The 115,343-nt window shown below is 38.8% G+C and carries 102 protein-coding genes, 1 tRNA gene, 2 other RNA genes and 1 other annotated feature; of the genes, 104 read left to right on the top strand and 1 reads right to left on the bottom strand.

Annotated features, from left to right (window positions below; translation table 11 throughout):
• The first annotated feature begins 468 nt into the window (after positions 1-468).
• From RWP19_RS02800 to pyrR, 41 genes are all read left to right on the top strand, one after another.
• Positions 469-1,101 carry a transcriptional regulator gene (locus tag RWP19_RS02800; RefSeq protein WP_295258395.1) on the top strand — a complete coding sequence of 211 codons (633 nt, stop codon included), beginning with the start codon at positions 469-471 and terminating at the stop codon, positions 1,099-1,101.
• Positions 1,102-1,110: 9 nt separating this feature from the next.
• Entirely contained in the window at positions 1,111-2,322 is a 1,212-nt protein-coding gene (dpaL, locus tag RWP19_RS02795; RefSeq protein WP_314356382.1) for a diaminopropionate ammonia-lyase, read from the top strand.
• A 12-nt stretch (positions 2,323-2,334) separates the two neighbouring features.
• Complete coding sequence (locus tag RWP19_RS02790) at positions 2,335-3,645, top strand: YgeY family selenium metabolism-linked hydrolase (protein ID WP_195185928.1); 1,311 nt, start codon at positions 2,335-2,337, stop codon at positions 3,643-3,645.
• A gap of 155 nt (positions 3,646-3,800) precedes the next feature.
• On the top strand, positions 3,801-4,994 hold the full coding sequence (gene ygeW / locus RWP19_RS02785) for a knotted carbamoyltransferase YgeW (RefSeq protein ID WP_105089457.1): 1,194 nt from the start codon (positions 3,801-3,803) through the stop codon (positions 4,992-4,994).
• A 69-nt stretch (positions 4,995-5,063) separates the two neighbouring features.
• Positions 5,064-5,999: a carbamate kinase gene (arcC, locus tag RWP19_RS02780; protein WP_295208264.1), complete on the top strand. Its 936-nt coding sequence runs from the start codon at positions 5,064-5,066 to the stop codon at positions 5,997-5,999.
• Positions 6,000-6,051: 52 nt separating this feature from the next.
• Positions 6,052-7,380: a putative aminohydrolase SsnA gene (gene ssnA / locus RWP19_RS02775; RefSeq protein WP_314356381.1), complete on the top strand. Its 1,329-nt coding sequence runs from the start codon at positions 6,052-6,054 to the stop codon at positions 7,378-7,380.
• 28 nt (positions 7,381-7,408) lie between these two features.
• The gene (locus RWP19_RS02770) at positions 7,409-9,100 is read left to right on the top strand and encodes a selenate reductase (RefSeq protein WP_314356380.1); all 1,692 of its coding nucleotides are present in this window, start codon (positions 7,409-7,411) and stop codon (positions 9,098-9,100) included.
• Positions 9,097-10,446 carry a dihydropyrimidinase gene (hydA, locus tag RWP19_RS02765; protein WP_314356379.1) on the top strand — a complete coding sequence of 450 codons (1,350 nt, stop codon included), beginning with the start codon at positions 9,097-9,099 and terminating at the stop codon, positions 10,444-10,446. The genes RWP19_RS02770 and hydA overlap by 4 nt, the downstream gene beginning before the upstream one ends.
• Positions 10,447-10,463: 17 nt before the next feature.
• Entirely contained in the window at positions 10,464-13,013 is a 2,550-nt protein-coding gene (xdh, locus tag RWP19_RS02760) for a selenium-dependent xanthine dehydrogenase (RefSeq protein ID WP_314356378.1), read from the top strand.
• 145 nt (positions 13,014-13,158) lie between these two features.
• Positions 13,159-14,544 carry a nucleobase:cation symporter-2 family protein gene (locus RWP19_RS02755; protein ID WP_314356377.1) on the top strand — a complete coding sequence of 462 codons (1,386 nt, stop codon included), beginning with the start codon at positions 13,159-13,161 and terminating at the stop codon, positions 14,542-14,544.
• Between the two features lie 207 nt (positions 14,545-14,751).
• Complete coding sequence (locus RWP19_RS02750; RefSeq protein ID WP_314356376.1) at positions 14,752-15,942, top strand: RuBisCO large subunit C-terminal-like domain-containing protein; 1,191 nt, start codon at positions 14,752-14,754, stop codon at positions 15,940-15,942.
• A 106-nt stretch (positions 15,943-16,048) separates the two neighbouring features.
• On the top strand, positions 16,049-16,855 hold the full coding sequence (locus RWP19_RS02745) for an MBL fold metallo-hydrolase (RefSeq protein WP_314356375.1): 807 nt from the start codon (positions 16,049-16,051) through the stop codon (positions 16,853-16,855).
• Between the two features lie 3 nt (positions 16,856-16,858).
• Positions 16,859-17,338: a 23S rRNA (pseudouridine(1915)-N(3))-methyltransferase RlmH gene (rlmH, locus tag RWP19_RS02740; protein WP_314356374.1), complete on the top strand. Its 480-nt coding sequence runs from the start codon at positions 16,859-16,861 to the stop codon at positions 17,336-17,338.
• A 105-nt stretch (positions 17,339-17,443) separates the two neighbouring features.
• Positions 17,444-17,899, top strand: a complete 456-nt coding sequence (locus RWP19_RS02735) for a CBS domain-containing protein (protein ID WP_314356373.1) — start codon at positions 17,444-17,446, stop codon at positions 17,897-17,899.
• Positions 17,900-18,062: 163 nt separating this feature from the next.
• On the top strand, positions 18,063-19,367 hold the full coding sequence (gene tig, locus RWP19_RS02730) for a trigger factor (RefSeq protein WP_314356372.1): 1,305 nt from the start codon (positions 18,063-18,065) through the stop codon (positions 19,365-19,367).
• A 36-nt stretch (positions 19,368-19,403) separates the two neighbouring features.
• Positions 19,404-19,997 carry an ATP-dependent Clp endopeptidase proteolytic subunit ClpP gene (clpP, locus tag RWP19_RS02725; protein WP_009351033.1) on the top strand — a complete coding sequence of 198 codons (594 nt, stop codon included), beginning with the start codon at positions 19,404-19,406 and terminating at the stop codon, positions 19,995-19,997.
• Positions 19,998-20,009: 12 nt separating this feature from the next.
• Positions 20,010-21,263: an ATP-dependent protease ATP-binding subunit ClpX gene (gene clpX / locus RWP19_RS02720; RefSeq protein WP_314356371.1), complete on the top strand. Its 1,254-nt coding sequence runs from the start codon at positions 20,010-20,012 to the stop codon at positions 21,261-21,263.
• A 65-nt stretch (positions 21,264-21,328) separates the two neighbouring features.
• Complete coding sequence (gene lon, locus RWP19_RS02715) at positions 21,329-23,638, top strand: endopeptidase La (protein WP_314356370.1); 2,310 nt, start codon at positions 21,329-21,331, stop codon at positions 23,636-23,638.
• Entirely contained in the window at positions 23,638-24,336 is a 699-nt protein-coding gene (yihA, locus tag RWP19_RS02710) for a ribosome biogenesis GTP-binding protein YihA/YsxC (RefSeq protein WP_314356369.1), read from the top strand. Before lon ends, yihA begins: the two co-directional genes overlap by 1 nt.
• Positions 24,333-25,304, top strand: coding sequence for a polyprenyl synthetase family protein (locus RWP19_RS02705; RefSeq protein ID WP_314356368.1), 972 nt, complete (start codon positions 24,333-24,335; stop codon positions 25,302-25,304). The genes yihA and RWP19_RS02705 overlap by 4 nt, the downstream gene beginning before the upstream one ends.
• A 1-nt stretch (position 25,305) precedes the next feature.
• Positions 25,306-26,196 (top strand): twin-arginine translocase subunit TatC, encoded by an 891-nt coding sequence (gene tatC, locus RWP19_RS02700; protein WP_314356367.1) that lies wholly within the window; start codon positions 25,306-25,308, stop codon positions 26,194-26,196.
• A 21-nt stretch (positions 26,197-26,217) separates the two neighbouring features.
• Positions 26,218-28,875 (top strand): valine--tRNA ligase, encoded by a 2,658-nt coding sequence (locus RWP19_RS02695; RefSeq protein ID WP_314356366.1) that lies wholly within the window; start codon positions 26,218-26,220, stop codon positions 28,873-28,875.
• Between the two features lie 12 nt (positions 28,876-28,887).
• Positions 28,888-30,195 (top strand): folylpolyglutamate synthase/dihydrofolate synthase family protein, encoded by a 1,308-nt coding sequence (locus RWP19_RS02690; RefSeq protein WP_314356364.1) that lies wholly within the window; start codon positions 28,888-28,890, stop codon positions 30,193-30,195.
• A 9-nt stretch (positions 30,196-30,204) separates the two neighbouring features.
• Positions 30,205-31,437, top strand: a complete 1,233-nt coding sequence (locus RWP19_RS02685) for an O-antigen ligase family protein (protein ID WP_314356363.1) — start codon at positions 30,205-30,207, stop codon at positions 31,435-31,437.
• 523 nt (positions 31,438-31,960) lie between these two features.
• On the top strand, positions 31,961-33,466 hold the full coding sequence (locus RWP19_RS02680; protein WP_314356361.1) for an acetyl-CoA hydrolase/transferase family protein: 1,506 nt from the start codon (positions 31,961-31,963) through the stop codon (positions 33,464-33,466).
• 28 nt (positions 33,467-33,494) lie between these two features.
• Positions 33,495-35,141: a methylmalonyl-CoA mutase gene (locus RWP19_RS02675; RefSeq protein WP_005386006.1), complete on the top strand. Its 1,647-nt coding sequence runs from the start codon at positions 33,495-33,497 to the stop codon at positions 35,139-35,141.
• Positions 35,142-35,169: 28 nt separating this feature from the next.
• A complete protein-coding gene (locus tag RWP19_RS02670) occupies positions 35,170-35,565 on the top strand; it encodes a cobalamin B12-binding domain-containing protein (protein ID WP_060923999.1) in 396 nt (131 codons plus the stop codon).
• Between the two features lie 78 nt (positions 35,566-35,643).
• The gene (gene meaB, locus RWP19_RS02665) at positions 35,644-36,582 is read left to right on the top strand and encodes a methylmalonyl Co-A mutase-associated GTPase MeaB (protein ID WP_060923998.1); all 939 of its coding nucleotides are present in this window, start codon (positions 35,644-35,646) and stop codon (positions 36,580-36,582) included.
• A 51-nt stretch (positions 36,583-36,633) separates the two neighbouring features.
• Positions 36,634-37,056, top strand: a complete 423-nt coding sequence (gene mce, locus RWP19_RS02660) for a methylmalonyl-CoA epimerase (RefSeq protein WP_005386012.1) — start codon at positions 36,634-36,636, stop codon at positions 37,054-37,056.
• A gap of 151 nt (positions 37,057-37,207) precedes the next feature.
• A complete protein-coding gene (mmdA, locus tag RWP19_RS02655) occupies positions 37,208-38,737 on the top strand; it encodes a methylmalonyl-CoA decarboxylase subunit alpha (RefSeq protein ID WP_314356360.1) in 1,530 nt (509 codons plus the stop codon).
• Between the two features lie 73 nt (positions 38,738-38,810).
• Positions 38,811-39,152 (top strand): OadG family protein, encoded by a 342-nt coding sequence (locus RWP19_RS02650; protein WP_295210221.1) that lies wholly within the window; start codon positions 38,811-38,813, stop codon positions 39,150-39,152.
• A 23-nt stretch (positions 39,153-39,175) separates the two neighbouring features.
• Entirely contained in the window at positions 39,176-39,343 is a 168-nt protein-coding gene (locus RWP19_RS02645; protein WP_295210220.1) for a hypothetical protein, read from the top strand.
• A 100-nt stretch (positions 39,344-39,443) separates the two neighbouring features.
• Positions 39,444-39,827 carry a biotin/lipoyl-containing protein gene (locus RWP19_RS02640; RefSeq protein ID WP_295210218.1) on the top strand — a complete coding sequence of 128 codons (384 nt, stop codon included), beginning with the start codon at positions 39,444-39,446 and terminating at the stop codon, positions 39,825-39,827.
• Positions 39,828-39,897: 70 nt separating this feature from the next.
• Entirely contained in the window at positions 39,898-41,019 is a 1,122-nt protein-coding gene (locus tag RWP19_RS02635) for a sodium ion-translocating decarboxylase subunit beta (protein WP_295210215.1), read from the top strand.
• A gap of 192 nt (positions 41,020-41,211) precedes the next feature.
• Positions 41,212-41,469, top strand: coding sequence for a hypothetical protein (locus RWP19_RS02630; RefSeq protein ID WP_314356359.1), 258 nt, complete (start codon positions 41,212-41,214; stop codon positions 41,467-41,469).
• 38 nt (positions 41,470-41,507) lie between these two features.
• The gene (locus RWP19_RS02625; protein ID WP_314356358.1) at positions 41,508-42,806 is read left to right on the top strand and encodes an SLC13 family permease; all 1,299 of its coding nucleotides are present in this window, start codon (positions 41,508-41,510) and stop codon (positions 42,804-42,806) included.
• Between the two features lie 239 nt (positions 42,807-43,045).
• A complete protein-coding gene (locus tag RWP19_RS02620) occupies positions 43,046-43,309 on the top strand; it encodes a SemiSWEET family transporter (protein ID WP_314356357.1) in 264 nt (87 codons plus the stop codon).
• Positions 43,310-43,825: 516 nt separating this feature from the next.
• Positions 43,826-43,990: a DUF362 domain-containing protein gene (locus RWP19_RS02615; protein WP_005386021.1), complete on the top strand. Its 165-nt coding sequence runs from the start codon at positions 43,826-43,828 to the stop codon at positions 43,988-43,990.
• A 107-nt stretch (positions 43,991-44,097) separates the two neighbouring features.
• Positions 44,098-44,538: a signal peptidase II gene (gene lspA / locus RWP19_RS02610; protein WP_314356356.1), complete on the top strand. Its 441-nt coding sequence runs from the start codon at positions 44,098-44,100 to the stop codon at positions 44,536-44,538.
• Positions 44,539-44,591: 53 nt separating this feature from the next.
• Positions 44,592-45,515, top strand: coding sequence for an RluA family pseudouridine synthase (locus tag RWP19_RS02605; protein ID WP_314356355.1), 924 nt, complete (start codon positions 44,592-44,594; stop codon positions 45,513-45,515).
• Positions 45,516-45,653: 138 nt separating this feature from the next.
• On the top strand, positions 45,654-46,175 hold the full coding sequence (pyrR, locus tag RWP19_RS02600) for a bifunctional pyr operon transcriptional regulator/uracil phosphoribosyltransferase PyrR (protein ID WP_314356354.1): 522 nt from the start codon (positions 45,654-45,656) through the stop codon (positions 46,173-46,175).
• A 43-nt stretch (positions 46,176-46,218) separates the two neighbouring features.
• Here pyrR and RWP19_RS02595 read toward each other — a convergent pair whose 3' ends face one another.
• Entirely contained in the window at positions 46,219-47,412 is a 1,194-nt protein-coding gene (locus tag RWP19_RS02595; RefSeq protein ID WP_314356352.1) for a nucleotidyltransferase family protein, read from the bottom strand.
• A gap of 186 nt (positions 47,413-47,598) precedes the next feature.
• Here RWP19_RS02595 and RWP19_RS02590 point away from each other — a divergent pair, with 186 nt between their 5' ends.
• The 63 genes from RWP19_RS02590 to RWP19_RS02280 all read left to right on the top strand — a co-directional run.
• Entirely contained in the window at positions 47,599-48,162 is a 564-nt protein-coding gene (locus tag RWP19_RS02590; protein WP_295287125.1) for a hypothetical protein, read from the top strand.
• Between the two features lie 3 nt (positions 48,163-48,165).
• The gene (locus RWP19_RS02585) at positions 48,166-49,371 is read left to right on the top strand and encodes an acetate/propionate family kinase (RefSeq protein WP_295209748.1); all 1,206 of its coding nucleotides are present in this window, start codon (positions 48,166-48,168) and stop codon (positions 49,369-49,371) included.
• A 151-nt stretch (positions 49,372-49,522) separates the two neighbouring features.
• Positions 49,523-50,146: a hypothetical protein gene (locus RWP19_RS02580; protein WP_314356351.1), complete on the top strand. Its 624-nt coding sequence runs from the start codon at positions 49,523-49,525 to the stop codon at positions 50,144-50,146.
• A gap of 113 nt (positions 50,147-50,259) precedes the next feature.
• The gene (locus tag RWP19_RS02575; RefSeq protein WP_314356350.1) at positions 50,260-50,826 is read left to right on the top strand and encodes a Maf family protein; all 567 of its coding nucleotides are present in this window, start codon (positions 50,260-50,262) and stop codon (positions 50,824-50,826) included.
• Positions 50,827-50,902: 76 nt separating this feature from the next.
• Positions 50,903-51,601: a DNA repair protein RadC gene (radC, locus tag RWP19_RS02570; protein ID WP_295209757.1), complete on the top strand. Its 699-nt coding sequence runs from the start codon at positions 50,903-50,905 to the stop codon at positions 51,599-51,601.
• A 284-nt stretch (positions 51,602-51,885) separates the two neighbouring features.
• Positions 51,886-52,923, top strand: coding sequence for a rod shape-determining protein (locus tag RWP19_RS02565; protein WP_314356349.1), 1,038 nt, complete (start codon positions 51,886-51,888; stop codon positions 52,921-52,923).
• 1 nt (position 52,924) lies between these two features.
• Positions 52,925-53,842: a rod shape-determining protein MreC gene (gene mreC / locus RWP19_RS02560; protein WP_314356348.1), complete on the top strand. Its 918-nt coding sequence runs from the start codon at positions 52,925-52,927 to the stop codon at positions 53,840-53,842.
• The gene (mreD, locus tag RWP19_RS02555; RefSeq protein ID WP_314356347.1) at positions 53,839-54,330 is read left to right on the top strand and encodes a rod shape-determining protein MreD; all 492 of its coding nucleotides are present in this window, start codon (positions 53,839-53,841) and stop codon (positions 54,328-54,330) included. Before mreC ends, mreD begins: the two co-directional genes overlap by 4 nt.
• A gap of 23 nt (positions 54,331-54,353) precedes the next feature.
• Positions 54,354-56,276: a penicillin-binding protein 2 gene (gene mrdA, locus RWP19_RS02550; protein ID WP_314356346.1), complete on the top strand. Its 1,923-nt coding sequence runs from the start codon at positions 54,354-54,356 to the stop codon at positions 56,274-56,276.
• A 1-nt stretch (position 56,277) separates the two neighbouring features.
• Positions 56,278-57,201, top strand: a complete 924-nt coding sequence (locus RWP19_RS02545; RefSeq protein ID WP_314356345.1) for a P-loop NTPase — start codon at positions 56,278-56,280, stop codon at positions 57,199-57,201.
• An 8-nt stretch (positions 57,202-57,209) separates the two neighbouring features.
• Positions 57,210-58,313: a rod shape-determining protein RodA gene (gene rodA, locus RWP19_RS02540; protein WP_314356344.1), complete on the top strand. Its 1,104-nt coding sequence runs from the start codon at positions 57,210-57,212 to the stop codon at positions 58,311-58,313.
• Positions 58,314-58,373: 60 nt separating this feature from the next.
• Positions 58,374-60,260 carry a TIGR03960 family B12-binding radical SAM protein gene (locus RWP19_RS02535; RefSeq protein ID WP_314356343.1) on the top strand — a complete coding sequence of 629 codons (1,887 nt, stop codon included), beginning with the start codon at positions 58,374-58,376 and terminating at the stop codon, positions 60,258-60,260.
• Positions 60,232-60,927: a TIGR03936 family radical SAM-associated protein gene (locus RWP19_RS02530; protein ID WP_314356342.1), complete on the top strand. Its 696-nt coding sequence runs from the start codon at positions 60,232-60,234 to the stop codon at positions 60,925-60,927. The genes RWP19_RS02535 and RWP19_RS02530 overlap by 29 nt, the downstream gene beginning before the upstream one ends.
• 89 nt (positions 60,928-61,016) lie before the next feature.
• Positions 61,017-62,444, top strand: coding sequence for an Rne/Rng family ribonuclease (locus RWP19_RS02525; protein ID WP_314356341.1), 1,428 nt, complete (start codon positions 61,017-61,019; stop codon positions 62,442-62,444).
• 26 nt (positions 62,445-62,470) lie between these two features.
• Positions 62,471-63,046: a manganese efflux pump MntP family protein gene (locus RWP19_RS02520; RefSeq protein WP_314356340.1), complete on the top strand. Its 576-nt coding sequence runs from the start codon at positions 62,471-62,473 to the stop codon at positions 63,044-63,046.
• Positions 63,047-63,250: 204 nt separating this feature from the next.
• Complete coding sequence (gene rplU, locus RWP19_RS02515) at positions 63,251-63,562, top strand: 50S ribosomal protein L21 (protein ID WP_005377353.1); 312 nt, start codon at positions 63,251-63,253, stop codon at positions 63,560-63,562.
• Positions 63,563-63,564: 2 nt separating this feature from the next.
• Positions 63,565-63,879, top strand: a complete 315-nt coding sequence (locus tag RWP19_RS02510) for a ribosomal-processing cysteine protease Prp (protein WP_314356339.1) — start codon at positions 63,565-63,567, stop codon at positions 63,877-63,879.
• Between the two features lie 12 nt (positions 63,880-63,891).
• The gene (gene rpmA, locus RWP19_RS02505) at positions 63,892-64,176 is read left to right on the top strand and encodes a 50S ribosomal protein L27 (protein WP_004696430.1); all 285 of its coding nucleotides are present in this window, start codon (positions 63,892-63,894) and stop codon (positions 64,174-64,176) included.
• Positions 64,177-64,391: 215 nt separating this feature from the next.
• The gene (locus RWP19_RS02500) at positions 64,392-65,048 is read left to right on the top strand and encodes an ATP-binding cassette domain-containing protein (protein WP_314356338.1); all 657 of its coding nucleotides are present in this window, start codon (positions 64,392-64,394) and stop codon (positions 65,046-65,048) included.
• On the top strand, positions 65,045-65,809 hold the full coding sequence (locus tag RWP19_RS02495) for an ABC transporter permease (protein ID WP_314356337.1): 765 nt from the start codon (positions 65,045-65,047) through the stop codon (positions 65,807-65,809). Before RWP19_RS02500 ends, RWP19_RS02495 begins: the two co-directional genes overlap by 4 nt.
• Before the next feature lie 441 nt (positions 65,810-66,250).
• Positions 66,251-67,669: a [FeFe] hydrogenase H-cluster radical SAM maturase HydG gene (gene hydG, locus RWP19_RS02490; RefSeq protein WP_314356336.1), complete on the top strand. Its 1,419-nt coding sequence runs from the start codon at positions 66,251-66,253 to the stop codon at positions 67,667-67,669.
• A 194-nt stretch (positions 67,670-67,863) separates the two neighbouring features.
• Complete coding sequence (recJ, locus tag RWP19_RS02485; protein WP_314356439.1) at positions 67,864-69,846, top strand: single-stranded-DNA-specific exonuclease RecJ; 1,983 nt, start codon at positions 67,864-67,866, stop codon at positions 69,844-69,846.
• An 11-nt stretch (positions 69,847-69,857) separates the two neighbouring features.
• Positions 69,858-72,098 carry a bifunctional (p)ppGpp synthetase/guanosine-3',5'-bis(diphosphate) 3'-pyrophosphohydrolase gene (locus RWP19_RS02480; protein ID WP_314356335.1) on the top strand — a complete coding sequence of 747 codons (2,241 nt, stop codon included), beginning with the start codon at positions 69,858-69,860 and terminating at the stop codon, positions 72,096-72,098.
• Positions 72,098-72,733, top strand: a complete 636-nt coding sequence (locus RWP19_RS02475) for an MBL fold metallo-hydrolase (RefSeq protein ID WP_295208444.1) — start codon at positions 72,098-72,100, stop codon at positions 72,731-72,733. Before RWP19_RS02480 ends, RWP19_RS02475 begins: the two co-directional genes overlap by 1 nt.
• Positions 72,734-72,773: 40 nt before the next feature.
• Positions 72,774-73,265: a Fur family transcriptional regulator gene (locus RWP19_RS02470; protein ID WP_105089417.1), complete on the top strand. Its 492-nt coding sequence runs from the start codon at positions 72,774-72,776 to the stop codon at positions 73,263-73,265.
• Positions 73,258-74,685, top strand: coding sequence for a coproporphyrinogen dehydrogenase HemZ (hemZ, locus tag RWP19_RS02465; protein WP_314356334.1), 1,428 nt, complete (start codon positions 73,258-73,260; stop codon positions 74,683-74,685). The genes RWP19_RS02470 and hemZ overlap by 8 nt, the downstream gene beginning before the upstream one ends.
• A complete protein-coding gene (gene hisS, locus RWP19_RS02460) occupies positions 74,685-75,956 on the top strand; it encodes a histidine--tRNA ligase (protein WP_295208449.1) in 1,272 nt (423 codons plus the stop codon). Before hemZ ends, hisS begins: the two co-directional genes overlap by 1 nt.
• 8 nt (positions 75,957-75,964) lie before the next feature.
• Entirely contained in the window at positions 75,965-77,767 is a 1,803-nt protein-coding gene (aspS, locus tag RWP19_RS02455; RefSeq protein ID WP_314356333.1) for an aspartate--tRNA ligase, read from the top strand.
• Positions 77,768-77,847: 80 nt separating this feature from the next.
• Positions 77,848-78,020: non-coding RNA, 6S RNA (ssrS, locus tag RWP19_RS02450), on the top strand.
• Positions 78,021-78,222: 202 nt separating this feature from the next.
• On the top strand, positions 78,223-79,524 hold the full coding sequence (locus RWP19_RS02445; RefSeq protein ID WP_314356332.1) for a replication-associated recombination protein A: 1,302 nt from the start codon (positions 78,223-78,225) through the stop codon (positions 79,522-79,524).
• A gap of 81 nt (positions 79,525-79,605) precedes the next feature.
• Positions 79,606-82,350, top strand: a complete 2,745-nt coding sequence (locus tag RWP19_RS02440) for a DNA translocase FtsK 4TM domain-containing protein (RefSeq protein ID WP_314356331.1) — start codon at positions 79,606-79,608, stop codon at positions 82,348-82,350.
• 47 nt (positions 82,351-82,397) lie between these two features.
• Positions 82,398-82,850, top strand: coding sequence for a helix-turn-helix transcriptional regulator (locus RWP19_RS02435; RefSeq protein WP_295208456.1), 453 nt, complete (start codon positions 82,398-82,400; stop codon positions 82,848-82,850).
• 30 nt (positions 82,851-82,880) lie between these two features.
• Positions 82,881-84,842, top strand: coding sequence for a YgiQ family radical SAM protein (locus tag RWP19_RS02430; RefSeq protein WP_314356330.1), 1,962 nt, complete (start codon positions 82,881-82,883; stop codon positions 84,840-84,842).
• Positions 84,843-84,904: 62 nt separating this feature from the next.
• The gene (locus RWP19_RS02425) at positions 84,905-85,942 is read left to right on the top strand and encodes an ABC transporter substrate-binding protein (RefSeq protein ID WP_295258104.1); all 1,038 of its coding nucleotides are present in this window, start codon (positions 84,905-84,907) and stop codon (positions 85,940-85,942) included.
• A 66-nt stretch (positions 85,943-86,008) separates the two neighbouring features.
• A complete protein-coding gene (rimO, locus tag RWP19_RS02420; protein WP_314356329.1) occupies positions 86,009-87,355 on the top strand; it encodes a 30S ribosomal protein S12 methylthiotransferase RimO in 1,347 nt (448 codons plus the stop codon).
• 37 nt (positions 87,356-87,392) lie between these two features.
• Complete coding sequence (locus RWP19_RS02415) at positions 87,393-88,640, top strand: competence/damage-inducible protein A (protein ID WP_314356328.1); 1,248 nt, start codon at positions 87,393-87,395, stop codon at positions 88,638-88,640.
• Between the two features lie 4 nt (positions 88,641-88,644).
• The gene (recA, locus tag RWP19_RS02410; RefSeq protein ID WP_295258112.1) at positions 88,645-89,685 is read left to right on the top strand and encodes a recombinase RecA; all 1,041 of its coding nucleotides are present in this window, start codon (positions 88,645-88,647) and stop codon (positions 89,683-89,685) included.
• A gap of 2 nt (positions 89,686-89,687) precedes the next feature.
• Positions 89,688-90,131 (top strand): regulatory protein RecX, encoded by a 444-nt coding sequence (locus tag RWP19_RS02405; protein WP_314356327.1) that lies wholly within the window; start codon positions 89,688-89,690, stop codon positions 90,129-90,131.
• 196 nt (positions 90,132-90,327) lie between these two features.
• Positions 90,328-91,872, top strand: coding sequence for a ribonuclease Y (gene rny / locus RWP19_RS02400; RefSeq protein ID WP_314356438.1), 1,545 nt, complete (start codon positions 90,328-90,330; stop codon positions 91,870-91,872).
• A 264-nt stretch (positions 91,873-92,136) separates the two neighbouring features.
• Entirely contained in the window at positions 92,137-93,909 is a 1,773-nt protein-coding gene (gene dnaG, locus RWP19_RS02395) for a DNA primase (protein WP_314356326.1), read from the top strand.
• Positions 93,910-93,934: 25 nt separating this feature from the next.
• Positions 93,935-95,095 carry an RNA polymerase sigma factor RpoD gene (gene rpoD, locus RWP19_RS02390; RefSeq protein WP_295258119.1) on the top strand — a complete coding sequence of 387 codons (1,161 nt, stop codon included), beginning with the start codon at positions 93,935-93,937 and terminating at the stop codon, positions 95,093-95,095.
• A 173-nt stretch (positions 95,096-95,268) separates the two neighbouring features.
• Positions 95,269-95,343 (top strand) — tRNA-Ile (locus RWP19_RS02385).
• A 164-nt stretch (positions 95,344-95,507) separates the two neighbouring features.
• Positions 95,508-96,245 (top strand): class I SAM-dependent methyltransferase, encoded by a 738-nt coding sequence (locus RWP19_RS02380; protein ID WP_314356325.1) that lies wholly within the window; start codon positions 95,508-95,510, stop codon positions 96,243-96,245.
• Positions 96,246-96,250: 5 nt separating this feature from the next.
• Positions 96,251-97,354 carry a Nif3-like dinuclear metal center hexameric protein gene (locus RWP19_RS02375; RefSeq protein WP_314356324.1) on the top strand — a complete coding sequence of 368 codons (1,104 nt, stop codon included), beginning with the start codon at positions 96,251-96,253 and terminating at the stop codon, positions 97,352-97,354.
• 50 nt (positions 97,355-97,404) lie between these two features.
• Positions 97,405-97,755: RNase P RNA component class A (gene rnpB, locus RWP19_RS02370), an RNA gene on the top strand.
• Between the two features lie 57 nt (positions 97,756-97,812).
• The gene (locus RWP19_RS02365; protein WP_295258125.1) at positions 97,813-98,142 is read left to right on the top strand and encodes a co-chaperone YbbN; all 330 of its coding nucleotides are present in this window, start codon (positions 97,813-97,815) and stop codon (positions 98,140-98,142) included.
• Positions 98,143-98,362: 220 nt separating this feature from the next.
• Positions 98,363-99,502: a hydrogenase small subunit gene (locus RWP19_RS02360; RefSeq protein ID WP_314356323.1), complete on the top strand. Its 1,140-nt coding sequence runs from the start codon at positions 98,363-98,365 to the stop codon at positions 99,500-99,502.
• Positions 99,502-101,403 (top strand): nickel-dependent hydrogenase large subunit, encoded by a 1,902-nt coding sequence (locus RWP19_RS02355; RefSeq protein WP_314356322.1) that lies wholly within the window; start codon positions 99,502-99,504, stop codon positions 101,401-101,403. The genes RWP19_RS02360 and RWP19_RS02355 overlap by 1 nt, the downstream gene beginning before the upstream one ends.
• Before the next feature lie 14 nt (positions 101,404-101,417).
• The gene (cybH, locus tag RWP19_RS02350; protein ID WP_314356321.1) at positions 101,418-102,227 is read left to right on the top strand and encodes a Ni/Fe-hydrogenase, b-type cytochrome subunit; all 810 of its coding nucleotides are present in this window, start codon (positions 101,418-101,420) and stop codon (positions 102,225-102,227) included.
• On the top strand, positions 102,220-102,798 hold the full coding sequence (locus tag RWP19_RS02345) for a HyaD/HybD family hydrogenase maturation endopeptidase (protein WP_314356320.1): 579 nt from the start codon (positions 102,220-102,222) through the stop codon (positions 102,796-102,798). Before cybH ends, RWP19_RS02345 begins: the two co-directional genes overlap by 8 nt.
• A 47-nt stretch (positions 102,799-102,845) precedes the next feature.
• Positions 102,846-103,223: a hydrogenase expression/formation C-terminal domain-containing protein gene (locus tag RWP19_RS02340; RefSeq protein WP_314356319.1), complete on the top strand. Its 378-nt coding sequence runs from the start codon at positions 102,846-102,848 to the stop codon at positions 103,221-103,223.
• A gap of 523 nt (positions 103,224-103,746) precedes the next feature.
• On the top strand, positions 103,747-104,757 hold the full coding sequence (locus RWP19_RS02335; protein WP_314356318.1) for a glycosyltransferase family 2 protein: 1,011 nt from the start codon (positions 103,747-103,749) through the stop codon (positions 104,755-104,757).
• Positions 104,758-104,840: 83 nt separating this feature from the next.
• Positions 104,841-105,650: an NlpC/P60 family protein gene (locus RWP19_RS02330; RefSeq protein ID WP_314356317.1), complete on the top strand. Its 810-nt coding sequence runs from the start codon at positions 104,841-104,843 to the stop codon at positions 105,648-105,650.
• 216 nt (positions 105,651-105,866) lie between these two features.
• Positions 105,867-108,482, top strand: a complete 2,616-nt coding sequence (gene alaS / locus RWP19_RS02325) for an alanine--tRNA ligase (RefSeq protein WP_314356316.1) — start codon at positions 105,867-105,869, stop codon at positions 108,480-108,482.
• Between the two features lie 155 nt (positions 108,483-108,637).
• The gene (locus tag RWP19_RS02320) at positions 108,638-108,898 is read left to right on the top strand and encodes an IreB family regulatory phosphoprotein (protein ID WP_009351224.1); all 261 of its coding nucleotides are present in this window, start codon (positions 108,638-108,640) and stop codon (positions 108,896-108,898) included.
• On the top strand, positions 108,898-109,317 hold the full coding sequence (gene ruvX / locus RWP19_RS02315) for a Holliday junction resolvase RuvX (protein ID WP_295259792.1): 420 nt from the start codon (positions 108,898-108,900) through the stop codon (positions 109,315-109,317). The genes RWP19_RS02320 and ruvX overlap by 1 nt, the downstream gene beginning before the upstream one ends.
• Before the next feature lie 26 nt (positions 109,318-109,343).
• The gene (locus RWP19_RS02310) at positions 109,344-109,640 is read left to right on the top strand and encodes a DUF1292 domain-containing protein (protein WP_295205018.1); all 297 of its coding nucleotides are present in this window, start codon (positions 109,344-109,346) and stop codon (positions 109,638-109,640) included.
• 170 nt (positions 109,641-109,810) lie between these two features.
• Positions 109,811-111,223, top strand: coding sequence for an endolytic transglycosylase MltG (mltG, locus tag RWP19_RS02305; protein ID WP_314356315.1), 1,413 nt, complete (start codon positions 109,811-109,813; stop codon positions 111,221-111,223).
• A 23-nt stretch (positions 111,224-111,246) separates the two neighbouring features.
• Positions 111,247-111,855, top strand: coding sequence for an O-methyltransferase (locus RWP19_RS02300; RefSeq protein ID WP_314356314.1), 609 nt, complete (start codon positions 111,247-111,249; stop codon positions 111,853-111,855).
• Positions 111,855-113,096 carry a U32 family peptidase gene (locus RWP19_RS02295; RefSeq protein ID WP_314356312.1) on the top strand — a complete coding sequence of 414 codons (1,242 nt, stop codon included), beginning with the start codon at positions 111,855-111,857 and terminating at the stop codon, positions 113,094-113,096. The genes RWP19_RS02300 and RWP19_RS02295 overlap by 1 nt, the downstream gene beginning before the upstream one ends.
• 96 nt (positions 113,097-113,192) lie before the next feature.
• Entirely contained in the window at positions 113,193-113,468 is a 276-nt protein-coding gene (locus RWP19_RS02290) for a DUF4911 domain-containing protein (RefSeq protein WP_314356310.1), read from the top strand.
• Positions 113,469-113,510: 42 nt separating this feature from the next.
• On the top strand, positions 113,511-114,500 hold the full coding sequence (locus RWP19_RS02285) for a hypothetical protein (protein ID WP_314356309.1): 990 nt from the start codon (positions 113,511-113,513) through the stop codon (positions 114,498-114,500).
• Positions 114,501-114,672: 172 nt separating this feature from the next.
• Positions 114,673-114,905: a binding site (T-box leader), on the top strand.
• A gap of 74 nt (positions 114,906-114,979) precedes the next feature.
• The coding region (locus tag RWP19_RS02280; RefSeq protein ID WP_314356308.1) for a TGS domain-containing protein at positions 114,980-115,343 on the top strand (364 nt) is incomplete at its 3' end.

The following is a 115,343-nucleotide window of genomic DNA, read 5'->3' as shown; positions in this document are numbered from 1 at the left end:
TATATACACTTACTATGTATATAGACGTAACGCTTTGGTAGTCATGAATGGTAGGAATATTTATAAAATATATGTATGCATAATGACATAGCAGATTGAATTAATACATATAAAAATATAGATATACATTGATTTTTATAGAATTTGAATAGATTTAATTATATAGATGTGATAACACAAAGGTCATTAAAGATTTTTATAACAGCTAGTTTATGTGATAGAAATCACAGGGAGTGTATATGTTTGTAACAATGGATGTATGTATCTGTATATTTATAAATAACTTTAATGCATAATAGCGTTGCATTTTTGTATACATAGACCTATAATTTAAGTAAGAAACCTGACAAAAAATTAGGTTAATACAAAAATAGTTAGAATTATTCTCATAATACTAACTGTATAAGCGGACTGAAGTTATTTAGACCATGAAGACTAACCGATACCGATGAAAGGGAGGTTATCTCAATGAGTACATTGGAACGGCTAAAAGTTATAGCCCAGGGATTGGCCATACAATTCGGACCATCTTGTGAAGTACTGATACATGACTTACAAGGCGATCTCGATACATCACTTGTATATATAGAAAATGGTACGATAACGAATCGCCATGTTGGTGATGGTCCATCACATGTGGTTTTAGATGTACTCAACTATGATGATGGTAGTGAAGGTAGATTTGGGTATCTAACAAAAACTAAGGATGGACGCATATTAAAATCCTCTACCATGTATATCCGTGATGATAATGGCAATATTGCATACCTATTGGGAATTAATCAGGATATCACAGAGTTTGTTATGATGCATCGATCACTTGAAAGTCTTATAGGTATAGGCCAAGCTGAGACTGGTACTGTTGAAAAAATTACTACAAGTGTATCGGAACTATTAGATGATTTACTACTAGAAGCAGAACGGTTAGTTGGCAAACCTGGACCACTCATGAATAAAGTAGAGCGACTAAAAGCTATTAGCTACTTGAATGAAAAAGGGGCTTTTCTTATTTCTAAATCTTCAGAAAAGATTGCGGAGTATTTCAATATTTCTAAGTTTACTCTTTATAGTGATTTAAATACTGTAAAGGAAGAATCCTAGGAGGCAAATATGGACAGAATTCAGTGGAAATGTAATACGATGGCACCATCTAGTGACAAGTTCTTGTCCGTTATGGATATTAGAGAAATTAAGAAAGCTAAAGCGTTTCATGAAAGTTTTCCACAGTATAGTGTAACTCCACTAGTATCGCTAGAAAAATTAGCAGATTATATCGGTGTTAATTCGCTTTTTGTAAAAGATGAATCTTACCGCTTTGGCCTAAATGCATTTAAGGTATTAGGCGGCTCTTATGCAATGGCAAAATATGTAGCTCAACAAACTGGTAAAAATGTTGAAGATGTACCATATGATGTATTAACTTCTCCACAATTAAAAGAAGAATTCGGACAAGCTACATTCTTTACAGCTACTGATGGTAACCATGGACGTGGCGTAGCCTGGGCTGCTAATAAATTAGGTCAAAAAGCAGTAGTGTTCATGCCTAAAGGCTCTACAGAATATCGTAGAAAACAAATTGAAAATGAAGGTGCTACCGTAACAATCGAAGAATTCAACTACGATGAATGTGTACGGTTAGCAACTAAAAAATCTAAAGAAGTTCCAAATGGTGTTGTAGTTCAAGATACAGCATGGGAAGGCTATGAAGAAATTCCAAACTGGATCATGCAAGGCTATGGCACAATGGCTATGGAAACGGCAAATCAGTTAGAAGCTGAAAACTGTAAGGTACCAACTCATGTATTTGTACAAGCTGGTGTAGGTTCCCTAGCAGGTGCTGTAGTAGGTTATTTCACTAATTTATACAGCAATGCAACTAAGAAACCTAAATTAGTGGTTGTAGAAGCTGAAGCAGCAGCTTGCTTATACAAAGGGGCTGTAGCTGATGATGGTAATCCTCGTATCGTTGAGGGTGATTTAGAAACAATCATGGCTGGACTTGCATGTGGTGAACCAAATACAGTTTCTTGGGATATTTTGAGAAACCATGCGGATGTATTCGTATCTGCTCCTGATTGGGTAGCAAGACTTGGTATGCGCGTTGGTGGTGCACCGATTAAAGGTGATACATCAATCACTACAGGTGAATCTGGTGCGGTTCCACTAGGTCTTGTAACAGCAATTATGACAATGCCAGAATATGAAGACTTACGCAAGGAATTAGAATTAGATGAGTCTTCAAAGGTACTCTGCTTCTCCACTGAAGGTGATACAGACCCTGAAAGATATAAAAACATTATGTGGTATGGTGAAGATCGTTAGGAGGCATTAATTATGGATTTACAAGCAATTAAACAAGCAGCAGCAACTTATGGACCAGCGATGACCAAGTTCTTACGTGAAATCGTAGCATTCCCTGGTGAAAGTGCAGAAGAAAAAGAACACGTTCAACGCATTGAAAAAGAAATGAAAGATCTTGGCTTCGACGAAGTTGAAGTAGATCCAATGGGTAACATTCTTGGTTACATGGGTACTGGTAAAACTCTTATTGCCTTCGACGCTCATATCGATACAGTAGGTATTGGCAACCGCGATAACTGGAATTTTGATCCTTATGAAGGTTTTGAAGATGAAACTAAAATCGGTGGTCGTGGTGTATCCGATCAATTAGGTGGTATCGTATCCGCTGTATACGGCGCTAAAATCATGAAAGACTTAGGCCTTTTAAGTGATAAATATCGCGTACTTGTTGTAGGTACAGTACAAGAAGAAGACTGCGATGGTCTTTGCTGGGAATACATGATTAAAGAACGTAATATTCGTCCTGAATTCGTAGTATCCACTGAACCTACTGATGGTGGTATCTACCGTGGTCAACGTGGCCGTATGGAAATTCGCGTAGATGTACAAGGCGTATCTTGCCATGGCTCCGCTCCTGAACGCGGTGACAACGCAATTTACAAAATGGCAGACATTCTTCAAGACATCCGTGACTTAAATGCTAACTCTGCTGATGAAAGTACAAAAATTAAAGGTCTCGTTAAAATGCTTGACCCTAAATTCAACCCAGACCACTACGAAGAAGCTCGTTTCTTAGGTCGCGGTACTGTAACTACTTCCCAAATCTTCTACACTTCTCCAAGCCGTTGTGCAGTAGCTGACTCTTGCGCCGTTTCTTTGGACCGTCGTATGACAGCTGGTGAAACATGGCAATCCTGCTTGGCAGAAATTGAAGCTTTACCACATGTTAAAGAATATGGTGCAAAAGTATCCATGTACGAATATGCTCGTCCATCCTGGACTGGTTTGACATATCCAATCGAATGTTACTTCCCAACTTGGGTAATTCCTAAAGATCACAAAGTAACAGAAGCTTTGGAAGAAGCCTACACTAGCTTGTATGGTAACGAACGTATCGGCGCCGAAGATACAGTTGAAATGCGTAAAGCTCGCCCATTGACTGATAAATGGACATTCTCCACTAACGGCGTATCCATCATGGGCCGTAACGGCATCCCTTGCATCGGCTTCGGTCCTGGCGCAGAAGCACAAGCACATGCTCCTAACGAAATTACATGGAAACAAGACCTTGTAACATGTGCGGCTGTATATGCATTATTGCCATCCGTATACTGTAAAGACTAATATCACATATATTGGATTAGATCTCTTTAAAACGGAAATCACTAGAACATAGTTCATAACTACAAATTTAATACGGTATCTCACCATTTGATGAGGTACCGTATAAAGTTAGATCCTAAGTAGCCCTTTAGGGAATTGAAAGAGAGGACTTACAGATGACAGACTTCAATAAAAGTATTGAAACTTTAAAAGACTTAGATGTTAGCAAAATGTACGGTGAAGATTTCTTTCTTACATGGGAAAAATCTGAAGATGAATTAAAAGGTGTTTGGGCAGTAGCAGATGCATTACGAGCTCTTAGAGAACGCAATATTTCCACTAAAGTATTTGACAGTGGCCTTGGTATTTCTTTATTCCGCGATAATTCTACAAGAACTCGTTTCTCCTTTGCCTCCGCTTGTAACTTGTTAGGTCTTGAAGTTCAAGATTTGGATGAAGGTAAATCCCAAATTGCTCACGGTGAAACAGTTCGTGAAACAGCGAATATGATTTCCTTCATGGCTGACGTTATCGGTATCCGTGATGATATGTACATCGGTAAAGGTAATGCTTACATGCATCAAGTATCTGATGCAGTTAAAGAAGGTCATGAAGATGGCGTATTAGAACAACGTCCTACACTTGTAAACTTACAATGTGATATCGACCATCCAACACAAATTATGGCTGATGCGGCTCATATCATCAAAGAATTCGGTGGTGTAGAAAATCTTAAAGGCAAAAAACTTGCTATGACTTGGGCTTACTCTCCATCTTATGGTAAACCTTTATCCGTACCTCAAGGTGCTATTGGTTTATTCACTCGTTTAGGTATGGAAGTCGTATTAGCGCATCCTGAAGGCTATGAAGTAATGCCAGAAGTTGAAGAAATCGCTAAGAAACAAGCTGAAGAAAGTGGCGGTTCCTTCCGTAGAACTAACGACATGAAGGATGCTTTCAAAGATGCAGATATCGTATATCCTAAGAGCTGGGCTCCATTTGGTGCGATGGAAAAACGTACGAAATTGTATGGCGAAAACGACCATGAAGGCATTAAAGCATTAGAAAAAGTTCTTCTTGAAGAAAATGGTAAACATAAAGATTGGGCATGTACTGAAGAGATGATGAGTCTCACTAAAGATGGTAAAGCTCTTTATTTACATTGCTTACCAGCAGATATTACAGGTGTAAGTTGTGAAGAAGGCGAAGTAGACGCAACAGTATTCGATCGCTATCGCGTACCTCTTTATAAAGAAGCAAGCTACAAACCATATGTTATTGCAGCTATGATCTTCTTAAGCAAATTTAAGAATCCTGTAGAAACCTTAAAAGAATTAGAACGGAAGGGAACTGACCGAGTTCAACCGTAAAGTAAAGTTTAGGGGCCATCCGTGTTGATGGCTCCTTTTTATTCTTAATAGTTTGTTATGAGGCATAACATGAAAAAAAGAGTTGTAGTAGCGTTAGGTGGGAATGCATTAGGTAATTCCCTTCCGGAACAAAAAATTGCAGTAAAAAGTACAGCTAAAACAATTATTGATTTAGTAGAAGCCAATTGTGATGTGGTAGTAACTCATGGCAATGGCCCTCAAATTGGTATGATTAACAATGCGATGGCTGCATTGACACGAGAAGTAGAAGGGCAACCCAATACACCATTGTCCGTATGTGTGGCCATGAGCCAAGCATATATTGGGTATGACTTACAAAATGCCCTTCACGAAGAGTTATTAAATCGTGGTATTAAACATTTGCCAACCATGACAATGGTTACGCAAGTATTAGTTGACCAAAATGATCCGGGCTTCAAAAATCCAACAAAACCAATTGGTCACTTTATGACCAAGGAAGAAGCTGAATACGCAGAAAAAAATTACGATTACGTTGTAAAAGAAGATTCTGGTCGCGGCTATCGTCGTGTAGTAGCATCTCCAGCACCGAAAGAAATCATTGAAATTGAAGCAATTAAAGGCTTAGTTGGGAAACAATTAATTGTTGCCTGTGGTGGTGGCGGTATCCCTGTAACTAGAGAAGGTAATGAACTTCATGGTACAGCGGCCGTTATTGATAAAGACTGGACTAGTAGCTTGTTAGCACAAGAAATTGATGCAGATGTACTAGTTATTTTAACAGCTGTTGAAAAGGTTGCCATTAATTTTGGTAAAGAAAATGAGCAATGGCTTGATGAAATAACCGTAGCAGATGCGAAAAAATATGCAGCAGCAGGCGAGTTTGCAGAAGGTTCTATGAAACCAAAAGTAGAAGCTGCTATTGCATTTGCAGAATCTAAAAAAGGCCGTGTTTCCATTATCACATTATTAGAAAAATCTAAGGATGGTATAGCAGGAAAAACAGGTACGCGTATCGTATTATAATAATATATAGATTTATAAGTATGCATCCAACGTTTCGTTGGGGAGGTGCCCTATGATTGTATTAGGAAAAGGTACTGTAATTACTCGCGATACTGATAGACCTATCATTTATGATGGTGCTGTTGTTATTGACGGAACTCAGATTATAGATATTGGTGCATATGATGAATTATGCAAACAATATAAAGATGCAGAAATTATTGATGCTCATGGCGGTTTGATTATGCCAGGCTTTATAAATGCACATCATCATATTTATTCTGCTCTTGCACGCGGCTTATCTTTGCCGGGTCCAGCACCAACTAACTTTGGTGAAATTTTAGAAGGCCTATGGTTCTATTTAGATAATAAATTGACAGCTCCAGATGTGAAAGCTAGCGCATTACTTACATATTTAGGCTGTATTGAAAATGGTGTAACTACTATTTTTGACCACCATGCAAGTTATGGTGAAACTGCTAATAGCCTATCTGTTATTGCTGATGTAGCTAAACGGTTCGGTGTTCGTTCTTGTTTATGCTATGAAGTCTCTGATCGTAACGGTGTTGACCAAATGAAAGTTGCTGTTGCAGAAAATGTGCGTTTTGGTAAAGAGGCGAAAAAAGATCCATCTAGACTCGCGGCTATGATGGGCTTACATGCATCCTTTACGCTAAGTCCTGAGACTTTAGATTATGTGAAAGCTCATAATGAAGATAAATTAGGTTATCATGTTCATGTTGCTGAAGGCCCAGAAGATGTGGCAGATAGTAAAGAAAAATATGGCATGACACCGGTAGGACGACTTGTAGAATCTGGTATTTTAGGACCGAAGAGTATTGCAGGCCACTGTGTACACGTAACTGACCAAGATGTGGAATTATTAAAAGAATCGCAAGCTAAAGTTGTGCATAACCCAGAAAGTAACATGGGTAATGCAGTAGGCACAACAGATATCTTGAAGCTACTAGGTGCAGGTATCACAGTTGGTTTAGGTACAGATGGTTATACAAATGACATGCTCGAATCCTACAAAGTTGCAAATTGTCTTGTAAAACATGAGCAACATAAACCATATGTAGGTTGGGGCGAAGTTCCTCATATGCTATTTGAAAACAATCGTAAAATGGCTAATGAATTCTTTGATACTACAGTAGGCATCCTTAAAAAGGGTGCTGCTGCTGACGTAATCGTTCTGGATTACGCAGCACCAACACCACTTGATGAAAATAATATCAATGGTCACTTGTTATTCGGTGCTAATGGTATGTATGTGGTAACAACTATTAGTGATGGTGTACCACGTATGATCGATCGTAAATTACAAGGCATCGATAAAGCTGAAGTAATGAACGAAGTATTAGCAACATCTAAAGGTTTATGGAAACGACTAAACCCATAACGCAAACGCTTTAAAGGAGTGTGACATTATGAGTGACATTATGTATCCGGTAAGTTTCGGAAAATTGATGAACCACATTATGACAGAGTACAAGATGTACAATCGTATTTACAATGTAAATAAAATTCATCGTACCAATCATAATCAACGCTTAGAAATCTTTGGTAAATCCATTGAAAACCCTGTAGGCCCTGCAGCAGGTCCTAATACACAGTTGGCACAAAATATTGTGGCATCTTACGTAGCAGGTGCTCGCTGTATCGAATTGAAAACTGTACAAATCATGTATGGTGAAGAATTAGGTATTCCTAGACCATGTATCTACTCTGTAGACGAAGCGTACAACGTAGAATGGTCTTCTGAATATAGCTGTGATGAAGCTGCAGATGAATATATCAAAGCATGGTTCGCATTAAAATTAATCTCTAAAGAATTAGGTTTAGGCGATCCAGATGGCTTCTTGTTTATCATGAGTGTTGGTTACAACTTAGCTGGTATTAAGAGCCCAATGGTCGATAAATTCATCAATACAATGCGCAGCGCATCTCAATCTCCTATGTGGGATACATGCAAACAATGGTGTCTTGACCATGTAGATGAATTTGAACATATTGATGCTGATTTCATTAACTCTATTAGTGATGAACTTTGCCAAGCAATCACATTGTCTACAATGCACGGTTGTCCTGCAGAAGAAATCGAATCTATTTGTTCCTACCTAATTAGTGAAAAAGGCCTCCATTTATACTTGAAATGCAATCCTACATTGTTAGGTCCAAAACGCATTAGAGAGTTGTTAGATAATGCAGGTTTTGAATACATTGACTTTGAAGATCATCAATTCGAAGTTGACCTTCAATTTGACAAAGCTGTTCCAATGTTAGAACGTCTTATCGCTCTTGGTGAAAAACACAATAAGATCTTTGGTGTTAAATTGACAAATACATTTCCTGTACAAATTCATAACAATGAATTGCCAGGCGAGCAAATGTACATGTCTGGTAAATCCTTGTTACCTGTTACAATTGGCGTAGCTGAGCTTCTAAGTGCTCAATTCGGCGAACGTTTACCAATGTCTTACAGTGGTGGCGCTGTAAAACAAAACATTAAAGCCATCTTTGATTGTGGTATCTGGCCTGTAACAGTATGTACAATACTTCTCCAAGGCGAAGGTTACAATACGTTTAAAGGCTTAGCAGATGAAGTTGAATCTACCGATTACAACGCTGCTTTGAAAGTGCATAAAGATCTAATCGCTAAACTTGCTAAAGATATTAGTGAAAATAAAATCTTCAAGAAAAGCGATGCGATGAAGAAAAAACGTGCAGCAATGCCATCCTTCCCAGGTACGCGTAGTTCTGATTATCATTGCCGTGTAACATGTGGCTCTTGTGTTCGCGTATGTCCTAATAGATGTAATGAAGTCGTTACTGTAAATGATGCTAAATTGATTATTCATATTGATCAAAGCTGTAATGAATGTGGTAACTGTGCATGTCATTGCGTTGAACCTTGTCAACCATACAAGGATCGCATTACATTCTTCCACAATGCTGAAGCATTAGCAGATAGTACAAATGATGGTTTCTACATCACAGGCACTAGCTGTGGTTATCGCTTCAAAGGTGAAGAAACCGTATGTGACATTGATGCATTACCTGAAGAATTGAAAGGAGTCGTACATGCCTTCTGTAAAGAGCATGTATACTATGTATCATGATTATTATACAACAAGGGGAATTGGTCTTAACTGATCGAATCCTTACTGGAGATTTACTTATCGATGGCGACAAAATTGTCGCCATCAATGAATACATTTCTGTTCCAGAAGGGGCTGAAGTTATTAATGCAAAAGGTTGCTATGTGTTCCCTGGGTTTATAGATCCACACACACACTTTCAGATGACAAATGCCTTAGCGTCTACTGCGGATGATTTTGATAGTGGTACAAAAGCCGCTATTCATGGTGGAACAACATCAATCATTAATTTTGCTTCTCCTGAGGAAGGATCCCTTTGTAAAGGCTTAGAAGTTCATAAGGAGCGTGCCGCAGGGCATTGCTCCTGTGACTACAAATTCCATATGGAGCTTGTAGAAATGAATGAAAGTGTAGCTCGTGAGATACCAAAGGTTGTAGAGGCTGGTGTATCATCTTTTAAAGTGTATTTAGCATATGGCTTCCGTTTAACAGATCGAGAAATTTATGATGCTATAGAGGCAATCAAACCTACGGGCGCTCTCGTTGGAGCGCACTGTGAAAATGGTGATCTTATTGATGCGCTCGTAGCTAATAAACGTAAACGTGGTGAATTAGATGTAAGCAATCATCCACTCACAAGACCTGCCATGATTGAATCGGAAGCGATTAAGCGCTTTAGTACAATTGGTGCTGCATTAGACTATCCTGTACATATTGTTCATGTAAGTTCTAAGAAGGGCCTTGAAGAGGTTATTCGAGAACGGAATCTAGGGCATAAAGTGACTTGTGAAACATGTCCACAATATTTAGTGCTCGATGAATCACGATATAATTTGCCTAATTTTGAAGGTGGTAAATATGTGATGAGCCCGCCGCTGAGAACAATTCAGGATCAAATGGCAATAAAGGATGCCTTAGTAAATGGCATATTCCAAACGATTGGATCTGATCATTGTAGCTTTACTTTTGATGATCAAAAGCTAAAAAGTCGACATGATTTTACTCGTATACCTGGTGGTATTCCAGGTGCTGAGGAACGAGGAATCATAGCTTATGATGTGTTGGTAAATCAATGCAATATGAGCGTTGTAGATTTTATGAAATTAGTTAGTGAAAATCCTGCAAAGCTTTACGGTATGTATCCTAAGAAGGGCACGTTAGCCGTTGGTAGCGATGGGGATATTACAATTGTTGATAAGCGCATTGAGCATGTGCTTTCGAAAGAGTCCGCCCATACAAAAGCAGACTATATACCTTATGAGGGCATATCTGTAACAGGTAAAGTTCGAGATGTTATACTTAGAGGTCACCATGTGGTACAAGATGGATCCTTAACAGAATCATATCTTGGTGAATGTATTCCTTAATGAGAGGAGGGCTATATATGTACCGCTTTCAAGTGAATGGCACCCAACATGAGGTTCAAGAGGATCAACGTTTAATTGATTTCTTGAGAGCTGATTTGAAATTAACGGGCACTAAAGAAGGTTGTAGTGCTGGTGCCTGTGGTACGTGTACAGTAATTATAGACGGAAAAAAAGCAAAGGCTTGTGTAACTAAATTATCCCAATTAGATGGTAAATCGGTTATAACGATTGAAGGACTATCTGAACGGGAAAAAGCGGTATACACCTATGCTTTTGGTGAATGCGGAGCGGTGCAGTGTGGTTTCTGTATCCCAGGTATGATTATTAGTGCAAAAGTGTTGATTGATGAAAATAATGACCCTACACCTGATGATGTAAAAAAAGCTATTTTAGGCAACATTTGTCGTTGTACAGGATATGTAAAAATTGAAGAAGGCATTATGCTGGCAGCAAAAATGTTTCGTGAGAACTTACCAGTTCCTGACAAGGATACAACTGGTAATGTAGGTGCTCGTTTACACCGTGTAGATGTAGAAGAAAAAGCACTAGGTACTGGACAATACGCTGATGATATCCATATGGATGGCATGATTTATGCTAAAGCATTGCGCTCTAAATATCCTCGCGCTAGAGTTGATCGCGTTGATGTTTCTAAAGCACTTGCACATCCTAAATGTGTAGCGGCTTTAACTGCTAAAGATGTTCCATTCAATAAGACTGGTCACTTGGTACCAGACTGGGATGTGTTCATTGCAGAAGGCGATATCACTCGTTATGTTGGAGATGCTATTGCACTAGTAGCGACAACTGAGAAAAAATACTTAGACGAAGTTCTTGCTCTCGTTGAAGTTGATTATACTGAGTTAGAGCCTGTAATAGACCCATTAGAAGCATTGAAACCAGATGCACCTCAGTTACATCCAAACGGAAATGTATTGTCTCGTCAAACATTATCTCGCGGCGATGTAGATAAGGCTATTGCAGAGGCTGCATTTGTAGTAACAAATCACTATTCCACACCTCAAACAGACCATGCATTCATGGAACCTGAATGTGCTGTAGCATATCGTGAAGGCGATGTAATTCATTTACATTCCGGTAGCCAAAACGTTTACGATGATCGCCACGAAGTATCTCGTATGCTTGGTATTCCTGAAGAATCTGTAAAAGTTCATAGCATGCTCGTAGGTGGCGGCTTTGGTGGTAAAGAGGACATGACCGTACAGCATCATGCATCTCTTGTAGCTTGGCTTACAGGCAAACCAACTAAGGTTCTCTTCTCTCGTCAAGAAAGTCTTAATATTCATACTAAACGCCATGCGATGGAAATGGATATTACTACTGCTTGTGACGCAGAAGGTAACTTGGTAGCAAGTAAGGTAAACATCGTATCTAACTGTGGGGCCTATGCATCCTTAGGTGGGCCTGTACTTCAACGGGCAGGTACACACTCTTGTGGTCCTTATAAATTTGATAACTTTGCCTTTGATGGTGTTTGTGTTTACACAAATACTGTTCCTGGTGGTGCATTTCGCGGGTTCGGCGTAACACAAACTATCTTTGGTCAAGAACAAAACATTGATGAATTAGCTGCATTGGTAGGCATGGATCCATGGGAGTTCCGTTATAAAAACGTTGTTCGCCCTGGAGACTCCTTGCCAAATGGCCAAATTTGCTCCGAAGAAACTGCATTAGCAGAATGTTTGGAAGCAGTAAAAGATGCATACTACGCATCTGACCGTACAGGACTTGCAGTATGTTTGAAAAACAGTGGTATTGGCGTAGGTTTACCTGATACTGGACGCGTTATCTTAGAAGTACGGGATGGTAAAGTTCGTATCCGTACTGGTGCAGCTTGTATCGGTCAAGGTATGGCTACAATGGCTACTCAAGTACTTTGTGAAACAACTGGTTTAACAGCTGATAAAGTATTTGTAGAGCGCCCTGATACAGTGCGCACTCCAGACTCTGGTACAACTACTGCATCTCGTCAAACAGTATTCACTGGTGAAGCAACGCGCAAAGCAAGTCTTCGCTTGAAAGAAATGTTAGAAACTAAAACATTAGAAGAATTGAATGGCGTAGAAATTTACGAAGAGTTCCTTGGTGAAACTGATCCATTCAACTCTGATAAACCACATCCTAAAAATCATGTTGCCTATGGTTATGGTGCATGTGTAGCTAGAATTGGGGAAGATAATAAAATTGCTGAACTATATGTAGCATACGATGTAGGTCGTGTAGTTAATCCTCAATCTTGCTCTGGTCAAGCTGAAGGTGGTGCTATCATGGGTATGGGCTATGCGGTTACAGAAGACTTCCCTTATAAAGATGGTTATGTAACATCTAAATATGGTACATTAGGTCTTCTTAGAGCTACACAATGTCCACCAATTCAAGTAAGTCTTATTGAAAAAGGGACACCTGAACAATATGCATACGGCGCTAAAGGTATTGGTGAAATCTCCAGTATCCCAATTGCACCAGCCATTGCAAATGCGTATCGTCGTATCGACGGAGAACCACGTAGGTCCTTGCCGATTCAACATACAGGTTATAAAAAATAGAATATTTGCTTAGTGGTTAGGGGTATTAGCCCCTGACCATCAAGGTTCCCACGTGAAGTCTATGAGATTTTTAAACTCTATCAAGTACGATAGTATGACTATATTATTTACTAGTAACTAAAACGTAAGATATGAGGTGATTCTTATGAGTAAAGGTGTATCTGGTGTCAACCATGTAGATGGTATGCTGCCAATCCCGCAATTATTTGCTTATGGTTTACAGCACGTGTTGGCCATGTATGCTGGTGCCGTAGCGGTACCAATCATTATTGCGCAAGCCATGCATTTGCCGATTGAAGATTTAATTCGTTTGATCACAGCCGATTTGTTCACATGTGGTGTTGCTACATTGATTCAAACGTTAGGCTTTGGTCCTGTTGGTGGTCGTATTCCTCTTATTCAAGGTGTAACATTTGCTTCTGTAGGACCGATGATTATGATTGGCCAACAGCATGATATTAATACTATTTATGGTGCTATTATCGTGGCTGGTTTATTTACATTCTTGGTAGCACCATTCTTCAGCCGTTTGATTCGTCTATTCCCACCTGTAGTAACAGGTACCATCATTACTATTATTGGTATCAACTTGATGCCGGTAGCAGTTAACTGGATGGGTGGGGGCGTAGGTAATAAAAACTTTGGTGATCCACTATACATAGCTCTTGGTGTAGCTACATTTATTCTCGTTATTTTGACATATCGATTTGGTAAAGGGTTCCTAGGTAATCTGGCCATTCTGGTAGGACTTATCCTCGGTACTGCTCTTGCTATGATTTGTGGCATCACTGACTTCTCTGAAGTAGGTCGCTCTCAATGGGTTTCCGTTGTAACACCGTTCTACTTTGGCCTTCCTACTTTTGATTTTGCATCTATTATTTCTATGATTGTTGTAATGCTTGTAGTTATGGTAGAAACAACTGGTGATAGTATTGCTATTGGTGAAATCGTTGATAAACCTATCGGTCAAAAAGAGTTAGCTGCAGTACTTCGCGCTGATGGTTTATCCACTCTAATCGGTGGTATTCTTAACAGCTTCCCTTACACAGCATTCGCTCAAAACGTAGGCCTTATCGCTGTAACACGAGTAAAAAGTCGCTTCGTTGTAGCAGCATCTGGTGTAATTTTGATTTTATTAGGTCTTTTCCCTAAGTTAGCAGCTGTTGTAGCTTGTATCCCTAATGCAGTATTAGGCGGTGCAGGTATCGCAATGTTTGGTATGATTATTGCCAGTGGTATTCGTTCCCTTGGTAAAGTTAGCTTTGACGGTAATTACAATTTGATGCTTGTAGCAATTAGTATTGGTGTATCCATGATTCCATTGGCAGCACCTCAGTTCTATGCACACTTCCCAACTTGGGCGCAAATTCTTTTGAAATCTGGTATCACAGCTGGTAGTATCGTAGCCGTTCTTTTGAATGTAGTATTTAATGGCTTTGGTTACAAGACTGTTAACGAACCTAACCGTGCAGCACGTAAGTATCGTCACTTCACACGCTTCAAAGGTTATCCTAAACATTTCTATCAATAAGATATAGTTAAATTAATTAATTCTCATACGATTACATGTATTGTCTTTCACGGTAGAAACCTTTTTTATATGGGTAAAAAATCTATATACATGTTTTCGCTCTTTCAAAATGGTCTCACTCTAGTTTTAGAGTGAGGCCTTTTTTGTATGGAATGAAGTACTACTTTGGTATATAATTATATAATGTTATTGCAAAGGAGACGCATTATGAAAGACGAGCGATTTATAGTTACGTATCGAATAGAAGCAAGTTCATATGAAGAGGCGAAAGCCATTGCATGGGCTGTTCAAGTAGAACAAACCATAGAGTTTCCTTATGAGTTTGTTACAGATCCATATATTAAAGGAACCATTACTGGTCGATTAGAATCTCTTGAACCGATGGAACAAGATTCTGCATATGTTAATGTTGGTGTCATGCCAAATGCTGTAATCGATATATCTCGTTATTATGTGGCTCGTATTTCATATCTTGTAGATACAACTGCCTTAGAAGCAACGCAATTTTTAAATGTTGTTTTTGGAAATTCGTCTTTACAACCCCATATTTGGGTAGTTGATATTGAACTTTGTTCAACCCTTAATGATGTGTTTAAAGGACCGCGTTTTGGTTTGCCTGGGTTGCGTCGATTAGTGGATACGCCTACGCGTCCTATGATTCAAGCCGTTATTAAACCTATGGGGACACCTAATGAAGAGCTAGCTCGTATGTGTGGTGCTTATACACGTGGTGGGGCAGATGTCATTAAGGATGACCACGGTATCTCTAATCAGTCGTTCTCTCAATTTAAAGATCGTGTAAAGCGATGTGCTGCTATAGTGCGTGAAATGAATGATAAACACGGCACACATACCTTATATGCAGCTAATGTGTCTGGTGATGGTACAGACGTAATAGAACGTGCTTATTTTGCTAAGGAAGCTGGTGCAACGGCCCTTATGGTAGCCTCTGGACTTGTTGGTTTTGGGTGGCTTCATAAACTAGCTAGTGATGAAAAATTGCGATTGCCTATTATTCACCATCCCGCTTATTCAGGTGGATTTGTAAGTCCCGGCACATCTGGTATAGCTGATTATCTACAATTAGGCTTATTGCCTCGTATCTTTGGGGCTGATATGCCAATCTTTGTATCCTATGGTGGACGATTTACTTTCACAGAAAATCAATGTAAGCGGATATCCAACTATATTAAACAACCGATGGCCTTGATGAAGGCTGCGTGTCCGGCACCTGGTGGCGGTGTAACAGATGCACGATTAAATGAACTTGTTCAGTTATACGGCAATAATACAATGTTCCTTGTTGGAGGCGATATGTTCCGTAGAGGTCCGGATATTGAGTCTAATATGGCATACTTTGTAGAACGTTTGACTGACTTATCTGAAAGCAAGTTATGATAGTTTACGATTACATAACTTAATACAATAGTTAAATCGAATAACTAAGGTACTGACTTTCACAGAAATCCGTAAAAAATTTTGATTAAGTATATGGAGTGTTTTGATGAGTGAATCCTTGCCGTTGGAGGTCCATGTCATTGCCAGTGGTAGCAAGGGCAATTGTACAGTAATAAAAAAAGGGAACTCCGTCATATTGCACGATGTAGGCATTAGCTGCCGACGCATCGTCAATGGATTAAAAGAATTACATATTGATATGGCACAGGTAGAGGGCATATTTATCAGTCATGAGCACAGTGATCATATTGCAGGATTACAACAATTGTTGAAACGTTTCGATATCCCTGTATATACGAAACAAGGGACGTGGCGTGAAATTCAAGATAAGCTCATTGTACCTAAGAACCAATTGGTTGAATTAACAAAAGGCAGTTTAACCTTAGGTAATCTTATTATTGAGCCTTTCAGTGTTAGTCATGATGCGGCGGACCCAATCGGTATTAACGTCTTTGCTGGAGCAGATAAAGCCACGGTTGTAACCGATACAGGTGTGATTTCAGATGATATTTTAGGACGTATTGATGAGTCTACATTATTAGTATTAGAGGCGAATTATGATCCTCATATGCTACGATTTGGACCGTATCAACCGTTCCTAAAGCAACGCGTGGCAAGTGATGAAGGCCATTTAAGTAATGAAATGGCAGCTCAAGCCTTGCTTATGATGAAGCGGCCTGACTTTATACAAGTTATTTTAGCTCATCGCTCTGAAAATAATAATAATGCCGTCCTTGTTACTCAAACAATTGGAAAAATGCTCGTAGATGGTGGCGTACGTATTGGGCCGGAAATGAAATTACAACATGGTCAGCCTAATGAAATTGTGTCTATGCAATCAATAAAGAGGTAGAGTATGAGATTTTATGTAATTTGTATTGGCAAACTAAAAAATGCTTACTTACGTGATGGGGTAGCGGAATTTGTGAAGCGTATGCGACCATATGGCGGGATCACCATTACTGAACTAAATGAAAGTAAAATTGGAGATAAACCAAGTGATGCAGATCGTAAACAAGTCGTTATAGAAGAGGGGGAACGATTATTAAAAAATGTTCCTAAGAATGCTTATACAGTGTTACTAGATGTGTACGGTAAAATGATGTCCTCGGAAGACTTGGCAAAGACCGTGGCAAAATTAGAGGTGGATGGCGTTAGCGATATGACGTTCATCGTTGGTGGTGCTTTTGGCGTAAGTGATGAACTACGTAGGTCTGTAAATTATAAATTATCCTTTAGCCCTATGACCTTTACCCATCAAATGGTACGTTTGCTGTTAGTAGAGCAAATTTATAGAGCGTCTAAAATTAATCGTAATGAACCATATCATTGGTAATAGACTTATAAATTATTTATATGATAGTCCTATAAAAAAGGAGTTTTATTATATTATGTCGAATAGTATAATAAAGCAAGATGTATTTATAAGGAGGAATTCACTATGAAAATTCAAGAAGTAATGAATAAATACCCTGTTACTGTTGGCAAGGATGCACCGATTTCTGATGTGGCTGACCTATTGGTAAAATATAATTTAACAGCTGTTTCCGTAGTGGATGACAACAATAAATTATTAGGCATCATTTCTGAAGGCGATTTACTTTATAAAAAAGTTCGCCCTCATGTACCTCACTATGTAAATGTATTGGGTGCTAGTATTTATTATAATGGCATTGGCGAATATAATGCTCAATTTAAAAAATTGTTAGCATCTCATGTTCATGAGTTGATGACTGATGAAGTTATTACTACTACACCGGATAAAGATGTAGAAGAAATTGTTTCTGTTATGCTTGATCAACACTTAAAGAATATTCCTGTTGTAGATAAAGATTACCGTTTAATTGGTATCTTATCTCGTCGTGATATTATCAAATTGATTGCTAAAGATAACTAATTTGCATAATTATGTAAAACATAGAAAGGCCACCCGTTTTGGGGTGGTCTTTTAGTATAAATTGAGAAGAATTGCATTGACTTTGCATTTATGTTATTATTAGGAGTGCATAATATACTACAGAAATTTGGGCGTATTGCCCTTCGAGGAGGACATATTTTAAATGAAAGCAACTATAAATCCTGTTGATCAACACGTAGTAACGTTAACTATTGAAGTACCTGCAGCTGAAGTAGATAAAGGCATTAAACAAGCTGTAAAACGTATTGCAGGTCAAGTAAACATTCCTGGATTCCGTAAAGGTCATGCGCCTCGCCGTATCTTGGAAATGAACTTCGGCAAAGACGCTATCTTGGAAGAAGCATTTGAAGTATTGGCTAGCCAAAACTACAGTGCGGCTCTTCGTGAAAACGATATCGTTCCAGTATCTGAACCAGAAATCGAACGCGAACAATTCGAAGAAGGTAAAGACTTGATTTTTAAAGCTACTGTAACTAAACGCCCTGAAGTTAAACTTGGCGATTACAAAGGCTTAGAAGCAGAAAAACAAGATGCTACAGTAACTGATGAACAAATTGAAGAACAATTAAATAACATCCGTGAACAACAAGCAAAAATGGTTGTTGCAGAAGAAGGCGCTACAATTCAAAAAGACGACTTCGCAGTGATCGACTTTGCTGGTTCCGTTGATGGCAAACCATTCGATGGTGGTGAAGGTAAATCTTACCCATTACAAATCGGTTCTGGTAGCTTCATTCCTGGCTTCGAAGATCAATTGATCGGTGCTAAAGCTGGTGATGATGTAACTGTAAAAGTAACATTCCCTGAAGATTACTTCGTAGCAGAACTTGCTGGTAAAGAAGCAGAATTCAAAACTCACATCCATGACATTAAACGTAAAGAATTGCCTGAATTGAACGATGAGTTCGCAAAAGAAGCAAGCTCTTACGAAACTATTGAAGAATTGAAAAAAGATCTTCGCGCTAAAATGGAGGAAGAAGCTTCCCGTCGCGCAATCGATACTTACAATGCTGACTTGATTCAAACAGCTGTTAAAAATGCAACTGTAGAAATCCCAGAAGTAATGATCGAAGATCGTGTAGAACAAATGATTCAAGAATTGGCTATGAACATGGAAGGCCGTGGCTTGAAACTTGATGATTACTTGAAATTCTCCAACAAAACTATCGAAGATTTACGTTCTGAATACAAAGATTCCGCAGCTGAAAACGTTCGCGCTGATTTAGTATTGGACGCTATCGCAACTGCTGAAGGTATCGAAGTAACTCCAGATGATATGAACCGTGAAATCTTCATCATGGCCCAAAACTTTGGGGCAGATCCTAAAGAAGTTTGGGATATTATTTCAAAAGAAGGTCGTGTAGCTATGTTGGCAGGCTCTGTAGCTCGCAAAAAAGCAGCTCGATTCATTATTGATAATGCAAAAGGCGCTGAAGCGGCTAAATAATAGTTTGCTCAACTAGGTACATGAAAAGGTGAATATATGTATGTACCAATCGTAGTTGAACAAAGTGAACGCGGTGAGCGTTCCTATGATATTTACTCTCGCTTGTTAAAGGACCGCATTATCTTCCTAGGTGGACCTATTGATGATAATGTAGCAAATGCAGTTATTGCGCAAATGTTATTCCTAGAAGCAGAGGATCCTGATAAGGATATCCATTTGTACATTAATAGCCCCGGTGGTGTTGTAACTGCCGGCATGGCTATTTATGATACGATGCAATATATTAAACCAGATGTGTCTACCATTTGTGTAGGCTCTGCAGCGAGCATGGGTGCTGTGCTTTTAACAGCAGGCACTAAAGGAAAACGCTATGCGTTGCCTCATGCACGCGTTATGATTCACCAACCATTAGGTGGTGTTCAAGGGCAAGCATCTGAAATTGAAATCCATGCCCGTGAGATTCTTCGTATGCGTGAAGAATTAAATGGTATCTTAGCTTCTCGCAGTGGACAAGATATTGAGGTTGTAGCGCGCGATACAGATCGCGATAACTTCATGAGTGCTCAGGATGCCGTTGAATACGGCTTAATTGATGAGGTGCTCACAAGAGAACCTGTAGAAAGCAAGTAATGGAGGCGCCCATTGGCAAAAGATAAAGACACTATGCGCTGCAGTTTTTGTGGACGCACAAGCGAAGAAGTCCGCAAATTAGTAGCGGGTCCTAACGTATATATTTGTGATGAATGCGTTGAAGTATGTGAACGTATTATCGCTGATGAGTTAGGTGAAGTAGAGACGGACGACTTCAACTTAAAAGAATTGCCAACGCCGAGAGAAATTAAAGCTCATCTTGACGAATATGTTATTGGTCAAGATGATGCTAAAATCTCTTTAGCTGTGGCTGTATATAATCACTACAAACGTTTACAAACAGATAATGTAGTTGATGATGTAGAATTACAAAAGGCTAATGTTTTATTCATTGGTCCTACTGGTAGTGGTAAAACACTATTGGCTCAAACCTTAGCGAAAATGCTAGAAGTACCATTTGCTATTGCAGATGCTACAAGCTTAACTGAGGCTGGTTATGTAGGGGAAGATGTGGAAAATATCTTGCTCAAAATTATCCAAGCTGCAGATTATGATATAGCTCGGGCTGAACGTGGCATTATTTATATCGATGAAATTGATAAGATTGCTCGTAAGTCTGAGAACCCTTCCATTACACGTGATGTGTCTGGTGAAGGTGTACAACAAGCATTACTTAAAATCTTAGAAGGTACCGTAGCTTCTGTTCCGCCTCAAGGTGGTAGAAAGCATCCGAATCAAGAAATGCTTCAAATTGATACTACAAATATTCTCTTTATTTGTGGTGGTGCATTTGATGGTATGGACAAGGTTATTACTAAGCGTACCGCTAAGAAAACCCTTGGTTTTGGTGCAGATGTGCAACGTAAAGAAGAACGTAATGTATCGGCTATTTTGAAGGATGTTGTACCTGAAGATTTATTGAAGTTTGGCTTAATCCCTGAGTTCATTGGTCGTTTGCCAGTAATGGTAACATTAGATCAATTGGATAGAGATGCATTGATCCAAATTTTGACAAAGCCTAAAAATGCATTAACAAAACAATATGAAAAAATTCTATCCCTTGATGGTGTAGAATTAACTTTCACTGAAGATGCATTAGAAGAAATCGCTGATGAAGCATTACAGCGAAAAACAGGTGCTCGTGGTTTGCGTGCTATCATTGAAAAGGTGATGAAACGCGTTATGTTTGAAGTTCCTTCCATGCCGGAAGTAACTAAGTGCATAGTTAATCGTGAATCCGTGTTGAGCACAGGTGAACCTATACTCAAAAATGAGGCAGACCAAGACATCCAGTTGAAATCGTAATTCGAAGAAACTCATTTCTGTGTAGGAATGAGTTTCTTTTCATAATATAAATACCTGGAGGAAATATGAATTTACTCGAAATTGGGATTCCAACTGTACCCCTTAGAGGCATGGTTGTATACCCGAATATCGTGATTCACCTCGATATCGGTCGAGACAAATCCATTAAAGCGGTAGAAGCCGCAATGAACGAGGATCGCATTTTAGCAGTTGTCAGCCAAAAGGATGATGCTGTTGATTCGCCAACTGTTCATGACTTAGCCCAAATGGGTACATTAGTAAAAATTAAGCAAATGTTACGCTTACCAGGTGGTATTGTACGTGTTCTTGTAGAGGGTATTACACGTATTCGCGTAATGAATATAACAAGTATGGATCCGTACTATATAGGGGACTATGAACGTGTAGCCTCCGAATTTGAAGATGATGTTGAGTTAGAAGCCTATCGTCGTCTGGTGCAATCTAAGTTTGGCGAATGGGCTGAAGAGGCTAAATCTGTTACCGATGAAGGTGTAACACGGGTTATGGAATTACGTGACCCATGTGAATTGGCTGACCAAGTTGCGTTCTTGTTGCCTATTAATAACACTAAACGCCAAGAGTTACTTGAAGAGTTATCTGTAGCTCGTCGTTTAAATATGATTGTAGGTATCTTGAATATGGAATTACAAATTTCTGATTTGGAAAACTCCATTAATAATCAAGTGCGTCAATCCATGGAGAAAGCGCAAAAAGAATATTTCTTGCGTGAAAAAATCAGAGTTATCCACGATGAATTGGGTGACAAGGGTGATCCAGAGGAAGAAGCTGAAGAGTTACGTGTTAAATTAAAAGCTCTTAACCTTAGCGAAGACGTACATGAACGTATAGATAAAGAAATCTCTCGTTATAGTCGCATGCCTCAATTGATGCCAGAAGCAACTATTTTGCGCAATTACCTAGATTGGGTATTGGCATTACCTTGGAATGAGTTGACTGAAGACCGCTTGGACATCAAGGAGGCTCATGCTATGCTTGAAGCAGATCATTATGGCCTTGAAAAGGTTAAGAAACGGATTCTTGAATTCTTAGCTGTCCGCAAGTTAACTGGTAAGAATAGCGGTTCTATTCTTTGCTTAGTAGGCCCACCAGGTGTTGGTAAAACATCCTTGGCTACGTCTATCGCCAAAGCCATGAACCGTAAGTTTATTCGTGCATCTTTAGGTGGTGTTCGTGATGAAGCTGAAATTCGTGGTCATCGTCGAACTTATATTGGTGCATTGCCTGGCCGTATGATTCAAGGTCTTAAGAATGTAGGAACTAAGAACCCTGTATTCCTTTTAGATGAAATTGATAAGCTTGCTTCTGACTATAAAGGTGATCCATCTTCAGCATTGTTAGAGGTATTGGACCCTGAACAAAATAGCACATTTAGTGATCACTTTATCGAAGTGCCGTTCGACTTTTCTGAAGTATTCTGGATTACTACGGCTAACGTAGCTTCCAATATTCCAGGTCCGTTATTAGACCGCATGGAAATTATTGAATTATCTAGCTATATGGAACAAGAGAAGTTAGAGATTGCTAAGCGTTATTTAGTACCTAAACAAATCAAGAAAAACGGTCTTGAAGATTATAAGGTTAAATTATCTGATGCAGTATTGAAAAAGGTAGTTTCCGAATATACGCGAGAAGCGGGTGTTCGCACCTTAGAAAAAACTATTGCTAAGATTTGTCGTAAAATTGCTTTCAAAGTCGTAGAAGAAGGTGGCGATGCACCGAAAGTAACGACAAAAAATCTTCACGAATTCTTGGGCGCACCGATTTTTGTTGACCAAGAGCGTGAAAAGAAACCTCAAATTGGCTATGTAAATGGCTTAGCATGGACTTCTGTAGGTGGCGTAGTATTGCCATGTGAAGCAACAACGATGAATGGCACAGGTAAACTTGCATTAACGGGTAGTCTAGGCAAGGTTATGCAAGAGTCTGGCCAAGCTGCAATGAGCTATATTCGTCATAATGCAAAAGCATTAAAAATCGAAGATGATTTCTATAAGAAACTTGATATTCACGTTCACTTGCCAGAAGGTGCAACACCGAAAGATGGCCCTTCTGCAGGTATTACAATGACATTGGCTATGGTATCTATTTTAACAAACCGCAAGGTTCGTTCTGATATTGCTATGACTGGTGAAATTACATTGCGTGGCCGTGTATTACCAATAGGCGGTTTAAAAGAAAAGTTATTAGCAGCCTTGTCTAATGGCATTAAAGAAGTATTGATTCCTAAAGGTAATGAAAAGGATATTGCAGAATTACCTGACATTGTAAAAGAAGGTCTCATTATTACGCCAGTTAAGACAATGGATGAAGTATTAGCAAAGGCACTTGTGTAATGCAAAAAAAGAAAAAATCCACTAAACATATGGGCCCAAAACCTCAATATACACGTAAAGAATTGAAGGGGCCTCGTATTATAGCAGCAAAATATAATACTTCCTGTGTTAAGGCTGATCAATATCCTGAAGGGGATACTGTGGAAATCGCTTTCCTTGGACGCTCTAACGTAGGCAAATCTTCCTTGATTAACTCGTTGTGTAATTATCGTGGGTTAGCCCTCGTTAGTGGTCAGCCAGGTAAGACTAAGACGATAAACTACTTTGATATTGAATCAAAAGAGGATATTTCTGAGACAGAGGAACGTCGTTATAACTGGTTCCTCGTAGACCTTCCTGGTTATGGTTTTGCAAAGACAAATAAAGGAAACCGCAATTTGTGGTCTTCCTTTATTGCCGATTATATTTTACATTCTGAACGATTGATGTTGTTATGTTTATTAATTGATGGTCGTCATCCTGAGATGCCTATTGATAAGGTAGCTTATGATTGGCTTGTTGAAGCTGGTGTACCATTACAAATTGTAGTGACTAAGGTTGACAAATTAACAGCTAAAGAAAAGTCTGCTAATTTAGCGATTATTAAGGAATTGTATTCAACTGCAACGCAACCAATTCTGTATAGCTCTTTGAAGCATACAGGCCGTGAGCTTTTACAACAACGCATCAATAAAGTTCTAGTAGGAGATGAAGCATGAGTCAAACCAATGAATTAGAGATTATGGAACGCATTGCTCTAGATTTAGAGGGTGTGGAAGAGTCTCTTGCATCATCTTTTAATACAGGTGCAGAAGATTTTAATGCACTGATTCGACCATTATCTGCTGCAGGTGGTAAGCGCTTGCGTGCGCAATTATGTTTATTGATTGCTAATGCAGGTACATCTGTAGAACGTCAGCGTATTAGAATTGCTGAAGCTGTAGAAATGCTTCATTTAGCCACACTGATTCATGATGATGTATTAGATCAAGCAGAGATTCGCCGAGGCGAAGAAACGATACATATGCATAAAGGCAATAAGGTAGCTATTCTTAGTGGAGACTACCTATTTGCTAAAGCATTCCAAATCGTGTCTGAAATGCCTAATATGAGGTATTTAGAAATCTTCTCTCATATCATTACTTGTCTTGTAGAAGGCGAGTTTATGCAAATGGAAGATGTGTATTGCATCAATCAAGGTATTGAGCGGTATATGACTAAAACACAGAAGAAAACAGCGGACTTTATGGAAGGCTGTATGGAACTTGGTGGTCTATTAGGCGGTTGGAGTGACTCTGAAATTGTTGAGTTAAAAAAATATGGTCATGCTTTGGGCATGGCATTCCAAATTACCGATGATATCATGGACTATCGTGAAACAACAGAGACTACGGGTAAACCGGTAGGGAATGATCTTCGCGAAGGTTTATTGACGTATCCGTTGTTAAGTATTGTGAATGATGAGAATAAAGATAAATTGATTGCAGATATTAAAGCGTTAAACGATGGTGGTGATGAGCAAGCAATTATCGATTATGTTATCGATCAAGGCGGTATTGATAATACCTTAGCGGTAGCTGATCAATATTGCAAAGATGCTTTGGCAGCACTCGACGCTGTTCGTGATTTCCCAGGCAAGGAATTCCTTGTGATGGCTGTAGAAAGTTTAGCTGATAGAAAGGTATAATATGGAACCATTCGAATCAAAACCGGACTTCGAATATCCCATACAGAAACCTTCTTTTGATAGTGTAGTTCGTCAAAAACGTCGCGAAGCTAAATTAAAGGCTGAACAAGAACAGTATAAGGTGGTAAAACAACAGGTTCCGGAGGAATCGGAGGACGAGCCAATTTATACTGAGATGGAACAGAAAATGATGGATGAAGCACGAGAAATCTCTCTAGTGGGTCATTTATCTGAATTGCGAAAGCGTCTTATTATAATGGCTATTGCAGTTATCGTAGGGACTTGTATTTCTTATTATTATGTAGACTTTTTATTGGAAATACTCCTAAAGCCGGCTGGTAAGCTCTATTATATGAAACCGACTGAGGCCTTCTTTACATATATGAAGGTGTCCATAGTAGGTGGTCTTATCATAGCGGCGCCTATTATATTGCATCAGATTTGGCTATTTGTTAAGCCTGCCCTTACTGTGCGAGAAAAACAGCTATCTAACTGGATTTTACCAGTTGCAATAGGCCTATTTGGCATAGGTATTGTATTTTCTTATTTTCTCGTGCTACCAGCAGCTGTTAAGTTCTTTATGGGCTTTGCTACTGACGAATTACAACCGCTATTTTCCATAGGTCAGTACATGGATTTTGTATTATCCTTTGTACTCCCCTTTGGATTTATCTTTGAGTTGCCGTTGATTTTAATCATCTTGGGATATTTCAACTTAATTACATCACGTTTTTTGAAAACGAAACGTAAGATATTTATTCTTATATCCTTTATCATAGGTGCTGTCATTTCACCAACACCGGATATGTTCTCTCAAACGATGATTGCATTGCCTATGATATTGCTATATGAAACGAGCCTATTTGTATTGGCTAAGATTATGAAGCGCTAAGGAGTTTATTTAGGAGGAACGATGAAAACCTACGAAAATTTAACCACTTATAACCCCGGTGAAATAGAAGGGAAATGGTATTCATATTGGGAAAACCAAGGATACTTTCACGAAGAAGTAGACACTAATAAAGAACCATTTAGTATCGTGTTGCCGCCTCCTAATGTAACTGGTATGTTGCACATGGGCCATGCTTTAGATAATACATTGCAAGATATCCTTATTCGTTTCAAACGCATGCAAGGCTACAATGTATTGTGGATGCCAGGTACTGACCATGCTGGTATTGCTACACAAATTAAAGTAGAAGAAATGCTCGCTAAAGAAGAAGGCAAATCTCGCTATGATTTAGGTCGTGAAAAATTCGTAGAACGCGTATGGGAATGGAAAAAAGAATACGGCGATACTATTGTAAAACAAATTCGTAGCTTAGGCGCATCTTGTGACTGGTCTCGCGAACGCTTTACATTAGATGAAGGGTACTATCATGCAGTGCGTGAAGTATTCGTAAAACTTTATGAAAAAGGCTTAATCTATCGCGGTGAACGCATCATCAACTGGTGCCCTCGTTGTGCCACTGCTTTATCTGATGTTGAAGTTGAACATGAAGACGAACATGGTCATTTGTGGCATATTAAATATCCTGTAAAAGGTGAAGATAATCGTTTCGTTATTGTTGCTACAACTCGTCCAGAAACAATGTTTGGTGACGTGGCAGTAGCAGTAAATCCTGATGATGATCGTTATAAAGACCTCATCGGTAAAACATTGATTTTGCCATTTGTTAATCGAGAAATTCCTGTAATTGCTGATGACTATGTAGATGCTAGCTTCGGTACAGGCTGTGTAAAAATTACACCTGCTCATGATCCTAATGACTTTGAAATGGGCCAACGTCATAATTTGGAATCTATCGTTGTTATGAACAATGATGCTACTATGAATGAAGGTGCGGGCAAGTTTAATGGTATGACTCGTGAAGAAGCTCGTAAACAAGTGGTAGCAGAACTTAAAGAATTAGGCTTACTTGAAAAAATCGATGATCATGACCATGCAGTAGGTCATTGCTCCCGTTGTAATACAATTATTGAGCCAATGGTATCTAAACAATGGTTCGTAGATATGAAACCACTGGCAGAACCAGCACTTAAGGTTGTTAAAGAACACGAAGTAGAATTTGTTCCTGAACGTTTTACAAAAACATATGTAAATTGGCTTGAAAATATTCGTGACTGGACAATTTCCCGTCAATTGTGGTGGGGCCATCGTATTCCTGCGTGGTACTGCGATGATTGTGGTGAAACTATCGTTAGTCGAGAAGATATTACAGAATGCCCTCATTGCCACGGTCATGTTACACAAGATCCAGACGTTCTTGATACATGGTTCAGCTCTGGTTTATGGCCATTTGCTACCATGGGTTGGCCTAAACAAACACCAGAGCTTAAACAATGGTATCCAACAAGTGTTCTTGTAACTGGTTATGATATCATCTTCTTCTGGGTAGCTCGTATGATCTTTATGGCTCTTGAGTTCGAACATGAAATTCCATTTAAACATGTATTTATTCATGGTCTTGTTCGCGATAGCCAAGGCCGTAAAATGAGTAAATCCTTGGGCAATGGCATTAACCCTCTTGAAGTTATCGACCAATATGGTGCTGATGCATTGCGCTTTACTCTTGTAACTGGTAACACACCTGGTAACGATATGCGCTTCTATATGGAACGTGTTGAAGCTAATCGTAACTTTGCTAATAAGATTTGGAATGCATCCAAATTTGTATTGATGAATCTTACAAATTATGATGAAAGCTTTGTTCCAACTGCAGATGATTTGACATTGGCGGATCAATGGATTGTTCAAAAATACAATGAAACAGTACAAAGTGTAACGTCTAATCTCGATAAATTCGAACTTGGTGAAGCTGCGAGTTCCGTATATGATTTCATTTGGAATACATACTGTGACTGGTATATTGAATTAGCTAAACCTCGTTTATACAACGATGGTAATGAATGTGATCGTCGTACTGTTCAATATTTACTTGTAACAATCTTGCGTCACATGCTTGAATTGTTACATCCATTTATGCCGTTCGTAACAGAACATATTTGGCAACATTTACCTCATGAAGGGGATAGCATCGTTGTTGCAAAATGGCCTGAAGCATTAAAGTTTGATAATCTTGAAGGTGCAGCACGTCAAATGGAAGTTATGATGGATGCTATCAAAGGCATTCGTAACATGCGTGCTGAAATGAATGTACCTTTAGGCAAAAAAGCTGAGGTTATCGTAGCGCCAACAGATGAAGCATTGGCTAAAACTGTAGCAGATCATAGCGATTACTTTGTAACATTAGCTTGGGCTGAGAAGGTAACAATTCTCGGTGCTGATAATCCAAAACCAGAAAATGCGACTGTAACAGTTGTAAATGGTATGGAAGTATATCTCTTACTTAAAGACTTAATCGACGGCGAAAAAGAAAGAGAGCGTATAGCGAAGGAAAAAATCCAAATGGAAAAAGAAATTTCCCGTTTGGAAGGCAAATTGTCTAACCAAGGCTTCCTAGCAAAAGCTCCAGAAGCTGTAGTAGCAAAAGAAAAAGAAAAGTTAGAAGAATATAAACAAAAACAACAAGCGTTATTGGAACGTGAAGCGTTCCTTGAAACCTTATAATAGGAGGTTTATATGACATATCAAGAGGCCTTAGCCTATTTAGAACAGGCATCTTCATTCGGTATTAAGCCTGGCCTTGAACGAATTACAGCTCTTATGGATGTATTAGGAAATCCACAAGAGGACTTTAAAATTGTTCATGTAACAGGAACGAATGGTAAGGGCTCGGTTACCTCATATATTTCTTACGCACTGTTTACAAGTGGACTACGGGTGGGGCGATTTACATCGCCTCACCTTCAATCCTATACGGAGCGAATTCAAATTAATGATGGAAATATAACAGAGGAAGCCTTCGGTAATCTAATTAGCCGTGTAAAAGTGGCAGTTGATACTATTATTAGTAACGGCATAGAAGCGCCAACGCAATTTGAAATTTTGACGGCCGCTGCATTTTTGTTCTTCAAAGATCAAGGTGTGGACTATGCGGTGGTGGAAGTTGGCTTAGGTGGACTACTAGACTCTACTAATATAGTGACCCCAAAGGTGTCTGTTATTACCAATGTGACAATAGATCATCAAGCATATTGTGGCGATACTGTTGAGGACATTGCGTGTCACAAGGCAGGAATTATTAAATCTAAAGTTCCTGTCGTAACAGCTGCACAGGATGCACCTCTTCGTATTATTGAAGAGGTGGCTAAAGAGAAACATGCTAAAGTGTATGCTTTCAATAAAGACTTTGGTATCGATAGCCGTAGTGCTGTAACTGGTGGCCAAATGATTACGGTTAGTACTAATGATTCTGCTCCTGCAATGTTGTTTACGACAATGGCGGGTATCCACCAATCTGTCAATCTCGCATGTGCATTAATGACTGTACGTTTATTGATGAAAGAAGATACTAGCATCAGTGAAGAAACGATGCGTGAAGGATTTGCCCGTACTACGTGGGCTGGTCGTTTTGAAGTTAAACGAGGACTAGACCGTACCTTTATTTTTGATGGTGCCCATAATGCGGCTGGTGCTGAGTCTTTCAACATGACATATACTGAGTTATTTAAGGAAACGCCAAAAACTATTGTTATGGCCATTCTTAAGGATAAAAATCAAGATGCTATTATTCGTGAAGTAGTTAAAGCGGGTGATACAGTTCTCGTTGTAGCAGCACCAACAGATAGGACTGAAGTACCAGAAGTATTAGTCGAAAAAATACGTCATATTGTGCCGAAAGCTATTGCCCAAACTGCAGACTCTATAGAAGATGCGTTGTCTTTAGCATATAAACATACAAAGGCAGACGATATTATCGCTGTGTGTGGTTCCTTATATATTTTAGGAGATGCTCGTCAGTGGTTTAACCATGAGATGAGTCATTAAGGTGAGCTTATGGAACTCTCACTTATTCCTAATCACAAGAGAATCACATTTTATATTGAACGATTAATTTATGGTGTTGTGGTCGCTATGCCATTACAGCCTATGGTGGGGGATGTACTTCTTTGGTTGGCTATAGGACTTGCTTTATATGATTTGATATCGAGTAAGTCATTGAGCTTACCAACGGGGTATTTATCCTGGTCTGTTATGATCTTTGTGGTATGGACTGGAATATCTTCGCTAGTGTCAGAGAATTGGGATTGGTCAATTCAAAGTTGGTTTTATCAAATCGTGGCCAGTGGCGGTATGTATTATTTAGTTCGCACATACATTCAAACGCCTAAACAGTGGAATTATTTTCTTCGTACCTTGCTAGGTACTGCTGTTCTAGTGTGTATCATAGGTGCTTATCAATATGTATTTGTTCCTAATATACATATAAAAGAGTGGGTAGATGCGGCACAGTTTCCTAAATTGATGCGTCGTATGTCGTCTACATTACAAAATCCTAATTTATTGGGCGCCTATCTATTGATGGTACTCAGCGTATGTATCAGTTATATTTTGGTATATATGAAGGAAAATCGTACGCGCGAAGTCATTTCAATGCTCATTATAGGTATTATATTATTCTTAACGATGCTATTAACCTATTCTCGGGGGATTTGGATTAGCTTCGGAGCGATGATTTTGTATTGGGCAATCTTTGTGGAGCGAAGATTATTCTTATCCCTATTAGCAGTGCCAATAATTTTGTACTTTTATGATGGTGAAATCGCTTCAAGGCTGTGGTCTATATTTCAAGGTCATGATACATCAGCTGATCTTCGATGGGCTTTGTGGGATAGTACTATGTATATTGTACGTGAAAATCCTGTCTTTGGTATTGGGTGGAATACATTTTACTTAGTATATCCAGATTATAATTACTATATTCAAGGTCCGCATGTCTTGATGTATCATGCCCATAATTTGTATCTTAATATGCTTGCTGAAACAGGTATACCTGGATTACTATCATTCATAGCCGTTATTATTGGTCATGTTATCACATCTATAAGACTTAAAGGGGATATATTCCGTCAAGCTGCGCAAATTGGAGTAGGTGCTTTGGCTATAGGCGTTTTGTTTAGCGGTTTATCTGATTTCGAGCTATATAGTCATCAGGTAACTATAGTATTTTGGCAATTATTTGGATGGATAGGGGCTTTTGTAAAAGTTCAGTTATCTGCTGATAAATAAGCATAATGGTTAAATCTTGTATAATAGTATGTTTATAGTAGATATATAATTTCATAATGTGATATACTTAATATATACCTTGGATAGGCATGTATTAAGTAGGATAACCGGTTTTCTAATGTTAGACATAATTGAACATTATCGTTGGCATTTGAAAGCCGGTTTTTGTATATCATTGTATCTTTATAGGGAGGTGTAGGGTCTAGTTCTTGTGTATAAGATGTTATTTTATATTGAAAAAGGTCTATATGTTGTATAGAGAGAGTTCGATTTAATTGAAAAACATCAATATATGCCATGAATCGATAATTCCTGTGAGTTATAACGATGTGAATAAAACTTATGTGGAAATGTGAAAATCTATGCATTTTAATCATAATGCACCCGTAAAGTGTGATGAAAAATACATTTTAGTCATATAAGTTGACAATACATTGGATGTGGACTACGATGAAGTCGGTTTAAGGAACGACCAAGAGATCAAACTGTCGTTTATACAATGTTACTCTTAAAGGAGATGGTAATGGTGATAGACATCAAAGACCGCATTAAATGTGCGGCCCTCCAAGGTAAAATTGTCACTGCTTATGATGCAGCTCTTTTGATTAACCCTAACGATAAAGTTGGTATTTCCGGCTTTACTCCATCTGGTTATGCAAAAGCAGTTCCATTGGCATTGGCAGAAAGAATGGAAAAAGAACCATTCAAAATTGATTTGTGGACAGGTGCTTCCGTAGGTGATGAAGCTGATGGTGCGTTAACTCGTGCTAATGGTATCAATCGTCGTTTCCCATATCAAACAAATGGGGATACACGTAAAGCCTTAAATAGCGGTGCTGTTAAATACGTTGATATGCATTTAAGCACAATGGCACAAAATGTTCGTTATGGCTTCTTTGGTGATTTAGACGTAGCTATCATAGAAGTTTGTCAAATTAATGAAGATGGCTCTTTAGTACCTACTACATCTGTTGGTAACTCTCCAACATTTGTTAGCCAAGCTAAAAAAGTAATCGTAGAAGTAAACGTATCTCAACCACTTTCCTTGGTAGGTATGCATGATATCTATGAACCACTCGATCCACCACATCGTAAACCAATTCCATTGGAAACAGCTGGTGATCGTATCGGTACTGAAGCAATTCCTTGTGACCCAAGTAAAATTGTTGCAGTAGTACCTTGTGATGTTCCTGATACTACAAGACCTTTGGCACCTATCGATGATGATGCAAAAGCAATGAGTCAACACCTTATCAAATTCTTTGAACAAGAAATTGCAGAAGGTCGTTTACCGAAGAACTTGCTTCCATTACAATCTGGTGTAGGTTCTGTAGCAAATGCTGTAATTAGTGGTCTTGCTAAAGGCCCATTCACAGATTTGTCTATCTATACAGAAGTAATCCAAGATGGTATGTTTGACTTAATCGATGCAGGTAAAGTAACTGTATGTTCCGGTACTGCATTGAGTCCTTCTCCAGATGGGTTGAAACGTTTCTATAACAATATCGATGAATATCGCAAAAAGATTATTCTTCGTCCACAAGAAATTTCCAACAACCCTGGTATTGCTCGTCGTATAGGTGTCATTGCCATGAATACCGCTATCGAATTTGATATTTTTGGCAATGTAAACTCTACTCATATTATGGGTAGCAAAATGATGAATGGTATTGGTGGATCTGGTGATTTTGCACGTAGTGCATACCTCACTATTTTCTGTACTAATTCCGTTGCTAAAGGTGGCGACATTAGTTCTATCGTTCCATATGTATCTCATGTGGATCATCCAGAACATGACACTATGATTTTCTGTACTGAACAAGGTGTTGCTGACTGTCGTGGTTTGAGCCCAGTGGAAAGAGCTCGTTTGATTATTGAAAAATGTGCTCACCCAGACTATAAACCTATGTTAACTGAATACCTCGAAAAAGCACTCGCTGCAACTAAGAATGCCCATACACCTATGTTGCTTGACGAAGCTCTTTCTTGGCATAAACGCTTCACAGAAACTGGAAGCATGAAGAAATAACCTGTTTTTTTAGGAGGATGATGAAAACATGGCTTACGAAAACTTAAAAGCCCAAATTGCTGAGTATAACAAACTTTGTGACGAAAAAAGTGCAAAAACTCCAGAACGTCAAAATTTAAAATATAACCGTGTATACACACCAGTTGATATTGAAGGTTTTGACTATGAACGTGATTTGGGTATGCCTGGCGAATTCCCTTACACTCGTGGCGTACAACCTACTATGTACCGTGGCCGTTTCTGGACAATGCGTATGTATGCAGGCTTCGCTACAGCTGAAGAATCTAACAAACGTTACCGCTACCTAATCGAGTCTGGTGCAACTGGTCTTTCCTGCGCATTCGACTTACCTACACAAATCGGCTACGACTCCGACGATGCAGTTGCTGAAGGCGAAGTTGGTAAAGTAGGTGTAGCGATTGACTCCTTGGCAGATATGGAAATCTTGTTCGACGGCATCGACCTTGGCAAAGTATCCACTTCCATGACAATCAACGCTCCAGCATCCGTTTTGTTGGCAATGTACATTGCAGTAGCTGAAAAACAAGGTGTACCTTCCACAGAATTGAAAGGTACAATTCAAAATGATATTTTGAAAGAATACGCAGCTCGTGGTACTTACATTTTCCCACCAAAACCATCCATGCGTTTGATTACTAATATCTTCGAATATTGTTCTCAAAATGTTCCAAAATGGAACACAATTTCCATCTCCGGTTACCATATCCGTGAAGCGGGTTCCACAGCAGCACAAGAAATCGCATTCACAATTGCTGATGGTATCGCATACGTAGAAGCAGCTTTGAAAGCTGGTCTTGATGTTGATACATTTGCTGGCCGTCTTTCCTTCTTCTGGAATGCTCATAACAACGTACTTGAAGAAGTTGCTAAATTCCGTGCATCCCGCCGTTTATGGGCAACAATCATGAAAGAACGTTTTGGTGCTAAAAAACCAAAATCCATGATGCTTCGTGTACATACTCAAACAGCTGGTTCCATGTTGACTGCACAACAAGTTGATAACAACATCGTTCGTGTTGCTCTTCAAACTGCAGCTGCTGTAATGGGCGGTACTCAATCCTTACATACAAACTCCCGTGACGAAGCTTTGGCTCTTCCTACAGAAGCATCTGTACAAGTAGCTCTTCGTACTCAACAAATCGTGGCTTACGAATCTGGTTTGGCTGACGTAGTTGACCCATTGGGCGGTTCCTACTATGTAGAAGCTATGACTAATGCTATCTATGACGAAGCTATGGCTTACATCAAGAAAATTGATGAAATGGGCGGCGCTGTAGTAGCAATCGAAAAAGGCTACATCCAAAAAGAAATTCAAGAATCCGCTTACAAATGGCAAATGGAAGTTGAATCTGGCTTGCGCACAATCGTTGGCGTAAACAAATTCCAAGTTGAAGAAGAAGCTCCAAAAGACTTACTTCGCGTAGATGCTTCCGTTGGTGTTAACCAATCCAAGAAAACTCAAGCAGTTCGCGCTAACCGCGATCAAGCAGCAGTTGATAAAGCATTAGCAGCTCTTAAAGCTGGCGCAGCTGATGAAAACGTTAACTTGATGCCATTAATTCTTGATGCAGTTAAAACATATGCTACTTTGGGTGAAATTTGTAATGTATTGCGCGAAGTATTCGGTGAATACGAAGCTCATTCCACATTATAATATCGGCTAATTTCGGAGGTAATTAATCATGGCAGAAAAACGTATTAGAGTAATCGTAGCAAAACCAGGTCTTGATGGTCATGACCGTGGTGCAAAAGTAGTAGCACGCGCACTTCGCGATGCTGGTTTCGAAGTAATTTACACAGGTCTTCGTCAAACTCCAGAACAAATCGTTGAAGCAGCTCTTTCTGAAGACGTTAATGTAGTTGCATTATCCCTTCTTTCTGGTGCTCATAACACATTGTTCCCTAAAATTGTTGAACTTTTGAAAGAAAAAGGCATGGGCGATGTACTTGTAATCGGTGGTGGCGTTATTCCTGACGCTGATATCCCTGGTTTGAAAAAAGCTGGCGTAGCAGCAGTATTCACACCTGGCACACCAACTGGCGATATCGTTAAATTCATCAACGAAAACGTTAAATAATTAATTGGGCAAGAGAGGAGTTCAACTGAATAGTTGGCTCCCCTCTATTCCCATATTTTAAGATAGGTGGTGAGGCGAGTGGATTTAGTTAAAGAACTTTTTGAAGGTTCCCGACTAGCCTTAGCACGGTCCATTACAGCTGTAGAAAACGAGTATGAAAATGCCATTGATATTATGAAGGCTATTTACCCTAAAACAGGGAATGCACGTATTCTCGGTATTACAGGGGCCCCTGGTGCTGGTAAAAGTACATTGACTGATAAGGTTGTTAAACATTATCTAGATCAAGGTAAGAAAATCGGCATCGTTGCCATCGACCCAACTAGCCCATTCTCTGGTGGTGCTATCTTGGGGGACCGTATTCGAATGAATGATTTGACATTAAATGAAAATGTATTTATTCGAAGCATGGGCACGCGTGGTAGTCTTGGTGGTTTATCCAAAAAGACTGCAGACGTTGTAAAACTTATGGATGCCTTTGGCATGGATTTAGTAATCATCGAAACTGTAGGTGTAGGTCAATCCGAAGTAGATATCGTTAAAAATGCAGATACTACATTGGTAGTACTTGTTCCTGGTCTCGGTGATGATATCCAAGCTATCAAAGCGGGTATTCTTGAAATTGGCGATGTATTTGCTATCAATAAAGCTGACCGAGATGGTTGTGATCGTTTGAATGTAGAAATTGAAATGATGCTTGACCTAGACTCTCGTGAAGTAAAATGGCGCCCACCAATTAAGCGCACAATTGCTAGCAAAGACCAAGGCGTAGATGAACTCATCGACGCTTTAGATGAACATTTTGAGTATCTTGAAGATTCTGGTGAATTGGAATCTCGTCGGGCAGAACGTACTCGTGATGAAATCATCGCAATGATTAATGAACAAATTGGTCGTTATGTAGCTGATAAAATCGTTACAAGCGACGAATTTAATAGCCAAGTGGCAGCGGTTAATGAACGCGAAAGCGATCCATATACAGTTGTTAACGGCGTAATGACAAGCGTGCTAAAGTAGACGGCGACTACATAGCATTAGAGATTTAGCCTTGAAAAGGAGATAATCGAAATGGCTTTTAAAGTATTACAAGTGGATCACATCGGTATTGGTGTTAATGATTTAGCAGCAACTAAAGAATTCTATAAAAATGCATTAGGTATTGAACATCTTCCTGAAGATGAAGTGGTTGAAGAACAAAAAGTAAAAGTATCCTTCTTCCCATGTGGCGATGCTGAACTTGAATTCTTAGAAACTACAACTCCAGATGGCCCTATCGGTAAATTTATCGAAAAAAATGGTGGCCGTGATGGTATCCAACACGTTGCATTGCGCGTTGATAATATTGAAAATGCTATTGCTGATTTGATGGCTAAAGGCGTTCGTATGATTGACGAAAAACCTCGTTACGGTGCAGGCGGTTCCTCCATTGCTTTCTTACATCCAAAAGCAACAGGCGGTGTATTGCTTGAATTATGTCAACGTATGAAATAATACAGTATCCAATTCACATCATTATGCATGAGTAATAGATATATATAATCATATAAATACTAGTTATATGTTAAATGTGTATGTATGCTTGAACTTTAATTATTTATGAAATAAAATGATACTGTAACAAGTTTTATTTGGAGGTGCTATAATGGCAACAGTGCAAGAAAAAATCGAGTTATTGCACGAAAAACTAGCTAAAGTTAAAGCTGGTGGCGGTGAAAAACGCGTTGAGAAACAACACGCTCAAGGCAAAATGACTGCTCGTGAACGTTTGGCTAAATTATTCGATGATAACTCTTTCGTTGAACTTGATCAATTTGTTAAACATCGTTGTGTTAACTTCGGTCAAGAAAAGAAAGAATTACCAGGCGAAGGTGTAGTAACTGGTTATGGTACTATTGACGGCCGTTTAGTATATGCATTCGCACAAGACTTCACTGTAGAAGGTGGTTCTCTCGGTGAAATGCATGCGGCAAAAATCGTTAAAGTACAACGTTTAGCAATGAAAATGGGTGCTCCTATTGTTGGTATCAACGATTCCGGCGGTGCTCGTATTCAAGAAGCAGTAGATGCTCTTGCAGGTTACGGTAAAATTTTCTTTGAAAATACAAATGCATCTGGCGTTATCCCACAAATTTCCGTAATCATGGGACCATGTGCAGGTGGTGCTGTATATTCTCCAGCATTAACTGACTTCATTTACATGGTTAAAAACACATCTCAAATGTTCATTACTGGTCCTGCAGTTATCAAATCTGTAACTGGTGAAGAAGTAACAGCTGAAGATCTTGGTGGTGCAATGGCTCATAACTCCGTTTCTGGTGTTGCTCACTTTGCAGCTGAAGATGAAGATGATTGCATTGCTCAAATTCGCTACTTATTAGGCTTCTTGCCATCCAATAATATGGAAGATGCTCCTTTAGTAGATACTGGTGATGACCCTACTCGTGAAGACGAAGAGTTGAATAGCTTATTACCTGATAACAGCAACATGCCATACGATATGAAAGATGTTATCGCTGCTACTGTAGATAATGGCGAATACTATGAAGTACAACCATTCTATGCTACAAACATTATCACTTGTTTCGCACGTTTTGACGGTCAATCCGTTGGTATCATTGCTAACCAACCTAAAGTAATGGCCGGTTGCTTGGACATTAACGCATCCGACAAATCTTCCCGTTTCATCCGTTTCTGTGATGCTTTCAATATTCCAATCGTTAACTTCGTTGACGTTCCTGGTTTCTTGCCTGGCACAAATCAAGAATGGGGCGGTATCATTCGTCATGGTGCTAAAATGTTGTATGCTTATTCTGAAGCTACAGTACCTAAAATCACTGTTATCACTCGTAAAGCATACGGCGGTTCTTACCTCGCTATGTGTTCCCAAGATTTGGGCGCAGATCAAATATATGCTTGGCCTACATCTGAAATCGCTGTAATGGGTCCTGCTGGTGCAGCTAATATTATCTTCAAAAAAGATGAAGATAAAGATGCTAAGACAGCTAAATACGTAGAAGAATTTGCAACTCCTTACAAAGCTGCTGAACGTGGCTTCGTAGATGTTGTTATTGAACCAAAACAAACTCGTCCTGCAATTATCAACGCATTAGCAATGCTTGCTAGCAAACGCGAAAACCGTGCTCCAAAGAAACATGGTAATATTCCATTATAATTCGATTCGATAATCAAATCATCGAGTTTGGGAGATACCTTTCTTTATTACTTTTTTAGAAAGGGGAATGATTATGGAAGGACAAGCAGTTACTACTAATCCTTGGTTAATTATGGCCATTAATATGACAGTTGTATTTGTTGTGTTGATTCTTTTAGGCATATTGATGACAATTGTTCATTTGATCGATCCGACTAAGAAGAAAGACAAACAAGTAAGTGCACCTGTTGCAGCTTCAGTGGCTGCTCCAGTAGCTACACCAAGTGCATCTACTCAAAATGAGGATGAAGTAGTAGCAGCTATCGTAGGTGCCATTGTGGCGATGGGGTATTCATCTGAGCAAATTGCATCTATTCGACCTACAGCAACCAGTGCTAAATGGCGCTTGGAAGGTCGTTTAAGCGGTAGAGGTTAATAAGAGTTTAGGAGGCATTTGTAATGAGCAATGCTACAAAAACTAACGGTAAAGCTCCATCTAAAGATGTAGTAGCAGTAATCGTTGGTGCATTAGCGGCAATGGGTTATTCCGCTGATCAAATTGCGCATATTCGTCCAATCGTAAGCTATAATTGGAAAATGGAAGGACGTTTACGCGGTAATCGATAAGATTTTGGCAGTTAGATAATCAAATTGATTATCCAATTTATATGTGTATAAGAAATTTATAAGTATTGTGTAGAAATTACACATTTTGGAGGAATTTAAAATGAAAAAATTCAACGTTACAGTAAATGGCACAGCATATGATGTAGAAGTTAATGAAGTAAAAGCAGCAGCTCCTAAAGCGGCTCCTAAAGCAGCTCCTGCAGCAGCTCCTAAAGCAGCTCCTGCACCAGCTCCAGCAGCTCCTAAAGCAGCAGCTCCAGTTCCAGCAGGTGCTGAAACTGTAAAAGCTCCAATGCCTGGTAAAATCTTATCTGTAGCAGTATCTGCTGGCCAAGCAGTTAAAAAAGGCGAAACTTTGTTGATTCTTGAAGCTATGAAAATGCAAAATGAAATTGCAGCTCCTCATGATGCTGTAGTTGCAGACGTTCGCGTAGCTGCTAACCAAACTGTATCTACTGGCGATGACATGATCGTTCTTGGTTAATACCAAGTTTTATATGGCGCGGCTTAGCCGCGTCGTATAACAATTTTATATTTGTGAAAGGGGAACGCATATGGAGGCTTTTGCTGTTGCGATTCAATCCGTTATAACAGATAGTGGATTTCTCGCATTTACAACAGGCAATGCTATTATGATTCTTGTAGGTTTGATCCTATTGTATTTGGCATTTGCTAAAGAGTTTGAACCATTATTGTTGGGGCCGATTGCGTTTGGTTGTGTACTTGCTAATATTCCTCGAAATGGGTTTGAAGAAGGCGTAATGGCACTTATTAGTGCAGGTATCTCCCAAGAGATCTTCCCACCTTTAATTTTCCTCGGTGTAGGCGCTATGACTGACTTTGGTCCACTTATTGCTAATCCTAAAACATTGCTTTTAGGTGCTGCAGCGCAAATCGGTGTATTTGTTGCTTTAGGTGGTGCAATGATGCTTGGTTTTACAGCTCAAGAAGCTGCTGCTATCGGTATTATTGGTGGTGCTGACGGGCCTACATCCATTTACTTGGCTACTAAGCTAGCTCCTCATTTATTAGGTGCCATTGCGGTTGCTGCATATTCCTATATGTCTTTAGTACCGTTGATTCAACCACCTGTAATGAAATTATTCACTACGCAAAAAGAGCGCGAAATTGTTATGGAACAATTGCGTGAAGTTACACGTTTTGAAAAAATTGTATTCCCAATCGTTGCAACAATCTTCATTTCCTTATTGCTTCCTTCCATTACATCTCTTTTAGGTATGTTGATGTTAGGTAATTTGTTCCGTGAATCTGGAGTAACAGAACGTTTGTCTGATACTTCTCAAAATGCATTGATTAACACTGTTACAATTTTCTTGGCAACAGGTACTGGTTTAACAATGAGTGCGGAACATTTCTTAAGCGTACAAACAATTCTTATTATTTGCTTAGGTTTGGTTGCATTTATCGGTGGTACTGCTGGTGGCGTATTATTCGGTAAATTGATGAACTTAGTAGATGGTGGTAAAACAAATCCACTTATTGGTTCTGCAGGTGTATCTGCGGTTCCAATGGCAGCTCGTGTATCTCAAGTTGTTGGTGCTAAAGCTAATCCAGCTAATTTTTTACTCATGCATGCTATGGGGCCAAATGTAGCTGGTGTTATTGGTACAGCAGTAGCAGCAGGTACAATGCTTGCTATGTTGTCTAATCATTAATAATTAAATAATTATTCACCCAGGTGTACCTAAATAGGTACACCTATTGGTGAATAAAAAGCCCTTGATATTATGTTACTATTTATAAAAAGGGAATACTTGCAATAAATGCTTTTCGGATCGGTCATTAGGTGATGAGCAAGAGTTCACAAAATAACCTTCTAGTGCTTTAAATATAGTAGAGGTGGTCACTTGTTATCTATAGAATTAAAAATACTGATTTGTTTTATATGGGCATTTATTGTTTTTTTTATTACTGCACTGATTATCGGTAATGAGGGAAAAGCCAAATGGTTCCAACGTAGAACTAAATATTCTTGGTTTAACCGCCGAGGTTTTTTAGGTGAAACATTACTTTTTGGATATCCTAAAACGATAGAGGGCTATGGAATTGTAGTTTTGATGGCTTTTATCATTGGTATCGTAGGTTATATCTTATATTATTTATAACTATATCAGTGCATTTCTCTGAAGGGAGATGATGATGTATGGGTACTGCAGAACAAACCTTAATCGTCCTTGCAGTTATGGCTGTTTTATTTGTTACGGAAATTATTCCTTTAGCTATTACTTCTTTAGGCGGTGCTATTGCACTTGGACTTATGGGGATTATTACTCCTAAGGTTGTATTCTCTGGCTTGTCTGATAGTACAGTTGTGTTGTTTGCAGGCATGTTCGTTGTTGGTGCAGCATTATTTTATACTGGTTTAGCTCAAAAAATTGGGGAAACAGTAGTATCTCATGCTGGTACTAGCGAAAATGGTTTAATGCTTGCCATTATGCTTGTTACAGCAACTATGTCTGCATTTTTATCCAACACGGGTACAACAGCGGCACTACTTCCTGTAGTTGTAGGTATTTGTGCTGTTGCTAAGATTCCTGCATCCCGTCAATTGATGCCTTTAGCATTTGCTGCAGGTATCGGTGGTATTATTACAATGGTTGGTACACCACCTAATATCATTGTAAGTGGTACATTAACTAAATTTGGTGAACAACCATTTGGTTTCTTTGAGTTTGCTTGGATTGGTATTCCTTTGACTATCGCTACTATTGTATTTATGATGCTTGTTGGTAAACATTTATTACCTAAACATGAAATTGATGATGCTGGCGATGTTGAACAAGAAGTAGCAGCAGAAGATATTTCTAATGATCCTAAGAAACAAGTATATTCTGGTCTTATTCTATTAGGTGTAATCATTGCTATGATTTTGGGAGATTTTCTAAAAGATTATGGTATTAACTTACCATTGAGCATGGTTGCTGTCATTGGTGCAATGCTTTGTGTTTTGACTGGTTGCTTGAATGAAAAACAAGCTTACACATCTATTGACTGGGTAACAATTTTCTTATTTGCTGGTATGATGCCAGTGGCAACTGCGCTTGATCAATCTGGTGCAGGCAAAATGATTGCTAATGCAGTAATTAGTGTTATGGGTGATAACCCTAGTCCTTACTTTGCAACAGGCGTATTATTTGCATTGTCTTGTATTATGACTCAGTTTATGTCTAATACTGCATCTTGTGCATTATTGGCTCCTATCGGTATCTCCATTGCCCAAGGTATGGGGGCTGACCCTCATGCTGTATTGATGGCTATCGGCGTTGCTGCATCTTGTGCATTCGGTACACCTGTAGGTACACCTCCAAATACATTAGTACTTGGTCCTGGTCAATACAAATTTACAGACTATGTAAAAGCTGGCGTTCCGTTGATTTTGGTTTGCTTCGTAGTGAGCTTGCTTATTATCCCAATGGTATGGCCATTCTTCCCTGGTAAATAATAGGGAACAGGTTACTCTACTATAAAGCACATACGAGGTCGAATCGTAAGATTCGACCTCGTTTTTTATGATTTTAGCCTATATGATTTTAATATAGATTACATATAAGTGTAATCAAAAGCAATATGAATTAAACTAATTTGCATGATTAATTTTACACAATTGACTACATCGAAAAAAATATGATATAGTATATTGTGTGAGATATAATAATGTAATGTTTAATAAGGAGGTCATCTATGACAAAAGAAAGATTTAACATGTTAGTTGGTTCTATTGGTGCATTTATTGGTGTATTTGTATTTTTAGCCTATATCCCACAAATTATTGCTAATCTTCAAGGTAAACCTAGTCAACCATGGCAGCCATTATTTGCAGCAGTATCCTGTTTGATTTGGGTATTATATGGTTGGACAAAATCACCTAAACGTGACTATATTTTAATCGTACCAAATCTAGCAGGTGTTATTTTAGGTACACTAACATTCTTAACATCTCTCTAATTGTTATAAGAAGAAAATAAATAGTATTATTGTTATATTATGAATAATAGGTCTATAGTGAATAATATTAAAGATATTACTTTACTATATAAATATAAATGAGGTCGAATCGTATGATTCGGCCTTTTTTAAAAGAGTGAAGTTATATGTTAAATTTAAAATATTGATAAGCATTAAATCTGTTGTAATAAAAAAATAGTTTTTATGATAATAAATATTGATAATTAAATTCCTAGTATCACACTTAGGATTTCATAAAAATGATAATTACTATATTCTCATTTATTGAGTATCATATTCATTTAATTAAATGAAAAATAATATCAAAATACCTATAAATATAGGTATTGTATGATAAAAAGGAAAAAGTAGTATGCAAAAATATATATAGTTTTTTATCATTTTCATTTGACTTTCAAAAAGAACTGTGTGATAATGAGAACATAAGTTGAGGCAAGTGCCTTTCTAAATGATAATAAAAAAGTTCTGATCTATATTTTTATGGAGGTCCTAATTATGAGAGTTATTGCTGATGGTTGCATTAAATGTGGTTCTTGCGCATCTGTTTGCCCAGTTTCTGCTATTTCTGAAGGCGAAACTAAATACGAAATCAACGATACTTGCATCGATTGCGGTTCTTGCGAATCCGTTTGCCCAGTATCTGTAATTTCCGCTGAGTAATCACAAATTAAACTGCCCCTCATTGAGGGGCTTTTTATTTTGCCTAAATTTGGTTAACTTAGTATAATAGGACTATTAAGATATATATTATTATAGAGGAGTACATCTTGTTTTATTTTATACTTATATTTTGGATTCTATTAGATCAATTGACTAAATATTATGTTATGAATCATTTTATGTTAGGGGAATCACTTACTGTTATTCCTAATGTATTTCATTTAACATTTATCATCAATCGTGGAGCAGCTTTTGGTATGCTAGCTAATCAACGATGGTTCTTCTTGTTGGTAGCTGTCATATTATTAGGTATTTGTGCGTATTACTGGAAACGATTATTGAAAGGTCCTTGGACTTTACAAGTTGGTTCTGCATTATTAGTTGCAGGCGCTATTGGTAATGGTATAGATCGCTATTTGCTTCATGGCGTTGTAGATTTCTTTGATTTTCGTATATGGCCTATTTTCAATGTGGCTGATATTGGCATATGTGTAGGCGTAGCATTGGTTATCTATCATTTGTTTACATCTAAAGAAGAGAATGAATGATAGATACTCTAAAATAATATGAATATATTACTTAACTCATAGAGAGGTAGAGGATGAACGAATATATTGTTAGTGCTGAGCAAGAGGGCATGAGATTAGACGTTTTTTTAACAGAACAAATGGAAGGATCTCGTAGCTATATTCAAAGTTTAATTAAAGGCGGTCATGTTACTGTAAGTAATAAAGTAGGTAAAGCGAATCTTAGACTTACAGCAGGATCGATTATTCATGTAGAGGTACCAGAGCCAGAGTCTGTTGAGGTTAAACCAGAGAATATTCCTTTAGACATATTGTATGAAGATCATGATATTATCATTGTAAATAAAGCACGTGGAATGGTTGTTCATCCTGCAGTGGGTAATTATTCAGGTACACTTGTTAATGCATTGCTATATCATTGCAAAGATTTATCTGGTATTAATGGTGAAATAAGACCTGGTATTGTTCACCGTTTAGATAAGGATACATCAGGTGTTATGATGGCTGCTAAAAATGATGCGGCTCATATAGGGTTAGCGGAGCAGGTAAAAGAACATTCTGCTAAACGGACGTATTTAGCATTAGTACAAGGTAATATTGTAGAAGAAAAGGGTACTATTAAAGCTCCTATTGGAAGACATCCCAAGGATCGTATGAAAATGGCTGTCGTCTTTGAAAATAGTAAGGATGCAGTCACTCACTTTAATGTAGTTGAACGATTTGGACATCAAACCTTGGTTGAATGTAATTTAGAGACTGGGCGCACACATCAAATTCGTGTACATTTTGCTCATATTGGACATCCTGTTGTTAATGATCCGTTCTATGGTTACCGTCGTATGGATTTCCCTATTGAAGGACAGGCATTGCACTCTAAATCTTTAGAGGTAAAACATCCTATTACAGGTGAAAGTATGCATTTTGAGGCGCCTCTTCCAGATGACTTCGTAGCATGTATAGAGTTTGCTAAAATATATCGAGAAGATAAACGAAAATAAGCGAACAAACGAAAAGGAATGAAAACAAACGTAAATAGATGTAAATAAAATAGCTGACTTATATTGTGGTTTACTAAATAATCTTCTAACTATATTTGTAAAGGGGCATAGAGAACTCTGTGCTATAAGGGCGTATATATGGAAAAGAAACGCTTATTGATGGATCAAGATGCTATTATGCGCGCGATTCGTCGTATTAGTCATGAAATCCTAGAACGTAATAAAGGCTTATCTAATGCTCTTATTGTAGGCATTGAACGACGTGGTGTTATTCTGGCAAAACGGTTGCAGGTCGAAATCGAACGCATTGAAGGTATTCGTATAGAATGTGAATCGCTAAATGTTGCTATGTATCGTGATGATCGTGATGCTCGCCAAAAAGAGGGAGAACCATGTACGATTGATACAACGGAGAAAACAATTATTCTCGTGGACGATGTGCTTTACACCGGGCGTACTATTCGTGCAGCTTTAAATGCATTGATGACATCTGGTAGACCTAAATCTATTCAATTAGCGGTTCTAGTGGATCGTGGTCACCGTGAATTGCCAATCCGAGCAGACTATGTGGGTAAAAATATTCCTACATCACATCTTGAAAGTGTACGGGTTGCCGTAGCAGACTTAGATGGTGAAGAAGGGGTTACAATACAGGAATAACCTGTATTGTAACCCCTTTTTTACTTAAATTAAAATTATGCTTTTATTTAATATATTGTGGTGTATATATATAGTCTGTATGACCCATACGTTTATCTTGATTATGGAAACATAAGGCTTGTATATCTGTAGCTAGCGTATCAACGTGGTATATAGATTTTCCAAGATTGTTAAGTTGAGTAGGTGCTTTGGCCCATTTCTGAATGAGTGGAATGTCATGTTCAGTCCTAAGCCATTGACGACCTCTGTCATTGAAGGCTAGTAATCTAGCGTATTGAGGACCGTTTTGCATAGTGACATTTAGCAAGTCTTTCGTAATTCCTAATGTAAGGTATGCACTCATTCGCTGTAAACGGGCATAGGTGTAGCGCTTGGATTTAATTTGCTCAATGGCAGATTCCCATGAAGGCTGTTGTGCTGCTTTTAACCACAAGTGTTCAATACCTTCGGTGAAATCAACAAAACACACTAATTCATTAGTAGTCATGCGACGACTCAGCATATGTAACATATTGTAATATCTACTATAATCGACATAGTCACCATTAGTGATTCTATGTGTCATATCATTTAGAATCGCTGTTGGAATAGCACTTAAAAGCGCTGAAGATATATTTAATGGAATAGAAGTAGTGATAAGTTGGCGCAATGCCGTACCGGATGGTAACTCTTGATCGATATTTGGGTTGTGGTGATTAGATGTACGCAGAATAGGAATATATTCTAAGTTTGGGTGATGTTTTAATCCAGCTCGTATATATTCAAGCCCTAATAAGGCATTAGGTGTGCTAAGTGATTCGGAGCCTAGGGCTTTGCGGAAGGCTGTACTATAGGATAGCCCTTCATTTAAGTAATTACGTAACTTATTTTGTGTGCTTTCACAATCCATACATTTAGCAGTAAGGATGAGTTGCTCTAAATTAGTTGTTTCAGAACCAAAGGAAAGCATATCAATAGATAAAGATTTTATTAATTGAATGGCACCTGAAGCAAATAGTTGGGCACTGCCTAACGAATAGAGTGTAGGAAGTTCGATAACGATATCTGCACCGCCTAGAATGGCCCAACGAGCGCGATCAAACTTGGAGAAAATAGCTGGCTCGCCTCGTTGTACAAAGGAACCACTCATGATACAAATGCGCAAGGCATTTGGGTATTTTGTTGCTAGGGTATGTAGTTGGTGTGCGTGACCATTGTGAAATGGATTGTATTCACAAATAATGCCTATAGTTTTCATGGTGACTCCTTTCATTAGTGTTAGTGTAACAAAGCATAAAGGTACTGTAAATAAATTTTGAATTTAATAGACTGTATTGTGAAGGAACAGATGTAAAAATGTGTGTAAAACTAAAGTTTTTTGTAGATTTTATTTGTTCTATAGGCTATAATTAACTATAAATGCTGAATTGATGTGAGGTATATGATGAAACAAAATTGGAAACGTACATTACAAGGGGCTCTGCTCGGTGCTGCGCTACTAGCAATGGCGGGATGTGGCTCTACAAATGTAATGGATACATATAGTTTTGGCCATCAAGTTATCCGTGCTGGTCAATCTGAAATTACCATTGCTTTGCCTTATGAAATGGGTAAAAGTACCAAAAATATGTCGGATGATGGGTATCCAATTGATATTTATGGATCCGTTACAGAACATATGGTAATTGAGGTTGAAGCTTTGCGTGCCGGTGAAAACAAGCCTTTGCCAACCGTGGATGACTATGTAAACCGTAGCAAATCTGAGTTTACTAAAATTGGCGGCACCATCAAGGAAGAGTCTGTAGCTTTAGATGGCGCATCTGCTAAAAAGCTTGATGTGACGTATACGACTCAAGGGCAAACATTTAGATTTTCTCAATACGTATTCTTAGATCATGGCGTATTGTGGAATATAGTCTACCAATATCCTGAAAAGGATCAGGTAGGTGCTGATATCAGCAAAGAAATTCAAAACAAGATTCAAGTTACACAACAGAAAGAGGGTTAATCGATGAACGTATTAGTAGTTAACTGCGGTAGTTCTTCCTTGAAGTATCAATTACTTGATATGACAACTGAAACAGAATTGGCAAAAGGTCTTTTTGAGAAGATTGGTGATCAAGACGCTATCTTCACTCATAAACGTCCTAACGCAGATAAATTAGAACGCGTTGAACCAATTTTGAACCATAAAGAAGCTCTTCGCATTTTGCTTGATATTTTAGTTGATGCTGAATATGGTGTAATTAAGTCCATGGACGAAATCGACGCTGTTGGTCACCGTGTAGTACATGGCGGTGAAAAATTCGCTGACTCCGTATTGATCACTCCAGCTGTTATGGAAGCATTAGAAGAATGCTGCGCATTGGCTCCATTGCATAACCCACCAAATATTCAAGGTATCGAAGCTTGCCAAGCTATCATGCCAAATGTACCACAAGTTGCTGTATTCGATACTGCATTCCACCAAACAATGCCTAAAGAAGCTTACATGTATGCACTTCCTTACGAATACTATGAAAATTATGGTATTCGTCGTTACGGTTTCCACGGTACATCCCATAAATATGTTGCACAACGTTGTGCTGAATTGATGGGTAAACACATGTCTGATCTTCGCATCATCACATGTCACTTAGGTAATGGTTCTTCCGTATCCGCTATTAAAGGTGGTCGTTCCATCGATACTACAATGGGCTTCACTCCATTGTCCGGCTTGATCATGGGTACTCGTACTGGTGATATTGACCCAGCTATCGTTCCATTCTTGATGAACAAAACTGGTATGAACTACGAAGAAGTTGATACTGTAATGAACAAAAAATCCGGTGTACTTGGTATTTCCGGTGTGTCCAATGACTTCCGTGTTATCGAAGAAGCTGCTTCTAATGGTAACAAACGTGCTCAATTAGCATTGAATATGTTCCATTACAAAGTTCGTCGTGTAATTGGTGCATTTGCTGCAATTATGGGTGGTGTTGATGCTATCGTATTCACTGCTGGTATCGGTGAAAATGGTATCGGTAACCGTGATGCAATTTGCAATGGTTTAGAATACTTGGGTACTCGCATTGATTCTGAACGTAATAATATTCGCGGTAAAGAACAAGAAATTAGTGCTGAAGGCTCCAAAGTTAAAATCTTCGTAATCCCTACAAACGAAGAAATTATGATTGCTCGCGATACTCAACGTATTACAGGCGCTTTGAAAAAATAATATAGTTCGTATCTGAACTAGTTGACTAATAGAGTCATAAAACCCCGTCTATACATTAGGTGTAGACGGGGTTTTTGTAGTTTTTATGTTTATAATACCTTATAATAGAATGTATAGTTATGATGTAGTAGTTCTTTTAAAGGGGTAACATATGACGGTATTATATGAAGAAAACTCTCTCCGTGCTAAAAGTGCGGAGTGGCTAGTATTATGTTTTGTCATTCTATTATTATGTGGTGTCGGGTACACTACATATCGTAGTATTAACTTGCATACTATATTAATAGCAGAATATTTTATTGAAATTATGGCGATCATTGTGATTGTTAAACAAGCGGTAAGTCGATATACCTATATTTTGACAGATACAAAATTGGTAATTGAAGAATCTTCTATATTTAGAAAGCGCCATTTTGAGGTAGATTACGATATGATTGATGGTGTATTTAAGTTTGAACGTGAATTATTGACGAATATTAAATATCGATATAAATACAGAAAATGTTCAACTTCTGATCCCCGTCCTATTTGGTCTTTAGTATATGCTATTGTAAAGGGGGATAAGGTTCAAAACGGTCGCCTTTTATTGAAAGCGGATGATAAATTTTTTGAGATTTTAGATGAATATGTACCAGGTCGTATTCGTGTTTCGCAAGAGAATATTGTATTCTATGCTGCCGTGCGTGCTGATGCGGTAAAACATGGAGAGAATGTGCAAGAGTACTATAAGAAGTTAACCACACCTGAAAAGGATGGCCCGGATATTACTGTTTAATTTATAAATGTTCTAATTTATATTTTTGGGTCTATGTTTCTGGGCTATGCTAGTTAGTTTTATTGATAAAATAGTTAAATTAACCTAAATTCTTATACCGTAAAGGAGTGCAAATGGCTGGATTATATTTGGCGAGCCAATCACCACGAAGAACTGAATTATTAACACAAGTTGGCATTGATCATATTGTCGTATCGAGTACCTATGAAGAGGCTAATAAGGGATATGATAATCCCATTGAAATGGTAAAAGCACAGGCTTTAGGCAAAGCTCGTGCTGCTGTAGGCATACCTGAAGGGGGTCTTGTGCTTGGTGCTGATACCATTGTGGTGTTAGACAATCAAGTGTTAGGTAAACCTCATGATGAGGCTGAGGCTCGTTATATGCTAGAATGTTTATCAGGCCGAGTTCATTCTGTCGTTACGGGAGTGGCCTTACTCGTTAAAGGTCAAGAAATAGTTTTTCATAATGAAACAAAGGTATATTTTAAAAAATTAGCTCCTTTTGAAATAGAGTCTTATATTGCTAGTGGTGAGCCTATGGATAAGGCTGGTGCTTATGGTATACAAGGTAAAGGTGCTTTATGGGTAGAAAAAATAGAAGGATCTTATACTAATGTCGTAGGATTGCCAGTTGAACATGTATATGAGGAACTGTGTAAAGCATTAGGTGCTAAATAACATTATCTTATTATAGAGAGTAGATATATGTAGTTAGATTTACAAATGGTGTTATCTGTTTGAATGGAGAGATTCTATGGAAGTACCAACAGTAAGTGTAAAAGATATGTTGCCATTTCAACGGCCTCGGGAGAAGTTTCTTGCCCTCGGGCCTTCTCATATGGCAATGGAGGAACTTTTAGCTATTTTATTGCGAACGGGCGTAAAAGGTCAATCTGCTATTACGTTAGCTAGTGCTATCATACAGTCCTTTGATGATGGTGTGTATGGCTTAAACAGAATGACTGTTGAAGAGCTTGTAAAAATCAAGGGTATTGGGACTGATAAAGCGGTAACTTTGTGTGCAGCTCTTGAAGTGGGACGGCGATTAGGTGAGCTAAAAATCAAGGAAACTTACGAGGATTTTTCTCAGCCCTTTGTGGTTGCTCAATATGTAATGGAACGCTTACGGCATGAAGAGGTTGAACATGTATGGGCGGCCATGTTGACATCTCGCAATAAGTTAATTCAAATAGAACATATTTCTAGTGGAGGTCTAATATCTAGTCTGGTAGAGCAGAGAGCTGTTTTTAAGAAGGCAATAGCTTGTAATGCGGCAGCTATTATTTTAATACATAATCATCCGTCCGGCGATAGTCGTCCTAGCGATGAAGATATACGACTTACCAAGCTTTTTGTCAGTGCGGGTCAGTTTATGGGGATACCAGTATTAGATCATATTGTTATAGGTGATAATGAATTTACTAGTCTTAGCGAAATTGGTAAACTTAGTTAGAGCATACATACATTAATAGATAAAAGCACTCATAATAATGAGAGTATTCTTTCTGATTAGTTCAGTGTAAGAAATATATCATTATAGGAGTGCTTTTTCTTTTGGGTATAGTTTATGCGTATACACTATGTATGATTTATGTAATATGAATTGTGTATGACTTAAGGGTACTTGAATTATGCATTTTCTATGCTTTTAACAACGGGAAAAGCCTTGATATTAATAGAAAAAGTCGCATTATATGTGGTAAAATGGAATGATGATGTAATGAAGGAGATTTTATTATGAGTTCCATTTTACCTACTCTAGGAAAAGATGTAAGTATAGATATTGGTTCCATACAGACGCGCCTCATGGGGGGGACGCGAGGAACTGTTATAAGCGAGCCATCTATTATAGCAACTGATACAAAGCAAGAAAAGGTAGTAGCCGTTGGAGATGAAGCAGCTCGTCTTGTATTGCGTATGCCAGACATGTGGCGCCCTTTGACACCATTAAAAGATGGGTTTATCGTGGATTACCGCGTTATGCATACCATGCTTAACTATTTTCTTAACAAGGTGTCTAATACATTGCGTCGTGCTCGTGTTCTTGTAGGCGTTCCATGTGGTATGACTGATGTTGAGCAACGGGCGATGATGGATGCTGTTATTCAAGCTGGCGCTCGCGAAGTATTTCTTATTGAACGGCCTGTAGCTGCAGCTATTGGCTGCGGTGCACCTATCTTTGAGGCTCGTGGATCTATGGTCATTGATATTGGTGGTGGTACCGTAGATATGGGCATTGTTTCATTAGGTGGTATTGTAGATAGTAAAACGATTCGCTTTGGTGGCTCTGATATCAATAATGCATTGCTACGTTATGTACGCGAATGCTTTGGTGTAATCGTTTCTGATGAAATTATAGAGGATATTAAACATACTGTAGGCACTGCTATGGAACCGTTAGAAGATGCAGAATATGCCTTCCAAGGCCGCGATATGATGAATGGTCTTGGTAGACGTTGTGTCATTCATCAATCAGAAGTATACCAAGTTATTAATGATTGTATTACTGGCCTTTTAGATGAAGTGAAACAAATGATTCGTTCCGCTGAACCTGAAATTGTAGCAGATATTATGCAATATGGTATTTATCTTACTGGTGGTACAGCGCAATTGTCAGGGTTGGCAGAGCGCATCGGCGGCGAGTTGGGCGTGCCTGTACATGTTCCTGACGCACCAGAGACGAAAGTCGTTGTCGGCCTTAATGGGGCTTCATCGGACTTGGTGAGTTTATCGCGATTTATTGTAAATTCTAAGAATAGAAAGGGCCAAGACTAATATGATACAGTCAGATAAAAAGTTGATTATCGTTGTTGTCATTAGCTGTATCCTATTAGCTTTACTTGGATTTGCTTGGAAACAGCGAACTAGTATTCCTTTTGTTACTGTTACGCTTGAAGGCATTACAACACCGTTTGCGTATGGTTCTGCACGTTTACTTGATGGTGTTCAAACTGGTTTTACAGTACTTAATAATGCAATTTCTACAACTATTGAACGTGATGAGGAAGCATCTCGCAAAGCTACATTAGAACAAAAAGTTGTTAATTATGATGAGGTAGTGGCAGAAAATATTCGACTTCGCCAACTTCTTAATTATAAGAGTAATCATCCGGAATTCTCTATGACATTGGCCGGTATTATTACAAAGGATTATGGTACATGGACAAATACTTTCACTATTGATAAGGGCAGTGAAGATGGAATGTCCGTTAATATGGCGGTTGTTGTGCCAAGTGGGGTAGTTGGTTTTATTACCGATGTGTATCCTCATTCCTCTCGCGTACAAACGATTCTTGACCCCCGCAGTGCAGTCGGTGTTATCGTACAGCGCCCTGAATCTCGTCTATCTGGTGTTGTAAAGGGGGATGGAGACTCACCTCGTACGCCATCGATGGTAAATATTGCTCGTGATGGTGATGTATTAGTAGGGGATAAATTAATAACCTCTGGGTATGGTGGTATTTATCCAAAAGGATTGCCTGTTGGCAATGTACAGTCTATCGAAAATGATACAGAAGGTTTTGTAAAGAATGCCGTTATTACACCTAGTGTAGACTTCTACCGCTTAGAAGAGGTGTTTGTGTTGACATCATCTTCTCTTAGTGCACCACAAAAACCAGGCCTTGAGCCTAAGCTTGTACCTCAGACACAACGAGATCAAGTAGAAGGGGCAAAGGGGGCTGTTAAACCATGACGCGTTTAGCTTTAGTCCTCTGTGGATTTTTAATTTACTTTATACAGGCCCAATTATTGCCAGCCATATTTCATACGAATTGGTTACCAAATTTAATTTTAACTATCATTGTTATGGTCACACTTTTCAAAGGACGTCGTATGGGGCTGATGGCCGCTGTTATAGGCGGTATCGTGCATGATGTATTAATATCTAATTTCTTTGGGCTCCATTTATTCCCATATGTTCTTGTGGTTTATTTATTATCCGCTGTAAAACATAGACTCTATGAAGAGCGTTGGTATTGGTCTAGTGCTATCGTAGCTATTTGTACCTTACTTGATGGGTTTATCCGTAGTCTCATGATATTGGCTAGTGGTGGGGATTTACATATTGGATTATATATGTGGCATATGGTTATACCTGTTCTATTTTGGAACGGCGTATTGGCTGCTATCGTACATGGGCTGTTGTGGCGTAAGGACGAACGACAAGATTATATTTGGTAATAAATTAGTAAGGGGGTGAAAGAGTGCTTGAAGGCCTCTATAAACGAAAAAAAACGAGTCGCTTTGATGTACTCTTTTACATTGTAGCGGGCATATTCATCATATTGGCATTGCGCTTGTTTATGCTTCAAATCTTGGCTGGTGGTTATTATCAAGCTAAGGCGGAAGGTAACCGATTGCGCATGGTACCGATGACTGCAGCACGAGGCGTTATGTATGATCGTAATGGTCAAATTCTTGTAGGCTCTCGACCTGCCTATACTATATCTATCATGCCTACTGGAAAGGCTTTGGATGATGGTGAAGTTGCTAAATTGGCAGCTTTATTAAAAATGAAGCCTGAAGATATTACAAAGAAGGTTAATGATCACAAGTATGGTTATGAGCCAATACGTATTGCTAATGATATTTCTATGGACGTAGTGACAACCATTGAAGAGCATCGTCATGAATTACCAGGGGTAACCATTGATGTTGAGCCACTTCGATACTATCCATATGAAACGATGGCTTCTCAATTATTTGGTTATGTTGGTGAAGTGAGTGAAGAGGAATTAGAAGAGCTAAAACAGCAAGACCCTAATACACTGGTAAGTGGCGGTACTATTTTAGGTCGTTCTGGTCTCGAAAAATTATATGATTCTATCTTGCGTGGTACCGATGGTGGTAAACAAGTTGAGGTAGATGCTACAGGTCGTCCTGTGGCTGAAGTAGATAGAAAGCATACTGTACCAGGTGCCAATATTCATTTAACTATTGATGTAAATCTTCAAAAGGCTGCTGAAGAAGCAGTTAAAAATCAGCTCAATCAATTGCGTGCACAAGGTATTCCAGCACAAGGGGCAGCAGTGGTGGCCATGGACCCTAATACAGGGGCTATTTTAGCTATGGTCAGTGCGCCTGAATTTAATCCAAACTGGTTTTCTAAAGGAATTACAACTGCTCAATGGAATCAGCTGAATAATGATAAAAATCATCCATTTGATAATAAGGTAATTTCTGGTGGATATCCACCAGGGTCACCATTTAAGATTATTACTGGTACAGCAGCGTTAGATCTTAAAAAGGTTACTCCTGAAGAGATGATCTTTGATAGTGGTAAGCACTGGTTGATCGATAAGCGAAATGCAGAAGGTGAAGCCTTAGGATGGCTTAACTTTAATAGAGCGCTTGCTAAGTCAGATAACGTTTACTTCTATGAAATGGGTAATCGTGTTGGTATAGAAAATCTCGATAAATATGCTGCTTATTTTGGCATTGGCGAAAAGACTGGTATTAATTTACCAGGTGAGGCTTCTGGCATTATGGCAAGCCCTGAGTATAAACGAAAAGTATATGATGAAGATTGGTACTTAGGTGAAACCTTCGATGCTGCTATTGGTCAATCTTTTACCTTAGTTACGCCATTGCAAATGGCTGTTTTGCTCAGCGAAGTAGCTAATGGTGGTATTAAATATAAACCTTATGTGGTAAGCCGTATTGATAATAAAGATGGCACTCCGAAAGAGATTTTTGGTCCTGATAAATTAGGTATTCTACCAGTTCCAAAAAATATTATGGACCTTATTCGAGAAGGTTTGCGTGATGTTACAAATGAAGGTGGTACAGCAGGGGACTTATTTAAAGGCTTCCCAATTAATGTAGCTGGTAAGACTGGTACGGCAGAAAATGCTCATGGTCGAGATCATGGTTGGTTTGTAGCCTATGCACCATATGATAAGCCACAAATTGTTGTGGTTGCACTTGTTGAACAAGGTGGCTTTGGTGCGGGCTCTGCAGGCCCAATTGTACGAGATGTGTTAGCCGCATATTTCAATGTACCATTAAATAAAAAAACGAATGACACAAATACTAAAAGTAATAAAGATAGTGCAACTGTAGGGAATACGCCTAATGGGCAGAAACCTCAGAATGCAGTAACAAGTGGGCAACCAAGAAAGGATTAGTATGGGTGAAATCATTGGTGTTGTATCCGGCAAGGGTGGCGTAGGTAAAACGACCGTCACTGCATGCTTGGGTGCAACCTTAAGTCATGCAGGGCACCGCGTATTGCTCTGTGATGGGGACTTTGGATTGCGCGATTTGGATCTCGTATTAGGCGTGGCAGATGAAATTATCTATGATGCACTTGATGCGAGTGAAGATAAAGAATATACAGATGATGCTATTGTATCAATTGCAGAAAATCTAGATTTCTTACCGGCTAGTCAAAGTGCACGCTGGGAAGATATAGGTCGAAAGAAGTATAAGAAATTAGTTCGTAGGCTTTGTGATGTATATGACTATATTTTGATCGATGCACCAGCAGGGATTGGTAAGGGCATTGAGTCAATTTTAAATCTTGTGAGTCGTTGTATCGTTGTGACACATCCATTGTGGGTATCCTTGCGCAATGGGGCGCGTATGATTCAAGTGTGTCAAGAACATAATATTCGCGACTTTGCTATTGCCTTTAATGCAGTGCCAGTAGATAGTGAAGACATAGATTTATATGATATGTTGGAAGTCCTTCGCGCCGAGTATGTAGGGGCTATGATTCCTTATGATGAAGATATCCTAACATATACACAAGATGGTCATTTGTTAGACCTTGCTTCTCATGAGTTTCGTAATGTATTAGCACCTCTTGTAGACTATGTTGTGACAGGTGATTGTTGGGAAGATTATGATGTACAAAAACAATTTGATGCCTATGTAACTAAGAAAAAAGCGGCTAAAAAAGAAGCATGTACCCCGACTCTTGCTTCAGCTGGTGAGTCTATCTTTGGGGATTCAAATACTGTTTTGTATATTAATCGCGGTGGATGGACTACTCAGCGTTTATTAGTGCAAGGTAAGCAAAGTTTATGGCGTCGTCGTAAATTGAAATAGGTGATATGATGTGGCGGAAACTATGGAATGATAGCGACTGGGCTATCATCATATGTACTTTTCTACTTGTTTCTATTGGCTTAGCAGCCATTGGCAGTGCAACTCATGTTAATCAAGAACCTATTGGCTTTGGCAGTTTAGTAGTGAAGCAACTTATATTTTTCCTTGCTAATGTAGCCGTTGTAATAGGTATGCAATTTCTTAACTACCATCGGTTAAAGGATGGAGGTAATATCATATATGCTATTACCCTTTTGATGTTAATTGCCGTTATGGCTGTTGGCACCTCTGCATTGGGTGCTCAACGGTGGATTCAATTAGGTCCTATTACCATTCAGCCATCAGAATTTTCTAAACTATTGATGATTATCTGTATGGCGAAAATGCTAGAGCCCCGTATTGGCAAGTTAGATACATTTAAGTCTTTAATAATGCCTGTATTATATGTGGGGGTACCTATTGCGCTTGTATTCTTACAACCTGACTTAGGTACATCTCTTGTGTACATTGCCATTTTTGTGGGAATGCTATTTATCTCTGGCATTAAAACTAGACTCATAAAAATCATTGCAGGCACTGGTTTATTATTGATGCCTTTAGGCTGGTTTGTACTGAAAGAATACCAAAAACAACGTATTCTCGTATTTTTAAATCCAGATATTGATCCGTTTGGATCTGGCTATCATATTATTCAGTCTAAGATTGCCATTGGTTCTGGTTTGATTTTTGGCAAAGGTATCTTTAATGGCACACAAAGTCAGTTAAACTTCTTACCAGAAAACCATACAGACTTTATTTTTTCCGTTATTGGTGAAGAATTTGGTTTTGTAGGCTGTATCATTGTGTTGTTGTTGCTCTTTATGCTTATTTATCGCAGCATTAAAGTAGCATATATGTGCAATGATAATTTTGGTATGTTATTAGCTACAGGTATTGCCACTATGTTTACCTTTGAGGTACTCGTAAATGTAGGTATGACCATTGGTATTATGCCTGTTACTGGTATTCCATTGCCATTCCTTAGTTATGGTGTTAGTGCATTGACTACGAATATGTTGAGTATTGGTATTTTATTAAATATCGCTATGCAACGGACAAAATATATTTTTTAAATAATACTATGTATATAGTGTTGATTGTGAAAGAAGTCTTTCAGAAAAGACGGAGGATGTATGATTCAATTAGATACGTCATGGTTACAACATGTCCAAAAACCTGCTCGTTATACGGGTGGTGAATATAACAGTATCGTAAAAGATCACAGTACTGTTGATGTAACAATGGCATTAGCTTTTCCAGATGTATACGAAGTGGCTATGAGTCATTTGGGCATCAAAATTTTATATGGTCTTGTAAACCGTCGTGATGATGCGGCTGCGGAACGTGTGTTTGCACCGTGGCACGATATGGAAGAGGAAATGCGCAAGCGCAATATTGCTTTGTTCTCTTTGGAAACTCGTACGCCTATCAAAGATTTTGATGTGTTGGCCTTTACACTTCAATATGAGCTGAGTTTTACCAACATTTTGAATATGCTCGATTTGGCTGGCATTCCAATGTATGCTAAGGACCGCGATATGGATTATTTCCCATTACTTGTATGCGGTGGCCCATGTGCATTTAATGTAGAGCCTATTGCAGAGTTCTTTGATATCGTATCTCTCGGTGAATCCGAAGAATGGGGCGATGAATTTATCGATCTTTATAAAGCGGAAAAGGCAAAGGGATTCCCAGGTGGCAAGGAAGGATTCTTACGTAAAGTGGCTCAAATTCCTGGCACCTATTGTCCTGCATTATATGATGTGGAATATACAGAGAAAGGAGATTTTAAATCTATTACACCTCGTTTTGAAGATGTACCGGCTGCTGTAGAAAAACGCATCGTAGAAGATGTAGAAAATGTTTTCTACCCAACAAAACCTGTTGTGCCGTTCTTAGATATCGTGCATGACCGTGCAGTACTTGAATTGTTCCGTGGCTGTACACGGGGGTGTCGTTTTTGCCAAGCTGGTATGCTATATCGTCCTGTACGTGAAAAGACGCCTGAGCGCTTGTTACAAATTGCGAAGGATACGATTGCAAACACTGGGTATAATGAAATTTCCTTGATGAGTTTAAGCTCTGCTGACTATTCTAAATTGCCAGAGCTAGTAGATATGCTTATGGAAGAATTCAAAGATAAACAAGTAAGTGTAAGCTTACCATCCTTACGTATTGATAGCTTCTCCATTGACATTGCAAAAAAAGTACAACAAGTGCGTAAAAGTGGTCTTACCTTTGCCCCTGAAGCGGGTACACAACGTATGCGCGATGTTATCAATAAAGGTGTTAGCGAAGAGGACTTATTGGCAGCGTGTACAAATGCCTTTAAATCCGGCTGGAATACAGTTAAGTTGTACTTCATGATGGGTCTTCCAACTGAAACGGATGAAGATTTGGCAGGTATTGCTGATCTGGCGTATAAGGTGCTTGATTTACACCGTGATATTACAGGCAAACGAAATGGTTCTGTAACTGTGAGCGTATCCTTCTTCGTACCAAAAACACATTCTCCATACCAATGGTATGGTCAACAAGATGTAGAAGAAATCCATCGTAAGCAACGCTATTTAAAATCTCTCATCAATAATCGCAATATTTCTTATCACTATCATGATGGCTATACTGGCTACATGGAGGCCGCTTTTGCTCGTGGGGACCGTAGATTGTCTAAGGTTCTTGTAAAAGCATGGAATGCAGGTTGTAAATTTGATGGCTGGACTGAGTACTTTAACTATGAAACTTGGTTAAAAGCATTCGCTGACTGTGGTTTGGATCCTGCATATTTTGCACGTCGTACTCGTGATTTCGACGAGCCATTACCATGGGACCACTTAGACTGTACAGTAAGTAAAGCCTTCTTGAAACGGGAGTGGGAACAAGCGGTAGAGGCAAACTTAACAAATGATTGCCGTCGCGGTCCATGTAAGGGCTGTAACGTATGTCCAGAGCTAAATACTGCAATTATTGACTATAAGGAGGGTGGCAGAGTTGAAAAAGTTACGTTTGGCCTTAAATAAAGGCGAAAAATTGCGATTCTTGTCGCACCTTGATTATGCACAAGCAGTAGAACGTATGATTCGCCGTGCAGAAATAAAAATGGCTTATTCTGAAGGCTTTAATCCACATATGAAAATTAGTTTTTCCTCTGCACTTGCTCTAGGTGTAACAGCGGCGGCTGAATATATCGATATGGATGTATTAGAAGAGGACTCTTTAGAGTCTATTATGAAGCGTTTGAACCGCGTAGCACCGCCAGGTCTTGAGGTGCTAGGTGGCAAGGAAATGCCTGAAAAGGTTAAAAAGATGATGGCTATCTGTAACTTTGCTATTTACGAAGTAACAGGTCCTGTAACGGATGAACATGCGGATTGGGATGCTTTACTCAAATCTTTCAACGAAGCTACGGAGATTTCTTATGAAAAGGTAACACCAAAGAAAACTCGCACTATTGATGTGAAAGAATTTGTAAAAGAACCTATCGTAGCATCTGTTAAGGATGGTATGGTAACCCTTACTATGGGCATTGGCATCTATCCGCAAGGTACAATCAAACCTAGCGAAGTGTGGAATCTTGGTAAAGATCAATATAACTGGCCTATTACAAGTGGCTATGAAATTCACCGTAAAGCAATTATGGTGGAAAACGAAGAAGGACGTTATACTCCGTTGGACATTAACTACTAATACTCTTTACATAAATTTAAAGCTGTTTATATAAGTTTTAGTGCTTTAAAAGATTTATATATTTTAAATTGAGCGAAGGGAGGGATAGGATGCATAAAATTTTGGTCAATGTTATGCGCGAAGAAATTCGCATGGCTGTTATCGATGAAGAAGGACAGTTAGTGGACTTTGTGTTGGAGCGTACCGATGAGTCTCATATGGCAAACCATATGTACAAGGGCACTGTTAAGAATGTATTAAACGGCATGCAAGCTGCATTCGTAGATATTGGGGGCTCTCAAAATGCGTACTTGAACCTTCAACAAGGGAAAGAACAGAAAATCTTGCCACGCCTATCTGTGGGGCAACAAGTTCTCGTGCAAGTCGTAAAAGAGGAGATGCTCGGTAAAGGAGCTCGCGTTACTGCTGATGTGAGTTTAGCAGGACGTTTTATGGTGCTGTTACCATATTCTAAAGGCATGCATATCTCTAAAAAGATTACCGATGAAGCATTGCGCGCTAAATTACAAGAGTTGGCCGCACCATATGTGCAAGAAGGCTGTGGTTTTATTATTCGTACTGCGGCGGCTAAAGCGAGTGCTGAAGAAATCGGTCGTGATATGGATTACTTGTGGCGCACGTGGCAACATGTGTTAAAGCGTTTTAAAGTAGCTAAGAGCGGCACTGATCTTTATAGTGATGCGGATTTTTGGTTCCGTCTCGTGCGAGATTATGCGCACCGCAATGTAGCGGAAATTATCGTAGATTCCGATATGGGCGAATCTCGATTGATGGACTTATTAGGTCATGGACCTACATCTCAGCAAATTAAGGTTACACGACATCGTGACAGTACACCGATTTTCAAAGCTAACCATATTGAACCTCAATTAGAGGATCTTATCTCTCGTGATATTAGTCTACCTTCAGGGGGCTCTATCCGTATTGATCATACGGAGGCTCTCACCGTATTTGATGTAAACTCGGCTCATTACACCGGTAAGTCTAATAAGTTAGAAGATCTGGCTTTTACAGTCAATAAAGAGGCGGCAAAGGAAATCTGTCGACAATTGCGATTGCGCGATATTGGTGGTATTATCGTCGTCGATTTTATCGATATGAAGGATAAGTCCCATCAACAAGAGTTGTTAAAATTGTTGAGTGCACAGGCTAAGCTGGATAATATGAAGACCGTTGTATGTGGGATTAGTTCGCTTGGTCTTGTGGAAATGACTCGTAAGAGAGCGCGCCAAGGTTTACAAACTTTGATGTTTGATACATGTCCTCAATGTGGCGGCACTGGATATATGTTGTCTGGTAGAACTGTGTATATGCAGATTGTTCGTCGTATTCGTGAGTTATTTAAATCGGGACGTATTAAGTCTAATTTAGAGATTGAAGTTCACCCTGAGGTAGCTCAATATTTGACTAAGGCCGTATTAGAAGACTTAGGAGAATCCATAGGTCGTAATATTTCAATCGTAGTAAACCCACAAATTAGCCGGGAAGGATATTCCTTGATGGCCGTAGCAGAATAAGTAAGTAGTTTTTATAGGGGAGTATCGTGTCTGTATTTGAAATTATATTAATCAGTATTGGCTTAGCCATGGATGCCTTTGGTGTTTCTATTGGTAAAGGTTTATCCATGCCCGTAGGTGAAAATGGACGCAAGGTGACATTGGCATTTTTATTTGGGGTATTCCAGTTTCTCATGCCTATTATTGGTTGGCTCATTGGGCGCCAGTTTATCGACGTTATATCTGAATGGGATCATTGGATTATCTTTGGTCTCCTTGGCTATTTAGGTATTGCTATGATTCGAGAAGGACTCAGCGACGACGATGATGAAGAGAATGACAAACAATTCTTAGGGGCTTGGGAGATGATTATGCTTTCTGTAGCAACTAGCCTTGATGCTATGGCTGTAGGCTTAACCTTTGCATTCTTGCCAATCAATGTATGGGAAGCTTCCACTATGATAGGGGTCATTACCTTTGGTATTTCTCTTATTGGCGTTTACCTAGGCAAATTTATGGGCCAGTTCGTAGGAAAATATGCAGACATATTAGGTGGGAGTGTGTTGATCTTCATCGGTACAAAAATACTTTTACAACACCTCGGCATTATCGGAGAATTTTAGAGGTTTGTATATATATGAAAGTATCAGAAATTGAGCTATTTATGGTGAATTTTGTTTGACATGGATAGGTAAATAGGATATACTGTATCAGTATTAGTTCGGTTTACTGAACTTTGCAATCCGCGTGAAGCAGGTTTAAACGCCCGACCGATGTTCGGGTCGGGATACCGAATTCAGCGAGTTCGATAACAAGGAGGTGTTCTCATGTACGCAATTATTAAAACTGGTGGTAAACAATATCGCGTTGCTGAAGGCGATGTAATTACTATCGAAAAATTGGAAGCAGCTGCTAACGATTCCGTAACATTCGAAGAAGTTTTGACTGTAGTGAATGACGGCGACGTTAAAGTTGGCGCTCCTCTTGTAAACGGTGCAAAAGTTACAGGTACAGTTCTTGAACATGGTAAAGGTAAAAAAGTTTTAGTATTCAAATACAAAGCTAAATCCAACTACCGTCGTCGTCAAGGCCATCGTCAACCGTTCACAAAAGTTCGTATTGAATCTATCCAAGCTTAATTATGGTTTCCATTCGAATCCAGCGGAATAGTGATGGTCAAGTAATTGGTTGTCACATGTCCGGTCATGCAGGATATGATGAGCATGGCTTTGATATCGTATGTGCTGCAGTGTCAGCCTTATCGGCAACGGCAATGTTAGGACTTACTCAGATTGCTAAGCAAGATGGGAAATATACGAATAGCGAAGGTCAATGTGATATGGTTCTCTCTGGTACGATTAACCAGAGTGGACAGGATATTCTGGGGACTATGCTTCTCGGTTTAGAGGAAATTAGCCGTCAATATCCAGAGTTTGTCCAAATACACGAAATATAGGAGGTGAACTTAATGTTTACTTTTGATTTGCAATTGTTCGCACATAAAAAAGGTGTGTCCAGTACTCGTAACGGTCGTGACAGTGAATCTAAACGTCTCGGTGTTAAATGCCATGATGGTTCCATCGTAAAGAGCGGTAACATCATCGTTCGTCAACGTGGTACTCACTTCCACCCTGGTACTAACGTAGGTATCGGTAAAGATGACACTTTATTTGCACTTGTGCCTGGTAAAGTAGCATTTGAACGTGCTGGTCGTTATAACCGTAAAGTTAGCGTATACCCTGTAGAAGCTTAATTTTACAAAGACTATTAATCCCTAGTGGTTTTCCACTAGGGATTTTTGTTTTTTGTAGTAGATGTCTTATAAATATATTATAATTAAGATTAACATTATCATTATCATTTTGATGATATGATATTTAAAATCATTATACTTAAAATAACTAAATATTTAGCCACAGTGAGGCAATATTTTGCTTTTAATATACAAATGACGAGATAGGGGGCATTATGGCATTGCTAGAATTATCTAATATATCTTATGTTGCAAACGACAAATCTATTATCCGTGATGTATCTTTATCTGTAAATCAAGGCGATTATATTACTATTGTAGGACCTTCCGGAAGTGGTAAAAGTACACTTTTAAAATTATGTAGTGATCTGATTAGCCCTACATCAGGAACTATTACTTATGATGGTCGTCCCTTAACGGCTATAGATCCTGAATCTTATCGTAAAGAGGTGGGCTACTGCTTTCAAAGACCTTATTTGTTTGCGAAAACTGTACGCCGTAACATTTTGTTTCCTTATGATATCCGTGGTATGAAACCCGATATGGAGCGTATTAAATATTTATTTGGTTTATTACATATGCCTATGGAGTATCTAGAGAGACGTAATGATGAATTATCTGGTGGTGAAATGCAGCGGATTTGCCTTATTCGAAGTCTTATTTTTGAACCTAAAGTATTACTATTGGATGAGGTTACATCTGCATTAGATTTTGTTAATACATCTATTGTAGAACAAGTTATTGATGAGCTTCATAATAAAGGGATGACTATAGTATCTATTACTCATAGTGAGGAACAAAGTTTGCGGAAAGCTAATCGTCGTATCACTATTGTGGATGGTGTACTAGCTAAAGAGGAGGTATTACGATGAGTCAATTTCATGCTATTTCTACTGCATCGCTATGCTTAGCATCAATATTAGTTATTATTAGTATGGTGATGTCCTATCGGCAAGAATTGAACTTAGAAAAGGATATTTTTATTAGTGCTATAAGAGCTACAGTTCAACTATTGATTATTGGATTTATTTTATCCTATATTTTTGGTACTGAAAGCCCTATATTTATCATTGGCTTATTAGGGTTTATGGCTTTTAATGCAGCTTATAACTCCGCTAAACGTGGGCAGGGGATTCCACATGCCCTATGGATCTCTTGGTTTGCTATTACTATTGGTGCATGGATAACGTTATCTATTTTACTCGTAACAGGCGTTCTGGATTTTACTGCTTATCAATTGATTCCCGTAGGAGGGATGGTTATCAGTGGTGCTATGGTTGCCATAGGACTTTGTTATCGCCAACTGCTATCGAATTTTGACCTACGTCAACAAGAGGTAGAAATTAAACTAGCTTTGGGGAGTACACCTAAACAGGCCTCTAAAGCAATTGTTAGGGATATTATAAAAACTGGCTTACAACCTACAATAGATAGTGCAAAAACATTGGGGATAGTAGCTTTGCCTGGTATGATGACTGGTCTTATCCTAGCAGGCATGCCTCCATTAGAAGCTGTAAAATATCAAATGATTGTTACTTTTATGACGTTATCCACTATTTCAATTGTCTGCTTTATTACGTGTCAATTAGCTTATAGGACATTTTTTAATAATAGGAATCAGTTAAATAGGTAGCTCTGTAGTCGCTTTAGTAAGTCCTGTTGATACGGCTATATGTGCGTTAAAAAAAGTAAAGATTGTTAAAAATACTATAATAATTCAAATAAAACTTGTATTGCTTTAGGTAAAAACTTAAATGGCGAGACTGTAGATTTCTTACAATTATGGTAATGAATTGTAAGGATAAAAGATATTTATACATAAACTGTAGAAATATACATTTTACTCATATTCGATATAGATAATCGATATAAACTAGAAATACCCATTAAATAAAGGTTGCTTCTATTGAAGATGGAGCAATCTTTTATTGTGTGTCAAATTCCTATGTTTTTTAGTAGGAATAGTGGTATACTATGTACAGTATCAGTGAAATACCAGAAGACTGGTTGTCATATACTTTCATATACCTAAAGAGGGGTGGCGTTGCCACTAGAAAGATTTGAGGTAAGTACTATGTATGATGTAAAATCTCCAAAGGCGGAGGAATTTATTTCCCATCAGGAAATCCTTGACACCCTTGCCTATGCAGAGGAAAACAAGGAAAATCGGGAGTTGTTAGATGCTATTTTAGCAAAAGCTGCTACATTTAAGGGGTTAAACCATAGAGAGGCAGCTGTTCTATTAGAATGTCCGTTGCCTGAATATAAGGAAAAGCTTTATGCGTTAGCTAAAGAAATCAAGAAAGCTATTTATGGCGATCGTATCGTTCTATTTGCACCATTATATTTGTCTAACTATTGTATTAATGGTTGTGTATACTGTCCGTACCATTCTAAAAATCGCGATATTAAACGTAAAAAGTTGACTCAAGACCAAATTAGAGAAGAGGTTATTGCCTTAGAAGCAATGGGGCATAAGCGCATTGTTATTGAGTCTGGTGAAGATCCTCTTAATAATCCTCTTGAATATATTTTGGAATCTATCAAGACTATTTATGGTATTAAAAATAAAAATGGCGAAATTCGCCGTGTAAACGTAAATATTGCAGCTTGTTCCGTTGAGGATTATAAGAAATTACATGAAGCTGGCATTGGTACATATACATTATTCCAAGAAACGTACAATAAAGAAAACTATGAAGCACTTCATCCAACAGGCCCTAAGAGCGACTACGCCTACCATACAGAGGCGATGGACCGCGCTATGCAAGGTGGCATTGATGATGTAGGCATCGGTGTTCTTTATGGTTTGGAACATTATAAATACGATTTCGTTGGCCTACTAATGCATGCTGAACATTTAGAGGCTGTATTTGGTGTAGGTCCACATACAATTTCTGTACCTCGTATTTGTCCAGCTGATGATATCGATGTAGATGATTTCAGTAATGCTGTACCTGACGATATATTTGAGAAAATCGTTGCTCTTATTCGTGTATCCACACCGTATACAGGTATGATTATGTCTACCCGTGAAAGTCAATCCATGCGTGAACGTGGTTTGGCATTAGGTATCTCCCAAATTAGTGGTGGCTCTCGTACTAGCGTAGGTGGTTACAAAGAAGAAGAGAAACCAGAAGATAATTCGGCTCAATTTGATCGCAGTGACACACGTACATTAGATGAAATCGTAGATTGGTTACTAGATCTTGGATATGTGCCTAGCTTCTGTACTGCATGCTATCGTGCAGGTAGAACAGGGGACAGATTTATGGCCCTTGCTAAATCCGGACAAATCCATAACTGTTGCCAACCTAATGCATTGATGACATTAAACGAATACATCATGGATTATGGTGACGAAAAAACTAAAGCACATGGCGCTAAGGTTATTGAACAACAGTTAGAAAATATCAAAAATGATTTAGTTAAAGATAAAGCTAAAGCTTATATTGCACAGATGAAAGAGGGCGAACGAGACTTCCGGTTCTGAGTAATTCACTGATCGAGAACCTCCTATTGATAATGGGAGGTTCTTTTTTGTTGAGAAAAATAAAAAGTTTAAATGAGAATAAAATATATAAAACTGTTTATTTTATTCGCTTTTTGATGTATAATAAATAAAAATGATAATGATAATACGTTGAATTTCATAATAATATTGATTATAAATTACTGAGGGATATGATGATTAAGAAAAAACGTTGGCGTATATCTACAGGCAACAAAGAACAAGAAAATATCTTAATCCGTGAACTTGGTGTAAATCCTATTGTGGCAAAATTAATGGTAAATCGCCATATAGATGTTGACGAAGGTCGTCGATTTTTACAAAGCTCATTGTCTGATTTGCTAGATCCATTTACTTTGAAAGATATGGATGTGGCTGTTTCACTAGTTCAGGAGACAATTGAAAGGCATAAGCCAATCGTTATTTATGGCGATTATGATGTAGATGGTATTACCGCAACATCTGTTCTATATCGATTCTTAAAGAAACTTGGAGCCGATGTTACTTATTATATACCGGAGCGTCAAAGCGAAGGGTATGGCCTGAATTTAGAGGCTTTAGAACACCTTATAGAACGGGGAACAGCTCTAGTTATTACCGTAGACTGCGGTATTAGCTCTTACGATATTGTGGAGGCTGTACGAGACCGTATCGATATGATTATTACCGATCATCATACAGCACCAGATATGATTCCACGAGCAAAGGCTGTTATTAACCACAAGCAAAAAGATTGTCCATATAAGGATAAAAACTTATCTGGCGTTGGCGTTGCCTTTAAATTATGCCAAGCTTTGTGGCTTACAAAGTATGGTGAATGGTATTTAGATGATTTGGATATCGTTGCATTAGGTACTGTAGCAGACGTAGTGCCTTTAGTTGGTGAGAACCGCATCATCGTAAAAGCAGGCCTAGATAAGATGAATAGTTATCCTAATTTGGGGATTAATAAGCTTATAGATGTGGCAGGTCTCCATGAACGAACTATAACATCTGGCCATATTGGGTTTACGTTGGCTCCAAGGCTTAATGCAGCAGGGCGTGTAACTCATGCAACACGTGCCGTTGAGTTGTTGGTTACTGAAGCTGCTGATACGGCTGAAGCGATTGCTGAGGAATTAAATGAAACAAATCGTGAGCGTCAAGAACTAGAGCGGAATATTCACGAACTAGCTCGTATTGATGTGGCTAACCAAGGCCATAAAGCAGACTATGTAACCGTTGTGGCTGGCGAAGACTGGCACCCAGGTGTTATTGGTATTGTTGCATCTAGGTTGGTAGAAGAGTTTTATAAGCCCACATTAGTCATCAGCATTCATGACGGCATCGGTAAAGGTTCTTGTCGTAGTATCGATGGTTTTAATATCTACGATGCACTCAAGTCTTGTGAAGATATTTTGCTACAATTTGGTGGACATGCTGCAGCAGCAGGATTCAGTATTGATGTTAATCGTATAGATGAATTACGGAATCGTTTGACTGCATATTGTAAAGAACATGTGACAGAAGAAGAATACATCCCTGTTGTTGCTATTGATGCGGAGTTACCCGTTGATGATATCGATGTAGATATCATTGACCGTATCTCAGCTCTTGAGCCGTATGGTATGGGAAACAGCACACCAGTTTTTGCTGTTATGGAAGCAACAATACAAGATATTATGCTAATGGGGCAATTAAAAAATCATTGTAAGGTGATTTTAGAAACCTCTAGTGGTACGTTGGATGCTATTGCTTGGAATCGTCCTGATTTGTTTAAGACTATATTTGTTGGAACTGTGGTGAGAGTAGCATTTTCGTTGCAAAAGAATGAATGGCAAGGAACGGTTTCTCCTCAACTTATGATTCAAGCTATTGAGCCTTTGTGTGAAGAACCTATTATGCTTTCAACAGAAGGTCTTAGACAAACGTATGTAATAGTAAAACAGGCTATGCGTGGACGTAATCAATCGGTTTACCATGTAGAACAAGAAATTCTGCGACGTAAACCGCCGGATCAAAATAATCGAAGTGCTCTTACATCCTTAGATGTGTTTAAGGAGTTGGGTATTATAGAAGAATATACAAGTGATGATGGTCAATTAATGCTAAGATGGAATGCCATTGAAGGAAAGTTAGATCTTGTCACGTCTGTAACATTTCTTACCTATAGTGTATAGGAGGTGCCATCATGACAACTGTAAATGAAGAAGGCAAAGCTTTGGTGGAACAAGGAACATTTAATAAAGAAAAAGCTTTAGCTGAATTTATGGAATATATTCATACCTATTTAACAGATGATGAGTGCAACCAAGTATTGAAGGCTTTTAAACTTGCTGATAAGGCTCATGAAGGTCAATTGAGAGCTTCTGGTGAACCGTATATCATGCATCCTTTAGCAGTAGCTGGAATTTTGGCGCACTTACAAATCGACCATATCACACTTATGGCCGCACTTATGCATGATGTGGTTGAAGATACATCTTACTCGAAGGAAGACCTCGAGAAAATGTTTGGCTCTGAAGTTGCTTTCCTTGTTGATGGTGTAACGAAATTAAATCAGTTCCAATATGAAACAAAAGAAGATCGCCAAATGGAAAATTATCGGAAGATGATTTTGGCTATGGCGAAGGATGTACGCGTTGTTGTTATTAAACTAGGTGACCGTTTACATAATATGCGCACCTTAAAGCATATGCGTAGTGATAAACAAAAACGCATTGCGAAGGAAACCTTAGAAATTTTTGCACCTTTAGCACATCGACTAGGTATTTTCAATGTGAAATGGGAGCTCGAGGATTTATCGTTCCGTTATTTAGAACCAGAGAAATACTATGATCTTGTAGATCAAATGAAACAAAAACGCCAAGCTCGTGAGGATATTGTTAATGATACGATGAGTCAACTCACCAAGGCTTTAGGTGAAGCTAATATCAAGGCGGATATTAAAGGGCGTCCAAAACACTTCTACAGTATTTACAAGAAGATGAAAAAGGATAATCGTGATTTATCCCAAATTTATGACTTGCTTGCTGTTCGTGTTATCGTTGATACGATTCCAGATTGCTATGCGGTACTAGGTATTGCTCATAGTTTATGGAAACCATTGCCATATCGTTTCAAGGATTATATTTCCATGCCGAAATCTAATATGTATCAATCCTTGCATACTACGGTTATCGGTACAATGGGGCAACCTGTAGAAATTCAAATTCGTACTTGGGAAATGCACCGTGTATCTGAATATGGTGTTGCAGCGCATTGGCGTTATAAAGAAGGCAATAAAAATGGCGATAAAGACTTTGACCAAAAGGTTGCATGGTTACGTCAGGTTCTTGAATGGCAAGATACAAGTAACCCTACAGAACTGGTTAATGCTTTAAAACTAGATGTTTTCTCTGGCGAAGTATTCGTATTTACACCTAAAGGCGATGTTGTTAAATTGCCAATAGGGTCTGTTCCACTTGACTTTGCGTACCGTGTTCATACCGATGTAGGTCATCGTTGTGTAGGGGCTAAGGTAAATGGTAAAATCGTACCTCTTGATTACACTTTACAAAATGGTGATATTGTAGATATTATTACATCTAAAACGGGACATCCAAGTCTTGATTGGCTTAATATCGTAGGCTCCTCTGAAAGTAAGAGCAAAATACGCAACTGGTTTAAGCGTGAAAATAAAGCTGAAAATATTGAAAAAGGATTGGAAGCGCTTGAAAAAGAAGCAAAACGATTAAATTATAGTTGGAAAGAATTGATTACTGATAATCGTCTCCAACAGGTTACAAAACAGCTAAAAGCGGGTACAGAAGAGGAAATGTTTGCTGCCTGTGGTTATGGTGGCATTCCCGTTAGCACTGTGCTCTTACGCTTAATTGAACTGTATAAGAAGTCTAAAGAGGCAGAAGAATCTAAACGTAGTACAGAACAAATTATTGAGAAGTTAAAATCTCAAAGTCCAAAAACTACTAAGAATGGTACGGGCGTTCTTGTAAAAGGCGAAGCTGGTGTTATGGTTCGTATGGCTAAATGCTGTAACCCTGTACCTGGTGATGATATCATTGGTTACATTACGCGTGGTCGAGGGGTATCTGTCCATCGTTCCGATTGTACGAGCTTAGGCCATACACCTGAAGATTTAGAGCGTATGATAGAGGTCTCTTGGGATGGTTCTTCTGGAGAATCCTTCCATGTAGGCATCGATATTCAAGCGTACGATCGCAACGGGCTATTGATGGAGGTTATGGCTGTCCTTTCAGAATTGAAAATTACTATAACGAACATTAATGCAAAGGTTCAAGAAGATACTAAAACTGTAAGTATTAATGTGGTTGTTGATATTCGTGATATTTCACAACTTGATTTTGTTATGACTAAGTTGCGCCGTATTCGTGAAGTGTATACTGTACAGCGTAGTAAAGGAGGAGCTTAATGAGCGAGCAACAACTAGTGCTTATGCGTATGCCTTTGGGGCCGTTAGGAACTAATTGCTATGTAATAGGCGATAAAGCAGTAGGAGAAGCTTTTATTATTGATCCTGCTACAGCGGAAGTATTAGAGTCACTTAAGAAGAATGACTTAAAACCAAAGGCTGTTTTGCTAACTCATGGTCACGGAGATCATATTGGTGGTGTTCAAGAGATTATAGATACATATCATGTGCCCGTATACATTCAAAAGGGCGATATCCCGTATTTATCTGATCCTGAGCTTAATCTTAGCGCGTATAGCAATCCTACACCGATTAAGGTAAATGCTGATATTATTGAGGTTAAGCAAGGTGACCATATTATATGTGGCGCTATTGATCTTGAAGTACTTGAAACGCCAGGTCATACGCCAGGTGGGGTATGTTATTATATGGAAGGTCTTGTGTTTGTTGGTGATACTCTCTTTAGAGATTCCGTAGGACGCACAGATTTTCCGAATGGATCCTATGAGACATTAATGGAATCCATTAAATCTCAGCTTTATAAATTGCCTAATAATACAATGGTTTACCCTGGTCATGGACCGGAAACAAATATAGGTTATGAAAAACAATACAATCCATTTGTTGGAGCGTAGGTTTTATAAAATTTTGTAAGAAGTAAAGGGGATAGTTATCATGAATACAACATTAGAGAAATTAAAAGAACGCATTAAAGACAAAAAATACAAATTGACTACACAACGTCAAACAATTTTGCAAGCCTTCATCGATGCTGATGAAAATCATTTAAGTGCGGAAGACGTATATGTACTTGTAAAAGAAGTGGCTCCTGATATCGGCTTGGCTACTATTTACAGAACACTTGATCTCTTCACTGAACTTGATTTGTTGAAACGTCTTGATTTCGGCGATGGTCGTAATCGTTACGAATTAAATGATGAAGAGTTTGCTCATTTCCATCATCATTTGATTTGCGTAAAATGTGGCAAAGTATCCGAGTTCGAAGATGATATGCTTGAAACATTAGAATCCATCATTGCTAAAAAATTGAACTTCCGCACTATCGACCACCAATTGAAAGTATATGGTTATTGCAGTGATTGCCAAAATCATATGACTGAAGCAGAGCTTGAAAAATTAGAACGTATGGCTCATCACCATGCTTAATGGATATCTATATACGGGGCCATTACCACTTGGCTCTGTAGTAGCCCATAACTGTGGAGCTGCAGGTTTATTCTCTGATAAGGTTAATCCAGATGTTGTTCTAGAGGCTATAGAAGTAGAGCGATTATATCGTTTGACTGTAACCGTTGGTGAGACCGTAAAAACCTTTGAAGGTGATATTTCCTCTAGGGGCAGACGTCAAATTGGACAAGCCTTATTGCGCTATTTACGTGAATATCAAGGTTTACCTACTGATGCGCCGTGGGGAACGATGGTAGGTGTGCGTCCTACAAAGCTACTACATAAATATATAGATACATATGGCTCTGTCCACGCAGCAACTCGTCACATTAGGGACGAGTTTTCTGTGTCTATGGAAAAACTTGCTACTTTAGGCTCCATAGGTGAATACCAACGTCCATTTTTAGCTGACACAGACGATAAAAAGGTGAGTCTTTATTGTGGTATTCCATTCTGTGATACGCGCTGTATCTATTGCTCATTCCCGTACGGACTGTATCAGGATTATGCTAGTAAAAGTCAGTTTTTAATTGCTTTAGAGCGTGATATAGATGATATGAAAGCTATCGTTGAGTCCTATGGTTTAAAGGTGGATACCCTATACATGGGCGGCGGTACGCCAACGGTGTTAGGGGATGAAGACTTTCACCAAGTTTTAAAACAATTATCAGTTCTTGTACCTGAAGGCCATGAGTTTACTGTAGAAGCGGGGCGACCAGATTCTGTTAACCCTGCGAAGATACAATCTATGATCGAGTTAGGTGTCAATCGTATCAGTATTAACCCACAAACGATGCAAGATGATATTTTACGTCGCATAGGGCGTGGACATAGTGCACGTGATATTGATGAGTTGTTACAATATGTCAAACATAATACGTCTTTAGCGGTAAATATGGATTTTATTGCCGGTTTACCAAATCAAACAATGCAAAACATGATTGAGAATATGGATTATGTATGTCAAAATTTGCCGGAAAATGTTACAATTCATACGTTAGCATTAAAACGTGGTAGCCCATTGTATGATTTACATATGGAAGATGATATTCCTGAGGAACATCTGGTGGCTGAAATGGTACAATATGGTAAAGAGCGTCTTGAAGCGGCCGGCTATGTGCCATATTATCTATATCGTCAACAATATATGAGAGGGCAGTTAGAGAATATAGGCTATACCTTGCCTGGCAAAGCGTGCGAATATAATATTCAGATTATGGAAGAGAGACAAAGTATTCTATCCATGGGACCAGGCAGTTCATCTAAGTGGATGCGAGCCCCTGAATATCGTCAATTAAAACAGCATATGCCAAAGGATGTAGATGTTTACCACGTAACGATAGATGCGCTATTAGAGAAACGACATAGAATTTGTGAAAAATTTTGGGAGGTTGTGTAATGGCTATTAGAAAACCAAGAGGTACACAAGACTTTTTGCCAGAGCAAATGATAAATTGGCACTATATTGAACAACGTATGCGGGAAATTTGTAAGGTATACGGGTTCAACGAAATTCGCACACCTGCCTTTGAAGATACTAAATTATTCTTGCGCGGTATCGGTGAAACTACAGATGTAGTACAAAAGGAAATGTACACATTTACTACAGGGGATGATGGTGGATCTAGCTTCACATTGCGCCCTGAAAATACAGCGTCCGCTGTGCGTGCATATTTAGAAAATAAAGTATATGGTAAAGAAGGTCTTACAAAGTGGTATTATATGGGACCGATGTTCCGTCATGATAAACCACAAGCAGGCCGCTACCGTCAATTCCACCAATTTGGTGCAGAGGTCTTAGGCTCTCAATCCCCTGTAGTGGATAGTGAAGTTATCTGCATGGTTGTACAATTATTGAAAGACTTTGGTCTTAAAGACCTCAACGTAGAGGTGAACTCTGTAGGTTGTCCAACATGCCGTCCTGTATACCGTGAAAAATTAATTGAATTCTTTGAACCTAAAAAAGAACAATTATGTAGCGATTGCCAAGAGCGTTTATATAAAAATCCGTTGCGTATTTTGGACTGCAAAAATGAAACATGTAAATCTTTGTCAATAGGTGCTCCTGAAATTCACGAACATTTATGTGAAGAGTGTCATGATCACTTTGAAGAATTAAAAACATATCTAACTGCTGCTAATGTGCAATATACATTAAATCCTCGTCTTGTACGAGGTCTTGATTATTACACAAAAACAGCATTTGAAGTACAATATACCCCATTAGGCGCCCAAAGCGCTGTAGCCGGTGGTGGCCGTTATGATGGTCTCGTAGAGGAACTTGATGGTCCTCATACGCCAGCAATTGGCTTTGCCATGGGGATGGAGCGCTTATTATTAGCTCTTGAAAAACAAAATTTATTGCCTGAAGCAACTGTTGAACCATCTGCATTTGTAGTGGCTCTTGGTGATGCGGCTAAGGTAGAGGCTTTCAAAATTTGCCAAGCATTACATAATGCATATATATCCGTTGAAATGGACGGACAGGGCAAGAGTATGAAGGCACAATTAAAATATGCTAACAAAATTAATGCAAAATATGTTATCATATTGGGTGATGATGAATTGGCCCGTGGGGAAGCCATAATCCGATTCATGGAAACTAGTGAACAAGAAACTGTACCACTTAATACAGTTTCTGAACGTATAACTTCTTTGGTGAAAGGATGACAATTAGAATGGAAACAATGCAAGGCTTACACCGTACACACGGTTGTGGCACCATCTCTGAACAAGAGGTAGGTAAAGAGGTCGTATTATGTGGTTGGGTTGAACGCCGTCGTGACCATGGTGGTTTGATTTTCTTGGATTTACGCGATCGTTCTGGCGTAGTTCAAGTAGTAGCATCTCCAAATCATAACGTAGAGTCTTTCCACAAAGCAGAGGATGTTCGTAATGAATATGTACTTTGCGTACGTGGCAAAATTACTAAACGTGATGAAGCTGCTATCAATCCTAATCTTCCAACAGGTGCATATGAAATGTACTGTGAAGAGTTGCGCGTATTGAACTCCGCTAAAACTCCTCCATTCTATATCCAAGATGATATCGATGTAGATGAAAACATCCGCTTAAAATATCGTTACCTTGACTTACGTCGTCCAGAAATGCAACGTAACTTGATTTTGCGTCACAAAGTAACGAAAGCAATGCGCGACTTCTTCGATAGCCGCGATTTCTTGGAAATTGAAACTCCAATGCTTACTAAATCTACACCAGAAGGCGCTCGTGACTATCTAGTACCTTCTCGTGTAAATGCAGGTACATTCTATGCATTGCCACAATCTCCACAAATTTTCAAACAAATCTTGATGGTAGCTGGTTATGAAAAATATTTCCAAATCGTTCGTTGCTTCCGCGATGAAGATTTGCGTGCGGACCGTCAACCAGAGTTTACTCAGCTCGACTTGGAAATGTCCTTCGTAGATGAAGAAGACATTTATTCCATGCTTGAAGAAATGGTTGCTCATGTATTTAAAACTGCGTTGGGCAAAGAAATTACATTGCCTATGCCTCGCATTACATGGGATGAAGCAATGGATAAATATGGTTCTGATAAACCAGATCTTCGTTTCGACATGGCATTTACTGATGTAACTGAGCTTGTAAAAGATACAGAATTTAAAGTATTCCGTTCTGTTATCGACAATGGTGGCGTAGTTAAAGGTATCGTAGTACCTGGTGATGCTGGTATTCCTCGTCGTGAACTTGATGACCTCGTTGAATATGTAAACCGTTATGGTGCAAAAGGTCTTGCATGGGCTTGCTTCAACGAAGATGGTTCTATCAAGTCTCAAATCATGAAGTTCTTAGGTGAAGATACAATCCGCAACATCGGTGAAAAAATGGGCGCTAAAGGTGGAGACCTTGTATTGATGATTGCTGATAAACCTGCAACTGTAGCACGTGCATTGGGTGAATTGCGCCTTGAAATGGCACGTCGTATGAACATGATTGATCCAGATAAATTGGCATTCACATGGGTAACTGATTTCCCTATGTTCGAATATAACGAAGATGAAAAACGTTATGTTGCAATGCACCATCCGTTTACAATGCCTCGTCATGAAGACCTTGATAAATTGGAATCCGATCCAGGCAGCGTAAAAGCAATCGCTTATGATATGGTATTGAACGGTGTCGAAATTGGTGGCGGTTCCTTACGTATTTATCAATCGGACGTACAAGAAAAAGTATTCAAAGCTATTGGTTTATCTGAAGAAGAAGCAAAATCTAAATTCGGCTTCATGCTTGATGCATTCCAATATGGTGCACCTCCTCATGCAGGCTGTGCATTTGGCCTTGATCGTCTTGTTATGTTGATGGCAAAACGTCAATCTATCCGCGACGTAATCGCATTCCCTAAAACTCAATCTGCTTCTGATGTTATGAGTCAAGCGCCATCTGAAGTAGAACCTAAACAATTGAAAGAGTTGCATATTAAACCAGATATCGAGGAAGAAGAACAATCTTTGGTGTAAAAACATAGGCAAGAATTAATTAAAATTCAAATGTCAAGACTTGTTTATTACCAATCTTTCTGATACTATTTATGTATAAGATATCCCTGCCATGTGCGTGTGATATCGCAGTTTTGAGCCAACACATTTACTTCGGGAGTCCGAACTCTCGTCTGAACGTTACGCCCTTATGGGACAACCGCAGGATGAGGAGGACACCCACCTGCCCTAAGCAGGATCAAAACGCGGTACATTACGGCATGGTGGGGCTTTTTTGCGTGTAAAAATAGCATATAATGTCATATACTATAGAGAAATATGATAGTGTATATCGATGTATGATACTGGTTATAAGTATTCATACTTGAGAGCAATACAGTTTGATGGTCTAACATATTTGATTTATAAAATGAGAACATCAATGGTTTAGAAATGTTGATATTAATAGTTTAGATACTGTGAATTGAGGTGATAGAATGGATAGTTTGTTTGATTTAGAGCCTACAAATACATATGAGCCACTTCCTGTGCGTATGCGTCCTACCAAATTGGATCATTTATATGGTCAAGAGAAGGCCGTAGGGAAGGGGACCTTCTTACGTGCTATGGTAGAGAAGGATACCATACCATCTATGCTTTTTTATGGGCCTTGCGGAACGGGAAAAACTACACTAGCAGGTATTATTGCTAAGGTAAGTAATAGTCATTTTGTAAATTTAAATGCTACCAATGCTGGCATAGGTGAGTTGCGTAATATCATAGAGGATGCTCGTAAGCGCGTACGGTCATTACAACAAAGAACTATATTATTCCTCGATGAAATCCACCGTTTCAATAAAAGCCAACAAGATGTGTTATTGCCTTGTGTAGAAGATGGTACGATTATTCTCATTGGTGCCACCACAGAAAATCCGTTTTTTGAGGTTAATAGACCGCTTTTATCCCGTTTGCGACTCATAACATTGGAGGCTTTGACACCAAAGGCAATTGGTCAAATTTTGCGTCGTGCTATTACAGATGAAGAGGTAGGTCTTGGTAAACGTCGTTTACAAGTAACCGATGAAGTGCTAGAGGATATAGGGATTTTCGTTAATGGCGACGGTCGTATGGCTTTGAATATTTTAGAACAGGCTGCAGCTATGGTACCGGATGAAGGGACTATAACCATAGAGGTTCTTGAGAAAGTTGTGGGACGTCGAATTTACACATATGATAAAAAAGGTGATAGCCACTACGATACAATCTCTGCTTTTATTAAAAGTATGCGTGGTTCTGATGTACAAGCGACGGTGCATTATTTGGCACGTATGATTGAAGCGGGAGAGGATCCTAATTTTATTGCTCGTCGTATCGTAATATGTGCAGCTGAGGATGTAGGCCTTGCAGATCCGCAAGCTTTAATTCTTGCCAATGCAGCAGCTCAAGCAGCTCATATGGTAGGGTTTCCGGAGGCTCGCATCATATTGTCTGAGGCGGCTTGTTATATAGCATTAGCACCGAAAAGTAATTCTGCTTATTTGGCCATCGATGCAGCTATTGCCGATGTGCGTCACAAGGATTGCGGTCAGGTGCCAGATCATTTAAAAGATAGTCATTATAGTGGGGCTAGTAAGTTAGGTCATGGGGACACCTATAAGTATGCCCACAACTATCCAAATGGCTATGTAAAACAACAGTATTTACCAACACCTCTTATGGATGCTACATATTACAATGGTGTTAAAAGAGGTAAAGAAGAGCTGTTACTTAACGATTGGGAGGAACGGCTTAAAAGTTAAGTAAATACTTCGATATATGCTATAATATAATGATAAGTTAATTTTTAATGGTGTTATATAGTAAGGGGTTTGTATAGATTTATGGCAGAAGAAAAAACTTCCACCAAAAAAAGTAATACACGACGAAAGCGAACAAGTACAAAGCAGCAAACTAAGTCTCAAGGGTTTTCCTTACGTAGCGAAGTTAAAGGTTTAATTGTAATTGCCTTTGCAGTTATTTCTTTGCTCGGATTCTTTGGGTTTGAACTCGGTCTTGTAGGTCAGATTTTAACGGGTATATTTCGTTATGGCTTTGGCCTAGGTGGTATTATTCCTTGCCTTGGTGTTTTTTGGATCGGTTGGCGATTATTGTATAAAGGAACATTTATTTCCATTACTAAACGGGGCATTGTAATGACCTTGTTTTTCTTGTTTTTACTAGCTCTCGTTCCATTATGGCGTGTTCCTGAGGGGCAGGAACTGATTACAACACAATTGGCTAATCAAGGTGGTGTTGTAGGTGGTGCCATCGCTACATTCCTTCGTACATTGTTAGGTGAGCTAGGGGCTATTATTTTAGATGTGTTCTTATTATTAGCCTTTGGTATTGTAATTACTCGTTTATCTTTGCGCAGTGGCTTACAGAAGGCAGCGGATAAAACTCAAGTGGGATTAGATGTAGCTAAAGAAGTGGCTGCTGAGAAGGTGGCTGTAGCTAAAGAGGTCTTCGAAGATTGGAACGAACAACGCAAAGAGGCAGCAGAACAACGTAAAGCCTATAACAGGGAAAAGGATACGCGATTTGCTGATGCTGCAGATCAAGCGTTAGATACATTAGAAAAACGTGGTATAACTACCAATAGAGATAATTTTGAAACTAGTACAATTGTAGAGAATGAACCTATGGTAGATACAGTAGCAACTGTGGAATCTCCAAAGGCTCCTACATCTTGGAAAGAATTAGCAGAAATAGAAGCACGCAACCGTGCAGCAGAACAATTGGCGAATATCTCTGAAGATACAGGTGATGTAAAGTCTTATGATGTAGATGATTTCGATCAATTCTCTGATACTAGTAGATCTACCGGTGATGATTATGTATATACTCCAGATGAGGATTACACATATACTCCAGACGAAGGATATACAGATGAGTCTGAAGCAGTAGACAATAAGCATGAGGAACAACCCGAGTTTACATATCAAAATACAACGATTGGTCCATTGGAAACTAATCACGCTGCCATAGCTTCTGCTGTACCTGGAACAGGTGCTGCTGCAAGTTCTGTAAGTGCTGGTGCCGGTATGTCTGGTATGAGTTTACAAGTACCATCTACTATTAGTACTACAGAAGATACAGCACAAGTAGCAGTATCTAAAGATGGTCAAATTCATCGTACCTATGATAGACCTTATCATTTCCCAAGCCTTGATATTTTGGCGAAAGGGAAGGGGAGTCAAAGCAATGGTGAAGAAGTAGCGCACAATGCAATGATGCTTGAAAATGTATTGAGTAACTTTGGTATTACTGCTAAAGTTGTTAATGCTACACAAGGTCCAACTGTTACACGTTATGAAATTGAACCTGCACCTGGTGTAAAGGTTAGTCGTATTGTCAACTTAACTGATGATATTGCCTTAAACTTAGCGGCTCAACATATTCGTATGGAGGCTCCAATCCCTGGTAAATCCGCCATCGGTATTGAGGTTCCTAATAAGACGACAGAGGCCGTTCATTTACGCGATGTTCTTGATTGTAGTGACTTCAAGGACGCTCGTGGAGGTATTCCGGTAGGTCTTGGCAAGGATATTGCAGGCAAGCCTGTTATTACAGACCTTGCGAAGATGCCTCACTTACTCGTAGCAGGTACTACTGGTTCTGGTAAATCTGTATGTGTAAATACGTTGATTTCCAGTATTCTATTTAGTCGTAAACCAGAAGAGGTTAAGCTTTTATTAATTGACCCTAAAATGGTTGAATTATCTATTTACAACGGTATTCCTCATTTGATGGCGCCAGTTGTAACAGATATGAAAAAAGCAGCTGCTGTATTACGTTGGGCTGTTCGTGAGATGGAGGCTCGTTATAAGGCCTTTGCTTCATCTGGTAAACGTGATATTAAGAGCTATAATGAGGCGCACCCTAAGGCGGCTATGCCATTGATCGTATTAATTATCGATGAGTTAGCTGACCTCATGATGACCGCTCCTGATGATATTGAAGAATCTATCAGTCGATTAGCACAAATGGCGCGTGCTGCAGGTATTCACATGGTACTTGCTACTCAACGTCCATCTGTTAACGTTATTACAGGTTCTATTAAGGCCAATGTGCCGAGCCGTATTTCCTTTGCCGTAGGTTCTCAAATTGACTCCCGTACTATCCTCGATATGGCGGGGGCAGAGAAATTGCTTGGTAAAGGGGACATGTTATTTGCCCCAATTGGTGCTAATAAACCGATTCGTGTACAAGGTGCATTCATCTCTGATGATGAAGTAGAACATCTTGTAGAATTTGTAAAAGCTCAACGAGAACCAGAATATGATGATACTGTTACACAAGAGGCTGAAAAGGAAACAGAAAAAGAATCATCTGAAGAAAATGATATTTACCGTGATGAATTATTAGAGCGTGCGGTAAATCTCGTTATGGAATCTGGACAAGCTTCTGTATCTATGTTACAGCGCCGATTCCGAATAGGTTATACTCGTGCGGCTCGCCTTGTAGATACAATGGAAGATCTTAAAATTGTTGGCCCTAGTATGGGTAGTAAGGCTCGAGAAATTTTGATGAGTCCTGAACAGGCTAAGGCACGATATTTCGCAGACTCTACTGATGAGCAATAATTAAATGATTGCGATATAAGTAGTATCTGAGTTAGAAAGGAACGAAAATGGCTGAATTAGGCGAAGAATTACGACGTGAACGAGTAAGACGTAATCTAACCTTTAAAGATGTGGAGCAAGTACTACACATTAAAACAACCTATTTGGAAGCTATCGAAGATGGTAAATATGACATCATTCCTGGGCAGGTCTACGTAAAAGGCTTTATTCGTAATTACGGTAATTATTTAGACCTTGATGGTGATCGCTTGGTGAAAGCCTACCAAAGTCAAGTAGGAGATATAGACACGTTTTCTTTGCGTTCTGTTACGCGGCAGAAGGCACAAGCTACGCCAAATTTGGTGCAAAGTGAATTCGTCGAATATCAAACTTCTAAGAAACGTATGTCCTTAGAAACACGTCAACGAAAACGCCAACGTTCTATCGTACAAGAACGCATTGTTTTAGGTATTATTTTATTCTGTATGGCATTATTTTTACTATGGTTATTCCTTTTCTAATAAAAGGGAAGAAAGGCATTTACTCAATTAATGGATAGATTTTTAGTAACAGAACCTTCGGATATGAAGGAACGTGGTTGGGCCGAATTAGATTTTGTCCTCATTAGTGGGGATGCCTATGTAGACCATCCGTCCTTTGCACCTGCAGTTATTGGCAGATATTTAGAGTCCAAAGGGTATCGTGTAGGCATTATAGATCAACCAGATTGGAATGATGTAGAGGCTTTTAAAAAACTAGGTAAACCGCGTTTGGCATCTCTTGTTACAGCAGGAAATCTAGACTCAATGCTCAATAAATTTACGGCTGCAAAGAAAATCCGTCGTCAAGATGATTATTCTCCAGGAGGGGAAGCTGGACATCGTCCAGATCGGGCCACACTGGTATATGCGAACCGTATGAAGGAGGCTTATAGTGATGTGCCTCTTATTATCGGTGGCATAGAGGCGTCCTTACGCCGGTTTGGTCATTATGATTATTGGTCAGATACTGTGCGTCGTTCTATTTTAGTTGATTCAAAGGCGGATGTACTCATTTATGGTATGGGTGAACTTCAAATTGTAGAATTAGCTGATGCGTTAGATCAAGGTAGATTTAAAGAGTCTTTGCCATCTATTCGTGGTATTTGTTATATGGCCAAGGAAATCCCTACTATAGACTATGTTGAATGTCCGTCTTTTGAGGATATTAAGGCAGATAAGATGGACTTTGCTGATGCATTCCGTATTCAATATGATGAACAAGATCCGTTCTATGGTCGTATTGTTGTACAAAAGCATGGTGATCGATATCTTATCCAAAATACGCCGGCTTTGCCATTGACACAAGACGAAATGGATGGGGTATACAATTTACCATATACTCGTAAATGGCATCCAAAATATGATGACAAGGGTGGTGTACCAGCCCTGAGCGAAGTGCAGTTTAGTCTTGTAAGCCAGCGTGGTTGTTTTGGTAGTTGCTCGTTTTGTGCTATTACAAATCATCAGGGGCGTATCATCCAAAATCGTAGCCATGAGTCCTTAATCGATGAAGCACAAACAATGATTAATATGGATAATTTTAAGGGCTATATTCATGATGTTGGTGGACCTACCGCAAATTTCCGTCATTTAGCTTGTGATAAACAAGCTGTATATGGCGCTTGTAAAGGCCGTACATGTGCAGCACCTGAACCTTGTGAAAATCTTAATACAAACCACGATGACTATATTGCATTACTCCGTAAATTGCGTAAGCTGAAAGGGGTAAAAAAAGTATTTGTTCGTTCTGGTTTGCGTTATGACTATGTTCTAGCAGATAATAATAAAGATTTTGTTCGTGAGCTTTGTGAATTCCATGTAAGTGGGCAACTAAAAGTGGCTCCAGAACATGTTTCTAAACGTGTTACTAATATGATGGGCAAAGCTGGTAAGGAAGAGTTCCTCACTTTTAAATCCTGGTTTGAAGAGGCCAATAAAAAACTTGGTAAGAAGCAATATTTAGTACCATACTTTATGAGCTCTCATCCTGGGTGTGCCTTGGAGGATGCTATTGAATTAGCTGAGTTTCTACGGGATCAACATATGTATCCAGAACAAGTCCAGGACTTTATTCCTACACCAGGGAGCTTATCGACCTGTATGTATTATACGGGGATTAATCCACTAGATGGAAAGCCTGTATATGTAGCAAAAAAAGGTAGAGATAAAGCTAAGCAGCGTGCTTTAATGCAATATAAAAATATTGAAAATTATGACCTTGTAAAAGAGGCGCTCATTGAAGCGAATCGACGTGACTTGATAGGGTTTGGACCTGAATGTTTGATTCCACCACGCCCAATTGGTCGGAATAATCGTATTAGTCAATCTAGTGGTTCTCGTAATGGTGGGAAGACTAATGATCGTCGAAACGGACGTCAGTCTAGTGAGAAGAGTAGTAAAGGGAGACCATCTCGTAATGGTATGACGAAATGTCGTCCATCTAATAGTAATCGAGGACGTGGTAGTCGATAATAATGGAGAATAGCGTTGTCTATTCTGGTTTGGGAATACTTTATGTCTTATAGGAGGCATATATGAAACGATGGATTGCTCCGGGCATTTTAGCCCTTTTTGTAGTAGGGATGTTAACCTATGGCGTCAACTTTTATCATCAAGAACAATTAGAACATGCTAAAGAGCCTGTTCGTGGTGAAATTATAGTTTATACAGACTTGCCGAACAATATAACTACATTGCTTGCTGATCGGTATGAAAATGAAAATAATGTAAAGGTTACAGTTTTACCTCTTACAGAAGAACAAATGGCTCAACGGTCGGCTTCAAATGTAGCTGATACATCTGGTGATTTAGTACTTACTTCAGAAGATAATCTCGTTGTGGGTGCTAATACTGGGAAATATGCACCTATCGTTAATGAGAGAATTGACGAAGTACGAGATAATTTAAAGGATATAAATGGATACTGGGTAGGTCTTTGGTATGATCCTATCGTATTTGTTCAGAATGATACATTCTACAATGGGGTTGGTAAATATATTACTACATGGGATACATTAGGAAAACAAGGTGACTGGTCTATTGTTATGACCGATTTTGTGGCATCCCAAAATGCAGCTAACTTGTTATATAACATGGTGGAATATAGAGGGGAACCGGAGGCGTTGAATTATTTATATAGTTTAAAACCGCATGTAATACAACATGCCAAGTTCTTGTCTACTCCAGTTCGCTTGACAGCTCTTGGTGAGTCTAATATTGGTATAGGTAATCTGTCTGATGCAGCTCAATATACTCGTCATGGATATCCGATTAAGGTTATTTATCCAATGGATGGAACATCTTATTATGTAACTGGAGCCGCAGTATTAAAGAATTCAAAACATAAAGCAGATAGCGTTGAATTTATTAATTGGTTATTATCAATAAAGACTGCAAAATATATGGTTGAAAATAATTTTACTTATATATTCACGAATCCAGAAATGGAAGAGCCAAAAGATTCATTGGGACATGAGCTAATTTTATGGCCTGTGAATGGTGGTTACACGATAGATGGTAAAAAATTACTATTAAATCATTGGGTTAGCCAAGTGCGTTTTCGTAAGGAGTAACTTAGTGATATAGCTCTTGTTATAGAGCATAAATCGAGAAATAATCTAGTTAAGAAAGGATATAGAATGGGTAAGAAATTAGGATATGTTAGCCTAGGTTGTGCTAAAAACTTAGTTGATACTGAAGTAATGTTAGGCTTGTTGAAAGATAATGGCTATACGATTACAGAGGACCTAAGCGAAGCAGATCTTATCGTTGTAAATACCTGTACTTTTATTGAGAAAGCAAAAGCAGAGTCTATCAATACCATACTAGAGGTAGCTCAATATAAAGAAGATGGTACTTGTAAAGGTCTTATTGTCGCAGGTTGTCTAAGTCAACAATATCAGGATGAGCTGTTTAAAGAAATTCCTGAAATTGATGCTTTGATTGGTACAGGTGCATGGGATCAAATTATGGTAGCAGTCGATGCTATTGAGCATGGAAACCGTAGTTGTATTATGGAAAATATTACAAATATCTATGATGAGCGTATGCCACGTATTCAAACAACACCTCGTTATAGTGCGTATGTAAAAATTGCTGAAGGCTGTAATAATGGTTGTACTTTCTGTATTATTCCAAAGGTACGTGGTGCATTCCGCAGTCGTACTATCGAGTCTATTAAGGCCGAAGTGGAAAGATTAGCTACGGCAGGTGTTAAGGAAGTGGTCCTTATTGCTCAGGATACAACTAGTTATGGTATTGACCTCAACGATGGTAAGCCATTGTTGACTACATTACTTAAGGAATTAACTACGGTGGAAGGTATCGAATGGATTCGCATGTTATACCTATATCCAACTTTCTTCTCCGATGAATTGTTAGATCTTATCGTAAATGAGCCTAAACTCTGTAAATATGTGGATATCCCATTACAGCATGTTAATAACGATATCTTAAAGCAAATGAATCGTCGTGATGATCGCAATGATATTGAACGTTTGCTTAAGAAGATTAGAAATGCATCGACCCATATTACATTGCGCACATCTATCATCGTTGGCTTCCCAGGGGAAACAGATGAGCAATTTGAGGAGCTTTGTGAATTTGTAAAAGAAATTAAATTTGATAATATGGGCGTATTTACCTACTCTCAAGAGGAAGGTACACCAGCTGGTGCCCGTGAAGACCAAGTACCAGAAGAGGTTAAAGAAGACCGTTATCATATTCTCATGTCTATTCAAGCCGCTATTTCTGAAGAGAATAACCGCGATTTAGAAGGTACTATTGACTATGCAATGGTAGAAGAAATCGAGGAAGGTGAGAATGGTACATTACTTGCTAAAGGACGCTTGAAGTCTCAAGCACCTGATGTAGACGGTAATATGTACATTGAGGATTGTGGTGAAGCGATTCAACCTGGAGATATTCTTAAAGTACAAGTAGAGCAGGGTTTTGCTTACGACGTAGTAGCTACAGTTGTAGAATAAAACATTGCTCGATACATTCCATTTTGGAGGTGATCTGATGATTGTAGAACTCATTTCTACAGGTTCAGAGTTATTGCTAGGTGATACAGTTAATACTAATGTATCTTGGCTAGCACAAGAATTAAATAAATTAGGATATACCATTGCTCATCAATCTGTGGTAGGCGATAATCCAAAGCGTATGGCGGAGGTATTTCGATTAGCTAGCTCTAGAGCAGAAATCGTTATTAGTACCGGCGGATTAGGACCTACGCAAGGCGATATTACACGAAATGTATTAGCCGACTCTATAGGTAGATCTATTGTATTTAATCAAGAGGCCATGGATGAGGTTAAGCGTTTCTTCGAAAGTGTAAAGCGTACTGTGCCTGACGCAAGTCGTCGAGAAGCACAATTGCCAGAAGGGGCTAAGGTGCTACATAATCCAGTAGGCGTAGCACCAGGTGTAGTCGTTGAGGATGGGGTTACTACATATATTCTTTTGCCAGGACCTCCAGGTGAAATGAAAGGAATGTTTCAAGATAGTGTAGTTCCTTATTTGCAAGAGCGTTATGGGTCGCAAGGTGTTGTTACCTCCTATCGATATGGTGTGTATGATATTCGCGAAATCGATTTGGAAAATACCTTAATGGATCTCGTTAAAAATCAATCAAATCCGACTATAGCGTTATTGATAAAAAAAGGATATATTGAGGTGCGCATCACCGCTAAGGCCGATACCTTAGATGCCGCACATGATATTCTCAATCCTTGGGATGCAATCATCCGAGAACGTTTAGGGTCTCGTGTAGGTCGAGATTTGACGATTTCTATGGAGGAAACGCTCGGTCGTACTTTACTAGAGGAACATAGTACAATTAGTACTGCTGAATCCTGTACAGCTGGTTTAGTTGGTAAATTGCTAACTAATGTGAGTGGTAGTAGCGAGTACTACATGGGTGGTGTTATCTCTTATAGCAATGACGTAAAACATCGTGTATTAGGTGTACCTCAAGATATGCTAGATACATATGGGGCTGTTAGTGAGCAAGTTGCTAAGGCTATGGCAGAAGGGGCTCGAACTGTTGGTCAAACAACATATGCCGTTTCTACAACTGGCATAGCAGGCCCTGGAGGCGGAAGCCTTGAAAAGCCAGTTGGTCTTGTGTGGTTTGGTGTTACCGGACCTTATGGAACAGTGGCACATAAAGCTAATTTAATTGGTAATCGTGAAGATATTAGACAAAGTGCGGCAGAATTAGCACTTTATTATGTGTATACTTATATAACAGAAAAGGGGAAATAAAAGAATGGCTGTAGATGGCAGACAAGCTGCGTTGGATAACGCGTTAAAACAAATTGAAAAAGACTTTGGTAAAGGTGCTATTATGCGTCTTGGTGAAGCAGCAGATCGTATGAACGTAGAGGTTATTTCCTCTGGTTCTCTTGCTATCGATATCGCTGTTGGTGTAGGTGGTTTTCCTCGTGGCCGTGTAATTGAAATCTACGGTCCGGAATCTTCAGGTAAAACAACAGTAGCTCTTCATGCAGTAGCAGAAGCGCAAAAACAAGGTGGTATTGCAGCATTTATTGATGCGGAACATGCGATGGATCCTGTGTATGCTCGTAACTTGGGTGTAGATATTAATAATTTGCTGATTTCACAACCAGATAATGGTGAACAAGCTCTTGAAATTACAGAAGCTCTTGTTCGTAGCGGCGCTGTAGATATCGTCGTAGTCGATTCCGTTGCAGCGTTGGTTCCTAAAGCTGAAATCGATGGCGAAATGGGTGATGCTCATGTAGGTTTACAAGCGCGTTTGATGAGTAAAGCTTTGCGTAAATTGACAGGTATTATCAGCAAATCTAAAACTGTTGTTATTTTTATTAACCAATTGCGTGAAAAAGTTGGTGTCATGTTCGGTAATCCTGAAACTACAACTGGTGGTCGTGCGTTGAAATTCTATTCCTCTGTACGCCTTGATGTTCGCAAAGGTGAACTTATTAAAGTAAACAACGAAAACGTTGGTGCTCGTACAAAAGTTAAAGTTGTTAAAAATAAAGTGGCACCTCCATTTAAAACAGCTGAGTTTGATTTGATGTATGGTGAGGGTATTTCAAAAGCAGGTACCCTTATTGATATCGGTACCAATATGGAAATCATTAACAAATCGGGTGCATGGTATTCCTATAATGGGGAACGTATGGGCCAAGGTAAAGAGGCAGCTAAGCAATATTTGCTAGATAATCCACAAATAGCGGAAGAAATTGATCGTATTATTCGCGATACATTAGCTGTCGGTACTGAAGAAATCGATGTAATCGGTGAAGAAGTAACTGAAGAAGTATAATCATGAGTGATGAAACGATGCAGACTGCTATGGATCAAGCGTATCGCTTCCTAGCTCAACGATTTCTTAGTTCTTATGAACTGACACAAAAAATGAGACGTAAACAAATTGAGGACCCAATCATTGAGCGGGTCCTCGAACGCCTTAGAGATTATGATTACATCAATGATGAACGCTTATCTGAGCAAGTATTAACATACTTGATGAAAGAACAAAAGTATGGCGCCTATTTGATTAAACAGAAGATGAAACTTCGGGGACTTGCAGTACCTCAAGAAATCTCTGCTTACGATGAAGTGAAGGTTGCATACCGCGTAGTAGAGAAAAAATTTGGACCTATTCTCAATGAAGAACGCACTCCTCGTGTAAAAGTATTTAATTTTCTCAAATATAGAGGCTTCTCAACGAGCACTATTCAAGTGGTGTGCAATGATTTTTATGAATAGATAGTGCCTTTTCTGAGGCCTCACTAGGCTTGTAAAATCTTGACAGAACAGGGTTTCAAGTCTAAAATTAATAGGAGCCTTATTTATTTATATGATGATATGGCTAAATGATAATTTAATGCATAAAGGGCATAAAAAGGAGCATGAAAGCTCAATTTTGAGAATTTAAGAGGAGGTGAGACAGATTTTAGAAGATGTGGGACATATTTTAGAGTATTGTATAATTGCAGTGGTAATGGTACTGATTGGACTAGGGGCAGGCTATTTTTTAAGAAAAAATATTGCTGAAGGAAAACTGAATCAAGCTGAACAAGAGGCTGAACGCATCATCGCTAACGGTGAGCGCACAGCTGAGTCTAAAAAGAAAGAGGCTTTATTAGAAGCTAAAGAAGAAATTCATAAGCTCCGTTCCGATGTGGAACGAGAAAATAAAGATCGCCGTTCTGAACTTCAACGTATGGAACGTCGTATTCTTCAAAAAGAAGAATCTTTGGATAAAAAATTAGACAATATTGAGCACAAAGAGGAAGCTTTACATCGCAAAGAAGCTGACTTAGCCCAAAGCCGTGAAAAGATTGAAGTTTTATATGAAAAACAAATGTCAGAATTAGAACGCATTTCTGGCATGACATTTGAAGAAGCTAAGAATATCTTGTTAACGAATGTAGAACAAGAAATTCGTCATGAAACGGCGATTATGGTTAAGGAAATGGAGCAGCAAGCTAAGGATGAAGCGGAGAAAAAAGCGAAAGAAATTATCTCCTCTGCAATCCAACGTTGCGCAGCTGACCATGTAGCGGAAACTACCGTATCCGTAGTGGCATTGCCTAATGATGAAATGAAAGGTCGCATTATTGGTCGTGAAGGCCGCAATATTCGCGCACTTGAAACATTAACAGGTATTGATTTGATTATCGATGATACACCAGAAGCAGTTATTCTTTCCGGTTTCGATCCAATTCGTCGTGAAGTGGCTCGTATTGCTTTGGAAAAATTGATTGTAGATGGCCGTATTCATCCAGCTCGTATTGAAGAAATGGTTGGTAAAGCCCGTAAAGAGGTTGACCAAACTATTAAGGAAGCTGGTGAACAGGCAACATTTGAGGCTGATGTTCATGGCTTGCATCCTGAAATTGTAAAGATTTTAGGTCGTTTGAAGTATCGTACTAGTTACGGTCAGAATGTTTTGAAACATTCTATTGAAGTATCTCATTTAGCAGGATTGATGGCAGCTGAACTAGGCTGTGATGTAACATTGGCTAAACGAGGTGGTTTGATTCATGATATTGGTAAAGCATTGGACCGTGAAATTGAGGGCTCTCATGTTCAAATCGGTGTTGATGTAGCTCGTAAATATCGTGAAGGCGCAGCAGTAATTAACTGCATTGGGGCTCATCATGGTGATGAAGAGTTTCAATCTGTAGAAGCTGTATTAGTAGCAGCTGCTGATGCTATCTCTGCGGCTCGTCCAGGAGCACGTCGAGAAACATTAGAAAACTACTTAAAACGTTTATCTAAATTGGAAGAAATCGCTGAATCCTTCGAGGGTGTTGAAAAATGCTTTGCTATTCAAGCAGGTCGTGAGATTCGCGTTGTAGTAAAACCGGATAAGATTGATGAAGCTGAGTCTACATTACTCGTTCGGAATATCGTAAAACGTATCGAGTCTGAACTCGAATATCCTGGCCAAATTAAGGTCGTAATTATTCGTGAAACTCGTGTTGTAGATTACGCAAAATAATATGCTATAAGCGATAGGTATAGGCTGCAATGAAATCATTGCAGCCTATTATTATCAAAATTTATGTGTATAATACCAGAAGATACGGTGTATAGTAATCATCATGTATTGAATATTAATAATCGTTAATAGATGATGATTCCTATGATTCGTATCAGTTAATATAATCGTTTATCTTGATAGCTGATTAAATTAATATACAAATAGAGGATTTTCTATTTGTATATCGAATTAATATATATATAAGGGAAGGAGGCGCTGGCTATGAGTCGATATTTTGAAAATGAATTGATTGAACAAATCAAAGATGCAAATGATATTGTATCTGTAATATCTGAGCATGTAGCCTTAAAGAAACGGGGCAAGAACTATTGGGGTTGTTGTCCATTTCATAATGAAAAGACGCCGTCCTTTAGTGTTGCCCCTGAAAAGGGCTTTTATTATTGTTTTGGTTGTCATGCGTCGGGGAATGTTATTAAATTTCTTATGGAGCTAGAGCATTTAAGCTTTGTTGAAGTTCTTGAACGACTTGCCAATCGTGCAAATATTCCATTGCCTGAGGCTAAACTTTCACCAGAACAACGAGCTCGAGATGAGCGACGAAAAAAACTATATGAAGCATCAGAATTAGCGGCTACATTTTTCCATAATTGTCTTACTCAAACTTCGATTGGTAAAGTAGGCTTTGATTATTTAAAAAAAAGAGGTCTTACAAAGGAAACCATTGAAAAATTTAAGCTAGGATTTGCTCCAGATGGTTGGGATAAGTTGTATCGGGCCTTTCACAAACGTGGGATTGATGATTCCATTCTCTTGGAATTGAATCTTGTTCGTAAAAATCAAAAAGGCCAGTTTTATGATTTTTTTAGAAACCGTATTATGTTTCCCATTATGGATGGTAAAGGCCGTGTAGTTGCCTTTGGTGGGCGTGTCATGGATGACAGTACACCAAAATATTTAAATTCACCAGAATCGGCTATCTTTGAAAAAGGAAAATTATTATTTGCTTTTGATAAGGCTTATAAATCCATTCGCCAGGAGAGACAAGCTATCCTTGTTGAAGGGTATATGGACGTTATATCTGCCCATAATCATGGTGTTACTAATGTGGTAGCATCCTTGGGGACGGCTTATACACGAGATCATGGGCATATCTTAATGCGGCAGGCTGATGAAATTGTGTTGGCCTATGATATGGATGGAGCTGGACGTCAAGCAGCTGCTAGGGCTATTGAATTATTGCAAAATACAGACTTCAAGGTGCGAGTTCTTGCCATGCCAGATGGTAAAGATCCAGATGATTATGTACGTAATCATGGAGGTCAAGCATTTAAAGACTTAGTGGCTAAAGCGGTTAAGCCTCTTGATTATTTATTAAGTGAGTCCTTAATTAAACATGACACAAATGATACAGAAGGTAAGCAAGCTGTTTTGGCAGATGTATTCCCATATATTGCTAATATAGATAGTCAAACACAAAGGGATGATGCTTTAAAGACATTAGCTTTACCGTTGTGGCTTGATAATAGTAGTATCTTTAGATATTTTAGAGACTATGTAAAAAAAGGTCAAATTGAATTAGTTGATACTGCATCTGCACCGTTACCAACACAGGATTTACCTAAAGGGGATGCAGAAAAATTACTGTCCTTAGCTTTTACAGATGGTGAAGTGTTACAACATATAATGAACTATTTACCATTAGAAGACTTTGAAAAAATTGAATATCGGGGTATAATAGAAAAGATATTCACCTTGTTTAAACAAAAAGGTCGTCTAGATGATACTGATATCCAGTCTATTTTGGAGCCATCTGAGTATGATATTTACTCCAGATTGGTTGTGATGAGTGACGAGGAATATAAGGTGCAAGTGCCTGGATTAATCCGCAAGATAAGAATCCATTCATTGCGTGAACAGTATAAAGCGCATTCAATTATGGCGGATCAACTAAAACGGGCAGGAGATTCGACATTTATTAGCGAATTACATAAGTGTCAGGAAATACAAAACTTGATTAGAGAATGGTCTAAGTAATATATAATGTAAAAAGGAGAGCGCTGTGGCTAAGAAAGTACAAAAAAGTCAAATAGAGGAGATTGTTGAACAACTTCTTGAAAAAGGCCGAAAAAACGGTGTGTTGACACAATCAGAGATTTCAGATGCTCTTCATGAGCAGACTGATCTTACTGCAGAACAATTAGATGATATTTATACTACGTTTGGCAAATTAAATATTGAGGTAGTAGCTGATATAGATAGTGAAGATAGTGATGATCATTCATTAGAGCCAGAAGAGGATGAAGAAGATACTTCCAATGAGAAGAATATCTCTATTGATTTAAGTGTAGATTCTGGCGTTAATATTGATGATCCTGTTCGTATGTACCTCAAGGAAATTGGCCGTGTTCCGTTGCTTTCCGCTGATGAGGAAATTGTTTTAGCTAAGCAAATTGAAGCTGGCGCAGCAGAAGATGCTACTTATAAAGAAATACAACTTGCTAAAAAGGCTAAGAAGAAATTGGTAGATGCTAACTTGCGCTTAGTTGTAAGTATTGCAAAACGCTATGTAGGACGTGGAATGTTATTCTTGGATTTGATTCAAGAAGGTAACTTGGGCCTTATTAAAGCTGTAGATAAGTTTGACTATACCAAGGGTTATAAATTCTCCACATATGCTACATGGTGGATTCGTCAAGCAATTACCCGTGCTATTGCGGACCAAGCTCGTACGATTCGTATTCCAGTACATATGGTAGAAACAATTAATAAATTAATTCGTATTTCCCGACAATTGTTGCAAGATAAAGGTCGTGAACCATTACCAGAGGAAATCGCAGAAGGTATGGGGATTACGGTAGAACGCGTGCGTGAAATTCAAAAAATTGCACAAGAACCAGTATCCTTGGAAACTCCAATTGGTGAAGAGGAAGACTCTCACTTGGGGGACTTCATTGAAGACCAAGATGCTATTGCTCCAGATGATGCAGCTAGCTACATCTTATTACAAGAACAAATTGAAGATGTATTTACATGCCTAACTGATCGTGAGCAACAAGTATTGATTTTGCGATTTGGTTTAAAAGATGGCAAACCTCGTACATTGGAAGAAGTTGGTCAACATTTTAATGTAACGCGTGAACGTATTCGTCAAATTGAAGGTAAAGCTCTTACTAAATTGCGCAATCGTGGAAAACGCGATAAAATTAAAGATTTCTTATAGGATAATGAACCTATTAAGGGTTGTAATACAGTGTTAGAGTACTGTATTGCAGCCCTTTTATGATATAATTATATATAGCAGTAAGATTGAGTATTAATTAAAGAGACCTAGCCTATTTATCTTGACTAATAGTTAGGCTATTCGGTATAATTAATGAGCTAGAAACTAACTGTGGGCCTATAGCTCAGGGGTAGAGCAACCGGCTCATAACCGGTCGGTCCCTGGTTCGATCCCAGGTGGGCCCACCAATTATGTTGATATCTACCGTCCTTGAGAATTCAAGGGCGGTTATTTTTATATGTAATATATTTATTTATAGATGTAACGGTCGTTATTAAGATAGAGACGTATTTAAATACTTGTGTCTGTATCATTTAACTTATGGGTGTATTTAGAGATAAATAGAGGAATTATGGAACCTAGACCTATGATGGATCGCTTAGAAGCGGTGTTTTCAATAGTGCCTAAGGCACGTGCAATAGCTGATATAGGTACTGATCATGGATATTTAGCAGTAGAACTTATTAACCGTAATCGTGCTGAATTTGTTGTCGCTGGCGACGTACACAAAGGGCCTTTAGAATCTGCAAAAGAATATGTTCAATCTTGTGGATTAACTTCTAAAGTAGAGTGTCGATTAGGGGATGGTCTAAAAGTAACAGAAAAGGGCGAATTAAATGGTGCTATTTGTTGTGGTATGGGTGGATACCTCATGCGCGATATTGTAGACGCTGGTCCAGAGCCTTTAGAGTTCTACGTATTACAACCACAGAATGGACAAAAAGAGTTACGTCAATATATGGTGCAAAAGGGATATATTATTATTTTGGAAATCATCGTAGAAGATGCAGGAAAGCTATATACAGCATTTCTATGTGTCCGTAATGATTGTGTAGAAGTGTATACGGGGATGACTGCATACGTAGACGTTTATCAGTCTTTACCAGAGGATTCCTTATTATGGTCTGTAGGCGCACTTTTGGAACTGGAACGACCATCGCTTTGGTCAAAATATATTGAGTACTTAATATATCAACGACAATGTGCGCTAGATGGTATGACTGAGCAATTGAGCCATACAGATAAATATAAGGATTTAGAGCATGAAGTAGAATTTCTGCGCATACTTTTAGAAGATAAAAAGGAGTGAGTTTTATGACAACTGTTCAACAAGTTATTTACTTAATGGAACAATTGGCCCCTCGATCTTATGCTGAATCTTGGGATAATGTAGGACTTATGGTGGGGGATAGAAATGCTATTGTTACAGGTGTGTTAACTACATTAGATGTAACAGAGGAAGCCATTTCATATGCTATTAAACATGACTGTAATTTAATTATTAGTCATCACCCGTTGATCTTTAAAGGTTTAAAACAATTATCTTGTGATACGGTACAAGGTAGAATGATTAATTATTTAATTCAACATAATATTGCCGTATATAGTGCACATACAAATCTTGATATTGCATCTGGTGGCTTAAATGATATGTTGGCAGAACGATTAGGTCTTACAGATGTTAAGGGCTTTATCAAAACTGGGGAAGATGCACTGTTTAAGATAACTACCTTTGTACCTGAAAATGCTGCTGATGCAGTTCGACTTGCAATGGGGAAGTCTGGAGCAGGACGAATTGGTAACTATGAATATTGTAGTTTTAGTGCTCATGGCGAAGGGCGCTTCATAGGAAATACGGACTCTCATCCTGTAATTGGTGAAGCGGGATCTATGATAGTAGCACCAGAAGTACAAATCAATGCATTAGTAGATGGCACACATTTACAAGGCGTGATTGAAGCGATGAAAGATGCACATCCTTATGAAGAAGTCGCTTATGAGGTATTATCTTTGCTAGAACCTAAAGGAGCTACTCAATATTTAGGTCGTATTGGTCGATTGCCAAATGCGTTAAATTTAGATACATTCCGCGAATGGGTACAGGAAGCATTACCAGAGGCTAATATTCGTTTTGCTGGGGTAGCGCCTCAAGAAATACAATCTATAGCACTATGTTCTGGTGCCGGTGCTGAATTTATTAAGGATGCAGCTCGCTTGCGTGTAGACGCATATGTTACAGGCGATGTGAAATATCATGATGCACAATTAGCTAAAGAGCTTGGATTGCTTGTAGTTGATGCAGGACATTTTGGCACAGAATCTATTGTTGCTAGCGGTTTACGTGACTATTTACTTAGTAAAGATATATCTGTTCCTGTGAAAGCTTTTATAGAACAAAATGATTTCTTTTTCTTATAATGTTGTATTTTCTTGCAACAAGTAGGTTAGCTATGATAAACTGAATTGAAGCAAGTATGAAAGACGATTGCGAGTCTATAGGACTCGAGGAAAGTCCGAGCTCCATAGGGCAGGATGCCAGATAACGTCTGGCGAGGGTAACCTTAGGGAAAGTGCCATAGAAAAGGAAACCGCCACGTCAGTGGTAAGGGTGGAAAGGTGAGGTAAGAGCTCACCAGCAGTTTGGTAACAGGCTGGCTCGGTAAACCCCATCTGGAGCAAGACCGAATAGGGAAGGGTTAAGGGTGGTCCCGCCTACCTTCCGGGTTGTGTCGCTCGAGCGTGCAGGTGACTGTACGCCTAGAAAGATAATCGTCACCGTGCAAGCGGAACAGAACTCGGCTTATTGATTGCTTGCTTCCATATGCAGGAAATAATTTATAGTATATAAGATTGTAGATCTTTGTTAGGAGAACTTCATGGCAATTACAGCGATTACTAGTGTACAAGAATTTGATGAAAAAGTACTTGGCTCTAAAGGTTTAGCTATTGTTGATTTCTGGGCTGCCTGGTGCGAACCTTGCACTGTTATGCGTCCGGAAGTAGAAGCAGTAGCAGAACGTTTGAAGGGACAAGTAGAGTTCTTTAGTGTTGATGCAGAAGATAAAAATCTTCGTGGTATTTTGTTGAAAGAAGATATAGATGGTATTCCATCCATGGTATTTTTCCGTAATGGCAAAATGCTAGATTCCCTTGTAGGGTATAAGAAAGCTGATGTGCTTGAGTCCCTTATCAAGGAAGTTATTTAATTTAGTTATAACTGGAAAATATTACAATATCATATAATACAAGACTGTATACAAGTTGAATAAATTTTCTTGTATACAGTTTTTTTATTTAAATTCTATAGTTTTAACATTTATTAAGTGATATAATAAAGTTGTAAAAATAAGATTGTTATTATAATAGTTGTAGTTCATTAAGTAATATGATATATTGCGCAAAGTTGTTGTAAGGAGGCTATATTCCGTGAAGAATCGTATAAACAGTTTATGGACACTCTTCCAAGAGCGCCGTTTGAGTCGACGCACATTTATGAAATCCTGTGTAGCACTCACCGCTATTCTCGGTTTGCCACCAACGATGTTAGATACCGTTGTTAAGGCAGCTGAGACAACTGAATTGCCTACAGTAATTTGGTTACATGGTCATGAATGTACTGGTTGTAGTGAATCATTCATTCGTTCATCTTCTCCGTTTACATCCGATGTAATTTTGAACATGATTTCCCTTGAATATGATGATACTTTGGCGGCTGCATCTGGTGCACCGTTAGAAGAACATTTAGAGAAAATCATTAAAGAAAAAGCAGGCAAATATATTTTGGCTGTTGAAGGTGGCGTACCACTTGATGAAGATGGTGTTTACTGTACAGTAGGTGGACGTACATTTAAAGAGTCCTTAATAGAAGCGGCTAAAGGTGCTGCAGCAATCATTGAATATGGTTCTTGCGCATCTTGGGGTGGTATTCAAGCGGCTAAACCAAATCCAACAAATACAGTATCTGTATCCTCTGTTGTATCTGGTAAGCCTATTATCAAAGTTCCTGGATGTCCTCCAATTCCAGAGGTTATGACTGGTGTAATTATGCATTATGCATTATTCGGCCAAATCCCACCTCTTGATTCTCAAGGTCGTCCTAAACAATTTTATGGCAATCGTATTCACGATACATGCTATCGTCGTGCCTTCTTTGACTCTGGTCTCTTCGTTGAAAAATTTGACGATGATGCATCCAAATCTGGTTGGTGCTTGTACAAAGTAGGTTGTCGTGGACCTCAAACATATAATTCTTGTGGTAACTTGCGTTGGTGGAATGGGTTATCCTACCCAATTCAATCCGGTCACGGCTGTATTGGCTGCTCTGAAAAGGGCTTCTGGGATAATGACGTATTCTATAAACGTTTACCAGATATTCCATTGGCTAAAACCATCACAACTGCTGATACAATCGGTACCGTAGCTGCTGTTGGTGCCACTGCAGCTGTTATTGTTCATGGTGCTGCAACTCTTACGCGCAATAAAATTCTTGATATGAAAGAAGAAAAACGCTTAAAAGAACAAGGCTTATGGGATGAAAAGAAACATAATAATGGAGGAGGTCACTAATGAAACGCGTAGTAGTAGATCCGATTTCCCGTATTGAAGGTCATTTACGGGTAGAAATAAAAGTTGATGAAGCCAGTGGTAAAGTAGAGGACGCATTGTCTTCTGGTACAGCTTGGCGAGGTATCGAACTTGTTGCTAAAGATCGCGATCCTCGTGACCTTTGGGCATTTGTACAACGTATTTGTGGCGTATGTACTACAACACATGCGTTGGCAGCGTTGCGTGCTGTAGAGGATGCACTTGGTATTACTATTCCTAAAAATGCAAACTATATTCGTAATATCATGCATAGCTCGTTAGATGTACATGACCATATCGTACATTTCTATCACTTACATGCGCTTGACTGGGTTAGCCCAGTAGCAGCTCTTAGTGCAGATCCAGCTAAAACTGCACAATTACAAAATGATGTATTAGCTACTTATAATGTAAGTGGTTTGGCGCCAGCTGAAACTGCATCTAAAGACTCTGCATATCCTAAAGAGTTTCCTAAAGCGACTGCTGCATATTTCACAGCTGTACAACAAAAGGTTAAGAAAATTGTAGAGTCCGGCCAATTAGGTATTTTCTCCGCTCAATGGTGGGATCATCCTGATTACAATTTGTTGCCACCAGAGGTTCATTTAATGGCCGTATCCCATTACTTGAATATTCTTGATCGTCAACGTGATATCGTAATTCCTCACGTTGTATTTGGTGGTAAAAACCCTCATCCACATTATATTGTAGGTGGTATGCCATGCTCCATTTCTATGAATGATATGAATGCACCTATCAATACACAACGTCTTGCTGCGGTAGAACAATCTATTGCATTGGCTAAGGATTTGGTAAGTAACTTCTACTTGCCTGATTTACTTGCAATTGGAAAAATCTATGTTGAAAAAGGCATGATTGATGGCGGTGGCCTTGCGAAAAAACGTGTAATGTCTTATGGTGATTATCCAGACGATACGTATACTGGTATTTCTAATGGTGATTACCATAAAAAATGTATCGTTCGATCCAATGGCGTTGTAGAAAACTTTGCTTTAGGTGTTGATAAGGCTACATTCATTCCTCTAGAAGGTAAAGATTTCATGGATCCACAATACCTCAGTGAAGAAGTTGACCATTCTTGGTTTACATATCCAAATGGTACTAACACTCTTCATCCACTTGAAGGTGTAACAGATCCTAAGTTTACAGGTCCTAAATCTGGGACAAAAGAAAAATGGGAATTCCTTGATGAAGATAAAAAATATTCTTGGATTAAATCCCCAACATTCAAAGGTAAAACTGCTGAAGTGGGTCCATTAGCTAAATATATCGTTGTATATACAAAAGTTAAACAAGGTATTATTAAAGATCCAACTTGGGCAGAGTCTATGATTGTTCGCCAAATCGATACAGTATCTCAAGTACTTGGGGTGCCTGCTCACGTATGGATGACAACTATGGTTGGTCGTACAGCTTGTCGTGGTCTTGATGCACAAGTTGCGTCTAACATCAGCCAATATTACTTCAATAAACTTGTAGAAAACATTAAAAATGGTGATACTACAGTAGCGGATATGACCAAATTCGAGCCAAATACATGGGATAAAGACGCAAAAGGTGTTGGCCTTGTAGATGCGCCTCGAGGTGGTTTGGGCCACTGGATTCATATTAAAGATGGTCGTTCTGCAAACTACCAATGTATCGTCCCATCTACATGGAACGCATGTCCTAAAACTGCAGCAAATGAACATGGTGCCTATGAAGACTCCATGATTGATACACATGTAAAAATTGCGGATAAACCACTTGAAATCTTGAAGGTAATTCATTCCTTTGACCCATGTCTCGCATGTGCAACCCATTTATACAATAAAAAAGGCGAAAAAATTGTTTCCGTCAATACAGATGCATTGTGTAAATAAAGGGTGGTGGACTTATGTTAATACATACTGACAAAAAGGCGTATGTTGTATTTAGCTTATGGCTACGCATATTCCACTGGACTATGGTGCTTAGTGTAACAGCTTTATTCTGGACTGGTTTATATATTGGTGACCCAGGATTTGCGGCTATCACAGGTAATCCAGAGCCAACCTTTGCTATTGATGGCTGGTTCTCTATGGAAACTATGCGTCGTATCCATTTCATTGCAGGGGTTATCTTAACATGCTCCTTTATTTTCCGATTTGCAGGAGCTCTTTGGAATCGAGGAGATCGATTATTACCTAAATTCCGCCAAAAACGGTATTGGTATGGTCTTAAAGAAACGACATTGCACTATTTGATGATTCCACAAAAACACGAACATCACTGGCTTCGTAATTCTTTAGCAAGAACGGCGTACATGATGGTGTACGTAATGTTCTTCTTTGAAATCTTAACAGGTTTTGCAATGTATTCTATGGTGGATCCTAATGGTATTCTGGGAACCCTATTCGCACCAGTTGTTACATTATTTGGTGGTGAATATAAGGTTCACATTATTCATCACTATATTGCGTGGGGATTCTTGTTCTTTACTATCATTCACGTGTATATGGCATTCCGAGAAGACGTTATGGAGGAATCCGGCGAAGTATCTGCTATGGTTTCCGGCATGAAGTATTATGCGCATGATCCAATCGATATTGAAGATCTAAACGGTAAACGCCGTCGTGGTGAACGTATCGATAAACCGTCTGGTACGACATATCGTCCAAGTGATCCTAACGATCCTAGAGAAAGAGAATTACAAGATAATGACTAATACAAGTACTGATATCATCAGTGGCTTGGAACAATACGCGGGCTCTGAGGGTCCGCGTATTGATTTAAATAGCCTTTATGATGATGGTAATAATGAAATCGTTCTACTTGGTGTAGGTAATATATTACTTACTGATGAGGGTTTAGGGGTTCATGTAGTAAAAGATTTGAAAGAATCTTTCACATTTACACCTACAATTTCTATTATTGATGGTGGCACTATGGGAATGGAACTGCTTACATATATGCGTGGTATGAAGAAGATTCTTCTTGTAGATGCTATTAATGGTGGGGAAGCTCCAGGGACTATATATGAGTTTCCTCATAAGGAGTTAGAACAATATTTCACTGAACATATTTCTGTACATGAAGTAGGAATGCAAGATATTTTGCGTATCCGTGCCATTCAAGAGGATCCGTTAGAGGACGCGGTAGTTATTGGTGTGGAACCAGAATCCTTAGAAATTGGTTTTGAACCTAGTGCAGCTGTACAACGAGCACTACCAGAGGTAAAAGCGCGTGTACTCAATGTTCTACGCGAATGGGGCGTAATTGCAGAACCTAATACTTAAATTGATGAGTTTATAACATGTAAAAATTATCTCTAATAGGAGTATTTATGATTGAAAATTATGGTAATGTTCGGGCTGTTTTAAATGAGCTGCGTTTAGCCTTAAAAAATTTGCGTGAAACGGGTGAGACGTATTCTATTTATATAGAAAAAACAGGTCTTGCAGAAGAAGAACAAGTGGAAGTATTAGAAACACTTGGTCGTGGTCATATTACAATTAACTTCGATGAAACAGATCAACCTGTAGAGTGGTATGAATCTCAATTTTCTGGAATTTGGATTGGCACCTTTAAAAATGGTCGAGATGATTCAATTTTGCATACTGTAGAGGTTGCTAAGTATCCAGTCGTAGCTGGTGCGTATGAAGAGGATATGGTTCTGGCAGAGGAAGACTTACAATCTTGGATTGATGCTGCAGGCTTATGATAGAAAGAGACCCTTGAGAGGGTCTCTTTCTTCTCTTCGGGTAATAATGGATAAGTGATGCTAATTTATTAATAGTATATTAATATTATTTTGTATATTAGTAATGCTTTATGCATAAAAATGGTATATATAGTTACTATGCGTCTTGCAAAAGGTATTAAATAACTACATTTTTTATGAATATAAAATGAAGTCGATTGACTTTCTTAGATTTTATATAGAAAATTTATTTAATATTTTTGTTAATTAGATAAAAGATAAGTATTTAATACCATTTATATGATGTTTTATATATCAATTTAAATTATATAATAGTGTATTAAGTAGTGTTTAAGATATATAAATGTGTTATTCATTTGTTATTCTTATATATAAGCTATATGAAGAGAAAACTCTATAGAGTTCTAAAAAGTCTGATATTTACTGGATTTATAGATATAATTTTGTTTATTGTTAACCTTGACGATTTGCCTTAATTTACTAATTAACATAAAATATGTGAGTAAAATACTTTGGAGGATTTATGTTACTTTCTATTGTAGTGCCTGTATATAACGAAGAAGAAAACATAGCGATTTTTTATAAAGCTGTAACTGATGTTATGTCAGGACTCACGTACGATTATGAATTAATCTTTGTGGATGACGGTTCTAGCGATTCGTCATCTATGATATTGCGTGAAATTGCTTACAATGATAAACATGTCAAAGTGTTATTGCTTGCTCGTAATTTTGGGCATCAGATTGCACTTACGTGTGGACTTGATTATGCTCATGGAGATGCAGTTATTACAATGGACGGTGACATGCAGCATCCACCGGCTTTGATTCCTGAGCTCGTTAGGTTATGGGAATCGGGCTATGATGTGGTGCGCACCATACGCGATTCAACTGAAGATGCTAGTTGGGCTAAATCCTTCACATCTAAGTATTATTACAAACTAATGAACAAAATGGCTGATGTTCCTATTGTTGAAGGTGGATCTGATTTCCGCCTCATGAATAGTAAAGCATTAGGTACATTGAAACGGTTCAGAGAACATGGTCGTTTCTTGCGCGGTATTGTCGGTGCCTTAGGATATAGACAAGCTGAGTTGCACTTTGTAGCGCCACCTCGTTTTGCAGGGGTTTCAAAGTTTAGTGTTCGTAAAATGATTCGATTTGCTCTCGATGGGGTAACTGCCTTTTCTAGAGTTCCTTTACGGGCTGCTTTGTACGTTGGTGTACTATGTGGTGGGTTAAGCTTCTTGCTTATATTGCACCTCTTGTATGTATATCTTACGGGACAAGCATTAAATGGATGGACTACCTTGGGCGTATCAATTTTGTTTATTGGTGGGATTCAACTCGTCGGACTGGGAATTATTGGCGAGTATGTAGGTCGTATTTTTGAAGAGGTGAAGCAACGGCCTTTGTATTGGGTTAAGTCAGCTATAAACTTTGATGAGCATGAAGAGGCTCCATTACTTGGACCTAGTAGTGCAGATGTGTTTATGGCATCTGAGACTTATACTAACAAAAGCAAAGAAGACTAGCTGTATTTGTGAATGCAAATAAATAGACGGTTAGTATATTTTGAATAAATAACTTACTTTAAAGTTTTTTGGAAAGGAAGCATATGAAGTCAAAATATAGTAAGGTTAAAATAACGGCATTAACATTAACTTTTGTGTGTGCCACAACAGCCATAGCAGGTGCAACAACATTACAATATGGTGATAAGGGCAAAAGTGTTACAGCGGTTCAACAACAACTAATTAAACACGGTTATAATGCTACAGATAAAAATGGTGTATATGGTAAAGAAACGAAATGGGCAGTTCGTCTGTTCCAACAAGATCGTGGTTTACCAGTGGACGGTATCGTAGGTCCTGCTACGTACAATGCATTGATGAGTGCTCCTCGTTCTACGAAGGCGGTATTGACTCAAAATGCGGCTACTAAAGCAGTGGCGACGAAATCTGCTTTCACAAATAATAATGCGACGTCTCGTCGTATTGCAGGTCAATCCATTACTGGCAAAAACATTAAACTAAATAATATTACGAAAAATGAAACTCCAAGCAGTATCCACGCTATCTTGGCTGAAGCGGATAAATACCGCGGCGTACCATATGTATTTGGTGGTACTACTCCAAGTGGTTTCGATTGCTCAGGTTATGTTAAATATGTATTTGCGAAACAAGGTATATCTCTACCACGTTTAGCAGATGAACAATATAACGTAGGTGTTGAAGTTTCTCGTGCAAATTTAAAAGCAGGGGATTTGGTGTTCTTTGAAACATATGAACCAGGTCCATCTCACTCTGGTATTTATATTGGTGATGGCAAGTTCATCAGCGCCACTTCCAGTCGTGGTGTTGCAGTAGCAGATCTTGATACTGGCTATTGGGGTGAACGCTACATCGGCGCAAAACGCGTTGTATAAGCTAATATATACTAGCTTTAAAAGAGGCTATACGAATCAATTATGTTCTGTTGATTTGTATAACCTCTTTTTCTCATTTATAGAAATATCGAATTTTATCCTTTTGTTTACTATTGTGAAAGTCGGTAAATTCCGCATAATCTCAATGTATTTGATAGATTTTATGTCGTTTTTACGATATAATGAAGAGTAAATAATTTTAGGAGGAATATACACATGAAGGGTAATGAACTGCGTCAAGCATACTTGCAGTTTTTTGAAAGCAAAGGACATTTAAAATTAGATAGTTTTTCTCTTATACCAGAAAACGATCCATCTTTATTATTGATTGGGGCAGGTATGGCGCCGTTGAAGCCTTTCTTTACAGGTAAATTGGTACCTCCTTGTCATCGTATTACAACAAGCCAAAAATGTATGCGTACTGGTGACCTTGAAAACGTAGGTCGTACAGCTCGTCACCATACATTCTTTGAAATGCTTGGTAACTTCTCCTTCGGTGATTACTTCAAAAAAGATGCGATTCACTGGGCGTGGGAATTCTTAACTGAAGTTATTAAACTCGACAAAAATAGATTATATGTCACTGTATATCCAGATGACCAAGAAGCTTATGATACATGGCATAATGACTGTGGCGTAGAAGAAAGTCATATTACACGCCTCGAAGATAACTTCTGGGAAATTGGTGAAGGCCCATGCGGTCCTGACAGTGAAATCTTCTTCGACCAAGGTCCTGAACATGGTTGTGATGATCCTAACTGTGCACCAGGTTGTGACTGCGATCGCTATCTTGAAATCTGGAACTTGGTATTTACTCAATTCAATAAAATGCCTGATGGCTCTTACGAACCATTACAACATAAAAACATCGATACAGGCGCTGGTCTTGAACGATTGGCCTCTGTATTGCAAGGTTGCAAAACAAACTTTGAAACAGATTTGATTTTCCCTATTATTGAAGCTACTGCAAAACGCGCAGGTGTTACATATAACGAAGATCCAAATACAGATGTTTCTTTAAAGGTTATTGCTGACCACGCTCGTGCTGTTACTGCATTGATCTCTGATGGCGTATTGCCATCCAACGAAGGTCGCGGTTATGTATTACGTCGTATTTTACGTCGTGCTGTACGTCATGGTCGTTTGCTTGGTATTGAAGGTGTCTTCTTAACACCACTTATTGATGTAGTAGTAGACATTCTTGGCCCTGGTATTAAATCTATTGCTGAGAAACAAGACTTCGTTAAACGTGTTGTTCAAAATGAAGAAGAACGCTTTAACCAAACATTGGAACAAGGTCTTGAATTATTGAACTCCTTGATCGATACACTTGCTGCTGAAAAGGCAACGGTAGTTCCTGGTACCGAAGTATTTAAACTATATGATACATATGGATTCCCTTGGGAATTAACAGAAGAAATTGCTTCTGAACGTGGCTTTACAATCGACCACGAAGGCTTTGAAGCTGCTATGAAGGAACAACGTGAACGCGCTCGTGAAGCTCGCGTAAAAGAAGATGCAAAGGTAGCGACACCAGACATTACATTCTTGAAAGACGAAGAGCTTCTTGAAGATGAAGCTGTAACTACTTCTTCCGTATTGATGCTTGGTAAAGGTTCCGAACGCTTACAAACAGCTGCTGATGGTGATGAAATTACTGTTATCGTACGCACAACTCCATTCCATGCTGAAGGGGGCGGTCAATTAGGCGATACAGGTTTTATTGTTGGCCCAATGGGTAAGGTTGAGGTACATAATACAAAACGTTTACCTGAGGGCACTGTATACCATATCGGTACTGTTGTGGAAGGTTCCATTTCTGAAGGCGATGATGTAACGCTTGAAGTAGATACAAATCGCCGTGCTGCTATGGCTCGTAACCATACAGCTACACATTTGTTACATGCAGCATTGAAAAAGGTTCTAGGCGAGCATGTTAACCAAGCAGGTTCCTTAGTAACTCCAGATTACTTGCGTTTCGATTTCACTCACTTCTCTCCTGTAACACAAGGGGAACTTGATCAAATCGAATCTCTTGTAAATGAAGAGATTTTAAAAGCTACAGATTTAGCTATTGCTGAAATGTCTATGGACGAAGCAAAAGCTAAAGGTGCGATGGCACTCTTTGGTGATAAATATGGCGATGTAGTTCGCGTTGTAGAGGTTCCTGGCTTCTCTGTTGAATTGTGTGGTGGTTCTCATGTAGGCAACACTGCTTTTATTAGTTCCTTCCGCTTAACATCTGAAGCGGGCATCGGTTCTGGTGTACGTCGTATTGAAGCAATCACAGGTCGTGCAGCTCTAGATGCAGCAAAACATGATCGTTTGACTATTGAACGCATGGCAGGCGAACTTAAAACTAAAGCATCTCAAGTAGAAGAACGCTTACATCAAGTATTGGCAGATGCGAAAGAAACTGCAAAAGAATTGGAACAAATTCGTAAAGAGGTTTCTGCAGCAGGTGCGGCTGATATCATTGCTGGTAAAGTTATGATTGGCGATGTAGCATTTGTAGCGGCTTCTGTAAAAGCTTCTTCAATTGATGAATTACGTGATCTAGCTGATATGGGCCTTGATAAATTGGACGGTTCTGGTGTAGTTCTTGTTGGCGCTGCTATGGGTGATGACAAAGTTAACTTTGTATGTAAAGTTTCCAAAGATGTAGTGACTAAAGGTGCTAAAGCCGGTAATATCGTAAAAGCTGCAGCGCAAGTAGCTGGTGGTAATGGCGGTGGACGTCCAGATATGGCACAAGCAGGTGGTAAAGAACCAGCTAAATTGATGGAAGCATTAAAAGCTGGTGGTGAAGCCTTAACATCTATGTTACAATAGGCATATAATTTTATAATTATACTTGTATCTGTTATAGAAAATTTTCATAATACATAAAAAGTTACTGACGATGTGGTTTTAATTCAAGTATAATGGTAGGAAAGGTTTCACTTTTACAAGTGGAACTTGCCAATATAATTAAAAGGAGGGATACGATGAAGGTTTCTGATGAAACTATGTTATTCCGTAAAGTAGACGATGAACCGATGACAGCTGAAGAGGTTCTCACTCGCGTTTATCAATCTATTCAAGAAAAAGGTTACAATCCAATCAATCAAATCTTAGGCTATCTAATCTCTGGGGATCCTGCGTACATTACAAGCTATAATAATGCACGCTCTGATATCCGCCGTTTAGAACGAGATGACTTGATTGAGGAATTGTTGAAAGAATACGCAAAGGCAAAACAACTATAATGAGAATTATGTCATTAGATGTGGGCAGCCGTACTATCGGTATTGCCTGTAGTGATGCACTGCTCATGACAGCACAAGGTATTGAAACCATTCGTAGAACATCTCTTGAAAAAGACTTTAACCGTTTACAAGAACTCATTACTGAGTATGAAGTACATGAACTTGTAGTAGGTATGCCAAAAAATATGAATGGTACAAAAGGCGAACGGGCTGAAAAGACTGAAGAATTTGTTGAAAAGATGAAGGAAGTCATTGATTTACCTGTTACATATTGGGATGAGCGGTTATCTACCGTTATGGCTGAACGCCAACTCATTGCAGCTGACGTGAGTCGTAAAAAACGTAAGTCCGTTATTGATAAAATGGCAGCGGTTGTAATTTTGCAAGGATATTTAGATCGCTTGCAGATTAATAAATAAGTATTTTTTCTTAAGGAGGGTTTCCGATGGTTGACCAAAATTTTGAAGGCGAAGTATATTACTTGGAATTCGAAGATGAAAATGGTAACAAACAGTACTTCACAGAGGACATTATTTTAAGTCATGAAGGCCAAGAATATGCTGTTCTTGTACATGTACAAGATGAAGAGGCTGACCATGAAGGTCAAGATGATACATACATGATTTTGGCTCGCATCGAAACAAATGAAGAAGGCGTAGAAGAATACGTACCTTTAGATGAAGATGATGAAAACTTTGAAACTCTAGTAAAATTGTATGAAGAAATGGAAGATGGCGAGTAGTCCTATTCCTTGTAAAAATAGCGTGTTGTCTTTGGATAATACGCTATTTTTATTTGTTTTATTTTAAGCCGCCGATGATATGATAATATCCTTTTATATAGGGGAAACATAGACTTTATGGTATAATAAAGTGATAAATACTGTTATGTCATAGAAAGGAACTCAACATCGTGAGAAAAACCTTAAGATATATATTAATCGTTATTATTGTAGTCGTATTAATTATTGCAGGCGGTCTTGGTGCAATTTATCTAGTGCCAAATACATTTGCTCAAGATGATGGTACACAGGTACTTGTTATTGAAAAGGGGCAGACTGGCACTGAAATTGCAGATATGCTTTATGAACGAGGCCTTATTCGTTCTACGCAAGGCTTTAAGCTTTGGTTATATTTGAGTGGTACAAATGATAAACTTCAAACTGGTCATTACCAAATTCCTAATAAGGTAACGGTTCGTGAGCTGATCACTTTATTACAAGAAGGTCATGTAGAATCTATTCGTGTTACGATTCCTGAGGGGTATACAGTTGGTGATATTGCCATCGTTTTAGAAAAGAATCAAATTATGAAGGCAAAGGACTTCTTAGCAGAAGCAAAAACCTTTGTGCCATATCCATATATGAAAGGTACAAGACCTGCTACCTATCCTGTAGAAGGCTTCTTGTTCCCAAGTACTTATGAAATTCCAGTAGGTGCTACACCACGTGAAGTTATTCAAATGATGGCCGACGAAATGAATCGTTACCTTACACCAGCTGTGAAAAAACAAATTCAAGCGCAACACATGAGTATTCATGACTTTGTAACATTGGCATCCATTGTTGAACGTGAATCTTTATTTGATGCAGATCGTCCAACAATTGCAGGGGTATTTAAAAAACGTTTAGCTCATGGTATTCCATTACAATCTGATGCGACTATTTCCTATGTACTTGGTTATGCAAAGGAAGATGTAACGATTGGTGATACACAATTACAAAGCCCTTACAATACATATGTATCCAAAGGTTTGCCACCAGGACCGATTGCTAACCCTGGTAAAAAAGCGTTAGATGCAGTATTGCATTCTGAAGATACAGATTATTTATACTTTGTAGCAGATAAAGATGGACATAATCACTTCTCTAAAACATACGAAGAACATTTAGCGGCGGTTCATAAAATTTATGGAAATGATACAGCTACTTCCTCCAATACGGAGGCAGCAGTACAAGCTGGTCCTAACTATGACGTGGCTGTGGCAACGACAGAGCCTAACTACAACTACAGCTCTGAAGAGGCAGTGCAAGCAGATTCTCAATATGTTGATGTGGAACCTACGTACAAATATACACCTACAACAGTTCCAGCTGCTGAAATTCCAGCTCCAACACCGGCTCCACAAGCACCAGTTCAATCTGCACCAGCTACGCAATCATCTACTTCTACTTCTAATTCTTATGTACCTACTACAACACCTGCTCCAGAATCTATGCAAAATGTTGTACCAAGTACACAACAAACACCTCATATTGAAGTAAAGCCAGCTGAATCTGTTGATCGTTCTACGTTGGTAGTTCCTAGTGGTAATAGCAATAAATAATGTAGGAGATTGAATCTACTTTCATGACATTAAATGATATTTTAAATGAACAGCGTATTTACGCGATGATTAATGATGTACCGATTCTACGAGAATCTGAGGTTCATCTCTTTGAAGAACTAATAGGTTTGTACCGGCCCACCTCTGTGTTAGAGGTGGGCACCGCCATTGGTTACTCTGCTTTGTTGATGGCTCCGCTACTCGACGAAGAGGAGGGGCATATTACATCTATTGAACTAGATGATGTGCGTCACGAAATGGCGAAATATTATATTAACCAATCTGATTATGCCGATACAATTACATTGTTGAAAGGCGATGCATCTCAAGTCTTACCGGAACTCACTGGTGAATATGATCTAGTCTTTTTAGATGGTCCTAAAGGCCAATATCTTAAACAGTTAGAACTTATTTTGCCTCATGTGAAAGAAGGGGGCGTTATCCTGGCGGACAATGTACTCTTTAGAGGCTATGTAAGGGGCGATAAGGAGCCGCCAAAACGGTTCAAAACTATCGTCAAACGGTTAAAAGAATACTTAACGTATGTTGAAAATAAAGAATTGTTTAACACCACCATCTATCCAATGGGTGATGGCATGAGTGTGAGTGTGTGGAAAGGGCACAACAAATAATGGCAGAACATTTTATGGAATTGCTTTGTCCAGCCGGTAATATGGACAAGCTTAAAATGGCGATTCGCTACGGTGCGGATGCCGTATATTGTGCAGGCAAACGTTTTGGCTTGCGCGCAGGTAACTCTAATTTCTCCGATGAGGAATTAAAAGAAGCTGTAGAATTCGTACATGCTCATGGTAAAAAAATCCATGTAACATGTAATATCATTCCTCACAATGAGGACTTTGAAGGTTTAGAGGACTATTTGAAATTCCTTGAAAGTATCGGTGTTGATGCAATCATCGTAGCCGACATGGGTATCTTTAGCCTTGCTAAACGGGTGGCTCCAGGACTTGAGCTTCACGTAAGTACACAAGCATCTACAACAAACTGGCATACAGTGCAAATGTGGAAAGAACTGGGTGCTACACGTGTAGTAGCAGCTCGTGAAGTATCTTTGGCGGACCTTAAAGAAATGAAGGACAATGTAGATATCGAAATCGAATCTTTTGTACATGGTTCTATGTGTATTTCTTACTCTGGTCGTTGCCTATTATCTAATTATATGACGGGTAATCGCGATGCGAACCGCGGTCAATGTTCTCAATCTTGCCGTTGGAAATATTCCCTTGTTGAATCCAACCGACCTGGTGAATATTATCCAATTGAAGAAGATGAACATGGCACATATATCTTTAACTCTAAAGACTTGTGCTTGATTCACCGCATTCCTGATTTATATGAAGCTGGTATTGATAGCCTTAAAATCGAAGGACGTATGAAATCCGTTCACTATTGTGCAACAGTAGCAAAGGTATATCGTACAGCTATAGATACATACCTTAAAGAAGGTAAAGACTGGTATGTTCGTCCAGAATGGATTGCAGAATTAGAAAAGATTTCTCACCGTCCATATACTGATGGTTTTGCAGAAGGTCGTCCTGACGAAACAGCTCAAAACTATGGTAAATCTACTAATACACAAAGCCATGACTTCATCGGTTTAGTTATGGGCTATAACGAAGAAGAAAAATACGTTGATCTTGAACAACGTAATAACTTCAAGGTAGGCGATAAAGTGGAATTCTGCCAACCTAAAGGCGAACTCGTTAAGACTGTAATTGAAAAAATGACAGATGAAGATGGTAATCCAATTGACGTAGCACCACATGCGCAAATGAAAGTGCGTATCTACATGGATACACCACTTGAACCGTACTCCATGATGCGTCGTGAATGTAAGTCTAAAGAAGCTTAATAGTTAGTATATTAACGACAAACTTATCTAATAGATGCCTATACTAGCGGTAGGTAGTGAGTTTATATTTTATAGTAATGATGTGTAGGAGGTTATATGAGCAGTACACCTTTAGAACCGAGTAAATCTATTGGTGCATTTCACGATGTACCCGATTTAGAGACCTCTGGAGAAGAAGCGTATGTGTACTTTCATCTTGAACCTAAACATACGAATTATATCAATCGCATCATTGAAGGCTATGAATATTTAGGAGTTATGACCTCTATTGATGTAAATGGACGATGTATGTTACGGTGTACACCTTCAACACGGCCCTTGGCTATTGAATTATTAACTAGTTTATCGGACTATGTTACTATCGATGATTAAGATAATTAGAATTAGATCTAGTAGAGAAATGAGAGTATATCTATGAAACAATCTATTTTAAAACGTGCATTATTAACAGCTTGCCTTAGTGTATCTATGGCTGGCGTAGCTATGGCAGGCCCTGTAGGTCCTGTTGTTATTCCTCAAGCAGGGGATGTAGTAGTTATCAATCATGGCCCTGATATGACCTTCACAGGTAATATCAACTTTGATGTAGAAAGCCAAACTAATAGCAATCTACAAGTGGGATCCACTGTGATTCCTAATGTAGTGTATGGTGCAGCTTTCAATAAATCTGGTGCGCCAGATACAATCATTCCAGCTCAAACTTACGTATATGTAGGTACAAAAGATGGGGCAAATGCTTTCACAGAAGCTAGTGATGCAGATAAAAAAGGTGCTAACTGGAATGTAGAAACATTAAAGAAAACTAAATCTGGCGATGTACAATTGGCAAGTCGTGGTATTCCTGAAAAGCCATTGGCAAACCAAGTTGCTACAATTAAAGACTCTATTATGCTTAGCGCTGTAGACCTCAGTACAACAGAGGTAGGCCGCAATAGCAAGGGCGTTCTATACATGACTGTTCCTAAGGAATTGAAATTGACTGCTGACACAGGGATTCCTGAAGACGTGCGTGAAACAATGCCGGCTATGTTCCGTGGTAAAATGGGTGACTCTCTCATGGTGAACCTTATGCCTTTAAATGAAGAGGAGAAACAACAATTAGCGGCAAATCCACATAATGCAAATACAATCGTATTCAACCGTGGTATGAGCATGGCGAAGATGATCGGTTCCTCTGCACGTACAAGTAAAGTGTACACATATATGAAGGACCATTACTTGAATCTTGTTATCGTAGCAAAAGATTACGACGATAATGGTGCTCGAGGTAGCGGTGTTATGATGGTATCTAAACAAGATAACTCTAACGATGTACTTTTAACATTATACAAAGGCCCAGACCTTTCCAATAGCAAATTGGAAAAAGTAATTGGCGCTATGTTGTCTACAAACTTCAAACGCTAATAAATTTAATAAAATCTTAAAAGGTTAATAGATCTTACTAAACGGCTCGATTTATTCGGGCCGTTTGATTTTAGTTTTATGATGTAAGGGCGTTATGTTAAATGTATAGAATTTATGAAATTTAATATTTAACCGTATTGAATTTTTTAATTCCCTATGATACTATAATCTAGTAAAAGTTATGCAAAGGACATGATTCTCATATCCCTGTGTGCCAGAGAGAGGCTGATGCTGGAAATGCCTTACACATATATCAGAGTTACCCCCTTTAAACTGATTTGTCGAACCTAAGTAGGCAAATACGGCCGCCACCGTTATCGGGCTTAATGAAGTGAATTAACTATACATATATATTCGTATAGGTAGTTAACTAGGGTGGAACCGCGAATGATCTTCGTCCCTTGTTTTGTAGGGATAGAGGGTCTTTTTTTATTACAAAAATTCAGTCTATCCTAGATAATAAATTGGAGGAAATTAAAATGGCAGATGTAAAAATCATTTTACCTGATGGTAGTGCAAAGGAATACGCTGCTGGCACTACTCTTGGGGAAGCAGTAAAACAACTATCTAACAGCTTGGCTAAAAAAGTACTAGCTGCTAATGTAAATGGCGAATTAACAGACCTTCGCGAAGAATTAGTCGACGGTTCTGAAGTAGCGTTCTTAACATTCGAAGAAGATGGTGGTAAACATACATTGCGCCACACAGCTTCTCATATCTTGGCTCAAGCGGTAAAACGCTTATGGCCTGAAGCTAAATTGGCTATCGGTCCTGCTATCGATAAAGGGTTCTACTATGATATCGATATGGAACATACATTGACTCCTGAAGATTTGACTAAAA

The sequence above is a fragment of the uncultured Veillonella sp. genome (genome assembly GCF_963522475.1).
Taxonomy (GTDB): domain Bacteria; phylum Bacillota; class Negativicutes; order Veillonellales; family Veillonellaceae; genus Veillonella.
The sequence above is the reverse complement of the archived record's forward strand: the minus strand, read 5'-3'. Positions and strand labels throughout refer to the sequence as shown.

Bases quoted from the DNA above. Each gene is read 5' to 3' on its own strand.
- RWP19_RS02800 (WP_295258395.1), top strand. From the start codon at position 469: ATGAGTACATTGGAACGGCTAAAAGTTATAGCCCAGGGATTGGCCATA.
- dpaL (WP_314356382.1), top strand. From the start codon at position 1,111: ATGGACAGAATTCAGTGGAAATGTAATACGATGGCACCATCTAGTGAC.
- RWP19_RS02790 (WP_195185928.1), top strand. From the start codon at position 2,335: ATGGATTTACAAGCAATTAAACAAGCAGCAGCAACTTATGGACCAGCG.
- ygeW (WP_105089457.1), top strand. From the start codon at position 3,801: ATGACAGACTTCAATAAAAGTATTGAAACTTTAAAAGACTTAGATGTT.
- arcC (WP_295208264.1), top strand. From the start codon at position 5,064: ATGAAAAAAAGAGTTGTAGTAGCGTTAGGTGGGAATGCATTAGGTAAT.
- ssnA (WP_314356381.1), top strand. From the start codon at position 6,052: ATGATTGTATTAGGAAAAGGTACTGTAATTACTCGCGATACTGATAGA.
- RWP19_RS02770 (WP_314356380.1), top strand. From the start codon at position 7,409: ATGAGTGACATTATGTATCCGGTAAGTTTCGGAAAATTGATGAACCAC.
- hydA (WP_314356379.1), top strand. From the start codon at position 9,097: ATGATTATTATACAACAAGGGGAATTGGTCTTAACTGATCGAATCCTT.
- xdh (WP_314356378.1), top strand. From the start codon at position 10,464: ATGTACCGCTTTCAAGTGAATGGCACCCAACATGAGGTTCAAGAGGAT.
- RWP19_RS02755 (WP_314356377.1), top strand. From the start codon at position 13,159: ATGAGTAAAGGTGTATCTGGTGTCAACCATGTAGATGGTATGCTGCCA.
- RWP19_RS02750 (WP_314356376.1), top strand. From the start codon at position 14,752: ATGAAAGACGAGCGATTTATAGTTACGTATCGAATAGAAGCAAGTTCA.
- RWP19_RS02745 (WP_314356375.1), top strand. From the start codon at position 16,049: ATGAGTGAATCCTTGCCGTTGGAGGTCCATGTCATTGCCAGTGGTAGC.
- rlmH (WP_314356374.1), top strand. From the start codon at position 16,859: ATGAGATTTTATGTAATTTGTATTGGCAAACTAAAAAATGCTTACTTA.
- RWP19_RS02735 (WP_314356373.1), top strand. From the start codon at position 17,444: ATGAAAATTCAAGAAGTAATGAATAAATACCCTGTTACTGTTGGCAAG.
- tig (WP_314356372.1), top strand. From the start codon at position 18,063: ATGAAAGCAACTATAAATCCTGTTGATCAACACGTAGTAACGTTAACT.
- clpP (WP_009351033.1), top strand. From the start codon at position 19,404: ATGTATGTACCAATCGTAGTTGAACAAAGTGAACGCGGTGAGCGTTCC.
- lon (WP_314356370.1), top strand. From the start codon at position 21,329: ATGAATTTACTCGAAATTGGGATTCCAACTGTACCCCTTAGAGGCATG.
- yihA (WP_314356369.1), top strand. From the start codon at position 23,638: ATGCAAAAAAAGAAAAAATCCACTAAACATATGGGCCCAAAACCTCAA.
- RWP19_RS02705 (WP_314356368.1), top strand. From the start codon at position 24,333: ATGAGTCAAACCAATGAATTAGAGATTATGGAACGCATTGCTCTAGAT.
- tatC (WP_314356367.1), top strand. From the start codon at position 25,306: ATGGAACCATTCGAATCAAAACCGGACTTCGAATATCCCATACAGAAA.
- RWP19_RS02695 (WP_314356366.1), top strand. From the start codon at position 26,218: ATGAAAACCTACGAAAATTTAACCACTTATAACCCCGGTGAAATAGAA.
- RWP19_RS02690 (WP_314356364.1), top strand. From the start codon at position 28,888: ATGACATATCAAGAGGCCTTAGCCTATTTAGAACAGGCATCTTCATTC.
- RWP19_RS02685 (WP_314356363.1), top strand. From the start codon at position 30,205: ATGGAACTCTCACTTATTCCTAATCACAAGAGAATCACATTTTATATT.
- RWP19_RS02680 (WP_314356361.1), top strand. From the start codon at position 31,961: ATGGTGATAGACATCAAAGACCGCATTAAATGTGCGGCCCTCCAAGGT.
- RWP19_RS02675 (WP_005386006.1), top strand. From the start codon at position 33,495: ATGGCTTACGAAAACTTAAAAGCCCAAATTGCTGAGTATAACAAACTT.
- RWP19_RS02670 (WP_060923999.1), top strand. From the start codon at position 35,170: ATGGCAGAAAAACGTATTAGAGTAATCGTAGCAAAACCAGGTCTTGAT.
- mce (WP_005386012.1), top strand. From the start codon at position 36,634: ATGGCTTTTAAAGTATTACAAGTGGATCACATCGGTATTGGTGTTAAT.
- mmdA (WP_314356360.1), top strand. From the start codon at position 37,208: ATGGCAACAGTGCAAGAAAAAATCGAGTTATTGCACGAAAAACTAGCT.
- RWP19_RS02650 (WP_295210221.1), top strand. From the start codon at position 38,811: ATGGAAGGACAAGCAGTTACTACTAATCCTTGGTTAATTATGGCCATT.
- RWP19_RS02645 (WP_295210220.1), top strand. From the start codon at position 39,176: ATGAGCAATGCTACAAAAACTAACGGTAAAGCTCCATCTAAAGATGTA.
- RWP19_RS02640 (WP_295210218.1), top strand. From the start codon at position 39,444: ATGAAAAAATTCAACGTTACAGTAAATGGCACAGCATATGATGTAGAA.
- RWP19_RS02635 (WP_295210215.1), top strand. From the start codon at position 39,898: ATGGAGGCTTTTGCTGTTGCGATTCAATCCGTTATAACAGATAGTGGA.
- RWP19_RS02625 (WP_314356358.1), top strand. From the start codon at position 41,508: ATGGGTACTGCAGAACAAACCTTAATCGTCCTTGCAGTTATGGCTGTT.
- RWP19_RS02620 (WP_314356357.1), top strand. From the start codon at position 43,046: ATGACAAAAGAAAGATTTAACATGTTAGTTGGTTCTATTGGTGCATTT.
- RWP19_RS02615 (WP_005386021.1), top strand. From the start codon at position 43,826: ATGAGAGTTATTGCTGATGGTTGCATTAAATGTGGTTCTTGCGCATCT.
- RWP19_RS02605 (WP_314356355.1), top strand. From the start codon at position 44,592: ATGAACGAATATATTGTTAGTGCTGAGCAAGAGGGCATGAGATTAGAC.
- pyrR (WP_314356354.1), top strand. From the start codon at position 45,654: ATGGAAAAGAAACGCTTATTGATGGATCAAGATGCTATTATGCGCGCG.
- RWP19_RS02595 (WP_314356352.1), bottom strand. From the start codon at position 47,412: ATGAAAACTATAGGCATTATTTGTGAATACAATCCATTTCACAATGGT.
- RWP19_RS02590 (WP_295287125.1), top strand. From the start codon at position 47,599: ATGAAACAAAATTGGAAACGTACATTACAAGGGGCTCTGCTCGGTGCT.
- RWP19_RS02585 (WP_295209748.1), top strand. From the start codon at position 48,166: ATGAACGTATTAGTAGTTAACTGCGGTAGTTCTTCCTTGAAGTATCAA.
- RWP19_RS02580 (WP_314356351.1), top strand. From the start codon at position 49,523: ATGACGGTATTATATGAAGAAAACTCTCTCCGTGCTAAAAGTGCGGAG.
- RWP19_RS02575 (WP_314356350.1), top strand. From the start codon at position 50,260: ATGGCTGGATTATATTTGGCGAGCCAATCACCACGAAGAACTGAATTA.
- radC (WP_295209757.1), top strand. From the start codon at position 50,903: ATGGAAGTACCAACAGTAAGTGTAAAAGATATGTTGCCATTTCAACGG.
- RWP19_RS02565 (WP_314356349.1), top strand. From the start codon at position 51,886: ATGAGTTCCATTTTACCTACTCTAGGAAAAGATGTAAGTATAGATATT.
- mreC (WP_314356348.1), top strand. From the start codon at position 52,925: ATGATACAGTCAGATAAAAAGTTGATTATCGTTGTTGTCATTAGCTGT.
- mreD (WP_314356347.1), top strand. From the start codon at position 53,839: ATGACGCGTTTAGCTTTAGTCCTCTGTGGATTTTTAATTTACTTTATA.
- RWP19_RS02545 (WP_314356345.1), top strand. From the start codon at position 56,278: ATGGGTGAAATCATTGGTGTTGTATCCGGCAAGGGTGGCGTAGGTAAA.
- rodA (WP_314356344.1), top strand. From the start codon at position 57,210: ATGTGGCGGAAACTATGGAATGATAGCGACTGGGCTATCATCATATGT.
- RWP19_RS02535 (WP_314356343.1), top strand. From the start codon at position 58,374: ATGATTCAATTAGATACGTCATGGTTACAACATGTCCAAAAACCTGCT.
- RWP19_RS02525 (WP_314356341.1), top strand. From the start codon at position 61,017: ATGCATAAAATTTTGGTCAATGTTATGCGCGAAGAAATTCGCATGGCT.
- rplU (WP_005377353.1), top strand. From the start codon at position 63,251: ATGTACGCAATTATTAAAACTGGTGGTAAACAATATCGCGTTGCTGAA.
- RWP19_RS02510 (WP_314356339.1), top strand. From the start codon at position 63,565: ATGGTTTCCATTCGAATCCAGCGGAATAGTGATGGTCAAGTAATTGGT.
- rpmA (WP_004696430.1), top strand. From the start codon at position 63,892: ATGTTTACTTTTGATTTGCAATTGTTCGCACATAAAAAAGGTGTGTCC.
- RWP19_RS02500 (WP_314356338.1), top strand. From the start codon at position 64,392: ATGGCATTGCTAGAATTATCTAATATATCTTATGTTGCAAACGACAAA.
- RWP19_RS02495 (WP_314356337.1), top strand. From the start codon at position 65,045: ATGAGTCAATTTCATGCTATTTCTACTGCATCGCTATGCTTAGCATCA.
- hydG (WP_314356336.1), top strand. From the start codon at position 66,251: ATGTATGATGTAAAATCTCCAAAGGCGGAGGAATTTATTTCCCATCAG.
- recJ (WP_314356439.1), top strand. From the start codon at position 67,864: ATGATTAAGAAAAAACGTTGGCGTATATCTACAGGCAACAAAGAACAA.
- RWP19_RS02480 (WP_314356335.1), top strand. From the start codon at position 69,858: ATGACAACTGTAAATGAAGAAGGCAAAGCTTTGGTGGAACAAGGAACA.
- RWP19_RS02475 (WP_295208444.1), top strand. From the start codon at position 72,098: ATGAGCGAGCAACAACTAGTGCTTATGCGTATGCCTTTGGGGCCGTTA.
- RWP19_RS02470 (WP_105089417.1), top strand. From the start codon at position 72,774: ATGAATACAACATTAGAGAAATTAAAAGAACGCATTAAAGACAAAAAA.
- hemZ (WP_314356334.1), top strand. From the start codon at position 73,258: ATGCTTAATGGATATCTATATACGGGGCCATTACCACTTGGCTCTGTA.
- hisS (WP_295208449.1), top strand. From the start codon at position 74,685: ATGGCTATTAGAAAACCAAGAGGTACACAAGACTTTTTGCCAGAGCAA.
- aspS (WP_314356333.1), top strand. From the start codon at position 75,965: ATGGAAACAATGCAAGGCTTACACCGTACACACGGTTGTGGCACCATC.
- RWP19_RS02445 (WP_314356332.1), top strand. From the start codon at position 78,223: ATGGATAGTTTGTTTGATTTAGAGCCTACAAATACATATGAGCCACTT.
- RWP19_RS02440 (WP_314356331.1), top strand. From the start codon at position 79,606: ATGGCAGAAGAAAAAACTTCCACCAAAAAAAGTAATACACGACGAAAG.
- RWP19_RS02435 (WP_295208456.1), top strand. From the start codon at position 82,398: ATGGCTGAATTAGGCGAAGAATTACGACGTGAACGAGTAAGACGTAAT.
- RWP19_RS02430 (WP_314356330.1), top strand. From the start codon at position 82,881: ATGGATAGATTTTTAGTAACAGAACCTTCGGATATGAAGGAACGTGGT.
- RWP19_RS02425 (WP_295258104.1), top strand. From the start codon at position 84,905: ATGAAACGATGGATTGCTCCGGGCATTTTAGCCCTTTTTGTAGTAGGG.
- rimO (WP_314356329.1), top strand. From the start codon at position 86,009: ATGGGTAAGAAATTAGGATATGTTAGCCTAGGTTGTGCTAAAAACTTA.
- RWP19_RS02415 (WP_314356328.1), top strand. From the start codon at position 87,393: ATGATTGTAGAACTCATTTCTACAGGTTCAGAGTTATTGCTAGGTGAT.
- recA (WP_295258112.1), top strand. From the start codon at position 88,645: ATGGCTGTAGATGGCAGACAAGCTGCGTTGGATAACGCGTTAAAACAA.
- RWP19_RS02405 (WP_314356327.1), top strand. From the start codon at position 89,688: ATGAGTGATGAAACGATGCAGACTGCTATGGATCAAGCGTATCGCTTC.
- dnaG (WP_314356326.1), top strand. From the start codon at position 92,137: ATGAGTCGATATTTTGAAAATGAATTGATTGAACAAATCAAAGATGCA.
- RWP19_RS02380 (WP_314356325.1), top strand. From the start codon at position 95,508: ATGGAACCTAGACCTATGATGGATCGCTTAGAAGCGGTGTTTTCAATA.
- RWP19_RS02375 (WP_314356324.1), top strand. From the start codon at position 96,251: ATGACAACTGTTCAACAAGTTATTTACTTAATGGAACAATTGGCCCCT.
- RWP19_RS02365 (WP_295258125.1), top strand. From the start codon at position 97,813: ATGGCAATTACAGCGATTACTAGTGTACAAGAATTTGATGAAAAAGTA.
- RWP19_RS02355 (WP_314356322.1), top strand. From the start codon at position 99,502: ATGAAACGCGTAGTAGTAGATCCGATTTCCCGTATTGAAGGTCATTTA.
- cybH (WP_314356321.1), top strand. From the start codon at position 101,418: ATGTTAATACATACTGACAAAAAGGCGTATGTTGTATTTAGCTTATGG.
- RWP19_RS02345 (WP_314356320.1), top strand. From the start codon at position 102,220: ATGACTAATACAAGTACTGATATCATCAGTGGCTTGGAACAATACGCG.
- RWP19_RS02340 (WP_314356319.1), top strand. From the start codon at position 102,846: ATGATTGAAAATTATGGTAATGTTCGGGCTGTTTTAAATGAGCTGCGT.
- RWP19_RS02335 (WP_314356318.1), top strand. From the start codon at position 103,747: ATGTTACTTTCTATTGTAGTGCCTGTATATAACGAAGAAGAAAACATA.
- RWP19_RS02330 (WP_314356317.1), top strand. From the start codon at position 104,841: ATGAAGTCAAAATATAGTAAGGTTAAAATAACGGCATTAACATTAACT.
- alaS (WP_314356316.1), top strand. From the start codon at position 105,867: ATGAAGGGTAATGAACTGCGTCAAGCATACTTGCAGTTTTTTGAAAGC.
- RWP19_RS02320 (WP_009351224.1), top strand. From the start codon at position 108,638: ATGAAGGTTTCTGATGAAACTATGTTATTCCGTAAAGTAGACGATGAA.
- ruvX (WP_295259792.1), top strand. From the start codon at position 108,898: ATGAGAATTATGTCATTAGATGTGGGCAGCCGTACTATCGGTATTGCC.
- RWP19_RS02310 (WP_295205018.1), top strand. From the start codon at position 109,344: ATGGTTGACCAAAATTTTGAAGGCGAAGTATATTACTTGGAATTCGAA.
- RWP19_RS02300 (WP_314356314.1), top strand. From the start codon at position 111,247: ATGACATTAAATGATATTTTAAATGAACAGCGTATTTACGCGATGATT.
- RWP19_RS02295 (WP_314356312.1), top strand. From the start codon at position 111,855: ATGGCAGAACATTTTATGGAATTGCTTTGTCCAGCCGGTAATATGGAC.
- RWP19_RS02290 (WP_314356310.1), top strand. From the start codon at position 113,193: ATGAGCAGTACACCTTTAGAACCGAGTAAATCTATTGGTGCATTTCAC.
- RWP19_RS02285 (WP_314356309.1), top strand. From the start codon at position 113,511: ATGAAACAATCTATTTTAAAACGTGCATTATTAACAGCTTGCCTTAGT.